Source organism: Alloalcanivorax marinus, assembly GCF_016906305.1.
Taxonomy (GTDB): Bacteria; Pseudomonadota; Gammaproteobacteria; order Pseudomonadales; family Alcanivoracaceae; genus Alloalcanivorax; species Alloalcanivorax marinus.
In genome coordinates this window covers 1-84,974 of the sequence record NZ_JADDOL010000017.1, presented here as the reverse complement: position 1 = coordinate 84,974, position 84,974 = coordinate 1, and the positions used below count along the sequence as shown (strand labels likewise).

78 protein-coding genes are annotated in these 84,974 nt (G+C 67.2%); 35 read left to right on the top strand and 43 right to left on the bottom strand.

Translation table 11 applies throughout. The features are described 5' to 3' along the window. Positions 1 to 80: 80 nt before the first annotated feature. From dnaE to rpsB, 16 genes are all read right to left on the bottom strand, one after another. A complete protein-coding gene (gene dnaE, locus IM760_RS14220) occupies positions 81 to 3,629 on the bottom strand; it encodes a DNA polymerase III subunit alpha (protein WP_204430500.1) in 3,549 nt (1,182 codons plus the stop codon). Next, the gene (gene rnhB / locus IM760_RS14215; RefSeq protein WP_204430499.1) at positions 3,622 to 4,302 is read right to left on the bottom strand and encodes a ribonuclease HII; all 681 of its coding nucleotides are present in this window, start codon (positions 4,300 to 4,302) and stop codon (positions 3,622 to 3,624) included. The genes dnaE and rnhB overlap by 8 nt, the downstream gene beginning before the upstream one ends. After that, a complete protein-coding gene (lpxB, locus tag IM760_RS14210) occupies positions 4,299 to 5,453 on the bottom strand; it encodes a lipid-A-disaccharide synthase (RefSeq protein ID WP_204430498.1) in 1,155 nt (384 codons plus the stop codon). The genes rnhB and lpxB overlap by 4 nt, the downstream gene beginning before the upstream one ends. A 10-nt stretch (positions 5,454 to 5,463) precedes the next feature. Further along, positions 5,464 to 6,234, bottom strand: a complete 771-nt coding sequence (gene lpxA, locus IM760_RS14205; protein WP_204430497.1) for an acyl-ACP--UDP-N-acetylglucosamine O-acyltransferase — start codon at positions 6,232 to 6,234, stop codon at positions 5,464 to 5,466. 104 nt (positions 6,235 to 6,338) lie between these two features. Continuing rightward, a complete protein-coding gene (fabZ, locus tag IM760_RS14200) occupies positions 6,339 to 6,773 on the bottom strand; it encodes a 3-hydroxyacyl-ACP dehydratase FabZ (RefSeq protein ID WP_455550485.1) in 435 nt (144 codons plus the stop codon). 40 nt (positions 6,774 to 6,813) lie between these two features. Further along, on the bottom strand, positions 6,814 to 7,830 hold the full coding sequence (lpxD, locus tag IM760_RS14195; protein ID WP_204430495.1) for a UDP-3-O-(3-hydroxymyristoyl)glucosamine N-acyltransferase: 1,017 nt from the start codon (positions 7,828 to 7,830) through the stop codon (positions 6,814 to 6,816). 4 nt (positions 7,831 to 7,834) lie between these two features. After that, the gene (locus IM760_RS14190; RefSeq protein ID WP_204430494.1) at positions 7,835 to 8,329 is read right to left on the bottom strand and encodes an OmpH/Skp family outer membrane protein; all 495 of its coding nucleotides are present in this window, start codon (positions 8,327 to 8,329) and stop codon (positions 7,835 to 7,837) included. A 9-nt stretch (positions 8,330 to 8,338) separates the two neighbouring features. Next, positions 8,339 to 10,711, bottom strand: coding sequence for an outer membrane protein assembly factor BamA (bamA, locus tag IM760_RS14185; RefSeq protein ID WP_204430492.1), 2,373 nt, complete (start codon positions 10,709 to 10,711; stop codon positions 8,339 to 8,341). After that, entirely contained in the window at positions 10,708 to 12,021 is a 1,314-nt protein-coding gene (rseP, locus tag IM760_RS14180) for an RIP metalloprotease RseP (RefSeq protein ID WP_204430490.1), read from the bottom strand. The genes bamA and rseP overlap by 4 nt, the downstream gene beginning before the upstream one ends. Continuing rightward, positions 12,015 to 13,226 carry a 1-deoxy-D-xylulose-5-phosphate reductoisomerase gene (gene ispC, locus IM760_RS14175; protein WP_239549849.1) on the bottom strand — a complete coding sequence of 404 codons (1,212 nt, stop codon included), beginning with the start codon at positions 13,224 to 13,226 and terminating at the stop codon, positions 12,015 to 12,017. The genes rseP and ispC overlap by 7 nt, the downstream gene beginning before the upstream one ends. Next, complete coding sequence (locus IM760_RS14170) at positions 13,223 to 14,047, bottom strand: phosphatidate cytidylyltransferase (RefSeq protein WP_204430488.1); 825 nt, start codon at positions 14,045 to 14,047, stop codon at positions 13,223 to 13,225. Before IM760_RS14170 ends, ispC begins: the two co-directional genes overlap by 4 nt. Next, positions 14,041 to 14,826 (bottom strand): polyprenyl diphosphate synthase, encoded by a 786-nt coding sequence (uppS, locus tag IM760_RS14165; protein WP_204430486.1) that lies wholly within the window; start codon positions 14,824 to 14,826, stop codon positions 14,041 to 14,043. The genes IM760_RS14170 and uppS overlap by 7 nt, the downstream gene beginning before the upstream one ends. An 89-nt stretch (positions 14,827 to 14,915) precedes the next feature. Beyond that, a complete protein-coding gene (frr, locus tag IM760_RS14160) occupies positions 14,916 to 15,473 on the bottom strand; it encodes a ribosome recycling factor (RefSeq protein WP_204430485.1) in 558 nt (185 codons plus the stop codon). 2 nt (positions 15,474 to 15,475) lie between these two features. Beyond that, positions 15,476 to 16,219 (bottom strand): UMP kinase, encoded by a 744-nt coding sequence (gene pyrH / locus IM760_RS14155; RefSeq protein ID WP_204430484.1) that lies wholly within the window; start codon positions 16,217 to 16,219, stop codon positions 15,476 to 15,478. 189 nt (positions 16,220 to 16,408) lie between these two features. Then, positions 16,409 to 17,287 carry a translation elongation factor Ts gene (gene tsf / locus IM760_RS14150; RefSeq protein ID WP_204430483.1) on the bottom strand — a complete coding sequence of 293 codons (879 nt, stop codon included), beginning with the start codon at positions 17,285 to 17,287 and terminating at the stop codon, positions 16,409 to 16,411. Between the two features lie 70 nt (positions 17,288 to 17,357). After that, positions 17,358 to 18,116, bottom strand: a complete 759-nt coding sequence (rpsB, locus tag IM760_RS14145; RefSeq protein ID WP_204430482.1) for a 30S ribosomal protein S2 — start codon at positions 18,114 to 18,116, stop codon at positions 17,358 to 17,360. A 308-nt stretch (positions 18,117 to 18,424) separates the two neighbouring features. Between rpsB and map the strand changes: the two genes are divergently transcribed. From map to dapE, 6 genes are all read left to right on the top strand, one after another. Continuing rightward, the gene (gene map, locus IM760_RS14140) at positions 18,425 to 19,201 is read left to right on the top strand and encodes a type I methionyl aminopeptidase (RefSeq protein ID WP_204430481.1); all 777 of its coding nucleotides are present in this window, start codon (positions 18,425 to 18,427) and stop codon (positions 19,199 to 19,201) included. A 33-nt stretch (positions 19,202 to 19,234) separates the two neighbouring features. Continuing rightward, a complete protein-coding gene (locus tag IM760_RS14135; RefSeq protein ID WP_204430477.1) occupies positions 19,235 to 21,934 on the top strand; it encodes a [protein-PII] uridylyltransferase in 2,700 nt (899 codons plus the stop codon). An 18-nt stretch (positions 21,935 to 21,952) separates the two neighbouring features. Then, on the top strand, positions 21,953 to 23,134 hold the full coding sequence (gene dapC / locus IM760_RS14130) for a succinyldiaminopimelate transaminase (RefSeq protein ID WP_204430476.1): 1,182 nt from the start codon (positions 21,953 to 21,955) through the stop codon (positions 23,132 to 23,134). A gap of 2 nt (positions 23,135 to 23,136) precedes the next feature. Then, positions 23,137 to 23,484: an ArsC family reductase gene (locus IM760_RS14125; RefSeq protein ID WP_204430475.1), complete on the top strand. Its 348-nt coding sequence runs from the start codon at positions 23,137 to 23,139 to the stop codon at positions 23,482 to 23,484. Between the two features lie 38 nt (positions 23,485 to 23,522). Beyond that, positions 23,523 to 24,557 carry a 2,3,4,5-tetrahydropyridine-2,6-dicarboxylate N-succinyltransferase gene (gene dapD / locus IM760_RS14120; protein ID WP_204430473.1) on the top strand — a complete coding sequence of 345 codons (1,035 nt, stop codon included), beginning with the start codon at positions 23,523 to 23,525 and terminating at the stop codon, positions 24,555 to 24,557. Between the two features lie 89 nt (positions 24,558 to 24,646). Beyond that, positions 24,647 to 25,786: a succinyl-diaminopimelate desuccinylase gene (gene dapE, locus IM760_RS14115; protein ID WP_204430471.1), complete on the top strand. Its 1,140-nt coding sequence runs from the start codon at positions 24,647 to 24,649 to the stop codon at positions 25,784 to 25,786. A 98-nt stretch (positions 25,787 to 25,884) separates the two neighbouring features. Here dapE and IM760_RS14110 read toward each other — a convergent pair whose 3' ends face one another. Next, positions 25,885 to 26,085: a hypothetical protein gene (locus IM760_RS14110; RefSeq protein WP_204430469.1), complete on the bottom strand. Its 201-nt coding sequence runs from the start codon at positions 26,083 to 26,085 to the stop codon at positions 25,885 to 25,887. A 338-nt stretch (positions 26,086 to 26,423) separates the two neighbouring features. On the opposite strand from IM760_RS14110, the gene IM760_RS14105 reads away from it, so the two are divergent. Further along, positions 26,424 to 28,013 carry an aldehyde dehydrogenase family protein gene (locus IM760_RS14105; RefSeq protein ID WP_204430467.1) on the top strand — a complete coding sequence of 530 codons (1,590 nt, stop codon included), beginning with the start codon at positions 26,424 to 26,426 and terminating at the stop codon, positions 28,011 to 28,013. Between the two features lie 123 nt (positions 28,014 to 28,136). Here the strand turns inward: IM760_RS14105 and IM760_RS14100 are convergent, their stop codons facing one another. Beyond that, positions 28,137 to 28,994 carry a DMT family transporter gene (locus IM760_RS14100; protein ID WP_338021403.1) on the bottom strand — a complete coding sequence of 286 codons (858 nt, stop codon included), beginning with the start codon at positions 28,992 to 28,994 and terminating at the stop codon, positions 28,137 to 28,139. Positions 28,995 to 29,277: 283 nt separating this feature from the next. On the opposite strand from IM760_RS14100, the gene plsB reads away from it, so the two are divergent. Beyond that, positions 29,278 to 31,836: a glycerol-3-phosphate 1-O-acyltransferase PlsB gene (gene plsB / locus IM760_RS14095; protein ID WP_204430462.1), complete on the top strand. Its 2,559-nt coding sequence runs from the start codon at positions 29,278 to 29,280 to the stop codon at positions 31,834 to 31,836. 78 nt (positions 31,837 to 31,914) lie between these two features. Here plsB and IM760_RS14090 read toward each other — a convergent pair whose 3' ends face one another. From IM760_RS14090 to IM760_RS14070, 5 genes are read right to left on the bottom strand one after another with little or no spacing between them, the layout of a single operon-like run. Then, positions 31,915 to 32,643: a class I SAM-dependent methyltransferase gene (locus IM760_RS14090; protein WP_239549848.1), complete on the bottom strand. Its 729-nt coding sequence runs from the start codon at positions 32,641 to 32,643 to the stop codon at positions 31,915 to 31,917. 8 nt (positions 32,644 to 32,651) lie between these two features. Next, the gene (locus IM760_RS14085; protein WP_204430458.1) at positions 32,652 to 33,449 is read right to left on the bottom strand and encodes an undecaprenyl-diphosphate phosphatase; all 798 of its coding nucleotides are present in this window, start codon (positions 33,447 to 33,449) and stop codon (positions 32,652 to 32,654) included. 12 nt (positions 33,450 to 33,461) lie between these two features. After that, positions 33,462 to 33,896 (bottom strand): acyl-CoA thioesterase, encoded by a 435-nt coding sequence (locus IM760_RS14080; protein WP_204430456.1) that lies wholly within the window; start codon positions 33,894 to 33,896, stop codon positions 33,462 to 33,464. Positions 33,897 to 33,954: 58 nt separating this feature from the next. After that, on the bottom strand, positions 33,955 to 34,617 hold the full coding sequence (tsaB, locus tag IM760_RS14075; protein WP_204430454.1) for a tRNA (adenosine(37)-N6)-threonylcarbamoyltransferase complex dimerization subunit type 1 TsaB: 663 nt from the start codon (positions 34,615 to 34,617) through the stop codon (positions 33,955 to 33,957). Beyond that, positions 34,595 to 36,607 carry a DNA repair helicase YoaA gene (locus IM760_RS14070; protein ID WP_204430447.1) on the bottom strand — a complete coding sequence of 671 codons (2,013 nt, stop codon included), beginning with the start codon at positions 36,605 to 36,607 and terminating at the stop codon, positions 34,595 to 34,597. Before IM760_RS14070 ends, tsaB begins: the two co-directional genes overlap by 23 nt. Positions 36,608 to 36,709: 102 nt before the next feature. Here IM760_RS14070 and mobA point away from each other — a divergent pair, with 102 nt between their 5' ends. Then, positions 36,710 to 37,264: a molybdenum cofactor guanylyltransferase gene (gene mobA / locus IM760_RS14065; RefSeq protein WP_204430445.1), complete on the top strand. Its 555-nt coding sequence runs from the start codon at positions 36,710 to 36,712 to the stop codon at positions 37,262 to 37,264. A 127-nt stretch (positions 37,265 to 37,391) separates the two neighbouring features. Here mobA and IM760_RS14060 read toward each other — a convergent pair whose 3' ends face one another. The 3 genes from IM760_RS14060 to IM760_RS14050 all read right to left on the bottom strand — a co-directional run bounded on the left by IM760_RS14060 (position 37,392) and on the right by IM760_RS14050 (position 40,413). Next, the gene (locus tag IM760_RS14060; RefSeq protein WP_204430442.1) at positions 37,392 to 37,778 is read right to left on the bottom strand and encodes an SCP2 sterol-binding domain-containing protein; all 387 of its coding nucleotides are present in this window, start codon (positions 37,776 to 37,778) and stop codon (positions 37,392 to 37,394) included. 131 nt (positions 37,779 to 37,909) lie between these two features. Next, positions 37,910 to 39,205, bottom strand: coding sequence for an ammonium transporter (locus IM760_RS14055; protein WP_239549846.1), 1,296 nt, complete (start codon positions 39,203 to 39,205; stop codon positions 37,910 to 37,912). A 338-nt stretch (positions 39,206 to 39,543) separates the two neighbouring features. Continuing rightward, positions 39,544 to 40,413 (bottom strand): tetratricopeptide repeat protein, encoded by an 870-nt coding sequence (locus tag IM760_RS14050; RefSeq protein ID WP_204430436.1) that lies wholly within the window; start codon positions 40,411 to 40,413, stop codon positions 39,544 to 39,546. Between the two features lie 231 nt (positions 40,414 to 40,644). Between IM760_RS14050 and IM760_RS14045 the strand changes: the two genes are divergently transcribed. The 4 genes from IM760_RS14045 to minE all read left to right on the top strand — a co-directional run bounded on the left by IM760_RS14045 (position 40,645) and on the right by minE (position 45,185). Next, positions 40,645 to 43,101, top strand: coding sequence for an acyl-CoA dehydrogenase (locus IM760_RS14045; protein ID WP_204430435.1), 2,457 nt, complete (start codon positions 40,645 to 40,647; stop codon positions 43,099 to 43,101). Positions 43,102 to 43,361: 260 nt separating this feature from the next. Next, positions 43,362 to 44,078 carry a septum site-determining protein MinC gene (minC, locus tag IM760_RS14040; RefSeq protein WP_204430434.1) on the top strand — a complete coding sequence of 239 codons (717 nt, stop codon included), beginning with the start codon at positions 43,362 to 43,364 and terminating at the stop codon, positions 44,076 to 44,078. A 37-nt stretch (positions 44,079 to 44,115) separates the two neighbouring features. Then, complete coding sequence (minD, locus tag IM760_RS14035; protein ID WP_204430433.1) at positions 44,116 to 44,928, top strand: septum site-determining protein MinD; 813 nt, start codon at positions 44,116 to 44,118, stop codon at positions 44,926 to 44,928. 2 nt (positions 44,929 to 44,930) lie between these two features. Continuing rightward, the gene (gene minE / locus IM760_RS14030) at positions 44,931 to 45,185 is read left to right on the top strand and encodes a cell division topological specificity factor MinE (protein WP_204430432.1); all 255 of its coding nucleotides are present in this window, start codon (positions 44,931 to 44,933) and stop codon (positions 45,183 to 45,185) included. A gap of 236 nt (positions 45,186 to 45,421) precedes the next feature. On the opposite strand, the gene IM760_RS14025 is transcribed toward minE, so the two are convergent. The 6 genes from IM760_RS14025 to IM760_RS14000 all read right to left on the bottom strand — a co-directional run bounded on the left by IM760_RS14025 (position 45,422) and on the right by IM760_RS14000 (position 51,316). Next, the gene (locus IM760_RS14025) at positions 45,422 to 46,201 is read right to left on the bottom strand and encodes a 3-hydroxybutyrate dehydrogenase (protein ID WP_204430431.1); all 780 of its coding nucleotides are present in this window, start codon (positions 46,199 to 46,201) and stop codon (positions 45,422 to 45,424) included. Continuing rightward, positions 46,191 to 47,390, bottom strand: coding sequence for a branched-chain amino acid ABC transporter permease (locus IM760_RS14020; protein WP_204430429.1), 1,200 nt, complete (start codon positions 47,388 to 47,390; stop codon positions 46,191 to 46,193). The genes IM760_RS14025 and IM760_RS14020 overlap by 11 nt, the downstream gene beginning before the upstream one ends. Before the next feature lie 13 nt (positions 47,391 to 47,403). Then, positions 47,404 to 48,462, bottom strand: coding sequence for a branched-chain amino acid ABC transporter permease (locus IM760_RS14015; RefSeq protein WP_204430427.1), 1,059 nt, complete (start codon positions 48,460 to 48,462; stop codon positions 47,404 to 47,406). Positions 48,463 to 48,492: 30 nt separating this feature from the next. Beyond that, the gene (locus IM760_RS14010) at positions 48,493 to 49,218 is read right to left on the bottom strand and encodes an ABC transporter ATP-binding protein (RefSeq protein WP_204430425.1); all 726 of its coding nucleotides are present in this window, start codon (positions 49,216 to 49,218) and stop codon (positions 48,493 to 48,495) included. A gap of 1 nt (position 49,219) precedes the next feature. Continuing rightward, positions 49,220 to 50,020 (bottom strand): ABC transporter ATP-binding protein, encoded by an 801-nt coding sequence (locus IM760_RS14005; RefSeq protein ID WP_204430423.1) that lies wholly within the window; start codon positions 50,018 to 50,020, stop codon positions 49,220 to 49,222. Between the two features lie 72 nt (positions 50,021 to 50,092). Beyond that, the gene (locus tag IM760_RS14000) at positions 50,093 to 51,316 is read right to left on the bottom strand and encodes a substrate-binding domain-containing protein (RefSeq protein WP_204430422.1); all 1,224 of its coding nucleotides are present in this window, start codon (positions 51,314 to 51,316) and stop codon (positions 50,093 to 50,095) included. A gap of 341 nt (positions 51,317 to 51,657) precedes the next feature. Here IM760_RS14000 and IM760_RS13995 point away from each other — a divergent pair, with 341 nt between their 5' ends. From IM760_RS13995 to IM760_RS13965, 7 genes are all read left to right on the top strand, one after another. Then, complete coding sequence (locus IM760_RS13995; protein WP_204430419.1) at positions 51,658 to 52,326, top strand: TetR/AcrR family transcriptional regulator; 669 nt, start codon at positions 51,658 to 51,660, stop codon at positions 52,324 to 52,326. Then, positions 52,323 to 53,072: an enoyl-CoA hydratase/isomerase family protein gene (locus tag IM760_RS13990; protein WP_204430417.1), complete on the top strand. Its 750-nt coding sequence runs from the start codon at positions 52,323 to 52,325 to the stop codon at positions 53,070 to 53,072. Before IM760_RS13995 ends, IM760_RS13990 begins: the two co-directional genes overlap by 4 nt. Positions 53,073 to 53,162: 90 nt before the next feature. Beyond that, on the top strand, positions 53,163 to 55,634 hold the full coding sequence (locus IM760_RS13985; RefSeq protein WP_204430415.1) for an NHL repeat-containing protein: 2,472 nt from the start codon (positions 53,163 to 53,165) through the stop codon (positions 55,632 to 55,634). A gap of 94 nt (positions 55,635 to 55,728) precedes the next feature. Next, positions 55,729 to 57,246 carry an acyl-CoA synthetase gene (locus tag IM760_RS13980; protein ID WP_204430413.1) on the top strand — a complete coding sequence of 506 codons (1,518 nt, stop codon included), beginning with the start codon at positions 55,729 to 55,731 and terminating at the stop codon, positions 57,244 to 57,246. Next, positions 57,236 to 57,679 (top strand): MaoC/PaaZ C-terminal domain-containing protein, encoded by a 444-nt coding sequence (locus IM760_RS13975; RefSeq protein WP_204430411.1) that lies wholly within the window; start codon positions 57,236 to 57,238, stop codon positions 57,677 to 57,679. The genes IM760_RS13980 and IM760_RS13975 overlap by 11 nt, the downstream gene beginning before the upstream one ends. Further along, positions 57,676 to 58,050: a hotdog family protein gene (locus IM760_RS13970; RefSeq protein ID WP_204430409.1), complete on the top strand. Its 375-nt coding sequence runs from the start codon at positions 57,676 to 57,678 to the stop codon at positions 58,048 to 58,050. Before IM760_RS13975 ends, IM760_RS13970 begins: the two co-directional genes overlap by 4 nt. Further along, positions 58,044 to 59,021, top strand: coding sequence for an alpha/beta hydrolase (locus IM760_RS13965; protein WP_204430407.1), 978 nt, complete (start codon positions 58,044 to 58,046; stop codon positions 59,019 to 59,021). Before IM760_RS13970 ends, IM760_RS13965 begins: the two co-directional genes overlap by 7 nt. Positions 59,022 to 59,076: 55 nt before the next feature. Here the strand turns inward: IM760_RS13965 and IM760_RS13960 are convergent, their stop codons facing one another. From IM760_RS13960 to IM760_RS13940, 5 genes are all read right to left on the bottom strand, one after another. Further along, positions 59,077 to 59,901, bottom strand: coding sequence for a hypothetical protein (locus IM760_RS13960; protein ID WP_204430405.1), 825 nt, complete (start codon positions 59,899 to 59,901; stop codon positions 59,077 to 59,079). Positions 59,902 to 60,097: 196 nt separating this feature from the next. Further along, positions 60,098 to 61,603, bottom strand: coding sequence for a fumarate hydratase (locus IM760_RS13955; protein WP_204430403.1), 1,506 nt, complete (start codon positions 61,601 to 61,603; stop codon positions 60,098 to 60,100). A gap of 172 nt (positions 61,604 to 61,775) precedes the next feature. Further along, positions 61,776 to 62,654 (bottom strand): alpha/beta fold hydrolase, encoded by an 879-nt coding sequence (locus IM760_RS13950; protein ID WP_204430401.1) that lies wholly within the window; start codon positions 62,652 to 62,654, stop codon positions 61,776 to 61,778. Beyond that, positions 62,651 to 62,935 (bottom strand): acylphosphatase, encoded by a 285-nt coding sequence (locus IM760_RS13945; protein ID WP_204430399.1) that lies wholly within the window; start codon positions 62,933 to 62,935, stop codon positions 62,651 to 62,653. The genes IM760_RS13950 and IM760_RS13945 overlap by 4 nt, the downstream gene beginning before the upstream one ends. Further along, entirely contained in the window at positions 62,928 to 64,232 is a 1,305-nt protein-coding gene (locus IM760_RS13940) for a YihY family inner membrane protein (protein WP_262731196.1), read from the bottom strand. The genes IM760_RS13945 and IM760_RS13940 overlap by 8 nt, the downstream gene beginning before the upstream one ends. Positions 64,233 to 64,321: 89 nt before the next feature. On the opposite strand from IM760_RS13940, the gene arsC reads away from it, so the two are divergent. The 10 genes from arsC (at position 64,322) to betT (ending at position 74,684) form a co-directional block, all read left to right on the top strand. Beyond that, entirely contained in the window at positions 64,322 to 64,672 is a 351-nt protein-coding gene (gene arsC / locus IM760_RS13935; protein WP_204430397.1) for an arsenate reductase (glutaredoxin), read from the top strand. Between the two features lie 19 nt (positions 64,673 to 64,691). Further along, the gene (wrbA, locus tag IM760_RS13930) at positions 64,692 to 65,291 is read left to right on the top strand and encodes an NAD(P)H:quinone oxidoreductase (protein WP_204430395.1); all 600 of its coding nucleotides are present in this window, start codon (positions 64,692 to 64,694) and stop codon (positions 65,289 to 65,291) included. 35 nt (positions 65,292 to 65,326) lie between these two features. Continuing rightward, on the top strand, positions 65,327 to 65,668 hold the full coding sequence (locus tag IM760_RS13925; protein ID WP_204430393.1) for a DUF2069 domain-containing protein: 342 nt from the start codon (positions 65,327 to 65,329) through the stop codon (positions 65,666 to 65,668). Then, positions 65,658 to 66,380, top strand: coding sequence for an RDD family protein (locus tag IM760_RS13920; RefSeq protein ID WP_204430391.1), 723 nt, complete (start codon positions 65,658 to 65,660; stop codon positions 66,378 to 66,380). Before IM760_RS13925 ends, IM760_RS13920 begins: the two co-directional genes overlap by 11 nt. Then, entirely contained in the window at positions 66,377 to 67,363 is a 987-nt protein-coding gene (locus IM760_RS13915) for a stage II sporulation protein M (RefSeq protein ID WP_204430389.1), read from the top strand. The genes IM760_RS13920 and IM760_RS13915 overlap by 4 nt, the downstream gene beginning before the upstream one ends. After that, positions 67,350 to 68,933, top strand: a complete 1,584-nt coding sequence (locus IM760_RS13910) for a DUF4129 domain-containing protein (protein ID WP_204430387.1) — start codon at positions 67,350 to 67,352, stop codon at positions 68,931 to 68,933. The genes IM760_RS13915 and IM760_RS13910 overlap by 14 nt, the downstream gene beginning before the upstream one ends. Continuing rightward, positions 68,930 to 70,174 carry a DUF4350 domain-containing protein gene (locus tag IM760_RS13905; protein WP_204430385.1) on the top strand — a complete coding sequence of 415 codons (1,245 nt, stop codon included), beginning with the start codon at positions 68,930 to 68,932 and terminating at the stop codon, positions 70,172 to 70,174. Before IM760_RS13910 ends, IM760_RS13905 begins: the two co-directional genes overlap by 4 nt. After that, positions 70,171 to 71,154 (top strand): AAA family ATPase, encoded by a 984-nt coding sequence (locus IM760_RS13900; protein WP_239549845.1) that lies wholly within the window; start codon positions 70,171 to 70,173, stop codon positions 71,152 to 71,154. The genes IM760_RS13905 and IM760_RS13900 overlap by 4 nt, the downstream gene beginning before the upstream one ends. Then, positions 71,151 to 72,479 carry a DUF58 domain-containing protein gene (locus tag IM760_RS13895; RefSeq protein ID WP_204430383.1) on the top strand — a complete coding sequence of 443 codons (1,329 nt, stop codon included), beginning with the start codon at positions 71,151 to 71,153 and terminating at the stop codon, positions 72,477 to 72,479. The genes IM760_RS13900 and IM760_RS13895 overlap by 4 nt, the downstream gene beginning before the upstream one ends. A 156-nt stretch (positions 72,480 to 72,635) precedes the next feature. Further along, on the top strand, positions 72,636 to 74,684 hold the full coding sequence (betT, locus tag IM760_RS13890; RefSeq protein WP_204430381.1) for a choline BCCT transporter BetT: 2,049 nt from the start codon (positions 72,636 to 72,638) through the stop codon (positions 74,682 to 74,684). A 70-nt stretch (positions 74,685 to 74,754) separates the two neighbouring features. On the opposite strand, the gene IM760_RS13885 is transcribed toward betT, so the two are convergent. From IM760_RS13885 to IM760_RS13870, 4 genes are all read right to left on the bottom strand, one after another. Further along, on the bottom strand, positions 74,755 to 76,989 hold the full coding sequence (locus tag IM760_RS13885; protein ID WP_204430378.1) for a TonB-dependent receptor: 2,235 nt from the start codon (positions 76,987 to 76,989) through the stop codon (positions 74,755 to 74,757). 104 nt (positions 76,990 to 77,093) lie between these two features. Next, positions 77,094 to 78,053, bottom strand: coding sequence for a DUF4880 domain-containing protein (locus tag IM760_RS13880; protein ID WP_204430373.1), 960 nt, complete (start codon positions 78,051 to 78,053; stop codon positions 77,094 to 77,096). Next, positions 78,050 to 78,571, bottom strand: a complete 522-nt coding sequence (locus IM760_RS13875; protein WP_204430372.1) for a sigma-70 family RNA polymerase sigma factor — start codon at positions 78,569 to 78,571, stop codon at positions 78,050 to 78,052. Before IM760_RS13875 ends, IM760_RS13880 begins: the two co-directional genes overlap by 4 nt. A 233-nt stretch (positions 78,572 to 78,804) precedes the next feature. Then, positions 78,805 to 79,335: an elongation factor P hydroxylase gene (locus IM760_RS13870; protein WP_204430371.1), complete on the bottom strand. Its 531-nt coding sequence runs from the start codon at positions 79,333 to 79,335 to the stop codon at positions 78,805 to 78,807. Between the two features lie 54 nt (positions 79,336 to 79,389). Between IM760_RS13870 and IM760_RS13865 the strand changes: the two genes are divergently transcribed. The 5 genes from IM760_RS13865 (at position 79,390) to IM760_RS13845 (ending at position 83,952) form a co-directional block, all read left to right on the top strand. Then, positions 79,390 to 80,778, top strand: a complete 1,389-nt coding sequence (locus IM760_RS13865) for an MATE family efflux transporter (protein WP_204430503.1) — start codon at positions 79,390 to 79,392, stop codon at positions 80,776 to 80,778. Positions 80,779 to 80,914: 136 nt separating this feature from the next. Further along, positions 80,915 to 81,211: a DUF3649 domain-containing protein gene (locus tag IM760_RS13860; RefSeq protein WP_239549843.1), complete on the top strand. Its 297-nt coding sequence runs from the start codon at positions 80,915 to 80,917 to the stop codon at positions 81,209 to 81,211. Next, a complete protein-coding gene (locus IM760_RS13855) occupies positions 81,208 to 82,815 on the top strand; it encodes a PepSY-associated TM helix domain-containing protein (RefSeq protein WP_204430363.1) in 1,608 nt (535 codons plus the stop codon). Before IM760_RS13860 ends, IM760_RS13855 begins: the two co-directional genes overlap by 4 nt. Beyond that, positions 82,812 to 83,141: a DUF3325 domain-containing protein gene (locus IM760_RS13850; RefSeq protein WP_204430362.1), complete on the top strand. Its 330-nt coding sequence runs from the start codon at positions 82,812 to 82,814 to the stop codon at positions 83,139 to 83,141. The genes IM760_RS13855 and IM760_RS13850 overlap by 4 nt, the downstream gene beginning before the upstream one ends. 142 nt (positions 83,142 to 83,283) lie before the next feature. Then, a complete protein-coding gene (locus tag IM760_RS13845; RefSeq protein WP_204430361.1) occupies positions 83,284 to 83,952 on the top strand; it encodes a hypothetical protein in 669 nt (222 codons plus the stop codon). Between the two features lie 18 nt (positions 83,953 to 83,970). Here IM760_RS13845 and IM760_RS13840 read toward each other — a convergent pair whose 3' ends face one another. Both IM760_RS13840 and IM760_RS13835 read right to left on the bottom strand, forming a co-directional pair. Continuing rightward, the gene (locus IM760_RS13840) at positions 83,971 to 84,354 is read right to left on the bottom strand and encodes a helix-turn-helix domain-containing protein (RefSeq protein WP_204430358.1); all 384 of its coding nucleotides are present in this window, start codon (positions 84,352 to 84,354) and stop codon (positions 83,971 to 83,973) included. Positions 84,355 to 84,444: 90 nt separating this feature from the next. Next, a complete protein-coding gene (locus IM760_RS13835) occupies positions 84,445 to 84,765 on the bottom strand; it encodes a helix-turn-helix domain-containing protein (RefSeq protein ID WP_204430356.1) in 321 nt (106 codons plus the stop codon). Between the last annotated feature and the right edge of the window lie 209 nt (positions 84,766 to 84,974).

Genomic DNA, 84,974 nt, shown 5'->3' with positions numbered 1-84,974 from the left:
CGGGCTGACAGGGGATGGTAGCTAATCATCTCCCTGCGGAGAGACACAAGGAGCGACTTCAGTCGCGATCCCGCGCCGGCCTAGTATTCCAGCGTCACCGCCTCGTCGCCATAGCGGCCGCGCAGGTCGTCCACCAGGGACTCGTGCGGAATCACGCGCCAGTCCTCGCCGAGGAACAGGGCCGCGTCCGCTTCCCGGTGGCTCAGGTCGAGCAGCACCGCCAGCCCGCCGCCCTGCCCGTTGGCGCGGTACGGCGCCAGGGTCCGGTTGAGGGTGGCCGGCAGGCTGTCGTCCACCGGCACCTTGACGCGCAGGCGGCGGCCGAAGGTGGCCCGCGCCTCGCGCATGTCCATCACCTCGTCGGCCACCAGATTGAAGCCACCGGTGTAGTCGTCCATGCGCACACCGCCGCGTACCACCAGCAGGGCGTCCTTCTGCACCCGCTCGCCGTACTGGGCGAAGGTCTTGCCGAACACCGACACTTCCAGGCGTCCGGTTTTGTCGTCCAGGGTGACGAACGCCATGCGTTCGCCGCTGCGCTTGCTGCGGGTGATGCGCAGCGCCACCACCAGCCCGGCCACGGTGGCGGCCTCGCCCTTGCCGGTGGGCTGCAGCGCGTTGAGCCGGTTGCTGACGAACTGGCGCACCTCGGTCTCGAACTGGTCGATGGGGTGGCCGGTGAGGAACAGGCCCAGGGTGTCGCGTTCGCCGTTGAGGCGGATCTCGTCGTTCCAGTCCCGGGCCGGCTTCCAGGCCACCTCGGTGGTGGCGCTGTGGTCGTCGCCGCCGCCCCCGAACAGGTCCATCATGCCGGCGGCCTCGTTGCGGGCGTCCTGCTCGGCGGCGGCGATGGCGTCCGGCAGGGTGGCCATCAACACGGCGCGGTCGTTGAAGTGGCGGTTGGGGCCCAGCTTGTCCAAGGCGCCGGCACGCACCAGGGCTTCCAGGGAACGCTTGTTGATCTTCTTCAGGTCGATGCGGCGGCAGAAATCGAACAGGTCCTCGAAAGCCTTCTCGCCGGATGCGCCGGCGTCACCACCGCTGTCGCCCCGGGCGGTGACGATGGCGTCGATGGGGCCCTCGCCCAGGCCCTTGATGGCGCCCAGACCGTAGACGATGTCGCCTTCCGGGTTCACCGTGAAGCGGTAGCCGCAGGAGTTCACGTCCGGCGGCAGCACCTTGAGGCCCATGGACTTGGCCTCGTCGATGAAGGTCACCACCTTGTCGGTGTTCTGCATATCCGCGGAGATCACCGCGGCCATGAATTCCGCCGGGTAATGGGCCTTGAGCCAGGCGGTTTGGTAGGCCACCAGGGCGTAGGCGGCGGAGTGGGATTTGTTGAAGCCGTAGCCGGCGAACTTCTCCACCAGGTCGAAGATCTTCATCGCCAGGTCCGGGTCGATGCCCTTGTCCTTGGCGCCGGATTCGAAGATCTCGCGCTGCTTGGCCATCTCCTCGGGCTTCTTCTTACCCATGGCGCGGCGCAGCATGTCCGCGCCGCCCAGGGTGTAGCCGGCCAGCACCTGGGCGATCTGCATCACCTGTTCCTGGTACAGGATCACGCCGTAGGTGGGCTTGAGGATCGGCTCCAGCCATTCGTGCTGGTACTGCGGGTCCGGGTAGGCCAGCGGCTCGCGGCCGTGCTTCCGGTTGATGAAGTTGTCGACCATGCCGGATTCCAGCGGCCCCGGCCGGTACAGCGCCACCAGCGCGATGATGTCCTCGAACACGTCGGGCTTGAGCTTCTTGATCAGCTCCTTCATGCCCTGACTTTCCAGCTGGAACACGGCGGTGGTGTCGCCCTTCTTGAGCAGATCGAAGCTGGGTTTGTCGTCCAGCGGAATGCGCTCGATCTCCAGGGGGCCCTCCCCTTCCCGCGCCCGACGCACATTGGCGGCCTTCACCGCCCAGTCGATGATGGTCAGCGTCTTCAGACCCAGGAAGTCGAACTTCACCAGGCCGGCGGCTTCCACATCGTCCTTGTCGTACTGGGTGACCAGGTTGTCGCCTTCCTCGTCGCAGTGCAGCGGCGCGAAGTCGGTGAGCTTGCCCGGGGCGATCACCACGCCACCGGCGTGCTTGCCCACGTTCCGGGTCAGGCCCTCCAGCTTGAAGGCCATCTCCATGATCTCGTTGACCGCTTCCTTGTCCGGGTTGCCGTCGTCCTCCAGGAATTCGCGCAGGTTGTCTTCCTGCTCCAGGGCCTTGGCCAGGGTCATGCCGGGGGTGCCGGGAATCATCTTGGAGAGGCGGTCGGCCATGCCATAGGGCTTGCCCTGTACCCGCGCCACGTCGCGCACCACCGCCTTGGCGGCCATGGTGCCGAAGGTGATGATCTGGCTCACCGCGTCGCGGCCGTACTTGTCGGCCACGTAGTTGATCACCCGGTCGCGCTTCTCCATGCAGAAGTCCACGTCGAAGTCGGGCATGGATACCCGTTCCGGGTTGAGGAACCGTTCGAACAGCAGGTCGTATTCGATGGGGTCCAGATCGGTGATGCCCAGGGCATAGGCCACCAGGGAGCCGGCACCGGAACCCCGGCCCGGGCCCACCGGGACCTCGTGCTGCTTACCCCACTGGATAAAGTCCGCCACGATCAGGAAGTAACCGGGGAAACCCATCTGATTGATGATGTCGAGCTCGAACTGCAGGCGCTGATCGTAGGGCTGGCGTTTGGCGTCGTAGTCCGGGTCGGCGCGGTCCAGCAGCACCGCCAGGCGCTCCTCCAGACCTTCCCGGGACACCTTGCCGAAGTATTCCTCGATGGTCAGCCCCTCGGGGATCGGGAACTCCGGCAGGAAGTTCTCGCCGAGGCGGATGTCCAGGGTGCAGCGGCGGGCGATCTCCACGCTGTTTTCCAGCGCTTCCGGGAGATCGGAAAACAGCGCCGCCATCTCCTCCTCGCTTTTCAGGTACTGCTGCTCGGAGTACTTGCGCGGGCGGCGCGGGTCGTCCAGGGCGTTGCCGTCGTGGATGCAGACCCGTGCCTCGTGGGCCTCGAAGTCCTCCGGCCGGATAAAGCGCACGTCGTTGGTGGCCACCACCGGCAGCCCCAGTTCCGTGGCCAGCGCCACGCTGGCGTGCAGGCAGTCCTCGTCGCCGGGCCGTTCGGTGCGCTGCACCTCCAGGTAGAACCGGTCGCCGAAGGCGCGCTGGTAGTCCGCCGCCCGCTCCCGGGCCTGGTCGGTCTTGCCGGCCAGCAACAGCCGCCCCACGTCGCCGACCCGGGCACCGGACAGCAGAATCAGCCCCTCGTTGAGCTCAAGCAGCCATTCCCGGCGGATCAGCGCCCGCCCGCGGTGCTGGTTGCTCTGCCAGGCGCGGCTGATCAGCAGGGTCAGGTTGCGGTAGCCCTCTTCGTTCTGCACCAGGCAGCAGACATAGTACGGCTCGTCCTCCGGGTCGTCCGCCTGCACCCACAGGTCGGCGCCCATGATCGGCTTGAGGCCCGCGTTCATGGCGCCGGAGTAGAACTTGATCAGGGCGAACAGGTTGTTCTCGTCGGTGACCGCCACCGCCGGCATGCGCAGGGTGCCGCAGGCCTTGATCAGCTCCTTGACGCGCACCACCCCGTCCACCAGGGAGTAATCGGTGTGTACGCGCAGATGGACGAAGCGGGGTTCAGTCAAAGCCGGGCTCCCGGGCAGTGGGGTGAATGACGTCGAAACAGGCGGCCACCGGCGCGAACGAGCGGCGGTGCTCGGCCAGCGGACCGTGTTCGCGCAGCGCCGAAAGATGCTCGGCGGTGGCGTAGCCCTTGTGGCGGTGGAAACCGTACAGCGGGTAGCGCTGGTGCAGCGCCACCATCTCCGCGTCGCGGGCCACCTTGGCCAGGATCGAGGCGGCGGCGATGGCCGGCACCCGGCCGTCGCCCTTGACCACCGCCTCCGCCGGGCAGGCGAACACCGGGCTGCGGTTGCCGTCCACCAGCACCGCGTCCACCTGGGTGGCCAGGGCTTCCACCGCCCGCACCATGGCCAGATGGGTAGCGTGGTAGATATTCAGTTCGTCGATCTCGTGGTGTTCGGCGCGGCCCAGGGCCCAGCCCAGGGCGCGCTCGCGGATGGCGTCGGCGAGCGCCTCGCGGCGGGGCGGCGTCAGGGTCTTGGAATCCGCCAGACCGTCGATGGGCCGCGCCGGGTCCAGCACCACGGCGGCGGTGACCACCGCGCCCACCAGCGGCCCGCGGCCCACCTCATCGACGCCGGCCAGCTGCATGCCGGCGCGCCAGGCAAAGGCGCTGGGCCGGAACGGCTCGGGCAGATCGTACTCGGCGAAAGGGCCGGCAAAGGCTCCGCTCATCGGGGCGTCTCCTCAAGCAGCGCCGCCACCGCCGTGGCGGCTTTCTCGCTGGCGCCGCCGCGCAGTTGTTGGTGGACCCGGGTGAAATCGTCCTTCAGGCGCGCCACCCCATCCGGATCGTCCAGCCAGACGGCCACGGCGTCCGCCAGGGCGGCGCCGCTCAGGTCCTTCTGCACCAGTTCCGGCACCAGGGGCTTGCGGCACAGCAGATTGGGCAAGGCCACATAGTCGCTTTTCACCAGCCGCGAGACAATGGCGAAGGTCACGGCGCCGAGCCGGTAGCCCACCACCATGGGCTTCTTCAGCAGCAGGCCCTCCAGGGTGGCGGTGCCCGAGGCCATCATCACCGCGTCGGCGGCGGCCATCACCGTGCGGCCCCGGCCGTCCACCACCGTCACCGGCAGGTCGGTGCCGGCCAGGGCCGCGTCGATCTGCGCCCGGCGGGCGGCGCTGGCGGCGGGGATCACAAAGCGCAGCGCGGGATAGCGCCGGTGCAGCCGGAGCATGGCGTCGGTGAAATCGGGCATCAGCTGCCCCACTTCCCCGCCCCGGCTGCCCGGCAGCACCGCCAGGATGCGGCCGTCTTCCGCCAGCCCCAGCTCGCGGCGCGCCGCCAGGGTGTCCACCTCCAGCTCGATCATGTCCGCCAGGGGGTGGCCCACGAACGCCACCGGCACGCCGTGCTCTTCGTAGAAGCGGGCCTCGAAGGGGAACAGGGTGAGCATCAGGTCCACGTCCCGGCGGATGCCCTTGACCCGCCCCTGGCGCCAGGCCCACACCGACGGGCTCACATAGTGCACCGTCTTGAGACCGGCGGCGTGGACCCGTTTCGCCACGCCCAGGGTGAAATCCGGGGAATCGATGGTGATCACCACCGCCGGGCGGCGGGCGAGCAGGTCGTCCACCAGTTGCCGGCGCAGCCGGAACAGTTCCGGCAGATGGCCGATCACCTCGGTGATGCCCATCACCGAGAGCTTTTCCATGGGAAACAGGCTGTGCTGGCCGGCGGCGGCCATGTGCTCACCGCCCACGCCGATAAAGCGGGCCGCCGGCCAGCGGCGGCGCAGCGCCTCGATCAGGCCGGCGCCCAGCAGATCGCCGGAGGCTTCACCGGCGATCAGGGCAATCAGGGGGGCGTCGGGGGCATCCATGGTGGATACCTCAGCGGGTGATGCCGCGCTCCGAGGCGCGCAGGGAATCCAGGAACAGGGCCAGCGGCGGGCAGCCGTCCTGCTGGGGGGCCAGCTCGGCGATGGCCTGCTCCAGGGTCAGACCACGGCGGTAGACGGTTTTGTAGGCGCGTCGCAGGGTGGCGATCACGTCCGCGTCCCAGCCGCGCCGGCGCATGCCCTCGAAGTTCATGCTGCGCGCCGAGGCCGGGTTGCCGCCCACCATTACATAGGCGGGCACGTCCTTGAGCACCAGGCTGCAGCCGGCGGTCATGGCGAAGGAGCCGATGCGGCAGAACTGGTGAATGCCGGTCATGCCGCCCAGGATCACGCCGTCGCCGATTTTCACGTGGCCGGCGATGCCGGTGGTGTTGGCGATGATGTTGTCGCTGCCGATGCGGCAATCGTGGGCCACGTGCACCGTGGCCATCAACAGATTGTTGTCGCCCAGGCTGGTGATGCCCTCGTCCTGGACGGTGCCCCGGTGCAGGGTGCAGTGCTCGCGGATCACGTTGTTATCGCCGATTTCCAGGCGCGTGGGTTCACCGCGGTACTTTTTGTCCTGGCATTCCTCGCCCACCGAGGCGAACTGGAAGATGCGATTGTTGCGGCCGATGGTGGTGGGCCCCTGGATCACCACGTGCGGCCCGATCACGGTGCCCGCGCCGATGGTCACATGGGCGCCGATCACGGAATAGGGACCGACTTCCACGTCGCCGGCCAGTTCCGCTTTGGGGTCGATGATGGCTGTGGGATGAATCATGGTCGGGGTTCCGCCCTGGCGTTGCGAATGAGGATGGAAAGGCGACGAGTATACCCCGGGGCCAGCGCCTCTAGCGACGGCCCCGGGGACAATAGGGCCGGGCCCTAGACTCGCTGTTCGGCCACCAGCAGGTCACAGGCCGCCACCAGCTTGCCGTCCACTTCCGCGTGGCAGGAAAACTTGGCGATGTTGCGGCGATGGGTGAGCCACTCGGAGTGCAGCATCAGGCGGTCGCCGGGCACCACCTGACGCTTGAAGCGCGCCTTGTCGGTGCCCACCAGCAGGTAGATGAAGCCGTCCGCCGGGCGCTTGTTCTCGGTGACGAAGCCGAGGATCCCGGAGGCCTGGGCCAGCGCCTCGATGATCAGCACGCCGGGCATGATCGGTTCCTGGGGGAAGTGCCCGTTGAAGAACGGCTCGTTGATGGAGACGTTCTTGTACGCCTCGATACGCTTGCCCGGCTCCACGGAAACCACGCGGTCGACCAGCAAAAAGGGATAGCGGTGAGGCAGGTATTCCCTCACCTCATGAATGTCCATCATGTTCTTTATCCAACCAAAGACAGGAGCCTGCGCGACGCTATTCCCCGGCGTCGCGCTCCAGTTTACGCACCCGGCGGTGCAGTTCGTCCAGATGCCGGAATCGGGCCACGTTACGACGATAGCGGTCCTGCTTGTCCACCGGAAGCGCGGAACCGTAGGTGCCCGGCTCGGTGATCGACCGGGAGACCAGGGACATGCCCAGAATCTGAACCCGGTCGCAGATTTCCAGATGACCGGAGAGGCCGGCGGCGCCGCCGATCAGGCATTGGGCGCCGATGCGCGTGCTGCCGGCGATGCCCACCTTGCCGGCGATGGCGGTGTGATCGCCGATCACCACGTTGTGGGCCACCTGGATCTGATTGTCCAGAATCACGCCATTGCCGATCACGGTGTCGTCGATGGCGCCCCGGTCCACGGTGGTGCCGGCGCCGATTTCCACATCGGCGCCGATGCGAACCCCGCCCACCTGGGCGATCTTGGTCCAGCCATCGGCACCGGGCGCGAAGCCGAAACCGTCGGCGCCCAGCACGCAATGGGCGTGTATGATAGAGCGCGGCCCGATGGTGACACCATGGTAAATTGTAACATTTGGCCAGATATGACAGCCGTCGCCGATCTCACAGCGGGCGCCGATCACCGTGTTGGCGCCGATCACCACGCCCTCGCCGATCACCACCTCCGCCTCGATCACCACATTGGGCCCGACGCTGGCCGACGCCGGCACCCGGGCCGACGGGTCCACCACCGCCGAGGGGTGCACCCCCGGCGCCGGCGCCGGCGCGGTGTCGAAATGCCGGCTGATGCGGGCATAGGCCATGTAGGGATCGGCCACCACCAGCGCCGCCACCGGACAATGCTCGAGCTGGTCGGCGCGCAGCAGCACCGCCGCCGCGCCGGTGGTTTCCAGCTGCGAGCGGTAGCGCGGATTGGCCAGAAAGCTGAGCTGGTCGCCACGGGCGGAGGCCAGGGTGCCGAGCCCGGTGACCGTCAGGTCCCCCGGGCCGTGCAGTTCGGCGTCCAGTTCCTCGGCGAGAAAAGCCAGAGTCACCGACATCGGATTACTTCATTTTATTCAGTTGCTGGGTGACCGCGTCGGTGATGTCCATGTTGGACTGCACGTACACCACCGCCTGGGCGTTCATCACCACATCCAGGTTTTCCCGCTCGGCCACGGTTTCCACCGCCTGCTTGAGCTTGGGTTCCATCACTTCCAGGATTTCCTGCTGGCCCTTGTTCAGCTTGCGCTGGGCGGACTGGCGCAGATTCTGCAGCTCGATCATTTTCTGCTGACCCTGGGTCTGCAGGTCCTGACGCTCATCCTCGCTCATGGTCATGCCCTCTTTCTCCAGGCGACCGCGCAGCTTTTCCACTTCACCGCCGAGGCGGTCGAGGCGGGACTGCTCGTCCTTGAGGGAGGATTCCAGTTTGCCGAAACGGTCCTGGAATTCATCCGCCTGTTGCAGGGCGCCGATGGGATCAACCACGCCGATCCGTTGTTCGGCGGCGGCCAGGGCGGGAACAATCAGCAAAGCGGCAAGCAATATTTTTTTCATCATTCACTCCTAAAAGGTTTGCCCCAGGGAGAACTGGAACACTTCCGTGTCATCGCCGGACTGGTCGTTGAGCGGCGTGGCCAGGTTGAAACTCAGCGGACCGATGGCGGTCAGCCAGCTCAGGCCGATACCGGCGGAAGCACGCAGTTCGTGAGTGTCGAACTCGTCGAGCCCGTTGTCGAACTTGGTTTCGAACACATTGCCCGCGTCCACGAACAGGAAGGTGCGCACGCTGCGCGATTCCGCCGCGAACGGGGTCGGGAAGATCAGCTCCAGGCTGGCTTCGGTGAGCAGGTTACCACCGATCGGGTCCGGATCGGGATCGCTGACGCCTTCGTTGACGTAATACAGCGCCGGCGAGCGCGGCCCCAGGGAGCGGGACTCGTAACCGCGCACCGAGCCGATGCCACCACCGTAGTAGGCCTCGAAGAACGGCAGCCCCTGGTCGTCGCCGTAGCCGTCGCCGTAGCCCACGTTACCGCGGGTGCGCACGGTCCAGTTGTTGGTGATCGGGAAGTACTTCTCCCCTTCCCAGCTGGCCTTGTAGAACAGATAGTCGGAGCCGGGCACCGCGGCTTCCAGCCGGAAGGTGCTGGCCCAGCCCCGGTCGGGCAGGATGCCCCGGTTCAGGGTGCTGGTGCGCAGGGAGGCGCTCAGTTTGAACTCGTTGAACTTCTCCCCTTCCCGCTCCAGGAAGTCGTCGATGGCCACGGCGATGTAGTCACCGCGCTGCACCTTGGTCTGCTCCACGCCGCCGCCGAAGTTCAGCCGGGTGTACTCGGAGATCGGGTAACCGAAGGTCACGTTGCCGCCGGCCCGGTCCGCCGCGTAGGAGGACAGCCGGGTTTCGTCGAAGTCGATCTTCGAATAGAACAGGCTGAAGCCACGGCTCACGCCGTCCAGGGTGTAGTAGGGGTTGTAGTGCGAGAAGCTGTAGGAGTCGCGGATGTCACTGCGGCTCAGGGAGAACGACACCCGGTTGCCGTTGCCCCGGAAGTTGTTCTGGCTGATGTTGGCGCCGAAGATCACGCCGGACGCATCGGAGTAGCCCACGTTGGCGCCGATGGACCCGGACGGCTGCTCCTGCACATCGTAGTTCACGTCGACCAGGTCGTCGGCGCCGGGCACCCGGTCGGTGTCCGCTTCCACGGTGGAGAAATAGCCGAGACGCTGCAGACGCTCGCGGGACAGATCGATCAGCGAGGTGTTGGCCGGCGCGTCCTCGAACTGGCGCAACTCGCGGCGCAGCACTTCGTCCTCGGTCTTGATGTTGCCGCTGAAGCCGATGCGGTTCACGTACACGCGACGGCCCGGGTCCACGTAGAAGGTCACGTCCACGGTGTCGCCGTCGCCGGTTTCCTGCTCCACGCCACGCACTTCGGCGAAGGTGTAACCCTCGTTGCCGAGGCGGCGCTTGATCAGGTCACTGGTGTAGGTGACCAGTTGCTGGCTGAACACCTGGCCTTTCTGGATCACCACCAGCGGCTTGAGCTCCTTCTCGTCGACCACCAGATCGCCGGACAGCTGCACGTCGTTGACGCGGAACTGCTCGCCCTCGGCCACGTTGACGGTGATCAGCACGCGCTCCCGGTCCGGGGTCACCGACACCTGGGTCGATTCAATGGAGAAATTGATATAGCCCCGGTCCAGGTAGTAGGACCGCAGGCGCTCCAGGTCACCGGCCAGGCGCTGGCGGGAATACTTGTCGTCGCCCTTGATGAACGACCAGAAATGGGACGGGCTCAGCTCGAACCCGTCCAGCAGCTCCTCGTCGCTGAACAGCGTGTTGCCGACGATGTTGATGTCGCTGATGCGCGCCGCCTTGCCCTCGTAGATGGTGATCTTCAAAGCCACCCGGTTACGCGGCAGCGGCGTCACCTCGGTTTCGATGTCGGCGCCGTAGCGGCCCTGGGCGATGTACTGGCGCTCCAGCTCCCCGGAGATCGCCTCCAGGGTGGAGCGCTGGAACACCTCGCCTTCGGCCAGGCCGGCCTGGGTCAGGCCCTTGCGCAGGTCTTCCTCCTCGATGGACTTGTTGCCCTCCAGCTCGATGCGGGCAACGCTCGGCCTCTCGGCCACCACCACCACCAGGTCGTTGCCGTCCCGGCCAAGTTGCACGTTTTCGTAGTTGCCGGTGGCGAACAGGCGTTTGACCGCCTCGCGCACCGCCGCCTGGTCGATGGTGTCACCGGCCTGGATCGGCAGGGCCGCGTAGACCCGCTCCACCGGCAGCCGCTGCAGCCCCTCGACACGGATGTCGCGGACCTTGAACGGCAGGCCGGCCTCGGTCTGGGCCTGGGCCGGAAAGAAGATACAGAAACAGACGATAACCAGGGTGGCGCCCAGCAGGCGTCTCAGGGAGGTGTTTGCGGCGAAATTCATGAAAACTGTCGCACCAGGTCGTTATAGATGGCCAACAACATGAAACTGACCACCAGCGTCAGCCCCACGCCCTGCGCGGTGGTCAAAAACCGCTCAGGCAGGCTGCGCCCGCGAATCATTTCAATGATGCCGAAGAGTATCCAGCCACCGTCCAGCATGGGCACGGGCAGCAAATTGATGATCCCGAGCGTGATGCTCAGGTAGGCCAGCAACATCAGGAAGCTGGCAAAACCCACGGCGGCGCTTTCTCCCGCCACCTGGGCAATGGTCACCGGGCCGCCGAGACTGTCCAGCGGCAAGTGACCGGTGAAGAGCTTGACCACACTGGCCCAGATAACGTTCACCTGCTGGCCGAACCGGTCGGCGGCGGCGCCCACCGCCTGGGCCGGCGCGTAGGTGTGTTCCACCAGGCCGCCGGGACCCACGCCCAGCTGGCCCACCGTGGTGCCCTGGTAGTCCACCGGCTGCGGATACAGAGTCAGGTCCAGCACCCGGCCGTCGCGCAGCACGGTGGCCGGCAGCGCCTGGCCGGCGCTGTTCTGCAGCAGCTCACGCCAGGCGCCCCAGCCTTCCACCGGCTGGCCGTTGGTGGTCAGCACCAGATCGCCGACCCGGACCCCGGAGCGCACCGCCCCGCTGTCCTCGGCGATGCGGCCGATCTGCACCGCCGGGCGCAATCCCAGCACGGTGAGCGGCGACTGATCCGGCTCGGCGGACCAGCGGCCCATGTCCAGCGGGCGGGTGGCGATGTCGCCGTCCGCCTCGCGCACCTTCACCGGCACCGGCGCGTCCTCGCCCAGGTGCAGCACCAGGGCGCTGATCACGTCCTGCCAGCCTTCCACCTCGCGGCCGTCCACCGCCAGCCAGCGGTCGCCGGCCTGGAACCCGGCCTCGGCGGCGGGCGACTGGGCCACCGGCTGGCCGATCACCGCCAGGCTGTCGCGCTGGCCCACGGACATCATCAGCAGCCAATAGATCAGGAACGCCAGAATAAAGTTGAACACCGGACCGGCGGCGTAGGTGATCACCCGCTGCCAGGCCGGTTTGCCGGAAAATTCCTCGTCGTCGCGGGCGTCCGGGGGCAACTCGCCATCGCGCCGGTCCAGCGGCTTGACGAAGCCCCCAAGGGGAATCGCGCTGATCACCCAGTCGGTGCCCTTCTTGTCGGTGAAGCGCGCCAGGCGCGGGCCGAAGCCCACGGAGAACGTGAGCACGCGCACGCCAAAGGCGCGCATGGCCAGAAAGTGGCCCCACTCATGGAACGCCACGATGACCACGATGGTGACGACAAAGGCCAACAGCGTCAGCATGCCCACTCTTTGATCAGGCGCCGGGCCAGAACCCGGGCCTCGCTATCCACGTTCATGACCGCGTCCACGTCGGCGCAGTCCGGGGCCGGCAGGCCGGCCAGGGTGTCCTGCACCACCGCCGGGATGCCGTTGAAGCCCAGCCGCCGGTCCAGAAAGGCGGCCACCGCCTCTTCATTGGCGGCGTTGAGCACCGCGGTGGCGGCGCCGCCCGCCTCCATCGCCTGGCGGGCCAGCCCCAGGCAGGGAAAGGCGGCGTCGTCCGGCGCCCGGAAATCGAGCCCGGCCAGGGTCCGGAAATCCAGGCTCGGGGCACCGGATTCCAGCCGCTCGGGCCAGGACAGGGCGCAGGCGATGGGCGTGCGCATGTCCGGGGTGCCCATCTGCGCGAGCACCGAACCGTCCAGGTATTCGACCATGGAATGCACCACGCTCTGCGGGTGAATCACCACGTCGATGCGCGCCGGCGGCACGTCGAACAGCCAGCACGCCTCGATGAACTCCAGCCCCTTGTTCATCAGGGTGGCGGAATCCACGGAAATCTTCGGGCCCATGTCCCAGTTGGGGTGGCGCACCGCCTGTTCCGGCGTCACCGCCTCCAGTCGCGTCCGATCCCAGCCCAGGAAGGGCCCGCCGGACGCGGTCAACAGCAAACGCCGTACCCCCGGGCCGACCCCTTCACGGGGCAGGCACTGGAAGATGGCGTTGTGCTCCGAGTCCACCGGCAGCAGGGTGGCGCCGTGGCGGCGCACCGCGTCCATGAACAGAGCGCCGGTGACCACCAGGGTCTCCTTGTTGGCGAGCAGGATCTTCTTGCCCGCCTCCACCGCCGCCAGGGTCGGCCGCACGCCGGCGGCGCCGACGATGGCGGCCACCACGGTGTGCGCCTCGTCCAGGGCGGCCACCCGGGCCACGCCCTCATGGCCGGCCAGGACCTCGGTGTCTGACCCGGCCTCCCGGAGATGGTTCCGGAGGGCCTCCGCCGCCGCCGGGTCGGCCAGGGCGGCGAAGCGCGGACGCCAGGTCAGGCACTGCTCGGCCAGTTCCCGCCAGCGGTGGCCAGCGGTGAGGCCGATCACCCGGTAGCGTTGCGGGTGCCGGGCCAGCACGTCCAGGGTCTGGCGCCCGATGCTGCCGGTGGCGCCGAGAATGGTAACCGCTTCGGAGGCAGTTGTATCCCCGCTCAGGGCTGCTGTCTCCCCGCTCAAAGCTGGCCTCCGGGGAGGTCGAACCAGCTGAGGCCGGCCAGGGCCACCGGCAAAGCGGCGGTGACGCTGTCGATGCGGTCCAGCATGCCACCGTGGCCCGGCAGCACCGTGCCGCTGTCCTTGATGCCCCGTTCGCGCTTGATCATGCTTTCGAACAGATCACCAAGCACCGACGCCAGCACCGTGAGCAAAGCCGCCACCATCAGGGCCGGCAGCCGCGCCTCCAGCCAGCCGGTGTAGAACACCGCGGCCACCACCAGCAGCGCCAGCAGCACGCCACCGACCAGGCCTTCCACGGTCTTGCCCGGGCTCACCCTGGGCGCCAGCTTGTGGCGGCCGAGCGCGCGGCCGGCGAAATAGGCGCCGGTGTCCGCCGCCCACACCCAGACCAGAATGAACAGCAGCGCCCACGGGCCCGCCAGGCCCAGGGCACCGTGATCCTGCAGCTCCACCACCGCCATCCAGGACGGCACCAGCACCAGCCAGCCCACCGGCACCATGACCGCCGGGCGGAACCAGTAACGGGCGTTGCGCGGGTAACCGAGCACCGCCACCAGCGCCAGCAGCCACCACAGCGGCAGCAGGGTGAACAACCAGGCCGGGCGGAACAGCTCGGCGGCCACCATCAGTGCCGCCAGCGACAGGCACCAGAGCAGGCGTCCGGGGACGCTCAGCCGGCCGATCATGCCCGCCCACTCCCAGCCGCCGACCAGGAAAAAGGCCCCGGCGACCACGGCGAACGGCAGGCGCTCCAGGCCGAACACGGCGCCCAGCACCACCGGCAGCAGCACCAGGGCGGTGATCACCCGCAATTTCAGCATTCCGCTTCTCCGTCGGCGTCCAGCTGTTCGCCGGAACGGCCGAACCGGCGTTGCCGGCCGGCGTAATCGGCCAGGGCGGCGTCCAGTTCGTCGCCGTCGAAATCCGGCCACAGGGCCGGCGTGAAGTAGAGTTCCGCGTAGGCCGCCTGCCACAGCAGGAAGTTGCTCAGGCGCTGCTCACCGCCGGTGCGGATCAGCAGATCCAGCGGCGGCAGATCGGCGGTGGACACCCGCCGGTCCAGGGCGGCGGCGTCGATGCGGTCCGGGTCCAGCCCGCCGTCGCGCACTTCCCGGGCCAGGGCGGCGGCGGCCTGGGCCAGATCCCACTGGCCGCCGTAATTGACCGCCACCACCACGGTCATGCGGTCGTTGCCGGCGGTGCGCGCCTCCGCTTCGGCCATGCCGTCGCGCAGCGCCGGCTCGAAGGCGGAACGGTCGCCGATAAAGCGCAATCGCACCCGGTTGTCGTGCAACTGATCGACGCGCTGTCCCAGGGCGTTGACGAACAGGCCCATCAGGTGATTGACCTCGTCCTCCGGGCGGCGCCAGTTTTCGGAACTGAAAGCGAACAGGGTGACCACCTCCACGCCCTGGCGGGCGGCGCGGCGGATCACCTTCTGCAGGGTGCGTTCGCCGGCACGGTGGCCCTCCGCGCCGGGCAGGCCGCGGCGACGCGCCCAGCGATTATTGCCGTCCATGATGATCGCCACATGGCGGGGCACCGTGCCCTGGTGGCTATCGATATCCGGTGCGGAGGAGTCGGGTTTTTTATCGTCCATAAAAAAGATCGGGCTGCCGACCAGCGGCATCCCGACGTCACCGTTCGATTGTATTCGGACAACGGCCGGAGGGGCGGCGCCCCGTCCGCTTACACCGTCATCAGCTCCTCTTCCTTGACCTTCAGCATCTTGTCCACTTCAGCCACCATCTTGTCGGTAAGCTGCTGGATCTGTTCCTCGCCGTGGCGGGCCTCGTCCTCGGAGATTTCCTTCTCCTTGAGCAGATCCTTCAGGTCGCCGTTGGCGTCACGGCGGATATTGCGAATCGCCACCTTGGCATGCTCGCCCTCGGCGCGCACGTGCTTCACCAGGCCCTTGCGGGTCTCCTCGGTGAGCGGCGGCAGCGGCAGCCGGATCACAGTGCCGGCGGTGGACGGGTTGAGCCCCAGGTCGGAGGTCATGATCGCTCTTTCCACGTCCGGCACCAGGCTCTTGTCGAACGGCGACACGATCAGGGTGCGGCCTTCCTCCACGGAGATATTGGCCACCTGGTTCAGCGGCGTGTCGGAACCGTAGTAGCTGACGTGGAGACCGTCCAGCAGGCTGGGATGGGCCCGGCCGGTACGGGTTTTCTTGAGGGCCACGTCCAGCGCGTCCAGGCTTTTCTTCATGCGCGACTGGGCGTCTTTCTGAATATCGTCGATCACCTTTATTCCTCTCTAGCGGCTTCCACCAGGGTCCCTTCGCTGCCGCCCAGCATCAGGTTGAGCAGCGCACCCTGCTTGTTCATGTTGAACACGCGCAACGGCATGTCGTGGTCGCGGCACAGACAGATCGCGGTGAGGTCCATGACGCCGAGCTTGCGGTCGATGACCTCGTCGTAGGTCAGCCGTTCGTACTTCTCGGCCTGGGGATTGGTCACCGGATCGTCGTTGTACACGCCATCCACCTTGGTGGCCTTGAGCACCACGTCGGCGCTGATCTCGATGCCGCGCAGGCAGGCGGCGGAGTCCGTGGTGAAGAACGGATTGCCGGTGCCGGCGCAGAAAATCACCACCTCGCCGTTCTTGAGATGCCGGTTGGCGTTGCGGTGGTCATAATGCTCCACGATGCCGCTCATGGGAATGGCTGACATCAATCGGGTACGAATGTTGGAGCGCTCCAGGGCGTCGCGCATGGCCAGACCGTTCATCACCGTGGCCAGCATGCCCATGTGATCGCCGGCCACCCGGTCCAGGCCGGCGGTCTGCAGCGCGGCGCCACGGAACAGGTTGCCGCCGCCGATCACCAGGCCCACCTGGACGCCGATACCCACCAGCTGGCCGATCTCCAGGGACAGGGTGTCCAGCACCCGGGGGTCGATGCCGAACCCCTCTTCACCCGCCAGCGCTTCACCGCTCAGCTTGAGCAGAATACGGTTATAGCGCGGCGAGCGCTCCTTGCTCTTGGCCATCTCTTGTTCTCCGCCACTCATGAATACCCGCCGTTTGTCCGACCGCCGGTGATGCTCCGGCGGTTAATGAAACCATTTGGGGTCGCCCGCGCCAAGGGTGCGCCACCGGGTGCCGGGCGACCGGTCGAAAAAAACGCCTTGCTGGTCCTGCCAACAAGGCGTTTTTCGTACTTCAGACACAGAAGGCGATCAGCCTTTCGCCTGTGCCATTACCTCAGCGGCGAAGTCCACTTCTTCTTTCTCGATGCCCTCGCCCACCACCAGGCGCTCAAAGGCCACCACTTCGGCGCCGGCGTCTTTCACCAGCTTGCCCACGGTGGTGTTGGGATCCTTAACGAACGGCTGATCGTTGAGGCTCACTTCCTTGAGGAACTTGTTGATGCGGCCACCGACCATCTTCTCGACGATCTCGGCGGGCTTGCCTTCCATGTCCGGCTGGGCGCGGATGATCTCGCGCTCCTTGTCGAGCACCTCGGCGGGCACTTCGTCGGACTTGACCACCATCGGGTTGACCGCGGCCACGTGCATGGACACGTCCTTGCCCAGCTCGGCGTCGCCGCCGTTCAGGGCCACCAGCACGCCGATCTTGCCACCGTGCACGTAGGAACCGACCACGCCGTCGGCGCTCAGACGCACGGCGCGACGCACCTGGATATTCTCACCGATTTTCTGCACCAGAGCCTGACGGGCCTCTTCCAGGGTGCTGCCGTCCTCGAGCTTGAGCTCGGCGATCTTGGCCACGTCGACTTCGTCGGCGGCCAGCGCGGCGCCGGCCACTTTGTTGCAGAAGCCCAGGAAGTTGTCGTCACGGGCCACGAAGTCGGTTTCGGAGTTGATTTCCACCATCACGGCGCGCTTGTTGTCGTCGCTGGTGGCCACTACCACGGCACCCTCGGCGGCGGTACGACCGGCTTTCTTGGCGGCTTTCGCCTGGCCGGACTTGCGCAGATCCTCAATGGCCTTCTCGATGTCACCGTCGGCTTCGACCAGGGCGTTCTTGCATTCCATCATGCCCAGACCGGTGCGCTCGCGGAGCTCTTTCACCATTGCAGCAGTTACAGCAGCCATGCTTACCTCTTGAAACTTTGAATTCGGGGAATGCGGTCGGGGCGGGCCGCTCGGCCCGCCCCGGGGGTGATCAGCCTTCGGCCTGCTCGTTCTCGGCCTGGGCGTCCTCGACTTCGACGAACTCGCTGTCACCGCCGCCCTGGGTCTGGGCGTACTCGCGGCCTTCCAGGATGGTGTCGGCGGCTGCCTTCACGTACAGGTGGATGGCGCGGATGGCGTCGTCGTTGCCCGGGATCACGTAATCGATGTCGTCCGGGTTGGAGTTGGTGTCGACCACAGCCACCACCGGGATACCCAGCTTGCGGGCTTCCTGGACGGCGATGTCTTCATGGTCCACGTCCACCACGAACAGCGCGTCCGGCAGGCCGCCCATGTCCTTGATGCCGCCGATGGAGCGTTCCAGCTTCTCCATCTCACGGTGACGCATCAGCGCTTCTTTCTTGGTCAGCTTGTTGAGGGTGCCGTCCTGCTCCTGGGCTTCCAGGTCGCGATAGCGCTTGATGGACTGACGGATGGTCTTCCAGTTGGTCAGCATGCCGCCCAGCCAACGGTGATCCACGTACGGCATGCCGCAGCGCTGCGCTTCCTCGCGGACCGCTTTCTGCGCGGCGCGCTTGGTGCCGACGAACAGGATCTTGTTGTTGCTGGCCGCCAGCTTGTTCAGGAACGCCATGGCGTCGTTGAACAGCGGCAGGGTGCTTTCCAGATTGATGATGTGAATCTTGTTGCGTGCGCCGAAGATGTAAGGCTTCATCTTCGGGTTCCAGTAACGGGTCTGGTGGCCGAAGTGCACGCCTGCCTTCAGCATATCGCGCATGGTTACGCTCATTAGGTTATCTCCTGGGTTAGGCCTCCACGCCCCCCATGACTCAACCCCCTTCCCGAAGGAGCGTCCCGAAGGACGCTGGGGCACCCAGAGCCATGTGCCGGAGCGTGTGTGTGATTTCCCTTCGCCGATAACCAGCGGGTACAATGGCGCACCGTTTGGCGGCGCCCTGGCCGCCGGGATCGAGGAAGGCGCGCGCTTTATACCACAGCCCCCCTTCACGGGCAACGGAAAAGCCGCCGGCACGCCCTGACGCCGCCCGCTTTCCAGCCGCCCAAGCCACTGAAAATGCTGGAGTTTCCCTTTTCACCATGAATGTCACGCTGAAAACCCCGGACGACATCGCCAAAATGCGCGAGGCGGGCCGCCTGGCCGCCGAGGTGCTGGATCTGATCGGCGAGCACGTGCGCCCCGGGGTCACCACCGAGGAACTGGACCGTATCTGCCACGACCACATCGTCAACGAGCAGAACGCCATCCCCGCCTGCCTGGGCTACCGGGGCTTCCCCAAGTCCGTGTGTACCTCCGTGAACCACGTGGTCTGCCACGGCATCCCCAGCGACAAGAAGGTGCTCAAGAAAGGCGACATCATCAATATCGACGTCACCGTCATCAAGGACGGCTGGCACGGCGATACCAGCAAGATGTTCTATGTGGGCGAGCCGTCGGTGCTGGCCCGCCGTCTGGTGGAGACCACCCGGGAGTGCATGCTCACCGGCATCCGCATGGTGCGCCCGGGCGTGCGCCTGGGCGACATCGGCCACGCCATCCAGAAGCACGCCGAGGCGGAACGCTTCTCGGTGGTGCGCGAATACTGCGGCCACGGCATCGGTCAGGTGTTCCATGAGGAGCCCCAGGTTCTGCATTACGGCAAACCCGGCACCGGCCTCGAACTGAAAGAAGGCATGGTGTTCACCATCGAGCCGATGATCAACGCCGGCAAGGCCGCCAACAAGGTGCTGCCGGACGGCTGGACCGTGGTCACCAAGGACCGCAAGCTGTCCGCCCAGTGGGAGCACACCCTGGCGGTGACCGCCGACGGCTATGAAGTGCTCACCGCCCGCCAGGAAGAAACCGACCTTTATTAAGGACGTCGTTATTTGGGACCGAATGCCGCCGCCATGGATTTAACGCCCCCGCTCAGCCCCGACCAGCTGCTCGCCGCCCTGCGCGACAGCGAGCAACCCGGCCAGCGCGCCCGCGCCTTCCTCGAGGAGGGCCAGGCGCGCCTGGATCAGGCCTTCGACCAGGTACCGATCGCCGAGCTGGTGCACGGGCGCGCCCGCCTGGTGGACCGGGTGCTGGTGGCCGCCTGGTCCCTGTTCGAACTGGACGGCTTCCAGGACGTGGCGCTGGTGGCGGTGGGCGGCTATGGCCGTGGCGAGCTGCACCCCCACTCGGACGTGGACCTGATGGTGCTGTTCCGCGCCACGCCGGCCCGGGACGCCTGCTCCGCCCTGGAGGGCTTCGTCGCCTTCCTGTGGGACATCGGCCTGGAAACCGGCCACAGCGTGCGCACCCTGGATGAGTGCGAGGCGCTCGCCGGCCAGGACATCACCGTGGCCACCAATATCATGGAGGCGCGCACCCTGGCCGGCGACGACCGGGTCCGCCAGGCGCTTTCCGAACGCACCGGCCCGGACCGCATGTGGCCCACGGACCGCTTCTTCGCCGCCAAATGGGAAGAGCAGACCGCCCGGCACCGCAAGTACAACGACACCGAATACAACCTCGAGCCGGACCTGAAAAACGCCCCCGGCGGGCTGCGCGACGTGCAGATGATCGCCTGGGTGGCGAAACGCCATTTCGGAGGAGACAGCCTGGAAGCCCTGGTGGAAGCCGGCTTTATCACGCGCACCGAGTTCGACGCGGTGAGCCGCTGTCTGGACTATCTGTGGCGGGTGCGCTGGCAGCTGCACAGCCTCACCGGCCGCAACGAGAATCGCCTGCTGTTCGATCATCAGCGTCAGTTGGCGGAGCGCCTGGGCCACCAGGATTCCAACGCCAATCTGGCGGTGGAACTGTTCATGAAGGAGTTCTACCGGGCGGCCCTGGCCCTGTCGGTGCTCAACGACATGCTGCTGCAGCTGTTCGACGAGGTGATCCTGCGCGCCGGCGAGCCGGACAAGGTGCGCCCGCTCAACCGCCGCTTCCAGGTGCGCAACGACTACCTGGAAATGAGCGCGCCGGACATCTTCCGCAAGCACCCCTCGGCGCTGCTGGAAGCCTTCGTGCTGATGGCCCAGAACCCGGACCTGAAGGGCATCCGCGCGGCCACCGTGCGCGAGCTGATCCATTGCCGGCGGTTGATCGACGACGACTTCCGCGACAACAAGGCCAACAGCGCGCTGTTCATGCAGCTGCTGCGCAGCCCCCATGCCCTGTTCACCCAGCTGCGCCGCATGAAGCGCTACGGCATTCTCGGCAAGTACCTGCCGGAGTTCGGGCGCATCGTCGGCATGATGCAGTACGACCTGTTCCATATTTACACGGTGGACGCCCACACCCTGCTGGTGGTCAAGAACATGCGCCGCTTCCGCTACGAGGATCAGCGCGACGCCTTCCCGGTGGCCTGCGAGGTGTTCTACCGCCTGCCCAAGCCGGAGCTGCTCTATGTGGCGGGGCTCTACCACGACATCGCCAAGGGCCGTGGCGGCGACCACTCCGAACTGGGCGCCGACGACGCCATCGCCTTCTGCCAGCGCCACGGTCTGACCGCCTGGGACGCCAAGCTGGTGGCCTGGCTGGTGCGCAACCACCTGACCATGAGCGTCACCGCCCAGCGCAAGGACATCTCCGACCCGGACGTGGTGCACGAATTCGCCCGCACCGTGGGCGACCTGGTGCATCTGGATTACCTGTACGTGCTCACGGTGGCCGACATCAACGCCACCAATCCGGCGCTGTGGAATTCCTGGCGCGCCTCCCTGCTGCGCCAGCTTTATCTGGAAACCAAACGCGCCCTGCGCCGTGGCCTCAACAATCCCCAGGACAAGCAGGACTGGATCGACGAGACCCGCGACGAAGCCCTCAAGCTGCTGGCCGAGCGCGACCACGACATCAAGGCCATCGAGGCCCTGTGGGCCAATATCGGCGACGAGTATTTCCTGCGCGAAACGCCCTGGGACATCGCCTGGCACACCGAGGCGCTGCTGGAGCGCAGCAACGACCGGGACCCGCTGGTGCTGATCCGCGAATCGGAAACCGGCCAGCAGGGCAATCAGGCGGAAGGCGGCTCGCAGATCTTTATCTACACCCCGGACACCCGCAACCTGTTCGCCGCCACCGTGAACGCCCTGGACAGCCTGGGGCTGACCATCATGGACGCGCGCATTATCACCAGCGCCGACGGCTTCAGCCTGGACACCTACATCGTGCTCGACGAACACGGCACGCCGATCGGCGACGACTGGCCGCGCATCGAGCACATCCGCAAGACGCTCACGGAGACGCTCAAGCACCCGGAGCAGTTCGGCACCACGGTGAGCCGGCGCATGCCGCGCCGCAACAAGCACTTCGACGTGCCCACCCAGGTCACCATCAGCAACGACATCGTCAACGACCGCACCGTGGTCGACGTGCAGACCCTGGACCGGCCCGGCCTGTTGGCGCACATCGGCCGTATCTTCGTGCGCTTTGAGCTGCTGGTGCAGAACGCGCGCATCGCCACCCTGGGGGAAAAGGCGGAGGACGTATTCTTCGTCACCGACCTGGACGGCCAGCCGGTGTCCGACCCGCGGCTGTGCGAGCGCCTGCGCGACACCCTGATTCAGGAACTGGACGATCGCAGCAAGGACGACGCCCTCTCCGTCACCATCTAGCCCCTGACAAGGACCACCATGAATCCCGATCTGGAACGGTTGCATCCGTACCCGTTTGAAAAACTCGGCGCCCTGTTCGCCGGCCTGCCGGTGGCGGACAAGCCGCACATCGCCCTGTCGATTGGCGAACCGCAGCACCCGTCGCCGGACTTCGTGCAGCAGGTGCTGCGCGACAACACCGCCCTGCTCGCCAAATACCCGGCCACCGCCGGGCTGCCGGAACTGCGCGAAGCCATCGCCGGCTGGCTGACCCGCCGCTTCAAACTCAGCGGTGTGGACGCGGACCGCCAGGTGCTGCCGGTGAACGGCACCCGGGAGGCCCTGTTCGCCTTCGCCCAGGCGCTGCTCGACCGGGACCAGCAACCTCTGGTGCTGATGCCCAACCCCTTCTATCAGATCTATGAAGGCGCCGCCTTTCTCGGCGGCGGCGAGCCGGTGTACCTGCCCTGCACCGCCGCCAGCGGCCTGCAACCGGACTTCGACGCGGTGGACGAAGCGGTCTGGAAACGCACCCGGCTGCTGTTCATCTGCAGCCCGGGCAACCCCACCGGCGCCGTGCTCAGCACCGCCCAGTTGAAGGCACTGATCCAGCTCGCCGACAAGTTCGACTTCGTGATCGCCTCCGACGAATGCTACTCGGAAATCTACCGCGACAAGGCACCGCCGGGACTGCTGCAGGCCTGCGCGGAAATGGGCCGGCACGACTACCGGCGCTGCGTGGTGTTCCACTCCCTGTCCAAGCGCTCCAACCTGCCCGGCCTGCGCTCCGGCTTCGTGGCCGGCGACGCCGATGTGCTGGCCGGCTTTCTGCGCTACCGCACCTACCACGGCTGCGCCATGCCCGTGCATCACCAACTGGCCAGCATCGCCGCCTGGAACGACGAGGCCCATGTGGCGGCCAACCGCGCGCTCTACAACGAGAAGTTCAAGGCGGTACTGGACATTCTGGGCGAGCCACTTAAGGTATCCGCCCCGGACGCGGGCTTTTACCTGTGGCCGAAGACGCCGGTGGACGACGAAACCTTCGCGCGCCGCCTCAAGGCGGAGGAAAACGTCACCGTGCTGCCCGGCCGTTATCTGTCGCGCACCGTGGACGGCCGCAACCCGGGCAAGAACCGGGTGCGCATGGCGCTGGTGGCGGAGCTGGACCAATGCATCGAAGGCGCGCGGCGCATCCGCGCCCTGATTGAGAGGCTGTGACCATGGCGATCACCATCTACGGCATCAAGAACTGCGATACCATGAAGAAGGCCCGCGCCTGGCTGGACCAACAGGGCGTGGACTACCGTTTTCACGACTATCGTAAGGACGGCGTGCCCGAGCCGGCGCTGCGCCAATGGATCGCGGCACTGGGCTGGGACACGGTGATCAACCGTCGCGGCACCACCTGGCGCAAGCTGGACCCCGAGGTGCGCGAGAACATGGACGCCGATGCCGCCGCCGAACAGGCCCTGGCCAACCCGTCCCTGATCAAGCGACCGATCCTGCAAACCGATGACCACCTGCGCGCCGGCTTCAACGCCGACGAGTGGAAGACACTGATTCAGTAAGCGCCGGCGCCGGGCGCGCCACGCTAAAGGAGAACGACATGAGCACGATTTTCGCAATGGCCCTGGGCTGCGGCACCAAGAACCGCGACGAACACTGGCTGGAAGTGTTCTATCCGGACCCCTACCTGAAACCGGACCCGAAGCTGGTGGACGTGATCCGCGAGGAAGTAGGCTACGAAGGCGGTAACGCCGCCCTGGAACTGACCCACCGTCAGGTTCAGCATCTGGCCCGGGAATGGCGCGACGCCGGCTTCGAGCACGAAGCCAGCTACGCGGTGGCGTTCCAGGAAAGCGAGCAGCCGCTGGTGCTGACCATCCTGGAAACCGACGCGGAGCCGGCCTCCACCCCGGAGGCCTACCTCAAGCTGCACCTGCTTTCCCACCGTCTGGTCAAACCCAACGGCGTGGTGCTCAGCGGCATCTTCCCGCTGCTGCCCAACGTGGCCTGGACCAATGAGGGCGCCATCGACCTGAACGAACTGCCCGAGCGGCAGCTGCTGGCGCGCCTCAACGGCAAGCTGCTGGAAGTGAACAGCGTCGACAAGTTTCCCAAGATGACCGATTACGTGGTGCCCGCCGGCGTGCGCATCGCCGACACCGCGCGGGTTCGTCTGGGCGCCTACGTGGGCGAAGGCACCACCGTCATGCACGAAGGCTTTATCAACTTCAACGCCGGCACCGAAGGCCCGGGCATGATCGAAGGCCGTATTTCCGCCGGCGTGTTCGTGGGCAAGGGCTCCGACCTGGGCGGCAGCTCCTCCACCATGGGCACCCTGTCCGGCGGTGGCAACATCGTGATTTCCCTGGGCGAGAACTGCCTGCTCGGCGCCAACGCCGGCACCGGCATCCCCCTGGGCGACCGCTGCACCATCGAAGCCGGCCTGTACATCACCTCCGGCACCAAGGTGGAAGTGCTGGATGAGAACGGCGACGTGGCCGACACCGTCAAGGCCCGCGACCTGGCCGGTCAATCCGACCTGCTGTTCCGTCGTAATTCCGTGAACGGCGCGGTGCAGTGCCAGACCAACAAAAGCGCCATCGCCCTCAACGAAGAACTGCACAAACACAACTGAGCCGCCACGAGCTGCAAGCTTCAAGCCACAAGCAGGCCCCGGAAGTCTGCGTGCCTGGAGCTTGTAGCCTGTAGCTTGGAGCCGGATTCATGTCTCGAACGCTGGATTACGCCAAGGAACTCATCCGCCGCCCCTCCGTCACGCCGGAGGATGAAGGCTGTCAGGACTGGATGATCGAAAAGCTGGAAGCGCTGGGGTTCCGGTGCGAAACCCTGTGGTTCGAGGAAGTGCGTAACCTGTGGGCCCGGCGTGGCGACGCCGGCCCGCTGTTCGTGTTCGCCGGCCACACCGACGTGGTGCCCACCGGCGCGGTCCGGCAATGGCGTCATGACCCCTTCGCCCCCACCGAGGAAAACGGCCAGCTCTACGGCCGGGGCGCGGCGGACATGAAAGGCTCCATCGCGGCGATGATGGTGGCGGTGGAGGACTTTGTCGCCGCCCACCCGGACCACGCCGGCAGTATCGGCTTTCTGATCACCGCCGACGAGGAAGGCCCGTCGGTGAACGGCACCGTGAAGGTGGTGGAGGCCCTGCAGGCCCGGGGCGAAGCCATCGACTACTGCCTGGTGGGCGAACCCTCCTCCACCGACGCCGTGGGCGACGTGATCAAGAACGGCCGGCGCGGCTCCCTGGGCGCCGTGCTCACCGTGAACGGCGTGCAGGGCCACGTGGCCTACCCGCACCTGGCCCGCAACCCGGTGCACGACGCCGCCCCCGCCCTGGCGGAGCTGGCCGCCACCGAATGGGACCGGGGCAACGACTTCTTCCCGGCCACCAGCTTTCAGATCTCCAACATCAACGCCGGCACCGGTGCCACCAACGTGATCCCCGGCACCTGCGAAGTGGTATTCAATTTCCGCTTCTCCACCGAGCTCACCGAGGAAGAACTGCGCCGGCGCACCGAGGCGGTGCTGGACAAGCACGGCCTGGACTACCAAATCGAATGGAAGCTCTCCGGCCAGCCCTTCCTCACCGACCGGGGCGCTTTAGTGGACGCCACCGTGGCGGCGATCCGCGACGTCACCGGCCGCGACACCGAACTGTCCACCGCCGGCGGCACCAGCGACGGCCGCTTCATCGCCCCCACCGGCGCCCAGGTGGTGGAACTCGGCCCGGTCAACGCCACCATCCACAAAGTGGACGAACACACCGACATCGCCGACCTGGACACCCTCACCCACATCTACCACCGCCTCCTCCAAAACCTCCTCGGGGTCGGACCACGGTAACCCATTGATCTCAAGGTATTTTGCCGTTTTTTTCGAGGGTCAGGAGCGCCTTGAAGGACGATAAGGGCAGGGAAAAACGGCCTTTGGCCGCCGCTTAGCTACTTCGTGGATGTCTCCCGCATCCCCAGCACCAACAAATAAATCAGCCCCACGATAGGGATGAACGCCGCCACGAACCCCGCCGCGGTCGGCACCACCGGCTTCATCCCCTTATGCCGCGCGATCAGAAAGCTCAACAACGTACACACCAACACCCACGTCACCGCCAACGGCAACCACTCGCCATACTGCTCCACCATAACCCCTCGCTCGCCTCGCTCGGGTCGGACCACCCCAACCCTCTGATTGAAAAACCTTTTCTCGAGATCTCATAGCCCACGGCGCCCTCGGCGGGCGTTTTTTGCCGGGATAAATTCGCTTCTGACAGCGCGCCCTCTGAACCCTTGCCGCCGCTTTTCGACCCCGAAAATCTCATTCTAAGCGCCTAAACGTACGCCCGAAAAGGGAAAACAACAGAAAAATCAAACAGTTAAGTTGGTCCAACCCGAAGGCCGGGGCGGGGTGACGGTGTCGCCATTTGCGGCGGGGGGGCTTTGTGCTCTCATCGGGCCGTTGAGAGTCTTTGCCAGGAGCCCCCATGATCGAGTCCACCCCCGGTACCGTTACTGATTACAATCCGGCCACCGGCGCCGCCGTGGCGGAACTCAATCTGACCGATCTGGCGGGCCTGCCCGAACGCATGGCGCAGGCCCGCGCGGCACAGCGGCAGTGGGCGGCCAGGTCCTTCAAGGAACGCGCCCGCCATCTGCGTTTGATGCGCGACTACATCGTCGATCGGGCCGAGGACCTGGCCCGCACGGTGAGCGAATCCAACGGCAAGACCCGGGTGGACGCGCTCGCCACCGAGGTGCTGCCCTGCGCCCTGGCCTGCAATTGGTACGGCAAGCACGCCGGCCGGCTGCTGTCACCGAAAAGCCGCGCCGCCGGCCATTTGTTGTTCGCCAATAAGCGAACCACGGTGGAGCATCTGCCGCTGGGCGTGGTGGGCATCATCAGCCCCTGGAACTACCCCCTTTCGATTCCGTTCGGCGAAGTGGCCATGGCACTGATGGCCGGCAACGCCGTCCTGCTCAAAGTGGCCGCGGCCACCCCGGCGGTGGGCCGCGCCATCGAGCGAATCGTCGCCGCCGGCGAACTGCCGGACGGGCTTTTCCAGCATGTGGTGGGCTCCGGTTCGAAGGTGGCCACGGCGTTTTTCGAGAACGGCATCGATAAATTGTTCTTCACCGGCAGCGTGCCCGCCGGCAAAACCCTCATGGCCCAGGCCGCGCAGACCCTCACACCGGTGTCCCTGGAACTGGGCGGCAACGATCCCATGATCGTGCTCGCCGACGCCGACCTGGAACGGGCCACCAACGGCGCCGCCTGGGCCGGCTATCAGAACGCCGGACAAAGCTGCGGCGGCGTGGAACGCATCTACGTGGAAGAACCCTTGTACGACGATTTTGTCGCGCTGCTGGCCAGGAAGACCCGCGCCCTGCGCCATGGCCCGACCACCGACGAGATCAACGTGGACGTGGGCAGCCTCACCACGGAAGGCCAACTGCGAACCGTGCAGCAACATCTGGAAGACGCCCTCGCCAAGGGCGCCCGCATCGAAGCCCAGTCCCAAGCGGTGGGCGACGTGGAGCAAGGCTTCTTCTTCCCCGCCACCCTGCTCACCGGCGTCAACGACACCATGCTGACCGTCTGCGAGGAAACCTTCGGGCCGATCATTGCCGTGGAAAAGGTCGCCAACGCGGAGCAGGCCATCGAGAAAGCCAACCGCTCCAACCTGGCCCTGACCTCCTCAATCTGGACTACGGACACCAAAAAAGGCCGCGCCCTGGCCGCCCGCCTGGAAACCGGCGTCACCACCGTCAACGACCACCTCTACACCCACGGCCTCTCGGAAGCCCCCTGGGGCGGCTGGAAGGAATCCGGCATCGGCCGCACCCACGGCCCGGAAGGCCTGCTCGAAATGACCAACGCCAAGGTGATCAACTGGGACCTGCTGCCCGCCAAACGCAATCTCTGGTGGTACCCCTTCGACCAGGCCACCTACAAGGGCCTGCTCCACGCCCTGCGCTTCGCCTTCCCCACCGGCGTCGGCCAGTGGCTCGGCGCCAGCCTCAAGCTAACGCCCTTCCTGGTCCGCAAGATGTTCAGCAAATGGAAAGTGGATTAGGGCGTGTCACTTCAAGGGACTGACCCACCGGGGTCGGACCCCGCCAACCCTTTGATTTACCGGCGTTTGCGTTAGAAAAAGCAAGCGCATGGGGCCTTGAACGGCCCTTTTTGCCCCTGAAAATCAGGCTTTACCACTCCCCGACCGGAGAATAAGCAGAAGGCCGCTGGTCACGATGAGAGCAATGCCCAGCCAGGTCCAGGCATCCGGAAAATCGCCGAAAACCAGCCAACCGATGGTCACCGCGGAGACCATTTCCATATAGCTCACCGGAGCCAGCATCGGCGCGGGCGCGTGTTCGAACGCGCGGATGATCAGGAAGTGGGCAAGCGCACCCACCGCACCCATCACCAGCATCAGGCCCCAGCCCCCCGGGTCCGGGGAACGCCACACCCAGGGCACCACCAGCGACAGCACCGCCAGCCCGAACACCGCCGTGTAGAACAGCGTCACCGAGGGCCGGCCACTGCCGGACAGCCGGCGCGTGGTCAGTTGATAGAGCCCGTAGCTGACGCCGGCGCCCAGCCCCAGCAAATAAGCCCAGTGAAAGTGTCCGAACCCGGGCCGGATCACCACCAGCGTGCCGGCGAAACCCAGCGCTACCGCCAGCCAGCCGCGCGCGCCGGCGCGTTCACTGAGCAGAAAGGGCGCCAGGGCGGTACTCACCAGGGGGCCGAGAAACGCCATGGCCAGCGCATTGGCCAGCGGCAGGTAGGCGATGGCGCCGAAATAGCACAGCGTGGTGGCGAGCAGAAAAGCGCTGCGCACCATCTGCAGACCCGGATGCTTCGGAATCAGAGCGCGCACGGGCAGCCGCCAAAGCAGCAAGCCGCCGAGCAACAGAAAATGAAACAGGTAGCGGGCCCAGGTCACCTGCAGCACCGGGTAGACCTGGCTCAGATGCTTGGCCAGACCGTCCATCAACGGCAGGATGGCGACACCGGCGGCCATAAGAAGTATGCCGGTAACGGGCCGGGCCACGGCCCCGACAGATCCCCCCGGCGAATGATCAGACACGCACACCTCCCCGCACCACGAAATGGCAAAAGCCCGCCGCAATGTAGCACGCCCGCGATGATCCGGGTCAGACCCCGGTTACGCATTGATTCTCCGGGGGTTTTTTCTCATTTTTGACCCTGAAAACCAGCCGCCAAGGCGCCGTGCCCGCCCTTCTGGGCACCAGAAGCCCGGCAAAACAACCGGTTAGCGCGGTCCGACCCCGTGGGTGTAGAATCGGCGGTCCATTTGCCGCGATTTTGGCCTTATGACGCCCTGGTTTGGACTGGACCGACTCTTCTTTCTGTTGATTCGCGCGTTCATGCGCCTGTGCACGCGGATCCGTGCCCTGCCCGGCGATCCGGAGGAGCTGCAGCTCGATCCGGATAAGCCGGTGGTGTACGTGCTTCGCGACCGCTCCGTGGCGGACGCGGCGGTGGCCGATCAGGCGGCGCGGCGGCTCGGCCTGAGCGCGCCCAAGGCCTCCCTGACCCTGGGCAAGCAGCATCTTTCGCGCAGCTATTTCCACGTTTATAAACGGGAAATGTCGGTGGCCCGCCAGCGGCGCGCCATCACGCCGGCGCGGTTGCAGCGGCTGGTGGCCGGTCTCAAGCAGAATCCGGAGCTGGACGTGCAGCTTGTGCCGGTGTCCGTGTTCTGGGGCCGCCAGCCGGAGAAGGAAAACTCCCTCTGGCGAATCATCTTCTCCGACACCTGGGCGCCGCCGGGTGTGATCAAGAAATTCCTGATCATCCTCACCCAGGGCCGCGCCCTGTACGTGCAGTTCAGCTCACCGGTGTCCCTGCGCCAGGTGATGGACCAGTGCCGTTCCGACGATCAGGTGGTGCGCAAGACCTCGCGCATCCTGCGCGTGCACTTCCGCCGCCAGCAGGAAGCGGCCATCGGCCCCGACCTGTCCCACCGGCGCACGCTCAGCAACGCCATCATGGAAGCCCCGTCGGTGCGCGAGGCCATCGCCCACACCGCCGCCGAGAACAACGAGAGCGAGGACAAGGTGCTGGCCCGAGCGCGCGGCTACGCCATGGAGATCGCCGCCGATTATTCGCACACCGTGATCCGCGCCCTGGAGCTGTTCCTCAACTGGCTGTGGAACCGGCTCTACGACGGCATCCGCCTCTACAATCTGGATCACCTGACCCAGGTGGCCCGCGACCACGAGGTGATCTATGTGCCCTGCCATCGCAGCCACATCGATTACCTGCTGCTCAGCTTCGTGGTCTATCGCAACGGCCTGGTGCCGCCGCACATCGCCGCCGGCATCAACCTGAACCTGCCGGTGGTGGGCACCATCCTGCGCCGGGGCGGCGCCTTTTTCATGCGCCGCAGTTTCCGCGACAACCCGCTCTACGCGGCGGTGTTCTACGAGTACCTGCACAGCATCACCACCCGCGGCTTCTCCATCGAGTATTTCGTGGAAGGCGGGCGCAGCCGCAGCGGCCGCATGCTGCCGCCGCGTACCGGCATGCTGGCGATGACCGTGCGCAGCTTCCTGCGCGACGCGCGCAAGCCGATCGCCTTCGTGCCGGTCTACATCGGCTATGAAAAAGTCATCGAAGCCGGCACCTACATGGGCGAGCTGGGCGGCGGCAAGAAGAAAAAGGAATCGATCTTCCGGCTGGTCAAATCCCTGAAGGTGCTGCGCAGCCATTTCGGCCAGGTGCACGTGAACTTCGGCGAGCCGATCAAGCTGGTGGACCATCTGGACGACCACCGGGAAGGCTGGCGCAACGAAGAACTGGGCGTGCACGACACCCCGGACTGGTTCAAACGTACCGTGGACGATCTGGGCCGTGACGTGGTCACCGGCATCAACGCCGCCGCCGTGGCCAACCCGGTGAACCTGATCAGCCTGGCGCTGCTGGCCACCCCCAAGCACACCATGGACCTGCAGCAGCTGCGCCAGCAGCTGCAGCTCTATATCAACCTGCTCGACGAAGCGCCCTACAGCGAGCAGGCGCGGCTGGCGGAGACCGATCCGGACACCATCATCGAGTACGGCCTGGAGCACGAATTCCTGATCCGCGTGCCCCACCCGCTGGGCGACGTGGTCACCACCGACCCCAAGACCGCCCTGCAGATGGCCTACGTGCGCAACAACAGCCTGCACCTGTTCATCCTGCCGGGGCTGATCTGCTCCCTGTTCCTGAACGCCCGCAGCATCGGCCTGGACACCCTGCAGAGCATGATCACCCTGCTCTACCCGTTCTTCCGCAACGAGTACTTCCTGCACTGGCGCGAGGAAGAGGACCTGCCGGCGGCGGTGGAACGCATCGCCACGGTGCTGGAAGCCCACGGCCTGGTGACCCGCGAGGACCACTGCCTGCACGGCGCCGCCATCCACACCCACGCCTCGGACATGCTCGCCCATCTGGGGCAGACGGTGATGCCGTCCCTGGAGCGGTTCTACCTGACCATCCGGCTGCTGGTGCAGTACGGCGACGGCAAGCTGACCACCGACCAGCTTGGCGATCTGGCCCACCACACCGCCCAGCGCCTGTCGCTGCTCTACGAGTTCAATTCACCGGAGTTCTTCGACAAGGTGGTGCTGCGCAACTTTATCCGTCAGCTGCTCGACACCGGGCTGGTGTGGCTGGACGACACTCAACAGTTGCACTTCGGCGACAACCTGCGCGCCCTGGACGACGAGGCCCGCCGCATTCTCAGCCCGGACATCAGCCAGGCGATTCAGCGCGTCACCCGGGTGCCGCAGTTGGAAGAAGCCCTGGCGAAAACCGCCGAGCGTGAAAAAGAAGAGGCAAAACATCGGGACGGCAACCCGGCCAAGGGCACCGAAGCGGGGAAATAGGCATACGCCTTGGCCGATCGCGACTGAAGTCGCTCCTACGGGCACTCCCCCTGGCCGTAAGAGCGGCTTCAGCCGCGATCAGGCCGGCCCATAAACGTCGAAGCGTACCGTCTTGCCCTCGTGGCTGTGGTGCGGCGCCAGGCCGGCCAGCGGCGGCGCCTTGCGCGGCCGTTTCACCACCACCCGGCGGGCCTCCAGCCCGCGGGCCCGGGCCAGCAGGGCGGCCTCCTCCGCCTCATCCGGATAGGCGCACAAAAGCTGCAACCATTGCAGGTCCTGCTTCACCGCCGCGCTCTTGCCCCGCGCCGGAAACATGGGATCCAGATACACCGCGTGCCAGGGCCGGGCGGGCAGGTCCATCGCCGCCGCCTCCCCCGCCGGCAGCAGCGTCAGGCGGCTGGCCAGATCGGTGTCGGCGGCCCGGGCCAGACCATCCGCCAGCAGCCCGTGCAAAACCGGTTGACGCTCCACCAGGGTCACGTCGAAACCGGCGGCGGCCATCAGGGCGGCGTCCCGGCCCAGGCCGGCGGTCAGATCCAGCACCCGGTCCTTGCCGTCCAGCGGCCGGCCCAGGGCCTTGATCAAGCGCTCGTGGCGGGTGCGCTCGGCGGCCAGCCGGTAGCCCTGACGGCCGCCGACGAAGTCCACTTTCAACGGCAAAGCGCGGGCCGCCGGGTCCCACAGGGACAGGGCGCCGTCCTCGCCGGCGGGCCCGATCACCAGGGCCAGCCCCCGTTCCCGCGCCGCCTGCGCGCTCGCCACCGGCTCACCGCCGACGCCGGCGGGGGCGCCGGGCAGACGACCCAACCCACCGCTCATACGAACCAGAGGAACAGCACGGCGCCCAGCAGCAGCCGGTAGAGCATGAACGGCAGCATGCCGATGCGATCCAGCAGGCGCAGGAAGAACAGAATGGTCAGATAGGCGGTAACGGCGCTCACCACCACGCCCAGGGCCATGTGCGCCCAATCCACCGGCACCCGGCTTTCCAGCAGGTCCTTGGCCTTGAGCAGGCCGGCGCCGAGAATCACCGGAATCGACAGCAGGAACGAGAAGCGCGCCGCGTCCTCGCGGCGGAAGCCCAGGGCCAGCGCCGCGGTGATGGTGATGCCGCTGCGCGAGGTGCCGGGGATCAGCGCCACCGCCTGGGCCAGGCCGATCAGCAGCGCGCTGCCCACGCCCAGCTGGTCCACGCCGCGCCGGCGGGCACCCAAAATGTCCGCCAGCCACAGGGCGACGCCGAACACCACCGTGGTGGTGGCGATCACCGCCGCCGAGCGCAGTTCGTTCTCGATCAGATCCTTGAGCAGAAAGCCCGCCGCCACCGCCGGTATCGTCGCCAGCACCACCAGCAGGCCCAGCCGCAGGTCCGGATTGACGCGCCGTTCCACCAGGCCCTGGCCGGCGCCCCGGGTCATGGCCCACACATCCCGCCGGTAATAGACCAGCACCGCCAGCAGCGTACCCAGATGCACCGCCACGTCGAACGCCAGCCCCTGGTCCGGCCAGCCCAGCACCTGGGAAGGCAGAATCAGATGGGCGGAGCTGGAGATCGGCAGAAACTCCGTCAGTCCCTGAATCAGCGCCAGCATCAGCGCCTGAAAGTTGTCCATTCGGCGAGGTCCTTATTCGTGGGCGGTGACCTGGTAGCCACTCAGGAATTCCGGCGGCATCCGTCGCGGCTTGCCCGAGTCCAGGGCCACGCACACCCACTTGGTGCGCCCGCGCAGCAGCGTCAGGCCGTCCGCGTCGCGCACGATCTGGTAGCGGCGGGTGATGCTGATGCGCTCGTCGTTTTCCACGATCCAGGTGCCGATGCGCAGCTTCTCGCCCTGGTAGGCCGGCGCCAGATAGTCCACCTCGGTATGGCGCGCCACCATGCAGCGGTTGAGGCGCTGGTATTCGTCCCAGCCCAGACCCAGCACCTGGGTGTGCTGCCAGGCGATCTTTTCCATGTAGCGCAGGTACTCGGTGTTGTTCACATGGCCGAGCACGTCGATGGATTCCGGTGCCACCACCACTTCCAGTTCATGCACATTGGGCAGGTCCCACTCGATCATCGTCCCTCTCTCCTCAAGCATGGCCTGATCGCGGCTTCAGCCGCGATCAGCGCCGATATCAAACCACGCGGTCACGCAGGTACACCGGTTGCGCCTGCTCCGCCGGCACGGTGAGGCCGGCGGCCACCAGCGGCGCCGCCAGGCGGGCCACCGCCGAGGCTCGCGGCGCGGCGGCCTCGTCCACCGCCGCCAGGGTGACCCGGGCCGCCACCCGCTCCCGATAGACCGCGCCGGAGCCGGCCAGCAGCCAGTCCGCGCCGTCCAGGGCCGGCACGTCGTCCGGGTCGAACAGGCCGTCCGCCAGCAGGGTTTCCACGCCATCGGCGTGGCATTGATAGGCGCCCAGATACAGCTCGCCCATGCGCGCGTCGAACGCCGCCAGCACCCGCGGCCGGTCGGGGTGGGCGTCGAAGGCGGCCAGGGCGCAGGCGGCCAGGGTCGACACCCCGGCCACCGGCAGATCGCGGGCGAAGGCCAGGCCCTGGATCACCGAGGTGGCCACCCGCACGCCGGTGAAGGCGCCCGGCCCCTGGCCGAACGCCAGCGCATCCAGGGCCCCCAGACCGACGCCGGCCTCCGCCAGCAGGTCGTCCACCAGCGGCAGCACCCGCTCGGTCTGGCGGCGGGCACCGGGTTCAAACCGCTCCAGCACCTCGCCGTCGCGGTACAGCGCCACGGAACAGGCGTCGGTGGCGGTCTCAATGGCCAGAATGTGCGTCATTGGTTTGCTCTTGCGGGGCGGACGCGCCGGGCGCCTCGCCGGTTTGCGATGATTGCAGTCGTTGCGCCTGCAGTTTGGCGATGTGCGGAAAGAACCGCTGCACCACCTCCGCTTTGCGGGTGCGGGTCATGCCCGGCAGGCTGTCCAGAAACAGTTTGCCGTAGCCCTTGGTGACCAGGCGCGGGTCGCCCACCACCAGCAGGCCGGTGTCCTCCGGGTCGCGAATCAGCCGGCCGGCGCCCTGGCGCAGGGCCAGCACCGCCTGGGGCAGCTGGTAATCGCGGAAGGCGTTGCCGCCGGTGCGGTTGATGTGCTCGATGCGCGCCGCCGCCACCGGGTCCCCGGGCGAGCCGAACGGCAGCTTGTCGATGATCACGCAACTGAGCGCCTCGCCGCGCACGTCGATGCCTTCCCAGAAGCTGCTGGTGCCAAGCAGCACCGCATTCCCCAGACGCCGGAAATCGTCCAGCAGTTCCCGGCGCCCGGCTTCGCCCTGCACCAGCAGCGGGTAATCCAGCTTGGCGTCGCGCAGCAGCGCCGCCGCCTCGCGCAACGCCCGGTGGCTGGTGAACAGAAAGAAGGTGCGGCCCTCGGCGGCCTGGATCACCGGGATCATGGCCCGGGTCAGGCTGGCGGTGTAGTCCGGCGAGGACGGCGCCGGCAGGCCCTCGGGCACGTAGAACACCGCCTGGCGTTTGAAATCAAAGGGGCTTTCCAGCCGCAGGGTATCCGCCTCGTCCAGGCCCAGGCGCTTCTGCAGATGCTCGAAACGGCCGGCCACCGACAGGGTGGCGGAGGTCAGCACCCAGGCACAGGGGTGCTTCTCGCGCTGGGCGCGCAGCTGGGCGGCCACCGACAGCGGCGTGCTGTGCAGCACCACGGTGCGGCGGAAAGTCTCGAACCAGTACACCCGGTTGGGGCCGTTGGCGTCGAGGATCGATTTCAGCGTCAACACGTGCTCGGCGGCGCGCCGGGCACAGGACTCCAGGCCCCGGCTGGAGCGCGCCTGGGGCTCGAGAAAATCGTTCAGGTCGATCAGCGCGTCCAGCAGCGCCTCGCCGGCCTCTTGCACGGCGCTGATCTCGGCCACCTCGGACCAGGGCGCGCGGCGTTCCTGCTCGCCCAGGCTCAGGCGCAGGTCCTGGCCGGCCTTGTCCAGGGCGGACACGCGCTGGTTCAGCTCCGCCAGATCCAGCGCCGAGTGCGCCGCCTCGGAGAGCGCGTCCCGCCCCAGCTCCTGCACCTGGCGGGTGCTCAGGGAATCGCCGAAGAAGTTGGCCGCCACCTCCGGCAGCTGGTGGGCCTCGTCGAAGATCACCGTATTGGCGCTGGGCAGCAGTTCCGACACGCCCTCCCCGCGCAGCGCCGCGTCGGCGAAGAACAGGTGATGGTTGACCACCACCAGGTCCGCCTCCTGGGCCTCCTTGCGGGCGTTCATCAACGGGCATTCGCTGTATTTCGGACATTCGGTGCCCAGGCAGTTGTCCGCGGTGCTGGTGACCCAGGGCCACACCGGCGCGTCCTCCGGCAGTTGCTTCAGCTCGGCGATGTCACCGGTGCGGGTGCGCGGGGCCCAGTGCGCCACGATCTGCAGCTGTTCGGCGGTCTCCCGGGTCAGAAAACGGGCCTCTTCCTGGTGCAGCTCCAGCCGGTAGGGACACAGGTAGTTGGCCCGGCCCTTGAGCAGCGCCGCCTTACGCGGCAGGCCCAGCGCCTTGAGCACCATCGGCAGGTCCTTGAAGAACAGCTGATCCTGCAGGCTCTTGGTGCCGGTGGACACCAGCGTGGGGCCATCGGACAGCAGCGCCGGCAGCAAATAGGCCAGGGTCTTGCCGGTGCCGGTCTCCGCCTCCACCAGCAGGGTGCCGCGCTTGTCGATGGCCTCGGCCACCGCGTCGGCCATGCGCAACTGGGGTTCCCGCGGCCGGTAGCCGTGCAGCAAGCGACCGAAACGGTCGATGTCGTTAAGATAGTCGCGGGCGCTGTTCAATGGGAGTCTCGTGCGGCTGCGGGCTTGGCGATGCCTGGGCGCAGAGGATAGCGGATAACCCGGTTCACGCCCAATAGCACGACCCCTCAACAGGAAGACGGCATGGATCTTTTCTACACGCTGCTGATTCTGGCCGGCGGCGAAGGCCGGCGCATGGGCGGCCGCGACAAGGGGCTGGTGGAGGTGGACGGCCGGCCGCTGGTGGACCACCTGCTGGCGGCGGTGGCGCCGCCGGGGCCGGTGGTGATCAGCGCCAACCGCCATGCGGACGCCTATCGGCGGCGCGCCGACACCGTGGTGGGCGACCGCCGCGAGGGCTACTGCGGCCCCATGGCCGGGCTGGAGGCGGGCCTGGCGGCCTGCGGCGACGGCCCGGTGCTGTGCCTGCCCTGCGACCTGATGGCGCCGCCCGCCGCCCTGCCCGGCCTGCTGCTGGCCGGCCTGGACCCGGGCCGGGTGCGCCGGATCGAGGACGACCGGGGCCCGCAGCCGCTTTGCCTGGGGCTGCACGGCGAGCGCTGGGTGCCGTCGATCCGCGACTATCTGGACCAGGGCGGCCGCAGCGTGCGCGGCTGGCTGGAGCGGGTGCCCCACGACGTGGTGCGCATCGACGGGCGGCTGGAGAATCGCAACCGGCTGACGCCGGATCGCGACTGAAGTCGCTCCTACGACCGGGGTGAGCAGTAGCAGCGACTTCAGTCGCGATCAGGGGTTCGGGAAAACACCCCCAACAAAAAACGCCCGCGCGAGGCGGGCGTCTTCGATTCACCGAGGTGAAGCGGGATCAGGCGGTCACTTCCTGAATCTTCTTCATCAGCTGCTTCTGATCGTCGGTGGGCTGCGCGGACTGCAGCGACATCAGCTTGCTCATGTCGCCGTCGACCTTGATCTGGCCGCTCATGAAGCCCTGCATGCCGGCGGACTGGTCACCTTCGATGAAGATGCGCTTGGCCAGATCGGCGGGCAGGGTCAGGGTGGTGGAGGCGTCATCGTGCTGGCCTTCCTCGATCATGCCGCCGACCAGGGCCAGGTGCTTCTCGCCGTCGTCGGTTTTCACATTGATGTTGATGACCAGATCGGCAAGCGCCGCGGGGGCCTGCACGTCGCCGGCGGATTCACGGATTTCCTTTACCTTCGCGAACCATTCGTCGGACAGAAATTCCACGCTCATTGTTGTCTCCTTGGTTGAATGCCGCTTCGACGCCCGGGGCAATTCAAACGAGCGTTCGAAACTTTTCCGTACCTTATCGAAAGGCCCCGGGGCTGACAATGGTCTCAGAGCGCCAAAAAAGCGCCCGTCGCTCATAGATCGTAGCCACGCTCCTCGTGCAGCGCGATGTCCAGGCCCTGGCTTTCCTCCTCGGCGCTCACCCGCAGCGGCGTGAACAGTCCCACCAGCTTGAGCAGCAGCCAGGTAATCGCCGCCGTGTAAAGGATCGTCACCACCACGCCCAGCAGCTGGACGCCGACCTGTTCGAGCATGCCGTATTCCGGCTTGGCGAAGCCGTAGCCGGAGAATACCCCCAGGCCGGTGGACGCGAACACGCCGGCCAGCACCGTGCCCAGCATGCCGCCGATGCCGTGCACCGGAAACACATCCAGGGAGTCATCGATGCGCCATTTCTGTTTGACCACCAGCACCATATAGAAGCACACCACGCCGGCGGCCAGGCCGATGATCAGCGCCCCGCCCGGCCCCACGAAGCCGGAGGCCGGCGTGATGGTGCCCAGGCCGGCCACCATGCCGGTGGCGATGCCCAGGGCCGACGGCTTGCCGAACTTCACGTACTCCAGGGTGATCCACACCAGCGAACCGGCGGCGGCGGAAATATGGGTGACCAGCATGGCCATGGCGGCGTTGCCGTCGGCGGCCAGCGCCGAGCCGCCGTTGAAGCCGAACCAGCCCACCCACAGCATGCCGGCGCCCATCACCGTCATGGTCATGTTGTGCGGCTTCATGGCCTGGCCGGGCCAGTCCTTGCGGCGGCCCAGCACCATGGCCGCCACCAGCGCCGCCACGCCGGCGGTGATGTGCACTACGGTGCCGCCGGCGAAATCGTACAGCCCCAGCTCCGCCAGCCAGCCGCCGCCCCATACCCAATGGCACACCGGCACGTACACGCCCAGCACCCAGAGCACCGAAAAGGCCAGCATGGCGCCGAAGCGCATGCGCTCGGCGAAGGCGCCCACGATCAGTGCCGGGGTAATGATGGCGAAGGTCATCTGGAACAGGCCGTGCAGGCTCTGCGGCAGGGTGCCGGAGACGGTGTCCCGGTCGATGCCGGCGAAAAACGCATGCTGCAACCCGCCGATCCAGGCGTTGGCGGCGCCGCCGTCGGCGAACGCCAGGGAATAGCCGGCGATCAGCCACACCAGCGATACCGCGCAGGCGATGGCGAAGCATTGCATCAGCACCGACAGCACGTTCTTGGCGCGCACCAGGCCGCCGTAGAACAGGCTCAGCCCCGGCAGGGTCATGAACAGCACCAGGGCGGTGGCGGCGATGATCCAGGCGGTATCGCTCTTGTCCAGGGTGTCGGCGCGGGCCACCGACGGCATCAGGGCGGTCAGCGCCGCCATGCGATAGATTATTTTCATGGTTGGTTTCCCGGTCCTCGAGGCCGAACAACGGCCGGAATTGCACCGCCGGGAAGCACCCCGGCGGCTCTGCACCGGGAAAGGGCATACAAGAATCAGGCCAGAACGAAATACCGGGAAAGACGGGGTGAACAGGCGTTGGTCGCACGAAAACCGGGCAAAAGCGCACCCATCAAGTGCAGAAAGGCGCTAAAGGGCACCAATATTGAGCACGAAAAGAGCGGGAGGCTGCGCCATTAAAAGGCGGGATCGCGGCTGAAGCCGCTCCTACAGGGGGGGGGGGGTAATACCACCGTAGGAGCGGCTTCAGCCGCGATTCGCCCGGGCCCGGGCAAACCTCAATGCAGATAGGTGAACATTTTGCGGCGGTAGCGGCTGGCCATGGGGTCGCCCTTGGGCAGACAGTCGAACACTTCCAGCAGGGCCTGGCGGGCCACCCCGTCCTGGTAATCCGGATGATCACGCAGCAGGGTCAGCAGCGCCTGCAGGCCGGCCTCGAACTGGCCGGCGGCGGCGGCGCGCAGGCCGTAGGCGTGCAGGTCGGCGGGCGTGGGGTCGCTGTCGATGCGCGCGGCCAGGTCACGCAGGCTCTCGCCGCCGCCGTCCAGCTTGTCCAGCAGCGCGAAGCGGGCGCGGAACGGGCGCAGCTCCTCCACGTCCTCGAGCACCTCGGCGAGCACCGATTGCGCCTCGTCGGAGCGGCCCTCGCCGAGCAGATACTCCACCAACAGGGCGCGGAACGCGTGCTTGTCCGGCTGCTCCTGCAGGGTCTGCCGCAGGGCCTGCTCGGCCTGTTCGCCGTGGCCGGCCTCGATGGCCTGACGCACCTGCTCCAGAAACTGCTCTTCCTGCTCCGCCTGGGCCGCGTCCGGGTCCACCACCGGCGCCAGCCAGCGGCGCAGGGCGCCCTCGGTCTGGGCCCCGTCCAGTTCGCTGACCAGTTGACCCTGATAGACCAGTTTCAGCGACGGCAGGCTGCGCACACCGAACTGGGCGGCGATGTTCTGCTGCTCGTCGGCGTTGACCTTGGCGAGCACGAACTTGCCCTGGTATTCGCCGGCCAGCTTTTCCAGCAGCGGCGCCATTTGCTGGCAGGGCTGACACCAGGACGCCCAGAAGTCGAACAGCACCGGCACCTGCCGCGAGCCCTCCAGCAACTGCTGAATGTTCTGTTCGGTGACATCGATGATCGAAGCGTTGTCCTGCACCGTGGACTCCTGTGCCGAGAGGTAGGTTTTCAAGGTTTCCTTGATTGGCGGCAATTGTACGGAATTCCAAGGGGCCATAAACAGATTAAATACTGTTAAAGCGCCTGCAAAGCGGTGGCGGAGGGGTACACTGTTACAGACGTTCACGCGCTCTACATACTGTCACGGTAAGGTAGAGAGCGTTTTTAGGGTATCCACTCTCGAGCACGCATCCTGGCAAAGGAGATGACCATGCTGAGCCTTTTGGCCCTGGTAATTTTGGCCGGCACCTTGTTGGCCATATTTTATGCGCAATTGACGTTGACCACCGGGAGCGTGGTCTTCGCCGTCGTCTGGCTGCTGTGCGGCCTGCTGGCGTCCTGGTTGTACAATCCCATTCTGCTGATTCTGCTGGCCGCGGTGCTGCTGGTGCTCAACCACCCGGGCCTGCGCAGCAAGCTGATCGCCCGCCCGGTGTTCAATATGCTCGGCAAGATGATGCCGCCCATCGGCGACACCGAGCGCGAGGCCATCGAGGCCGGCGCCACCTGGTTCGAGGCGGAGCTGTTCGGCGGCAAGCCGGACTGGGACGATTTCTCCAAGACCAACTTCACCCAGCTCACCGAAGAGGAGCAGTCCTTCATCGACAATGAGGTGGAAGAGCTCTGCGACATGCTCGACGAGTGGAAGATCTACCACGAGCTCAAGGATCTGCCCGAGGAAGTGTGGGAATTCCTCAAGACCAAGGGCTTCTTCAGCCTGATCATTCCCAAGGAATACGGCGGCCGCGACTTCAGCCCCTACGCGCAGAGCCGCACCATGAGCAAGATCGCCACCCGTTCGCTGACCACGGCGGTGACCGCCATGGTGCCGAACTCCCTGGGCCCGGGCGAACTGCTGGCCAAATACGGCACCGAGGAACAGAAGCAGCGCTGGCTGCCCGGCCTGTCCTCCGGCGAGGAAATCCCCTGCTTCGGCCTGACCGGCCCGGAAGCCGGCTCCGACGCCGGCGCCATCCCGGACAAGGGCGTGGTCTGCAAGCGCACCGTGGACGGCGAGGAAGTGGTGGGCATCAGCCTGAACTTCGCCAAGCGCTGGATCACCCTGGCCCCGGTGGCCACCGTGGTGGGGCTGGCCTTCAAGCTGTATGACCCGGACCACCTGATCGGCGACAAGGACGAAATCGGCATCACCTGTGCCCTGCTGCCCGCCGACACCGAAGGCGTGGAAATCGGCCGCCGCCACAACCCGGGCGGCTCCCCCTTCATGAACGGCCCGATCAACGGCAAGGACGTGTTCGTGCCGCTGGACGCCATCATCGGCGGCCAGGAAATGGCCGGCAAGGGCTGGCGCATGCTGATCGAATGTCTGGGCGCCGGCCGGGGCGTGTCCCTGCCCGCGCTGGCCACCGCCAGCGGCGAGATGGGTTACCGCATGACCGGTGCCTTCGCCCGCATCCGCCGCCAGTTCGGTCTGGCGGTGGGCCATTTCGAGGGCGTGCAGGAGGCCTCCGCCCAGGTGGCCGGCCTGTCCTACACCCTGGAAGCCTACCGGCACCTGGTCACCCGGGGCCTGGAGGAAGGCACCATCTCGGTGGTCACGGCCATGGCCAAGTACCACTCCACGGAAATGATGCGGATTCTGGTCAACAACGGCATGGACATCGCCAGTGGCCGCGCCGTGCAGATGGGCCCGCGCAACTTCATGGCGCTGCCCTATCAGTCGATCCCGGTGGCGATCACCGTGGAAGGCGCCAACATTCTGACCCGCTCGCTGATGATCTTCGGCCAGGGCGCGCTGCGCTGCCATCCGTACCTGTACGATGAGCTGCAGGCGATCCAGGACGAGGACCAGGACCGCGGCTTCAAGCAGTTCGAGCACCTGTTCTTCAAGCACGCCGGCCACTCCCTGGGCAACATCAGCCGGGGCATCGTGCTCGGCCTGACCGGTTCCAAGCTGGCCGACATCCCGGCCAACGCGGACAGCTTCAGCGCCCCCTGGTACCGCCTGATCACCCGCTACAGCGCGGTGCTGGCGAGCCTGTCGGACGTGGCCTTCGCCCTGCTGGGCGGCGACCTCAAGCGTCGCGAGATGGTGTCCGCGCGGCTCGGCGATCTGCACAGCCACCTGCTGATCAGCTGCGCGATCCTCAAGTACCACGCCACCCTGCCCCGGGACGAGGCCAACGACGCCCACGCCACCTATGCGCTGCGCCGCTCCCTGAGCCAGGCCCACGACGCCATCGAGGACTTCTGCCGCAACTTCGGCAACTATGGCGTGGCGCGCCTGCTCAAGGGTCTGTTCTTCCCGGTGGGCCGTCCGTGTCTGGCGCACAAGCCGGACGACGCCCTGATCCGCACCCTGGGCGAGCAGATCATGAACCCCACCAGCGTGCGCGACGCCCTGGCCGCCAACGCCTACATTTCCCAGGACCCCAACGACAGCATCGGCCGGGTGGAAACCACCTACAACAAGCTGCTGGAGGTGGAAGCGGACTTCGAGGCGTTCTACAAGGCGGACATCAAGGGCAAGCTCAACGGCGACACCCTGCGCGCCAAGGTCGAGGACGCCGCCGCCCAGGGCATCATTCCGTCCGACAAGGTGGAAGCGATCCTGGAGTACGACGAAATGCGCTACGACTGTCTGCTCACCGATGCCTTCGACAAGGACCTGAAGGAAGTGAAAATGCACACCGAGCGGCCGATCTGACCGGTCCCGCGCTCACGGAGTGACGAAACGGGCCGCCCTCGGGCGGCCTTTTTCGTGGGCGGCCGGCGGCGCGGACCTACGCCTTTATTCTTATTCGGGGCGCTTTTCTGCCCATCCGGTCCCATTGCCGCCAAATTTAACAAAGCGCTTCTGTCACGCGACTTTCACCGGATCGCGCTTTCGACTAGGCTTCTCCCGTTCCGTCGCCGGCCGCCGCGCTTCGCGCCGGCGTCCACCCATTCGGTACAAGACACCCTCCAATGACAGTGGCTTCCGAAGAAAAAGCGGTTCTCGAATTCAAGGGCCGCATGCTGATGATGACGGTCCTGCACCTCAAGGACCTGGACCCCAATACCCTGCACCGCGAAGTGGGCCGCCGGCTCGAGGACGCGGCCCAGTGGCTGCGCGACGCGCCGGTGGTGATCGACGTGGCCGCCCCCGAGGACGTCAATCAGATCGAGCTGCTGTCCGCCGTGGACACCCTGCGCGGGCTGGGCGTGAATCTGGTGGCGCTGGCCCGCAACGCCCATCTGGACGCCGACACCGCCGCCATGCTCGGCCTGGGCAGCATCAGCCTGGCCGGCGGCCGGGACGTGGCCCGGGCGGAACCGGCCCCGGCCAGCGAGGCGGCGCCGGCGGCCGCCGCCGAGACCCTGCTGGTGGAGCAGCCGGTGCGCTCCGGGCAGCAGATCTACAGCCGCGGCGACCTGATCGTGCTGGCGCCGGTGAGTACCGGCGCGGAATTGCTCGCCGAGGGCCATATCCACGTGTACAACACCCTGCGCGGGCGCGCCCTGGCCGGGGTGCGCGGCGACACCTCGGCGCGTATCTTCTGCCAGGACCTGGACGCGGAACTGGTGTCCATCGCCGGCCACTACCGGGTGGCCGAGGATCTGCCCGATAATCAACGCCGCAAGGCGGTGCAAATTACTCTGGACGGCGACGCCATGCGCTTCGTCGAGCTGAGCGGCAAGTAACGCCGCCCCGCGAACACTCATTCAAGGAGACGAGATCGTGACAAAAATCGTGGTCGTAACATCCGGCAAGGGGGGTGTGGGCAAAACCACCACCAGCGCGGCTCTGGCAACCGGCCTGGCGCTGCGCGGCCACAAAACCACGGTGATCGATTTTGACGTGGGCCTGCGCAACCTGGACCTGATCATGGGCTGCGAACGCCGCGTGGTGTACGACCTGGTCAATGTGATCAGCGGCGACGCCAACCTCAAGCAGGGCCTGATCAAGGACAAGCGCGTGGAGGACCTGTTCATCCTTCCCGCCTCCCAGACCCGCGACAAGGACGCCCTGACCCTGGAAGGCGTGGAGCAGGTGCTCAACGGCCTCAAGGACATGGGCATGGAATACATCATCTGCGACAGCCCGGCGGGCATCGAGAAGGGCGCGCTCACCGCCGCCTATTTCGCCGACGAGGCGGTGGTGGTGACCAACCCGGAAGTGTCCAGCGTGCGCGATTCCGACCGTATTCTGGGCATCCTCTCCAGCAAGACCCGCAAGGCGGAACAGGGCGAAGGCGACATCCCCGCCCGGCTGCTGCTGACCCGCTACTCCCCGCAGCGCGTGGAAACCGGGCAGATGCTGTCCGTCGAGGACGTGAAGGAGATTCTCGCCATCGATCTGCTGGGCGTGATCCCGGAATCCCAGGCGGTGCTGAACGCCAGCAACGGCGGCACCCCGGTGATCCTGGACGCGGATTCCGACGCCGGCCAGGCCTACGAGGACGCGGTGGCCCGCTTCCTGGGCGAGGAACGCGAGCACCGGTTCCTGACCAGCGCCAAGAAAGGCCTCTTCGGCCGTCTGTTCGGAGGGTAACGATGAGCATTTTCAGCTATCTGCTGCCCAAGAAGGAAAAGTCGGCCTCGGTGGCCAAGGAACGCCTGCAGATCATCGTGGCCCGGGAACGGGCCACCCGCGGCGGCCCGGACTATCTGCCGCAGCTGCAGGAAGAACTGCTGATGGTGGTGCGCAAGTACGTGCCGGTGGACCAGGACGCGGTCAACATCCAGCTGGACCGGGAGTCCGGCTGCGAGATCCTGGAACTGAACATCACCCTGCCCGAGCAGGAATAACCCCATCGCGGTCGGCCGTGAAGCAAAAAAGACGCCGGGGATCTCCCCCGGCGCGCACGGCTCTCCCGTCTTTCTTCGCCCAATTCGCTCGCTTCGTTGACTGCTGTCCTTTTGTACAGTACATTCAGTGGTCCGGCGGGCCCCTTCAGGTTTTCCTTTTCTGCGACCCCTCCGAAGGCCTGATCGATCTCCAGGTTCCAGGGATGGAACCGGCCCCCGGACTTTTTCCGACCGCCCTACCCCATGTGCCAGCCGTGGCTGACCACGAAGGACTGGCCGGTGAGCGCCGCCGACGGAAACGCCGCCAGATCGGTGGCCAGCCGGGCAATGTCCTCCACGGTGGTGAACTCCCCGTCCACGGTGTTCTTGAGCATCACGTTGCGCACCACCTCGTCCTCGGAAATCCCCAGCTCCCGGGCCTGCTCCGGAATCTGCTTCTCCACCAGCGGGGTGCGCACGAACCCCGGACAGATAATGTGGCTGCGCACGCCGTGGGCGGCGCCCTCCTTGGCCACCGAGCGGCACAGCCCCAGCAGGGCGTGCTTGGCGGCCACGTAGGGCGACTTCAACGGCGACGCCTCCAGGGAATGCACCGAGCCCATGTACAGCACGGTGCCGCCACCGCCCTGGTACATATGGCGCAGCGCCGCCCGCGTCAGCAGGAAGGCGCCGTCCAGATGCACGGCGGTGACCTTGCGCCAGTCGGCCAGGGACAGCTTGTCGAGGGCTTCAATGTGCTGTACCCCGGCGTTGGCAATGGCGATGTCGAGACGGCCCCAGGTGTCGATCACCCGTTGTACGCCGCTGTCCACCGCGTTCTCGTCGGTGACGTCCATGGTCACGGCGATGGCCTCGCCGCCGGCGTCGCGAATCGCGGCCGCCGCGTCCTCGGCGGTGGCGGCTTCCAGATCCGCCACCGCCACCCGCGCCCCTTCCCGGGCGTACTGTTCGGCGATTCCCCGGCCGATACCACGGCCGGCGCCGGTAATGATCGCTACACGGTCCTCAAGACGCATGATGCTGTTCTCCTTGGTCCGCCACCCGGCCGGCGCCGGCGCGGCGCTGGCGACGACGCGCCGCCCACAGCCGCAGCTGGCCGACGATGCCGGTGGGGAAGAAATACACACTGAGCACGAACAGCAGGCCGAACCACAGCAACCAGCGGTCCGGGCCCACCAGATGTTCCAGCAGGCTGCCCGGCTCGGCGCCGCCGGCCAGCAGCTTGAGCAGGTCCTGCAGATAGTTCTGCGCCAGCAGGAACACGGCGGTGCCGACCACGGCGCCGTACAGGGTGCCCATGCCACCGATCACGCACATCAGCAGGATGAACACCATCAGCTCGAAGTTGAGGGTGTTCTCCGGGTTCACGTAACGGTTGATCAGCGCGAACAGCACCCCGGCCAGGGTCGCCAGCAGCGCCGACACGATCACCACCGCGGTGCGGTAGAACACGGTGCGGTAGCCCAGGGCCTGGGCGCGGAACTCGTTCTCGCGGATCGCCTGCAGCACCCGGCCGAACGGCGAGTTGACCATGCGCAGCAGGAACAGGAACACCAGCACCGCGCTGACGAACGCCACGTAGTACATCAGGTGCTTGCCGCTGACGCGCACATCGAACAGCGCATTCTGGAACGCACCGGCCGGGTCGCTGAACAGGCCGGTGAAAAAGCCCACCACATCGAAGCCCACCCAGGGCTCGTCGAACGGCCGGAACGCCGGCCCCAGTTCCCGGGGCACGCGCATGGCCAGGCCGTCCTCGCCGCCGGTCAGGTTGTACAGCTGGGTCACCAGGCTGAGAAAGGCGAACGCCACCGCCAGGGTCACCAGGGCGAAGAAGATCGCCTTGACCCGCAGCGACAGCAGGCCCAGCAACAGCGACAGCAGAATGGACAGCAGCAAGGCGCCGCCAATGCCGATCAGCAGCGCGCCGTAGCCGCTGCCGAAGGCGTCGGTGGCCATGGCCACCCCATAGGCGCCGATGCCGAAGAACATGGTGTGCGCGAACGACACGATGTGGGTATAACCCAGCATCAGATCGTAGGACGCCACCACGATAATGAACACGCAGATCATGCCGAGCATGGAGAAGGCGCGCACGCCGGGGAACAGGAACGGCCCCAGCGCCAGGCTCACGCCGATGATCAGCAGCAGCACGGTGAGCGCGCGGCTGCGCGGGTAATCGCCGGAAAGCAGTCGTTGCATCATAGCCGGGCGCCCCTCAAACCTTGATGACCGGAATCAGGCCCTGGGGACGCCACATCAGCACGCCCACCATCAGGCCCACGGTGGCCACCGCCGCCAGACGCGGTTCCAGGTAGCCCACATAGAGATTGATCAGGCCCACCAGCACGGCGCCGTAGAAGCAGCCCTTGATGGAACCCAGCCCGCCGAGAATGATCACCACGATCACCGAGATCATCAGTTCGTCGCCCATGTGCGCGGTAATGATCTCCCGGTACATGGCCCACATGGCGCCGCCCAGCCCGGCCAGCGCCGAGCCGGCCACGAACACGCCCAGGAACAGCAGGCGGATGCGGTAGCCGTGCACCTCCACCATTTCCTGGTCCTCGACCCCGGCGCGGATCAGAATGCCGGTGCGCGTGTGTTCGATCACCCAGGTCATCATGCCGTACACCGCCAGCCCCAGGATCACCGCGATCAGCCGGTATTTTTCCAGCGCCACGCCGCCGATCACCGGCCAGGACTCGGGTAGCAGAAAGGCGCCGGTGAGCGCGTCCGGGCGCGGCACCGGAATCTCATTGGGCCCCCAGATCACATGGATCATTTCCATCAGAATGATGGAACCGCCCACGGTGACCAGGATCTGCTTGAGGTGATCGCCGTACACCGGCCGGATCACCAGCCGCTCGAACAGCAGGCCGACCAGCCCGGCCACCGCCAGGGCGAAGCCCAGCGCCGGCACCACCGCCGCCAGGTTGGCGAGCAGCGACGACTCGCCGGCGCTGGCGTTGAGCCAGTGCACCAGCACCGTGGCGCCGGCGAAGGCACCCAGGGAAATAAAGGCGCCGTGGGCCAGATTGAGCACGTTCATCAGACCAAAGGTCAGGGTCATGCCCGAGGCCATCAGAAACACCATGGCGCCCATGGCCAGGCCGCTGATGGTCAGCACCACCCAGGTGCGCGGGTCCATCATGAAAAACGCCACCAGCATCATCAGCACCAGCAGAAACAGGTGCGGCCGTTTCTCGCGGAACGCGCGGAACCGGGCGAGGACGCCCTGGGGCCGCGGTTCGAGAATTTCGTCGTGCGCCGACATGACTGTGTTCTCCTTATTCGTTGATCGCGCTTATTGATGCGCGCCCAGACCGAGCCCCAGCAACTCCTGTTGCAGGTCCTCGTCGTCGGCCAGCTCGGCCATCTGGCCGGCGTACACCACGCCGCCGTCGTTCATCACCGCCACGGACTGGCCCAGACGCCGGGAAAAGTTGAAGTTCTGTTCCACCAGCAGAATGCTGACCTGCTGTTGCTTGAGCTGCTCGAAGGCGTCCGCCAGGTCGTTGATGATGGCCGGTGCCAGCCCCTTGGTGGGCTCGTCCACCAGCAGCAGTTCGCGGGGCTCGATCACCGCCCGGGCGATGGCCAGCATCTGCTTCTGGCCGCCGGAAAGATTGCCCGCCGGCCGGTTCCAGAATTTTTTCAGGGGCGGGAACAGTTCAAAAATCCAGTTCAGCCGCTGTTCGTCCATGGGCCCGCTGACCGCCGCCAGCACCATGTTTTCGCGCACCGTCAGCAGGCTGAAGATGCCCATGTTCTCGGGCACGAAGGCGATGCCCTGGCGGGCGATGCGCGGCGTCGGCTGGCCGGTGATGTCCTCGCCGCGAAAACGCACCTGACCGCCGGTCACGGTGGTCAGGCCCATGATGGTGCGCAGCGTGGTGCTCTTGCCGGCGCCGTTGCGGCCCAGCAGCACGGTCAGCTCGCCCTTCGGCACCCGCAGGTCCACGCCGTGCAGAATGTGGTACTGGTCGATGTCCGCGCGCACGCCGGTGAGGGAAAGAATCGGGTCGCTCATATCAGGCTTCCTCGGCGGGGTCGTCGGCGGTGGCGCCCAGGTAGGCTTCCTGGACGATGGGCGAGGCGATCACCTCGGCGGGTTCGCCGTCGGCCACCAGTTCGCCGTTGTGCAGCACCACGATGCGGTCGGACAGCGAGCGCACCACGTCCATCTTGTGCTCCACCAGCAGAATCACCTTGTTCTGCTTGTTCTTGATGTCGGCGATCAGATCCAGGATCACCGGCACTTCGTCCACGCTCATGCCGGCGGTGGGTTCATCGAACATGAACACCTCCGGCTCCAGCGCCAGCATCAGCGCCACTTCCAGTTTGCGCTGGTCGCCGTGGGGCAGATTGGCCACCAGATCGTCGGCGCGACGGCCCAGGTTGACCTGTTCCAGATAGGCGGCGGCGCGGTCGGTGAGATCGCGGCGGCGGCTGGCCATCTGCCAGAACACATGACCGATGCGATGGCGCGACGCCACCGCCAGGCGCACGTTCTCCAGCGCGGTCAGATTGGGAAACAGATTGGTAAGCTGGAAAGCGCGGCCCAGGCCCTTGTCGGCGCGGGCGGCGGCGCCCAGTCGGGTAATGTCCTCGTCGAACAGCCGCACGCTGCCGGCGGACGCGGGCAGCTGCCCGGAAATCAGATTGAACCAGGTGGTCTTGCCGGCGCCGTTGGGCCCGACGATGGAGGTCAGGGTGCCGGCGTGAAACGCGCAGGACACTTGATTGACCGCCACGTGACCGCCGAAATTGATGGTCAGGTCGCGGGTTTCCAGCACCGGACGGGAGGCGGTTTCGGGTTGCAAGGAGGCCATGGGAGGTCCCTCGGTATGATCGGAAAAAGGCGGGTGACGGTGGCGTGGCCCGGCCGGGCCACGCCCCTGGTCTCAGCGCTTGTTGCGGATCGGGATGTTCATCTGATCGATGGCGATGGTGCGCACCAGTTCCGGCACGCCGGCGGTGACGGTGCGGTCGGCGAACCAGTCATCCCGCTCCTCGGCCTTGATGCGGAAGTGGTACATCTCCTGCAGCGCCTGATGGTCCTCGTCGCGGAGGATCATCTTGCCTTTCGGAGTCTCGAACACCAGCCCTTCGAACGCCTTGATCAGGTCCTCGGTGTCGGTGGAACCCTTGCTCTTGCGGATCGCCGCGGTGATCGCCATGGCCTGGGAGAAACCCTGGGCGGTGAAGAAGTCCGGGGCCGCGTCGAAGCGCTTGAAGTGCTCCTTCACGAACCAGTCGTTGATCTTGTTCTTGGGCGACTCGAAGTAGTAGAAACCGGCGCCTTCCATGCCCGGGAATTCGGAGTAGCTCACCAGCGCCGGCAGAATGTTGCCGCCGGTGGCCAGCTTGATGCCGAAACGCTCCGGCTGCAGGTCCTGGATGCGGCTCAGCGGGTTGGCGCTGCCGGCCCAGATGGCGAAGATGTATTTGCCCTGCTCGCAACCGTCCCGGTCCTTGAGCGCGTTGAACAGGCGCTGGGCGGCGGCGGTGAAGTCGGTGGCGTCGGTGGGCAGGTATTCCTCGTGCACCACTTTACCGCCCTGACCTTCCATCGCTTCCTTGTAGGCGGCCACGCCGTCGCGACCGAAGGCATAGTCCTGGGCGATGGTGGCCACGCAGACGCCGGGCTCACCCAGGGCCACCGCGTTGGAGACCGCGTCCTGGGAGGAGTTGCGGCCGACCCGGAACACATAGCGGTTCCAGTCCGCGCCGGTGATGGCGTCGGCCACGCCCTCGGGCATGATGATGCGCTCGTACTGCTCGGCGATCGGCAGGGTGGCCAGGGCCACGCCGGAGGAAACCGGGCCCACCACGATCTGGGCGTCGTCCTCGGCGTAGGCTTCCTCCACCAGGGAGCGGGCCCGGGCCGGGTCCAGCTGGGTGTCCTTGTCGATGATCTCGATCTTGCGGCCTTCGATCTCCATGCTGCCGTCGGTGGCGTACTCGAAGCCCATTTCCAGACCCACGCTGAGCTGCTCCGCGTAGGCGGACAGCGGACCGGTGAAGCCGGTGACGTGGGCGATGCGGATGGAGTCGGCGGCCTGGGCCAGGGGCGCGGCGGCCAGGGCGGTGAGCGTGAAGGCCGTGGCGGTAATCAGACGCTTCATAGGATTTCTCCTTCTTCTCGATTCTTGCTGTTCTTGTTCCGGCCGGTGGCCGCGAGTTGTTGTTTTGCTGTTCTTTGGAAAGCGTGCGCCAACAATATGACAACTGATTCACCTTTCCGCAAGAGTTTGGCGGAAAAAATTCCACAATCGTGGAATATTCCACTCCGCGCCACCCTGGAAAGGCGCCAACCCCTGAAAAAACAGTACAAAACGGGTTTCCCGACGTCTTTCCGGGCGCTCTTCCGGCGTCCCGGTAAGGTCTTCATGGTTGACAGAATGACCCGCCAAACCTAATTTAGTTGAATACCGATTCAACTTTCAAAGAACAAAAGACGGCTCCCATGACCCGTACCGCCTCGCTCAAAACCGCCACTCCGGACCCCGCCGACGACGCCGCCCAGGCCGGCCCCGGGGCACCCAAGACCGCCCGCGGCGCCCGCACCCGGGCGCGCATCCTGAAGGCCGCGGAGGACACCTTCGGCACCCTCGGCTACCACCGCGCCGGCATCAGCGACATCACCCGCGCCGCCGGCGTCGCCCAGGGCACCTTCTACACCTACTTCGCCGGCAAGGAGGAAATTCTCCGCGAGCTGGTGCGCGACATGGGCCATCAGGTGCGCGCCCATCTGGCCGCCGAGATCGTCGATGCCGGCGACCGGCTGCAGGCGGAGGAAAAAGGTCTGCGCGCCTTCCTGCAGTATCTGTTCGAGCACCCCTCCCTGTACCGGGTGCTGCAGGAGGCCCAGTTCGTGGACGAGTCGATCTACCGCGAATACTACGAAGCCTTCGGGCGCGGCTATCTGCGCATGCTGGCCGACGCCACCCGCAAGGGCGAAATCCGCGCCGGCAATAACGAGGTGCGGGTGTGGGCACTGATGGGCATGTCCAACTTTCTCGGTCTGCGCTACGCGCTGTGGGATCGGGACGTGTCGTTCGACGAGATCGTCGCCACCATCTCCGACCTGTTCCGCAATGGCCTGACCCTGGAAGGCCCGGAGAAAAACCCATGAGCGCCGCCACCCTGCGCATCGAGGAACGCATCGCCCGGCTCACCCTGAACCGGCCGCACCGCCACAACGCCCTGGTGCCGGAGCTGCTGGACGCGATCCGTGAACAGTTGGCGCGGGTCCGCGACAGCGACGCGGCGGTGCTGATTCTGGACGCCGAAGGCCGTTCCTTTTCCAGCGGCGGCGACGTGGCCGGCTTCCATGAAACGCCCCGGGACCAGCGCCGCGCCTACGCGGAGAAGGTGGTCGGCACCCTCAACGCCACGCTGCTGGATCTGCTCGATCTGCCGGTGCCCACGGTGGTGGCGGTGCACGGCCTGGTCACCGGCGGCTCCCTGGGCCTGGTGCTGGCCTGCGACATCGCCGTGGCCGGCGACCGGGCCAGCTTCGCGCCCTGGTACACGGTGGTGGGCTTCAGCCCGGACGGCGGCTGGACCGCGCTGATGCCGGAGCGCATCGGCCGGGCCCGGGCGCTGGACATTCAGCTCACCAACCGCCGTCTGGACGCGGACGAGGCCCACCGGCTGGGTCTGGTGCAGTACCGCGCCGAGGACACCGGCGCCACGGCGCGGGCGGTGGCGGAGACAATCCGCGACGCCAAACCCGGCAGCGTGGGCCGCACCCTGGCCCTGACGCGCCCCGACCGGGCCACCGTGGCCGCCGGCCTGGAGGCCGAATACCGGCATTTTCTGGAACAGATCGAAAGCGACGAGGCGGACCGGGGCATGGCCGCCTTTCTGAAAAAATAGCGATTTTCTCGGCACAACCCGACCGCCGGCCGCCGTTTGGGGCGGCCGCCGGCGGCCGGCAAGCAAAACAACAATCAACGGGAGAGCATCATGAAAACAAAAGCCCTGGCCGGCGCGCTGCTACTCGGCGCCCTGCCCTTCACCGCGCTGCCCCTCACCGCGGGCGCGTTCGATACCTTCGCCGACGAGGACCGCTCCACGGAGCTCACCGGCGAGCCGGTGCAGCAGCGCTACCAGTTCAATACCCCCACCACCGTCACCTATGACCGCGACTCCCTGAGCGGCGGCGCCAGCGGCGCCCGGGTCTATGTGGCGGACATGGGCAACCATGAAATCAAGGTGCTGAATCTGAACGGCGCCCTGGTGGGCCGCCTGGACGACGCCGACACCACCCTGGCCGCCGACAGCCCGGCCTCCTCGGTACCGCAAATCCGCGCGCCCCTGGGCATCGCTTTCCTGTCGAAAAGCGAGGCGGACGACGATCGTCTGGCCGGCCTCTATGTCAACGACGTGGGCCGCCAGCAGATTCATTTTTTCCGCACCGTGACCGGCAGCGCCGGCGGCTTCGAATACGTCACCTCCATCGGCCAGCCCGGCCACGGCGGCGGCGAGGACCTGTACCTGCCGCGCAACATGACCATCACGCCGCAGGGCTTTATCTATGTGTCCGATGAATTCAACCATCGGGTCAAGGCGTTCGGCATCGACCCGGACAACGGCTACCAGGTGACGCTGATCCAGACCCTGGGCCACCAGGACGGCAGCGGCCGCTACGTGGGCGCCGGCCCGCGCATCCGTGGCGTGGACAAGGACTACGGCACCGACTCCACCTACTACGACGACTACGCCGGCGAACCGGCCAAGCGCGACGGCTTCCGCATCCCCCAGGGGATGACCTACTACACCTCGCCGGACAACGGCGCCACCTACCTGTACGTGGCCGACAACGGCAATAACCGCATCAAGATTTTCCGCGTCAACACCGCCACCGGCCAGCTCACCCTGGACGACATGATCGGTCGCTTCCGCGACGGCGGCAGCGCCGACCACCTGAAGCGCCCGCGCGGGCTGCGCACCGACCTGGACGGCAACCTCTACGTGGCGGACACCTACAGCGGCCGCATCCTGCGCTTCAGCAACCTGGCCAGCACCAGCGACGCCAACCCGGTGCGCTACCGCACCAGCAAAAGCAGCGACGCCTCCGCCGCCTGGATCTATGGCCGCCTGGGCATCCATCAGGTGGAAATGCGCGCGCCCACCAGCGCCGGCACCGAGGACGAAGCCTTCCAGCTGCCCAACGATCTGGTGCCGGTGATCCGCGCCGACGGTACTTTCTATCGGGAAAACATCTATTCCTGGGGCTACTACTACAGCAACGCCCGGGTGCATCTGGTCAGCGACTCCGGCAACAACCGCATCAAGAAATGCTGGACCAACTCCAGCGGCACCACCCTGCTGCGCTGCTCCGTGTCCGCCGGCGTCGGCACCGTGTCCAACAATGAATTCTGGGGCCACCCGCGCACCCTGGCCGGCCAGCTGCACTCCGCCAGCGGCATGGCCTGGCTGGGCAACAAGAACCGCCTGCTGGTGAGCGACACGCCCAACACCCGCATCAACATGTACGACAGCAGCGGCAACTATCAGGGCCGCTTCCCGGGCACCAACATCAGCTACGGGGTCACCGGCATCGCCACCTTCACCGACAGCAACATCGGCGAAGGCGTGGCGGTGCTGGTGGGCGCCGACGCCACCCTGCCCTGGCCCTACACCGGCGACGCCAGCCTGCGCATCTACGACGCCGACGGCAACCTGGAAGAGCTGTTCAACCTGAGCTACCGCACCGGCGGCCTGCCGGTGCCGGAAATCGGCCTGTCCACCAGCAACACCAACTACCCGGTGTCGGTGAACGTCACCCAGGGCGGCGACGAGCACGCGGTCTACATCACCAGCTTCGACAATTACGTGTGGCGTTTCGACTACGACAGCGGCAGCGGCACCCTGGACGGCAACTGGTACGCCGGCGGCGTGGACAGTTCCAAGGGCAACGACCTGGGCGAGAACTGGAGCCTGGGCCCGGACTTCTTCGAACAGGGCGCGCCGGGCACCTTCGACCAGATCGGCAGCGTGCTCGCCCTGGACGACCGGGTCTATGTCACCGACCGCCGCAACCAGCGCATCCAGGCGCTGAACCCGGCCAACGGCGCCCTGATCGGCCAGGTCGGCCTGGGTGGCGGCACCTACGACCACCCGGACGACCTGGACCCGCAGCGCCTGTTCCTGCCCGCTGGTCTCGCCTACGACGCCGCCCAGGACGCCCTGGTGGTGGCCGACGGCTTCAACATGGTGGCGCGGGCCTGGGCCAACCCGGACGACTACAGCCCCGACGGCGCCGGCGTGATCAGCCCGGCCTACCAGGGCCACTGGCTGGACCGTGATCTGGGCACCCGCCCCGGCGGTCTGTTCGACACCGAGCAGGTGGCCGTGGGCGGCGGTGACGTCTACGTGTTCTCGTTGATCAGCAACCGCATCACCCGGTTCGACTGGTCGGAAATCAACGATTGATGGCGCGCTCGAAACGACCGCTCCCCACCGTAGGAGCGGTCGCTTCGACCGCGATCAAGCACCCACGAATAACGACAACGCGCGGGAGAAAAAAATGGAGATGTTCGACCTGCTTGCCCACCGGGCGCGGGTGACGCCGGACCGCCCGGCGCTGGAAGATCTGCAAAGCGGCGAACGCTACGATTATGCGCGCTTCAACGAGCGGGCCGCGCGGCTGGCCGCCGCCGCCCGGGAACAATGGGGCCTCCAGGAAGGCGACCGGCTCGCCTTCCTGGGCCACAGCCGCGCGGAATTCTTCGCCATGCTGTTCGGCTGCGCCAAGGCCGGCCTGATCCTGGTGCCGCTGAACTGGCGGCTGGCGGTGCCGGAACTGACCGTGCTGGTGGAGGACTGCGCGCCCGGGGCGCTGATCTTCGGCGGCGAGTTCGCCGAGGCCGCCGCCACCCTGGCGGACCAGCACCCGGCACTGACCCTGGTGGCCCTGGACGGGGCCGCCGACGGCCAGCACGACTACCATCGGGATCTGGCGGCGGTACAGCCGGATCTGAACGCCCACCCGGACAAGGACCCGGACACGCCCTGGTACCTGCTCTATACCTCGGGCACCACCGGCCGGCCCAAGGGCGTGATCCAGACCTTCCGCATGATGATGGCCAACTACCTGAACATCGGCCTGGCGGTGGACCTCACCGGCCGCGACGTGCTGCTCAACGTGCTGCCCCTGTTCCATACCGCCGGCATCAACCTGTATTCCTCGGCGGTGTTTCTGGCCGGCGGCTGCGTGCTGGTGGCCCGCGCCTTCGACCCGGACCAGGCCCTGCGGGTATTGGAACAGAGAGCCACGATCTTCTTCGGCGTGCCGGCGGTCTACCAGGCCCTGCTGGAGCATCCGGATTTCAGCGGCGAGCGCCTTAAGGGCGTGCGTTCCTGGGGCTGTGGCGGCGCGCCGCTGTCGCTGCCGGTGGCGCAGCGCTACGTGGACCAGGGCATTTGTGTGCGCACCGGCATGGGCATGACCGAAACCGGGCCCACCGTGTTTCTGCTGGACGAAGAACGGGTGATCGACAAGATCGGCTCCGTGGGCCGCCCGCAACTGCTCACCGAGGTACGCATCGTCGACCGCGACGGCCACGACGTGCCCCGGGGCGAGGCCGGCGAGCTGCTGATTCGCGGCCCCAATATCACCCCCGGCTACTGGAACCGGCCGGACGCCACCGCCGAGGCGATCCGCGCCGACGGCTGGCTGCACAGTGGCGACGTGGCCCGTTGCGATGAGGACGGCTGCTACTACATCGTCGACCGCTGGAAGGACATGTACATTTCCGGTGGCGAGAACGTCTACCCCGCCGAGGTGGAAAAGGTGCTCGAACAGCACCCGGCCCTGGCGGAAGTGGCGGTGATCGGCATACCGGATGAAAAATGGGGCGAGGTGGGCAAGGCCTGCTACGGGCTGCGCGACGGCGCCGAGGACCCCGGCGAGGACACGCTGCGCGCGTTTTGCCGCGAGCGCCTGGCGGGCTATAAAGTGCCCAAGGTCTTTCAGCGGATGGACGCCCTGCCCCGCAATGCCCTGGGCAAAGTCACCAAACAGGAGTTGCGTGATGCGCGATGACAACGGCCACCACGGCCAAGCGCACGAACAGGAGATTGGCGGCATCGAATACGAGCAGGTGCTGGAACAGGCGCACTTCGACCGCTTCGCCGCGCTCAGCGGCGACCACAACCCGATCCACGTGGACCCGGATTTCGCCGCCGGCACCCGCTTCGGCGCCACCGTGTCCCACGGCATGCTGCTGTTCACCGCGGTGCGCGGCCTGATCGCGCACAACTACCCGGGCGCCGAGCTGGAGAGCCAGGACCTGATGTTCCCGAACCCGGCGTTCGCCGATGAACCGCTCACCGTGCACCTGGACATCGTCGCGCCGCCGGCGGACGACCGGCTGGAACTGATCACCCGGGTGGAAAACGCATCCGGTCAGGCCTGCCTGGAGGGCCGCTGCCGCCTCAAACTGAACCGGGACGCGAACCAGGAGGCCCGCCGATGACACTGCCCCGCTTCAACGCCCTCAAGCCCGGCGACCGCGCCGAGGTGACCCGCCGCTACCTGGACGACGATATCGCCGAATGGTGCCGGCTGGCGGAATTCGACGGCGACTGGGAAACGGTGCCGGAACCGCTGATCGCCGCGCTGTTCTCCTACCTGCTGGGGGAGGAACTGCCCGGCCACGGCACCAATTATCTGAAGCAGAGCATGCGCTTCCACGGCCACGGCCGCCCCGGCGAAGCGCTGACCGCCAGCGTGGCGGTGACCCGCCTGCGCCAGGACAAGGCGCTGGTGAATCTGGAAACCCGCTGTCTCGGCGAGGACGGCCGCCTGCTTTGCGACGGCGAGGCCCTGGTGCTGTTTCAATGTTGACGCCCCCCGGCGCGCTGAAAGCCGACCAGCCGCACCCGGCCCTGGCCGACTGGCTGGAACGGCTCAACCGGCTGCTCGCCGACCAGGCCGCCCGCGGCGTGGAGGCCACCCCGGTGACGGTGCGCGAGAGCATGGCGTCGATGACCGCCACCCTGGTGGCGCGGGGGCCCGACCTGCCCTGGGTACGGGACACGATGATCCCCACCGGCGCCTACCCGGTGCCGGTGCGGCTTTACGATCCGGCGCCGGACCGGGAAAAACCGGTGACCCTGTTTCTGCACGGCGGCGGTCACATGGCCGGCGGCGTCAGCGTCTACGACCCCATCGTCCGGCGGCTGGCGAAGACCAGTGGCCATCTGGTGGTGTCGGTGGAATACCGGCTGGCGCCGGAGTGCCCCTATCCGCTGGGCCTGGAGGATTGCCTGGCGGTGGCCCGCCACCTGTGGCCGGTGCTGGACCGCCACGGGCGCCGGGTCACGCGGACCCTGAACCTGGTGGGCGACTCCGGCGGCGGCGCCCTGGCCGCCACCGTCAGTGCCCTGGCCCAGGACGATCCGGACCTGCGTGTCCACAAACAGGCGCTGATCTATCCCAGCCTGGACTACACCCTGGATCACCCTTCGGTGGCTGAAAACGGACGCGGCTATCTGCTGGAGACCTCGCGCATCCACTGGTATTTCGACCACTATTTCCAGGACGGTGCCGCGCCGGACCCGGTACGGCGCCGGAACGCCTCGCCCCTGCACGGGCCGATCAGCGAGCGGCTGCCGGCGACCCTGGTGCTCACCGCCGGCTTCTGCCCGCTGCGCGACGAGGGCGTGGCCTACGTGGAGCGGCTCCGCGCCGCCGGGGTACCGGCCCGGCATCAGCCGTTCCCGGACATGATCCATGCCTGGTTGAATCTGGAGGACCTGGTGCCGGAGGCCTGCGCGGAGAGCTATCGGGTGGTCGGGGACTTCCTGAACGGGTGACGCGGATCGCCACTGAAGTCGCTCCTACAGGTGCATCAATGTAGCAGGAGCGGCTTCAGCCGCGATGGTCCCCGTCGTCGTTACCACGCCAGAGCAGTTCATCAATGCCGTAGCAGGGCCCGGCCATCAGGTTCTGCGCCAGCATGAAACGGTCCCGGGGCGTGTCGGCGGTCATCTCCGCCACGCGCAGGGACTCCAGCATCCAGGTGTCCCAGACATTGACGAAATGGGCGCGGATGTCCACGTCGCCGCGCAGCATGTCCGCCTGCAGGGCGGTCACCGTCAGGTCGTCGCCCTGGCGGTCCACCTGGTAACCCTGATTGGGGTAACCGACCTCCAGGCAGGCGAGAAAATTCTTCAGGGTGCGCTCGGAAGGCTGGCCCAGGGAAAACGCCAAAGGCTGGTCGGGCACGTTCTCGAGAATGGAGAGGATGTGGGCGTCGGCGAGCCGCTCGCGCAGCCGCGACCGGTTGTCCTCCTTGCGGTTGGCCTCCTGGCGCGCCTCGGCGTCGCGGCGGGCCGCCTCCATGGCCTCGCGCACCCGCCGCTGCTCGGCCCGTTGGCGGGCCCGCTCACGCTCGGCGGCCTGCTCGGCCTGCCAGGCCTGTTCCACCAGCCGGTCCAGTTCCTGGTCGTAGCGACGCGCCTCGCGGGCCGCCTCGATACGGCGGGCACAGGCCGGCAGCGCGTCCTCGCGCAGCCACCGGCCGCTCACCCGCCGGTCCTGGCGGCGGGCCTCCGCCAGCTCCGCGCAGACGCCGTCGTCGATGCCCAGCGTGGCCAGGTCACCGAGCGGCAGGCCGGCCACCCGGGCCGGCACCGGTTCACGGCCCAGCAGCGAGGCGCCGGATTCCATCAGGGAAGCGCAACCGGACAACACCAGACTTCCCACACCCACAATCAAAAGCCAAAACGGCGAGCGTCGTTTCATGAACAGCCACTTGACGACGGAAAGCGAAAACGATGGCACCGGACCCTGACCCGGGCGGCGGGTCCGGTGATCCCCGCTGCTCTAGGAACACAAGCGGCGGGTTTGGTTCCCCGGCCGTCAGGACGACGGCCCGGGGAAGGCGGGGTCAGGCGGACTCGGCGATTTTCTTTTTCCAGATCACCGGGCCGGTTTTGTGCACCGATTCGCCGGTGGAATCCACCGCCACGGTGACCGGCATGTCTTCCACCTCGAACTCGTAGATGGCTTCCATGCCCAGGTCCTCGAAGGCGGCCACGCGGGACTTGCGGATCGCCTTGGACACCAGATAGGCGGCGCCGCCCACGGCCATCAGATAGACCGCCTTGTTGTCGCGGATCGCCTCGATGGCGGTGTCGCCGCGCTCGGCCTTGCCGACCATGCCGATCAGGCCGGTCTTCTCCAGCATGGTGCGGGTGAACTTGTCCATGCGGGTGGCGGTGGTCGGGCCGGCCGGGCCCACCACTTCGTCGCCCACCGGATCCACCGGACCCACGTAGTAGATAAAGCGGTTGGTGAAGTCCACCGGCAGCTCCTCGCCCTTGGCGATCATGTCCACCATGCGCTTGTGGGCGGCGTCACGGCCGGTGAGCAGCTTGCCGGACAGCAACAGGGTGTCGCCGGGCTGCCAGGTTTGCACTTCTTCCGGGGTCACCGTGTCGAGATTGACGCGCTTGGCGCCCTCGTCGTTGCCCCAGGCGATGTCCGGCCATTCTTCCAGGTCCGGGGCCTTCAGGTCCGCCGGGCCGCTGCCGTCCAGCACGAAGTGGGCGTGTCGGGTGGCCGCGCAGTTGGGGATGATCGCCACCGGTTTGTTGGCCGCGTGGGTGGGATAATCCGCCACCTTCACGTCCAGCACCGTGGTCAGGCCACCCAGGCCCTGGGCGCCGATGCCCAGCGCGTTGACCTTCTCGTACAGCTCCAGGCGCAGTTCCTCGGCGCGGGTTTGCGCCCCCCGGGCCTGCAGCTCGTGGATGTCGATGGGGTCCATCAGGGATTCCTTGGCCAGCAGCATGGCCTTTTCGGCGGTGCCGCCGATGCCAATGCCGAGCATGCCCGGCGGGCACCAGCCGGCGCCCATTTTCGGCACCTGCTCAAGCACCCAGTCCACCACCGAGTCGGACGGGTTGAGCATGGCGAACTTGGATTTCGCCTCGGAGCCGCCGCCCTTGGCCGCCACGTCGATTTCCAGGGTGTCACCGGGGACGATGGAGTAGTTGATCACCGCCGGGGTGTTGTCCTTGGTGTTGGCGCGCTTGCCGTCCGGGTCCGCCAGCACCGAGGCGCGCAGCACGTTGTCCGGATGGTTGTAGGCGCGGCGCACCCCCTCGTTGATCATGTCGTCCAACGACATGTCGCCTTCAAAGGTCACATTCATGCCCACCTTGGCGAACACGGTGACAATGCCGGTGTCCTGACAGATCGGCCGGTGCCCCATGGCGGACATGCGTGAGTTCACCAGAATCTGCGCCATGGCGTCCTTGGCCGCCTTGCTCTCTTCCTTTTCGTAGGCTTCCTTGACGCCACGAATGAAATCCACCGGATGGTAGTAGGAAATGTACTGCAGGGCGTCGGCGACGCTCTGAATCAGATCGTCCTGGCGAATCACCGTCATGCGGGGTACTCCTGACTGCTGGGATCGGGGGCGCGCATTATAGCCGACCCTTGCCCGCCTGGCATCAGGAGGCCTCCGGCAAACCTCTGGCACGGGCTTTCGCCAGGGCCTGAAACGAATTGAGTGCCTTGCCCCGCGATCCGTCGAGAATGAAACCCGGGCAGCGGGGGGATCAGACCAGGCACTCACCGCGCTTGAGGTGGGCGATCAGCAGCTCGGCCACGGTTTCCGGCCGCTCCAGGTGCAGGAAATGGCCGGCGGCTTCCAGCCGCTCCACGTAGAGGCCGGCGGGAAAGTCGTCGTTGTTGAGGCAGTGGTCCAGCAGCTTGGGGCTCATGCAGCCGTCGTTCTCGCCCATCAGCACCTGGGTGGGCACGCGCACGTCCAGGGCCAGCCATTCCTGCACTTCCCGCTGCTCCTTGCGCCACAGGCGGATCAGGTGCCGGTACCAGCCCAGGGCGCCGGCCAGCACGCCGGGTTCGCCCAGGGTGTGGCGGGCGTTGTCCAGGTACAGGCCCGGGTCCCAGTCCGGGGACCAGCGGTGCCAGAGGGTGTCCACGCCGCTCAGGCCGTCGCGCTTGAGCCAGGCTTCCGGCGCCACCGGCAGCTGGAAGAACTGCATGTAGCCGCTCAGTTTGATCTGCTCGGGCACCTTGAGCAGGGCCTTGGGCAGCCGCTTGAGCGGCGGGATCGCCAGGGCACTGAACGTACAGAAGGATTCCGGGTAGCGCGCGCAGGCCAGGTAGCCCACCGCCGCGCCCCAGTCGTGGCCGATCAGATGCACCCGGCCACCGAGCTGGTTGGCGAACACCAGCAGGTCGTCCACCGCCGCGTGCAGGGAATAGTCGCCGCTGCCGGGCTGGCAGGACGGCGCGTAGCCGCGCAGGGCCGGCGCCACGCAGGTGTAGCCGGCGTCCGCCAGCAGCTTCATCTGCACCGCCCAGTTTTCATGGGTGTCGGGAAACCCGTGCAGCAGAATCACCGGCTCGCCGTCGCCGGTCAGCAGCGCCGGAAAGCGGAGATGCCCATTGACCAGTTCCACCTGCTTCATGCATCGACCTCGAAATCGTTCAGGGATCGCGGTGCCACCTCGCACACGCACAGGCCGGTGACCTCGGCCTGCTCCGGCCCTTCGCGCATCCACGTCATCAGGGCTTCCACCGCGTCATCCGCCCCTTCCAACCAGGCTTCCACCCGGCCATCGGGTAGGTTGCGGACCCAGCCGGCCACGCCCAGGCGGCGCGCCTGCTGTTGGGTGGAAGCGCGAAAATACACGCCCTGCACCCGCCCCCGGACAGTCACCTGCCGGGCTATCACGGCTTTGTTATTCATTTTGTTTTTCGCCTTCGTTGGTGGGGAACTCGTCGACCCGGTTCTCGAACAGGGCTTCCAGATTGAACTCCAGGGGCCGGTGCAGGCCGCGCCGCGCTTCGTCGCAGCGCTGTTTCAGGGTCGCTTCCCAGGGCTCCTTGCCGTGGGCGTTGACGCGCAACTGCTGCTCCGCCGGCCAGGGCACCATGGCCAGCAGCTGGGACAGGGTCAGCCGGCGCAGGTCCCGGGTCAGCACATAGCCGCCCTCCTCGGTGCGCTTGATCAGCTTGCAGTCCTGCAGCAGATTGCGGAACTCGTCCCAGTGCGTGACGCCGGACTCGTGCATCACCTGACGGACCTCGTTGCTGCGCAGCACCCGGCCGTGCCGCTGGCGTTCCCAGAACACCCGCAGCAGCCGCAGCAGCGCCTGAGTGCGCGGCACCTTGCGGCGGTGTTCCTGGAACACCACCAGGGTGCGCACCAGCTCGGCGCCCAGCAGCACCAGAATCCAGGAAATATAAATCCACAGCAGGAACAGCGGAACCGCCGCGAAGGCGCCGTACACTACCTGGTAGTTGGGCGCATGCTTGATGAACTGGGCGAACGCCGCCTTGGCCAGCTCGAACAGCAAGGCCGCCACCGCCGCCCCCAGCAGTCCCTGCCGGAACGGCACCGAGGTGTTCGGCACCACGATATAGAGCAACGCCAGCATGGCGAAGGTAAAGAAGAACGGCAGCACCGACAGCCAGACCCGCACGCCGCCCAGGTAGGCCACCGTATCGCTGATCAGCGACACCGAGGTCAGGTAGGAGGAGATGCCCAGGCCCGCGCCCAGCAGCAGCGGCCCCAGGGACAGCACCGCCCAGTAAGTCATCAGGCTGACCATGCCCTTGCGCGCCTTGGGCAGCCGCCAGATGCGGTTGAGCGCCTGCTCCACGGTGCGCAGCATCAGCACCGAGGTAATGATCAGCATCACCACGCCGGGCCCGGTCAGGTTGGTGGCCTGCTGGGTAAAGGTGGCCAGGTAACCGAGAATCTGATTGCCGGCGGACGGCACGAAATACTCGAACGCCCATTTCTGGATCACCAGCCCCCGTTCGTTGAGCGCCGGAATCGAGGCAATCACCGCGAACATCACCGTCATGATCGGCACGATGGCGAACAGCGTGGTATAGGTCAGCGCCGCCGCGGCGGCGGGGCAACCGTCGTCCACGAACTGGCGGCGCAGTAATTTCAGGAACGCCCATACCGATTCCGCGCGGGCGCGGAACGGAATCACGGGCGCATCGTTCTGGTCGGTTTTCACCCTGTCGTCCACTTCCTCTTCCTATCGGCATCGCCCCGGCTTGCCGGTGGCGGTCGGTGCCGTACAATGCCCTGCATCCTGGCAAACAACGGCGTCGAACCATGGCACAGTACACCATCTACCATAACCCGCGTTGCTCCAAATCCCGCCAGACCCTGGCGCTGCTGGAAGACGCCGGCATCGAGCCACGCGTGATCAAATATCTGGACACGCCCCCGGACGCCGACACCCTGCGCGACCTGGTCCGTAAACTGGGTCTCTCCAGCGCCCATGAACTGGTGCGCGTCAAGGAAGCCGACTACCAGGAAGCGGGCCTGAGCCCGGACGCCGATGACGAAACAGTGATCCAGGCCCTGGCGCGTTATCCGAAATTGCTGGAACGTCCGGTGGTGGTCAAGGGCCAGCGGGCCGTGCTGGGGCGCCCGCCGGAAAACGTCCAGGCCCTGTTGTAACGGCCCGCGCGGGGAAATCATGTCCGATTATATTTTGATTCTTTATTACAGCCGTACCGGCGCGGTGGCCAATCTCGCCCGCCAGGTGGCCCGTGGCGTGGAAGCCGGCGGCCTGGAGGCGCGGCTGCGCACGGTGGCGCCGGTGTCCGCCAGCCATGAGGCCACCGCCCCGCCGGTGCCCGACAGCGGCGCGCCCTTCGCCACCCAGGACGACCTGGCCGGCTGCGCCGGGCTGGCACTGGGCTCGCCCACCCGCTTCGGCAACATGGCGGCGCCGCTCAAGTATTTTCTCGACCAGAGCGGTGACCTGTGGATGGCCGGCGGCCTGATCGGCCGGCCGGCGGGGGTGTTCACCTCCAGCGGCAGCCTGCACGGGGGGCAGGAGAGCACCCTGCTGTCGATGATGTTGCCGTTGCTGCACCATGGCATGGTGCTGGCCGGGGTGCCCTACTCGGAAACCGCGCTGATGCGCACCACCGGCGGTGGCACGCCCTACGGCGCCAGCCACGTGGCCGGCGAGCGCGGCGACCCGGCCACCACGGACGACGAAAACGCCATTGCCCGGGCCCTGGGGAAACGCCTGGCGGAGCTGGCACGCAAGATCGGCCGCCCTTTATAGGCACACATGTAGGCGCGATAACGTTAAGGACGAATATGCTGGGTTTTGTGTTACGGGGCTGCTACCTGCTGCTATTGCTGCTCGGCATCGCCGCGCAATTCTGGTTCACGCCGCCGAACGCGCCGCTGGCCGCGTCGGTGATCATGGCGCTGGTGCTGTACCTGCCGCTGCTGCTGATGATGGTGGCGCCGATCACCCTGCATCCGCGCTCGCTCACCTGGCTGTGTTTTCTGCTGCTGTTCTATTTCTGCGGCTATGTGCTGCAATGCCTGAACCCGCCGCCCCAGCGCACCCTGGCCATCGTTCAGGTGTCACTGACGGTGGTGATGTTCCTGGCCGCCATGCAGTTGATCCGCCGGGGCGGCCGTGCGGATTGACGACCAGCTGCACATCGATACGCCGGAGGGGGCCCGTCTTTCTCTCTCGCTGGCCGGCCCGCTGCCACGGGCGCTGGCCTACGGCATCGACCTGGCCCTGCGCGGGCTGGTGCTGCTGGTGCTGTCGATTCCGCTGATGCTGTTCGGCGGCCACGGCTACGGTCTCTACCTGCTGCTCATGTTTTTGCTGGAATGGTTCTACCCGGTGTTCTTCGAAATGTTCTGGCAGGGCCGCACCCCCGGCAAGCGGGCGGTGAAGCTGGCGGTGGTGCATGGCAACGGCGCGCCGCTCACCTTCAACGGCAGCCTGGTGCGCAATCTGCTGCGCACCGCCGATCTGTTTCCGATCTTCTATCTCACCGGCTTCGTGGTGATGCTGATCTCGCCGCGCCAGCAACGGCTCGGTGATCTGGCCGCCGACACCCTGGTGATCCATCTGCCGGCGCCGCCGGCCATCCGGACCCGGGAGGCCGGCGCCGGCGAAGCGCCGGACTGGCCCCTGGACCGGGAGGACCAGCTGGTGCTGCTGGCCTTCAGCGAACGGGCGCCGGCGCTCTCCGAGCAACGCCAGCAGGAACTGGCAAGGCTCGCCTACCCGGAGCAGCCGGCGCCGGCGGCGCTGGAAAAACTGCGCCGGGTGGCCCGCCATGTGCTCGGCGGCCCCGCCGGCGCCGACCCGGCCCGGGAATCCGATCAGGGAGCGGCGCGATGAGGCAGAGCCAGTTCGAGCAGCGTTACCGGCCGCTTTGGGAGCGCCTGGAGGCGACCCTCAAGACCCTGGAAAAAACCCGCCGGCCAGGCAGCGCCGCCGCCGATTTCGCCGGCGATTATCAGAGCCTTTGCCATCAACTGGCGCTGGCCCGGGAACGCGGCTACAGCCTGGCCCTGCAGGATTACCTCAACGATCTGATGCTGCGCGCCCACCGCCAGCTCTACCGCCATCGCACACCGCTGTTGCCGCGCCTGGCGGCGTTCTTCGCCGCCGGCTTTCCCCAGGCGGTGCGCCGGCAGTGGCGCTGGCACCTGATCAGCAGCGCCGCCTTCGTGCTGTCGGCGCTGCTGGTCTGGGGCCTGATCCAGTACGATCCGGAACTGGTGCACACGGTGGTGGGGCCGGACCAGGTGGCCGACCTGGAAGAAATGTACCACCCGGATCTGCGCGACACCGGCACCCGTGACCGGGCCGACGACGTGATGATGTTCGGCTACTACATCTACAACAACATCGGCATCGCCTTCCGCACCTTCGCCGGCGGCTTGCTGCTGGGCGTCGGCGCCCTGCTCGCCATGCTGTTCAACGGCAGCTTCTTCGGCGCCGCCGCCGCCCACCTGAGCCTGGCCGGCGCCTCGCAACCGTTCTTTACCTTCGTGATCGCCCATGGCGCGCCGGAGCTGACCGCCATCTGCCTGGCCGGGGGCGCCGGCCTGCGGCTGGGCTGGGCGGTGCTGGCGCCGGGCTCCTGGGGCCGGGTGGACGCCATCCGCCGCGCCGCCCGGGAATGCCTGCCGGTGATGTACGGGGTGTTTTTCCTGCTGGTGGCCGCCGCCTTTATCGAGGCGTTCTGGTCGTCCCGGGAGCTGGATCCGCAGATCAAGTACACCGTGGGCGCGGTGTGCTGGGCCCTGGTGCTGCTGTATCTGTTGCTGGGGGGCCGCTCGGTGGCGCCGCAAGGAAGCCGTGATGGATCTGAATAGGCTCAATGCCCGGCTCGCCCCCCGCTCCAGCTGGCAGGCGGTGGACCTGGGCACCCGCTTCTACCGGCGCTGGTGGCGCCAGGCCTCCCTGGTGTGGCTGGTGTTCACCGCCGTGCCGTTCGCGCTGCTGGCCGGCTACGCCGCCGCCACCCGCAGCGTCTGGCCGCTGTTGCTGTTCTGGTGGCTCAAGCCGCTCTGGGAACGCCCCCTGCTGGCGTTCTACAGCCGCGCCCTGTTCGACGACTATCCGGGTCCGCTGGCCCTGCTGCGCGCCTTTCCCCAATACGGGCTCAACGGTCTGGCCGCGCAACTCACCTGGCGCCGCTTCAGCCCGTCCCGGGGATTCCTGACCGGTGTCTGGCAATTGGAGGGCACCCGGGGCGCCCAGGTGTCCGGGCGCATCGCCGTGATGCTGCGCCCGCCGGGCCAGCGCGCCGGCACCCTCACCTTCACCGTGCTGGGCCTGGAACATGCCATGACCGTGGCCCTGGTGGTGCTGGCCATGACCCTGGTGCCCTGGCAGTTCAATCTGGAGTGGAGCGTCTGGTTCCAGGAACAAAGCCATTTGCAGTGGGGCTTCGTGAACCTGGCCTGGTACCTGGTGCTGATGGTCACCGAGCCGCTCTACGTGGCCACTTCCTTTGCCCTTTATCTCAACCAGCGCACCTGGCTGGAAGGCTGGGACCTGCAGCTGGGGCTGACCCGCATCGGCGAGCGCCGCCGCCGTGCCGGTGGCGCGGCACTGCTGGTGTTGCTGGCGCTGTGCGGCGCCGCCCCGCACCCGGTGGAAGCGCAGGCCCCACCACCCGGCCAGGCCGAATCGCGACTGAAGTCGCTCCTACATCAACCTTGTAGGAGCGACTTCAGTCGCGATAACGGCACCGCCCATCAAGCCGACCCCAAACAGCAAGCCATCGACCTGCTCGCCTCGGACACCTTCATGCCCTTCGAGGAGCGTCAGGACCGGCGCCTGCGCGAATCCCTGCGCGACGACGACGGCGACAGCTGGTGGCAGGACCTGCTGCGCCGTCTGCTGGACCAGGAACCGGACGGCGGCGGCCGGGACCCGCTCCATGTGCCCGACGGGCTGATCACCGGCCTGGGCTACCTGCTGCTGGCCCTGCTGCTGGTGGTGATCCTGATGATGGTGCGCCGCTATCTGCCCGGCGTCGGCGGCCGCGGACCGGACGGCAAACCGGTGATGCCGGTGCGCGTGGCCGGGCTGGACACCCGCGCGGAGAGCCTGCCCGCGGACCTGGAACAGGCCCTGGACCAGGAACTGGCCCGCGGCGACGTGCGCGCCGCCCTGGCGCTGTTGCTGCGTGACGGCCTGGTGACCCTGTTCCACTACCGCCCGCTGCCGCTCACCGCCGGTGCCACCGAACAGGACTGCCTGCGCGCTTACCAGCGTGAACTGGACGGGGCACCGGTGATTGCCTGGCTGAGCGCCCTGATCAACGCCTGGACCCGCACCGCCTGGGCCCACCGCCCCAGCGACGAGCAGGCCGTGCGTGAGCTGATGGCACGCTGGCGGGCGCTGCGTCCGCCGCTCGCCGGAGGCCCGCGATGAAACGCTGGACGGTACTCTTCGTGGTGCTGGTGGCGGCGCTGGTGGTGGGCTATTACCAGGCCACCGAACCGGTGCGCTACATGGCCCCGGCCTACCCGGAGGCCGCCGCCCGGGACCCCTACCTGGCGGCGCGCACCCTGCTGGAAGAATGGCACCATGACACTCGCCGGGTGTTCAGCACCCGTGCCCTGTTTCCGCTGCCGGCCACCGACACCACCCTGATCATGGACCCGTACCGGGGCGATCTCGGCCGCGACCGCATCGAGGAATTGCTTGCCTGGGTGGCCGCCGGCGGCCATCTGGTGGTGGCCGCGCGGCCGGTGTACGGCGACCGGGACGAGGACCGGGAGCGGGCCGATCCGCTGCTGGAGCAGGTGGGCATCAACGTCCGCCGGCTGCCCGAAAAGGATCTGGACGACGACAATCCGATGGCCGAGCTGCTGGGCCGCTTCGAGCCCATGGAAAGCCTGTTCCTGGAGTACTGCCTGGGCAACGACGACGAGGAAACCCTCCGCCAGTGCGAACGGCTGACCTGCGAGGCACCGCCCCGGGCGGCGCCGGCGCTGACCCGGGACTTCGACGGCCTGCCCCGCCGGCTGCGCATCGACAATCCCCTGGTGCTCGGCTATCAGGGCGGCGAGGGCCTGCGCTACACGGTACTGGCGGACAACGACCAGGGGCTCAAGCTGGTGCAGGTGGCGATGGGCGAAGGCCGGGTCACCGCCACCACCGGCCTGGAGCTATGGGACAACGATCACCTGCATTATTTCGACCACGCCTGGCTGCTGCGCCACCTGACCGCCGGCGGCGGCCCGGTGTGGTTCGTGCAGGGCATCGACATGCCGCCCCTGCCCCTGTGGCTGTGGGAGCACGCCTGGCCGCCGATCCTGGCGCTGGTACTGGCCCTGGCCCTGTGGCTGTGGCGGCGCCTGCCGCGCCCCGGCCCGCTGTGGCGCCCGCCGGCCCCGGACACCACCGACTACCTGGGGCACCTGCGCGCCCTGGGCCACTTTTATTGGCGCACCGGCCAGGGCGAAACCCTGCTGGCGCCGCTGCGCGAGGCCGCCCGACGCCGGCTGGCCCTGCTGCACCCGGACCCGGAACGGGCCCTGGCGCTGGCCGCCGAGCGGCTGGCGCTGCCCGACCACGACCTGCGCGAGGCGCTCGACGCCTCGCCGGTGGACCGCCCCGGCTGGATCCGCCGGGTGGCCGTATTGCAACAGATCAGGAGCCGACTATGACCACCGACGTCCCCGGTGAAATGACCCCGGAACAGGCCACCGCCCTGGCCGGCCGTATCGAAGCGCAACTCAACCAGGTGCTGATCGGCCAGCCGGCCATCACCCGGCAGGTGATGATCGCCCTGATCACCGGCGGCCACGTGCTGATCGAAGGCGTGCCCGGGCTCGGCAAGACGCTGCTGGCGCGCAGCCTGGCGCGGGTGCTGGAGCTGGACTTCCAGCGCATCCAGTTCACCCCGGACCTGATGCCCTCGGACGTCACCGGTCATGTGCTGTTCGACAGCCAGACCGGCGACTTCCGGGTGCGCAAGGGACCGGCGTTCACCAACCTGCTGCTCGCCGACGAGATCAACCGGGCGCCGGCCAAGACCCAGGCCGCCCTGCTGGAGGTGATGCAGGAACGCCGCATCACCATCGAGGGCGAAAGCTTCGACCTGGCGCCGCCGTTCGTGGTGCTGGCCACCCAGAACCCGCTGGACCAGGAAGGCACCTACCCGCTGCCGGAGGCGGAGCTGGACCGCTTCCTGTTCAAGATCCTGATCGACTACCCGAGCCACGAGGACGAGGCGCGGATGATGGAAATGGTGCTGGACGGCCGCCTGCCGGACAGTCTGGACGCCGCCCAGCTCACGCCGGAGGCCAACGCCGAGGGCATTCTGGCCCTGGGCCGCCAGGCGAACGCGGTGATCCTGGACCGCGCCCTGGTGGACTACATTCTGCGGCTGGTGCGCGCCACCCGCGACCACCCCAGCCTGGTGCAGGGCGGCGGCCCGCGGGCCAGCATCGCCCTGGCGCGCACCGCCAAGACCCAGGCGCTGCTGGCCGGCCGCGACTTCGTCATTCCCGACGACGTCAAGCAGGTGGCGGCGCCGGTACTGCGCCACCGGCTGCGCCTGGGCGTGGACGCGGACATCGAAGGCCAGACCGTGGAGTCCCTGCTCGAGCAGCTTCTCGAACAGGTGGAGGCGCCGCGGCAATGAGACCCGGCGCGCGGCTGATCCAGGCCCTGCTCGGCTGGGCCGCCCTGGGCGCCCTGCCGCTGCTGGCGCGGTTCTGGGCGGCGCCCCTGGCCTTGCCGTTGCTGCTGGTCTGGGCGCTGCTCGGCGGGCTGCTGGCGGTGTGGGCCCTGGACGACCTGCTGCGGCTGCGGCGGCGGCCCACGCCGGCGGCCAGCCGGCGTCTGCCGGCGGCGCTGTCCGTGGGCGTGCCGCAAACCGTGACCCTGACCCTGGACACCGGCGGGGTCGCCGAGCGCTGGCTGGTGGCGGACCATCACCCGGACGACGATATCCACACCGGCCTGCCCCGGGCCCTGGATCTGGTGCCCGGCCACCGCCAGGTGGAGATCCACTATCCCTATCGCCCCAGCCGGCGCGGCACCGTGCGGTTCGGCCCCATCGAGCTGTGGCTGCCGTCGCCGCGCCGGTTGTGGGAAGCGCGCCGGCGCATCGCCGCCGACCGGGCGGTGCCGGTGTACCCGGACTTCTCGCCGATCTCCCGCGCCGCCCTGGCGGTGGATCGCAGCCGCAGCCGCTTCGGCAACCGGGTGCAGCCGCGCCAGGGCGAGGGGCTGGAATTCCACGAACTGCGTGACTACCAGCCCGGTGACAGCCCGCGCCGCATCGACTGGAAGGCCACCGCCCGGCGCCGCCGGCTGATCACCCGCCATTACCAGGACGAGCAGAACCAGACCGTGTGGGTGCTGCTCGACGGCGGCCGCCGCATGGCGCTGCCCATCGGCGGCCTGACCGCCTTCGACCACGGCCTCAACGCCGCCCTCTTGCTGGCCTGGTCGGCGCTGCGTCAGGGCGACCGCACCGGCGCCCTGCTGTTCTCCGGGGAGCAACCGCGCTGGCTGGATCCGGTGCACGGCCAGCACGGCATCCAGAGCCTGCTGCGCGGCTTCCACGATGTGCAGCCGGCGGACCGGGCCAGCGATTTCAGCCAGGCGGCGCGGCAGTTCCAGGGGCGCTGGACCCGTCGCGCGCTGGTGGTGATCATCAGCCGGGTGCAACCGGAGGACGCGGACGACCTGCTCACCGCCGTGCGCCTGCTCGGCCATCGGCATCTGGTGATGGTGGCGGACATGGAACTGCCCGAGCAGGCCGCCCTGCGCCAGACGACGGTGACGGACCTGGACGACGCGCTGCGGGTGGCCGCCGACGCCCGCGAGCACGAACAGCGCCGCGACCTGCATCTGCGTTTGCGCCATGCCGGCGCCCATCTGGTGGCCGCCACCCCGGCCAATCTGGCCGAACGGCTCGGCCAGGCCTATCAGCAGCTCAAGCGCGCCGGGCGGCTCTGAGATCGCGGCTGAAGCCGCTCCTACGACTTCGAAAACGCCCTGTAGGAGCGGCTTCAGCCGCGATCCACCGCCCCCGGTTCACGCTTTTCTCACGAACAAGCTATGTTAGCCTCTCGGGATTGCCTCACTTCGGCCCATGGATAAGGAGAGCCCCACATGGCGCAAGCCCCGGACCCCGCTTCCCCGGACGCCGCCGTCCAGGAAAGCCGGCCCAAGGTTCTGATCAACCCGCCCGTTTTCTTCTCCTCGGTGGCGATCATCGCCGCCCTGGTGCTGTTCTCGGTGATCCTCCCGAAAACCGCGGAGACGTTCTTCACCGACATCAAGGACTGGATCATTTCCGAAGCGGGCTGGTTCTACATCCTGACCGTGGCGATTCTGATTTCGCTGGTGTTTTTCCTGGCGATCAGCCGCTACGGCGACATCAAGCTCGGCAAGGATCACTCGGAACCGGATTACAGCTACACCTCCTGGTTCGCCATGCTGTTCTCGGCGGGCATGGGCATCGGCCTGATGTTCTTCGGCGTGGCCGAACCGGTGCTGCATTTCAGTGATCCGCCGCTGGCGGACCCCGGCACCATCGCCGCCGCCAAGGAGGCGATGCGCGCCACCTTCTTCCATTGGGGGCTGCACGCCTGGTCGATCTACGCCATCGTCGGTCTGATCCTGGCGTATTTCAGCTTCCGCCATAATCTGCCGCTGACCCTGCGCTCGGCGCTGTACCCGCTGATCGGCAAGAAAATCTACGGCCCCATGGGCCACGCGGTGGATGTGTTCGCCGTGGTCGGCACCGTGTTCGGCGTGGCCACCTCCCTGGGCTTCGGGGTGGAACAGGTCAACGCCGGCCTCACCTATCTGTTCGGCATTCCCAAAAACGAATGGGTTCAGACCGGGCTGATCATCGGCATCACCGGCCTGGCCACGATCTCCGTGGTCACCGGCCTGGACGGCGGCATCCGCCGTCTCTCGGAGCTCAACCTGGGCCTCGCCTTCCTGCTGCTGCTGTTCGTGCTGGCGCTGGGCCCCACGGTGTTCCTGCTCAAGGCCTATGTGCAGAACCTGGGCGCCTACCTGTCCGAGCTGGTCAACATGACCTTCAATCTCTACACCTATCAGCCCAAGGCGGAGAACGGGCCCCAGGAGTGGATGGGCGGCTGGACCCTGTTTTACTGGGGCTGGTGGATTTCCTGGTCGCCGTTCGTGGGCATGTTCATCGCCCGGGTGTCCCGGGGCCGCACCATCCGCGAATTCGCCCTGGGCGTGATGCTGGTGCCGGCGGGCTTCACCCTGTTCTGGATGACCGTGTTCGGTGACACCGCCATCCAGATGATTCTGGACGGCACCTATCCGGAGCTGGCCGCCCAGGTGGACAACGACAAGGCGGTGGCGCTGTTCCACTTCCTGGAGCAGTTCCCCTGGTCCGGCTTTATTTCCGGGGTGGCCACCCTGATGGTGGTGGTGTTCTTCGTCACCTCCTCGGACTCCGGCTCCATGGTGGTGGACATGCTGGCCTCCGGCGGCCACGACGACACGCCGCTGTGGCAGCGTATTTTCTGGGCCAGCTCCGAGGGCATCGTGGCCATCGCGCTGATGCTGGCCGGCGGGCTCGGCGCGCTGCAGGCCGCCACCATCGCTTCCGCCCTGCCGTTCGCGCTGGTGCTGCTGCTGGCCTGTTTCGGCCTGCTGCGTTCGCTGCGCATCGAGGGCATCCGCCGCCTGAGCTTCCAGACCAACCTGGGCACCGCGCCGGCCACCATCCATGTGGGCCACACGCCGGTGACCGGCGGCTGGAAAACCCGCCTGCGCGGCATGGTGAGCTTCCCCAACCGGGCCCGGGTGCTGCAGTTCGTGCGCGAGGTGGCGACCCCGGCGCTGAACGCGGTGGCCGATGAACTGCGCGGCCACGGCCTGGAGGTGGAAGTCCGCGAGAGCGATGACCGCGCCACCCTGGTGGTCAGCCATGCCCAGGAAACCGACTTTATCTATGGCGTGCGTGTGCGCGGTTACGCGCGGCCGTCGATCACCATGCGTCAGCTGGATCACTCCAAGCGGCACGCGGATACGGATCAGTATTTCCGCGCCGATGTGTTTCTGCGCGAAGGCGGTCAGGACTACGACCTGATGGGCTTCACCCGGGAGCAGGTGATCAGTGACGTGTTGGATCAGTACGAGAAGCACATGCATTTTCTGCACATGCTTCGATAGAACCTTCGCGACTGAAGTCGCTCCTACACCGCTTCCTTGTAGGAGAGACTTCAGTCGCGATGCCCTACCCTCAGAAGTTCACCGAAATCCCCGCGCTGTAGCGACGACCGTCCAGGATGCGACCGAAGTTGTCGTTGCCCACGGTCTTGTCGAACACGTTCTGCACGCTGGCATAGACGTCCACGATGTCGGTCAGGCCGTAGACCACGCCGGTGTCCACCAGGGTGTAGCTGGGGTATTCCTCGGTGAGGCCGCCGCGCCCGGCCACCTGCTCCGCGCGGCCCTTGTAGCGGGCCTTGGCCCACAGCCGGGTGATGTCGTTGGCGCGCCAGTCCACGCCGATGTTGGCGCGGTGACGGGGCTGGTCATTGAGCGGGTTGCCTTCGTTGTCGCCGGACAGCTGCTCGCTGTCGGTGAAGGTGTAGTTGGTGTTCACCGACACCCGGTAGCCGATCGGAAAGGCGAAGGTCACTTCGGCGCCGCGGATGCGGGCTTCGTCCACGTTGGTGTACCGGTAGAGCTTCTCGTAGTCGTAGCCCTGATAGAGACAGGTGACGTCGGTGCCGTCGATGCGGTCACAGATGATCGGCTTCTCGATTTTGTCGTCGTAGTCGGTGTGGAACACGGTGACGGAGGCTTCCACGCCGTTATAGGCCTGCCAGTGAGCACCCAGTTCGTAGGTCAGGCTCTTCTCCGGCTTGAGATCGTCGTTGCCGATGTCGCCGCCGTCCACGGACCGGCCGCCGCCGCCTTCCACCCAGTTGGAATCGCCCTGCTTGAGATCCGGCGTGCGATAGCCGGCGCTGACGCCGCCTTTCACGGTGAACGCCGGGTTGACGTTATAGACCGCGTAGGCCCGGGGCACCGCTTCGCTGCCGTAGTTTTCGTCGTCCACCCAGCGCAGGCCGGCGGTCAGCGCCAGCGGATCGGTGACGAACCACTGGTCCTCGGCGAACAGCGCCATGTCCCAGCGTTCCAGATTCGGTTCGCCGATGGCGCGGGTGGGGTTCTCGGTTTTCTGTTCGCGGTACTGGCCGCCCACGGTCAGCACATGGTCGCCGATCGGCACGGCGGTGGCGGTGTTGGCGGTGACCCGTTCGTACAGGGCGTTCTGGGTCTGGTTTTCCAGCTCCTCGCGCTGCACCCAGCTCTGGGTGTCGATGTTGCCGTTCCAGAGAATGTCGTGGTTGATGGCCTGATGGCGGCGCACCGTGTAGAGCTCGGAGTCGGAGCCGGTGTTGACGGCGGTGCCTTCGGTTTCCTGGGTGGAGTAACCGGCCTCCAGGGACAGGGACTGGTTTTCCACCGGCGTCCAGGTGAGGCGCGCGGTGGTGTTGTCCCGGTCGAACTGACGGTAGCCGCTTTCGATCTCATCCTCGTCGCGCAGGTAGCGTGAGCCGCTGACCGTGAAGCCCAGGGTGTCGGCCACCAGCGGGCCGCTCAGGTAATAGCGCTGCTGCTGGTAGTCGCCGGAGTCGTGGCTTTCCTGGTGGGTGCGCTCCAGGGTCAGGTTGCCGCCCCACTGGTCCGGGGTCTTCTTGGTGATCACGTTGATCACCCCGCCCAGGGCGTCGGAGCCATACAGGGACGACATCGGGCCGCGGATCACCTCGATGCGTTCGATGGCGGAGATCGGCGGCAGCCAGCCGTACTCGGCGCCGCTGCCGAAGCCGTTGTAATAGGACTGGCCGGAGCCCTGCGGGCGGCCGTCCACCAGGATCAGGGTGTATTTGCTGTCCATGCCACGGATCGAGATTTCCTCGGTGCCGCCCTTGCCGGACGGGCCGTCGTCCACGTACACGCCGGGCACGTCCTGCAGCGCCTCGGTGATGTCCCGGTAGGATTTGCCTTTCAGTTCCTCCTGGCCGATCACCGAAATGCTGGCCGGCGCGTTGACCACGTCCACTTCCCGGCCGGAGGCCGAGGCGGAGGTCACGTTGATCTGGGTCAGGCGGTGCTCCGCGCTGGTGCTGTCCGGACGCGGCCGCAGCCGATAGCTGCCGTTGGGCTGGCGCACCGCTTCCAGGCCACTGCCGGCGAGCAGCGCGTCCAGGCCGGCGCGGGTCCGGTAGCGGCCGTCCAGGCCGGCGGTGGTCTTGCCGTCGGTGAGACGGCCGTCGATCACCAGGGTCACGCCGGCTTCGCTGGCGTAGCGGCTCAGGGCGCTGTCCAGGCGCCCCGCTTCAATCCGGTAATCGCGGGCTTCGGCGGCCAGCGCCGGCAGCGGCGCCAGGCTGGTGGCGAACAGGGCAAGGCTGAGTCCGGCGGCGGGCAGACGGCGCCGTGACGGGGAAGAACGCTTCATTCTCCGATCCTTTGCAGGGGTGAATTTTTACGGGTGAGAAGTCCGGTGCTTTACAGGTACCCCGAACGAGATCGGAAAAGTGCTACGGCCAGATGGGATTTTTTTCAGGCGGCGGACACGCGCACCAGCCAGGGGGTGCGGTAATGCACGGCGATGGGCAGCGCCTGGGCCAGGGATTCCAGGGCGTAGTCGGTGTCGGGTACCGAAAAGGCCCCGGACACCACCAGGCCGGCCACCGCGTCGTCGCAATACAGCAGGCCGTGGCGGTAGCGGCCCAGCTCGGCGAGAAAATCCCCCAGCGGTTGCCGGTCGGCGCGCAGCACGCCCCGGGTCCAGTCCAGCGCCGCGTCCCGGTCCAACGGAAAGCGTTGCAGTCCATCCGCGGAGAGCCAGGCTGCTTCGCCGGCCCCCAGGGTGGCCGCCGCGGACCCCACGCTGACTCGCCCGGCGAGCACCGACACCGCCAAGCGCTCGCCATAATCCCGCAGCACCACCTGGCCGTGGCTGACGTCCAGGCGCCTTTCCGCCATTTCCACCCGCAGCGGGCCGGCGACGGCGCGGCGGCTGTCCAGGGCGACCTCACTGCCCGGCAATACCCGCAACCGGCGCTCACCGTTGAACGCCAGGTTCACCGCGCTGGCGGTATTGAGCATCAACCCGGAACCGTCCGGCAGGGTCAACCGCCGCTGCTCGCCGGGGCCCACCCGGCAGTCCGCCAGGGAGCGCTGCACCCAGCCGCCCCGGGCGGTGAGCGCGCCCACGCCCAGCAGCGCCAGAGCGCCGAGCACCTGCCGGCGTCCCAGGTGGGGACCGCGCCGGGCCAGGGAATGGCGGCCCACGTCCTGGGGCACCTCGCCGAGCCGGCCGGCGAGCCGTTCCACCTGGGCCCAGGCCCGCTGGTTGCCGGGATGGGCGGCCAGCCAGGCGGCCCAGTCCCGCCGCAGGCCCTCGTCCGGGTCGCCGGACCACAGGCTCACCTGCCAGTCCAGGGCCGCCTCCAGCCGGGCCGTTTCCAGGCCGTGGCGATGGGCGTAACGCCCCAGCGAATGGGACGCCTCACTCATGGCGCGTCCAGCGCCAGCAGGCAGGCCTGGGTGGCCTTGAGCATGTACTTGCGCACCGCCGCCTGGGACACGCCGAGCCGCTCCGCCACCGCCGCATAGGTCAGGCCCTCGAAGCGCGACAACAGGAACGCCTGGCTGACCCGGCCCGGCAACCGGTCCAGCACCTGATCGATGCGCACCAGCAGATCCAGCACCAGGGCGCGCTCTTCCTCGGAGGGCGCCGCCGGCGCCGGGCGGGCGGCCAGCGCCTCCAGGTAGGCGCTTTCCAGGCGACGGCGCCGGTGCAGGTCGATCACCAGACCGCCGGCGATGCGGGCCAGAAAGGCCCGGCCCTCTCCCGGCGGCGGGTAACGGCCGGAGTCGATCAGGCGGACATAGGTGTCCTGCACCAGATCGGCGGCGTCCGCGTTGTTGCCGCCCAGGCGGCCACGCAGCCAGCCGAACAGCCAGTGGGCATGGTCGTTGTAAAGCGCACCGACATCGGCGCTGCGGACGGCATTGAGGGTGGTGGCAGCCATGAAATTGCGAATACAAATAGGAATAATTATCAATATCGACAATATAAAGCAGCGCCTGATGGGTGGCAAGCGTTCGGGACCGTGGGTGGTGATGGGGGGTGTGGCGGTTGGGGGGGATATCGCGACTGAAGTCGCTCCTACCGTGGAGGTGTGTGCGGGGTGGTGTTCGGTTTTGTAGGAGCGGCTTCAGCCGCGATGAAGGCGGCACGGCGTTCAGGCGCACGCGTGCGGGTTCAGGGGGTCGGTGGAAAGACGGCGTCCAGGCGGTCGGCGAGGGGGCGGCGGGCGCTGGGGTAATGGCGTTCCAGGGCGGCGACCCATTGGCGGGGGCGTTGGGGGAGCCCCTGGTCGATAAGGGTGTGGGCGAGCGCGCGCACTTGCGCGGCGAAGCGGTCCGCGTCACCGGGGTCGCCGTCCAGGTTGTCCAGGGACACGCGAAAAGGATGTCCGCAGGCGGCGCAGAACAGGGCCTCGAACGCCTGGGGCCGCACTTCCACGGTGAGGAAACGGGCCTGCTGGGCGGCATCGCGGCCGTCCGGCGCGTACCAGTAGCCGTAATCCTCCAGCGTCCGCCGGCGGGGCCCGGCCACGCACCAGTGCGCCACCTCGTGCAACGCGCTGCGAAAATAGTCGCGGGTATAGCGAATGCGATGGGGCCTGCCGGGCAGATACACCGGTTCCTCGAAGCCGCCCTCCAGCACCGTGGCGAAGTCGCTGTGAAAGGTGTCCAGGAACAGCGCTTCCAGGTCCCCGGCGCGGTGCACCGGCGCGCCGCTTTGCGGTATGGTAGCCGCCCCGTGCCCCGACCCTGGTTCACCATGTCCTTGCATCGTCGTGAATACCTCGCGCAGCTTCGTCTCGCCCTGCCGATCCTCGGCGGCCAGTTGGCGCAGACCGCCAACGGCTTCGTGGACACCGTGATGGCGGGCCGGGTCAGCGCCGCCGATCTGGCGGCGGTGGCGGTGGGCGCCAGCATCTGGGTACCGCTGTTTCTGTTCATGACCGGCGTGCTGACCAGCGCCACCCCGGTGCTGGCCCGCCATCTCGGCGGCGCAGCTTACCACCGGGTCAACCCGCTGGCCCAGCAGGGGCTGTGGCTGGCGTTGGGGCTGGGGCTGCTGTGCGCCCTGATTCTGCGCGCCATGGCGCCGGTGCTGCACCTGATGGACGTGGACCCGGCCATCCGCCCGCTGGCCCAGGGCTACCTGGACGCGCTCAGCTGGGGCATGCCCGGCGCCGCCGTGCTGCTGGCCCTGCGCAGCTACACCGAGGCCATGAACCACACCCGGCCGGTGCTGCTGATCAGCGTGGCCGGGCTGCTGATCAATATCCCCGCCAACTACCTGCTGATTTACGGCAAGCTGGGCCTGCCCGCCCTGGGCGGTGTCGGCTGCGGCTGGGCCACCAGCCTGGTGATGTGGTCCATGGCGCTGATGATGGGCGGCTACATCAAGCGCCACCCGATCTACCGTCCGGCGCGGCTGACCCTGCGCCAGCGCCATTGGGAGCCGGCCAGCCTGGGTTATCTGCTGCGGCTGGGCCTGCCGGTGGGGCTGTCGATTTTCTTCGAGGTCAGCATCTTCTCGGTGATCGCCCTGCTGATCAGCCGGCTGGGCCCGGAGGTGGTGGCCGGCCATCAGGTGGCGCTCAACTTCACGTCGCTGGTGTTCATGCTGCCGCTGAGCTTCGCCATCGCCGCCACCGTGCGGGTGGGCCGCGCCCGGGGCGGCGGTGATCGGGAGGCCCTGATGGCGGCGGTGCGCTGCGCCCTGCTGGTGACCGCCGCCATCGGCCTCGGCGCCGGCCTGCTGCTGGTGCTGACCCGGGCCTGGATTCCGTACATCTACACCGACAACGCGCGGGTTATCCAGCTGGCCGGCCACCTGCTGCTGTTCGCCGGCCTCTACCAGATCTCCGACGCCGTGCAAGTGAGCGCCAACGGCTGCCTGCGCGGCTTCGAGGACACCGCCTGGCCGATGGTGATGACCCTGGTCGCCTACTGGGGCGTGGGGCTGCCGCTGGGCTATGTGCTGGGCCTCACCGACCTGTGGGTGCCGGCCATGGGGCCGGCGGGCTTCTGGATCGGACTGGTGGCCGGCCTGACCACCGCCGCCGTGCTGCTGTCGCTGCGTCTGCGTTGGCGGTTGCGGCAGCCGTTGCCCGCGACGGCGCGGCGGGATGAGGCAACCTTGGAGCAGGCCGCCTGACGGCGGATGGCGGCTGAAGCCGCTCCTACATCGGTACCCAGGCAAGAGACGACGGTAAAGATCGTATCCTTTATTGCATCCCCTTCTTATATGCGGATAATAACGATTCTTATTTAATCCTGGCGTCGGGGATGCCATGTCCAAACTTTCTTCCCAACGGCTCGCCGGCTCGCCGCGCCTGGGCATGGCCCTGCGTGCCGTGGTCGCAGTGTTCGGCGGTTATGCCCTGGCGGCGGCGGCCACCGCCGCCCTGGCCCTGTGGTTGCCGATGGCGCGGGCGGATGCGGTGCTCACCGGCACCCTGCTCTCCTTTCTGATCTACACCGGAGCGGTGCTGTGGGCGTTCGGCACCCGCAGCGTGGCCCGGGCCTGGGGCGGCATTCTGATTCCGGCGGCGCTGTGCGCCGCGCTGGCCTGGCTGGGGGGCGCATGAAGGGCGGTCTGCGACAATCCATGGCCTGGCTGCACACCTGGAGCGGCCTGCTGCTGGGCTGGCTGCTGGTGGCCATTTTCATCACCGGCACCAGCGCCTATTTCCGCGACGAGATTTCCTTCTGGATGGCCCCGGAGCTGCACCAGTCGGTGGCCTCGGAGGCCACGCCGGAGCTGGCCTGGGCGACCCTGGGCGCGACCGCGCCGGACGCCCGCGCCTGGGACATTATTCTGCCCCATGACCGCTCTCCGGTGGCCGAGCTGCGCTGGCAGCCGGACACCCCGGAGGCCGCCGAGGGCGGCGGGCGCCGGCGCGGCGAGCGGGTGGAAATGGACGCCGGCAGCGGCGAGATCCTGGAACCCCGCGCCAGCCGGGGCGGTGATTTCCTGTACCGCTTCCATTTCGAGCTCTACGGGGTGCCACGCATCTGGGCCCGCTGGCTGGTGTGCGTGGCCACCATGATGATGCTGGTGGCGATCGTCAGCGGCGTGATCACCCACAAGAAGATCTTCAAGGACTTCTTCACCTTCCGGCCGGGCAAGGGCCAGCGCTCCTGGCTGGACGCGCACAACGCCACCGCCGTGCTGGCGCTGCCTTTTCATTTCATGATCACCTATTCGGGCCTGCTGATCTTCATGGTGATGCTGATGCCCTGGGGCATGAACGCGGCCTACGAGGAGGGCTGGCGCGGCTTTTTCAACGACGTCTTTCCCCGCCAGGAGGCGGCCGCCACCGGCGGTACGCCGGCGGCCATGGTGGACGCCATCCAGCCCCTGGTGAATCAGGCCGAAGCCACCTTCGGGCAGCCCGCCCAGCGCATCAGCGTGAGCTGGCCGAACCGGGACAACGCGCGCATCGAGATCAGCACCGGCAAGGAACCGGCGATCACCGACCGGCGCCGGGGCGGCAACCCCGCCCTGGTGTTCGACGGTGGCGGCAACCTGCTGGACACCAAGCCGGGCCTGTACGACGACGGCGCCTCGGCGCGCATTTACAACCTGCTGGTGAACCTGCATCTGGCGCGCTTCGCCGACCCGGCCACCCGCTGGCTGTTCTTCCTGTTCGGCGTGGTCGGCTCGGCCATGGCGGTGACCGGCATGCTGCTGTGGGTGTCCAAGCGCACCCAGCAACTGCGCGGCCGCGAACCGGGCTTCAACCTGCGCCTGGTGAACGGCCTGAACATGGCCGCGATCACCGGCCTGATGACCGCCATGGCCGGCTACTTCATCGCCAACCGGCTGCTGCCCGCCGATCTGGCCGGCCGCGAGAGCTGGGAAATCCGCGTGTTCTTCCTGACCTGGCTGGCCACCCTGCTGCACGCCCTGGTGCGCCCGCACCGGCGGGGCTGGATGGAACAACTGGCGGCGCTGGCCCTGCTGTGGCTGGCGGTGCCCCTGGTCAACCTGGCCACCACCCACAGCCACCTGTTCAGCGCCATCGCCTGGCGCCACGGCGCCCTGGCCAGTTTCGATCTGGTCTGCCTGGTGATCGCCGCCGGCGCCGGCTACGCCCTGTGGCGGCTGGCCGGCCACCGGCCGGTGCGCAAACCGGCCCGGGCGGCGCGAGCCGCCCGCGCCCTGCCCGAGGGGGAGACCGCCTCATGACCGTGCTGCCGTTGATCGGATCCCTGGGCTACGCCGGCCTCACCGCCCTGGCGCTGGCCATGAAACGCCACCACGAGGCCATGCTGGGCGCCAAACCCGACGAGCGCCGCCTGCGGGTGTTCCGGGTGCTGGGCTGGGCGCTGCTGGTGCTGATGATGGCCGGCTGCCTGTACCGCTGGCCCACCGCCTTGGGCCTCTCCATGACCTTGGGCATGGTGACCCTGGCCGGGCTGCCGCTGGTGTTCTTGTTGCCGTACCGGCCGCGCCTGGCGGTGCCCCTGGCGGTGGGGCTGCCGGTGCTGGCATGCGTCGGGTTGTTTGTTTGAAGGTTGGAGCGCGGTTGAACGGCTGATCGCGGCTAAAGCCGCTCCTGCACGCTCCTGTGGGAGCGGCTTTAGCCGCGATCAGGGCTTGCGCGCTTTTCGCTGTGCGTCTACTGTGAAATCAGCGGCGTACGCGGAGGCGCTTATGGCAAACCGGCGTGACCCTCGCGGCAACAACGTGTTGCCGTTCATCCCCCGACGGCGGGATCCCTCTCCGCCGATTCTTCGACTCTCTCCCGAGTACGACGGCATGGAATTGCTCTATGCCAACGACCAGCACCCCGACACCCTGTTCTCGATCAAGATCCTGGCCTGGGCCCGCCTGGACAACGGCGACACCGTGGCCGTGGTGCCCTGGCTCAAGCAACTGGTGACCGCCCCGGACCTGGCCGACCCGCTCAACGGCCGCTGGGAAGGCTACCGGTTGCCGGGCAGCGATTACCTGTTCCGCGAGGCGCCGCCCCACAAGGTGCGCGAGCTGGACGAGGCGGTGGCGTTCTTCGGCAAGACCGGCGTGCAGGAAATCCCGGACACCATCGGCACCCACGCGGTGTTCTCCGAGGACCAGTTCGAGACCCTGAGTCTGATGGAAGTGGTGAGCTGGCGGCTGTTTCCCGATGGCCACGCCAGCGCCATGGTGGCGGACGAGGACCGGGTCACCCAGACCCCGGTGTTGCCCGGCGACGACTGCCTGCTGGCGGCCCAGGACGAACCGGACTTCCGGTACTTCTTCCAGCACGGCATCGCCAACCGGCTCAAGGAACGGGACCCGGAGGCGCTGGCGGCCATCGCCATGCTCGCCACCCGGCACTGAGCCGGGCGGGCCCGCCGCTCAGGCCAGCGGCGGCCCGCGACGGCGCCCGCGGGGCTTGTGGTCGACCCCGCCGCGGGCCATGCCCCGCGCCAGGGCCAGCAGCAGCATCTGGTCGCGCCGGGACACCGCGCCGAACAGCCGCATCATCGCGCGCAGGCGTTTGGTGAGTGCGCTCGGCGGCAGGGTGGTGGCGTTTTCCCAATGCTCCACCTGGCTCAGGAAGTCCACCACCCGCAGCTCCATGGCGGCGCAAATACGCGATAGCCGCTGAAAGCTCACGTCCTGGATATTGCGCTCCACCCGGGACAAATTGCCGGCGTCGGTACCGCACAGATCGGCGATCTGCTTCAAGGTGGCCCCCCGGGCCAGCCGCTGCCGCTTCAAACCCGCCCCAATGTCCATACCACTCTCCTCTTCTTGGTGATTTCTTTGCTTGATTCGCAAAGGTTCGCTCTGCACGGCTGGCGAATCAATAGAAAAGAGCGCAAAAATTTAATTGTGGGTCAGGAAGAAGGCCCTCAGCACCTCCGGGAAGCTCAGGCCCACCAGCAACACCGTGCGGGCGGCGGCGTGGGGGACGCCGACGCCGCGCTCCCAGCGTTCCAGGGTGGCCAGGTCGACGCCGAGCAGCCGCGCCAGCTGGAAACGGTCCAGGCCGGTGAGGCGCAGCACCGCGGTGAGGTGGGTGCCGTCCAGGTCGGTGTCCAGCGGCAGGCGGGCCAGCTCCGCGCGGCTGTGCTCCAACAGGCGGTCCACCCAGGTCTCCGTGGGGCCGGGCGTACGGGGGCGGTAGGGGGTGCGATCCTCCGACATGGCGGGTTCCCTGGCTGGTCAGGCTTGTGGCCAGGATGGGCGGCACAGGGGCGGGAAGGAAGAGGAGATCCGGGCGTTGCGATGTAAGTAATGGCGTACGGCGTTGTAGGAAAGTTCTGATCGCGACTGAAGTCGCTCCTACAAAAAAACAGTTCGCCGTAGATACCGTCTCTCCTATCCGGACTCAACCCCCAATGGGTTGGGTCTGG

What these genes read in the sequence shown, in the direction of transcription:
- rnhB (WP_204430499.1), bottom strand. Translation starts at nt 4,302, where the DNA reads ATGAGCGGAGCCTTTGCCGGCCCTTTCGCCGAGTACGATCTGCCCGAG.
- lpxB (WP_204430498.1), bottom strand. Translation starts at nt 5,453, where the DNA reads ATGGATGCCCCCGACGCCCCCCTGATTGCCCTGATCGCCGGTGAAGCC.
- lpxA (WP_204430497.1), bottom strand. Translation starts at nt 6,234, where the DNA reads ATGATTCATCCCACAGCCATCATCGACCCCAAAGCGGAACTGGCCGGC.
- fabZ (WP_455550485.1), bottom strand. Translation starts at nt 6,773, where the DNA reads ATGGACATTCATGAGGTGAGGGAATACCTGCCTCACCGCTATCCCTTT.
- lpxD (WP_204430495.1), bottom strand. Translation starts at nt 7,830, where the DNA reads ATGTCGGTGACTCTGGCTTTTCTCGCCGAGGAACTGGACGCCGAACTG.
- IM760_RS14190 (WP_204430494.1), bottom strand. Translation starts at nt 8,329, where the DNA reads ATGAAAAAAATATTGCTTGCCGCTTTGCTGATTGTTCCCGCCCTGGCC.
- bamA (WP_204430492.1), bottom strand. Translation starts at nt 10,711, where the DNA reads ATGAATTTCGCCGCAAACACCTCCCTGAGACGCCTGCTGGGCGCCACC.
- rseP (WP_204430490.1), bottom strand. Translation starts at nt 12,021, where the DNA reads ATGCTGACGCTGTTGGCCTTTGTCGTCACCATCGTGGTCATCGTGGCG.
- IM760_RS14170 (WP_204430488.1), bottom strand. Translation starts at nt 14,047, where the DNA reads ATGCTGAAATTGCGGGTGATCACCGCCCTGGTGCTGCTGCCGGTGGTG.
- uppS (WP_204430486.1), bottom strand. Translation starts at nt 14,826, where the DNA reads ATGGACGATAAAAAACCCGACTCCTCCGCACCGGATATCGATAGCCAC.
- pyrH (WP_204430484.1), bottom strand. Translation starts at nt 16,219, where the DNA reads ATGGCCAAGAGCAAGGAGCGCTCGCCGCGCTATAACCGTATTCTGCTC.
- tsf (WP_204430483.1), bottom strand. Translation starts at nt 17,287, where the DNA reads ATGGCTGCTGTAACTGCTGCAATGGTGAAAGAGCTCCGCGAGCGCACC.
- rpsB (WP_204430482.1), bottom strand. Translation starts at nt 18,116, where the DNA reads ATGAGCGTAACCATGCGCGATATGCTGAAGGCAGGCGTGCACTTCGGC.
- map (WP_204430481.1), top strand. Translation starts at nt 18,425, where the DNA reads ATGAATGTCACGCTGAAAACCCCGGACGACATCGCCAAAATGCGCGAG.
- IM760_RS14135 (WP_204430477.1), top strand. Translation starts at nt 19,235, where the DNA reads ATGGATTTAACGCCCCCGCTCAGCCCCGACCAGCTGCTCGCCGCCCTG.
- dapC (WP_204430476.1), top strand. Translation starts at nt 21,953, where the DNA reads ATGAATCCCGATCTGGAACGGTTGCATCCGTACCCGTTTGAAAAACTC.
- IM760_RS14125 (WP_204430475.1), top strand. Translation starts at nt 23,137, where the DNA reads ATGGCGATCACCATCTACGGCATCAAGAACTGCGATACCATGAAGAAG.
- dapD (WP_204430473.1), top strand. Translation starts at nt 23,523, where the DNA reads ATGAGCACGATTTTCGCAATGGCCCTGGGCTGCGGCACCAAGAACCGC.
- dapE (WP_204430471.1), top strand. Translation starts at nt 24,647, where the DNA reads ATGTCTCGAACGCTGGATTACGCCAAGGAACTCATCCGCCGCCCCTCC.
- IM760_RS14110 (WP_204430469.1), bottom strand. Translation starts at nt 26,085, where the DNA reads ATGGTGGAGCAGTATGGCGAGTGGTTGCCGTTGGCGGTGACGTGGGTG.
- IM760_RS14105 (WP_204430467.1), top strand. Translation starts at nt 26,424, where the DNA reads ATGATCGAGTCCACCCCCGGTACCGTTACTGATTACAATCCGGCCACC.
- plsB (WP_204430462.1), top strand. Translation starts at nt 29,278, where the DNA reads ATGACGCCCTGGTTTGGACTGGACCGACTCTTCTTTCTGTTGATTCGC.
- IM760_RS14085 (WP_204430458.1), bottom strand. Translation starts at nt 33,449, where the DNA reads ATGGACAACTTTCAGGCGCTGATGCTGGCGCTGATTCAGGGACTGACG.
- IM760_RS14080 (WP_204430456.1), bottom strand. Translation starts at nt 33,896, where the DNA reads ATGATCGAGTGGGACCTGCCCAATGTGCATGAACTGGAAGTGGTGGTG.
- tsaB (WP_204430454.1), bottom strand. Translation starts at nt 34,617, where the DNA reads ATGACGCACATTCTGGCCATTGAGACCGCCACCGACGCCTGTTCCGTG.
- mobA (WP_204430445.1), top strand. Translation starts at nt 36,710, where the DNA reads ATGGATCTTTTCTACACGCTGCTGATTCTGGCCGGCGGCGAAGGCCGG.
- IM760_RS14060 (WP_204430442.1), bottom strand. Translation starts at nt 37,778, where the DNA reads ATGAGCGTGGAATTTCTGTCCGACGAATGGTTCGCGAAGGTAAAGGAA.
- IM760_RS14055 (WP_239549846.1), bottom strand. Translation starts at nt 39,205, where the DNA reads ATGAAAATAATCTATCGCATGGCGGCGCTGACCGCCCTGATGCCGTCG.
- IM760_RS14045 (WP_204430435.1), top strand. Translation starts at nt 40,645, where the DNA reads ATGCTGAGCCTTTTGGCCCTGGTAATTTTGGCCGGCACCTTGTTGGCC.
- minC (WP_204430434.1), top strand. Translation starts at nt 43,362, where the DNA reads ATGACAGTGGCTTCCGAAGAAAAAGCGGTTCTCGAATTCAAGGGCCGC.
- minE (WP_204430432.1), top strand. Translation starts at nt 44,931, where the DNA reads ATGAGCATTTTCAGCTATCTGCTGCCCAAGAAGGAAAAGTCGGCCTCG.
- IM760_RS14025 (WP_204430431.1), bottom strand. Translation starts at nt 46,201, where the DNA reads ATGCGTCTTGAGGACCGTGTAGCGATCATTACCGGCGCCGGCCGTGGT.
- IM760_RS14020 (WP_204430429.1), bottom strand. Translation starts at nt 47,390, where the DNA reads ATGATGCAACGACTGCTTTCCGGCGATTACCCGCGCAGCCGCGCGCTC.
- IM760_RS14015 (WP_204430427.1), bottom strand. Translation starts at nt 48,462, where the DNA reads ATGTCGGCGCACGACGAAATTCTCGAACCGCGGCCCCAGGGCGTCCTC.
- IM760_RS14010 (WP_204430425.1), bottom strand. Translation starts at nt 49,218, where the DNA reads ATGAGCGACCCGATTCTTTCCCTCACCGGCGTGCGCGCGGACATCGAC.
- IM760_RS14005 (WP_204430423.1), bottom strand. Translation starts at nt 50,020, where the DNA reads ATGGCCTCCTTGCAACCCGAAACCGCCTCCCGTCCGGTGCTGGAAACC.
- IM760_RS14000 (WP_204430422.1), bottom strand. Translation starts at nt 51,316, where the DNA reads ATGAAGCGTCTGATTACCGCCACGGCCTTCACGCTCACCGCCCTGGCC.
- IM760_RS13995 (WP_204430419.1), top strand. Translation starts at nt 51,658, where the DNA reads ATGACCCGTACCGCCTCGCTCAAAACCGCCACTCCGGACCCCGCCGAC.
- IM760_RS13990 (WP_204430417.1), top strand. Translation starts at nt 52,323, where the DNA reads ATGAGCGCCGCCACCCTGCGCATCGAGGAACGCATCGCCCGGCTCACC.
- IM760_RS13985 (WP_204430415.1), top strand. Translation starts at nt 53,163, where the DNA reads ATGAAAACAAAAGCCCTGGCCGGCGCGCTGCTACTCGGCGCCCTGCCC.
- IM760_RS13980 (WP_204430413.1), top strand. Translation starts at nt 55,729, where the DNA reads ATGGAGATGTTCGACCTGCTTGCCCACCGGGCGCGGGTGACGCCGGAC.
- IM760_RS13975 (WP_204430411.1), top strand. Translation starts at nt 57,236, where the DNA reads ATGCGCGATGACAACGGCCACCACGGCCAAGCGCACGAACAGGAGATT.
- IM760_RS13970 (WP_204430409.1), top strand. Translation starts at nt 57,676, where the DNA reads ATGACACTGCCCCGCTTCAACGCCCTCAAGCCCGGCGACCGCGCCGAG.
- IM760_RS13965 (WP_204430407.1), top strand. Translation starts at nt 58,044, where the DNA reads ATGTTGACGCCCCCCGGCGCGCTGAAAGCCGACCAGCCGCACCCGGCC.
- IM760_RS13955 (WP_204430403.1), bottom strand. Translation starts at nt 61,603, where the DNA reads ATGACGGTGATTCGCCAGGACGATCTGATTCAGAGCGTCGCCGACGCC.
- IM760_RS13950 (WP_204430401.1), bottom strand. Translation starts at nt 62,654, where the DNA reads ATGAAGCAGGTGGAACTGGTCAATGGGCATCTCCGCTTTCCGGCGCTG.
- IM760_RS13945 (WP_204430399.1), bottom strand. Translation starts at nt 62,935, where the DNA reads ATGAATAACAAAGCCGTGATAGCCCGGCAGGTGACTGTCCGGGGGCGG.
- arsC (WP_204430397.1), top strand. Translation starts at nt 64,322, where the DNA reads ATGGCACAGTACACCATCTACCATAACCCGCGTTGCTCCAAATCCCGC.
- wrbA (WP_204430395.1), top strand. Translation starts at nt 64,692, where the DNA reads ATGTCCGATTATATTTTGATTCTTTATTACAGCCGTACCGGCGCGGTG.
- IM760_RS13925 (WP_204430393.1), top strand. Translation starts at nt 65,327, where the DNA reads ATGCTGGGTTTTGTGTTACGGGGCTGCTACCTGCTGCTATTGCTGCTC.
- IM760_RS13915 (WP_204430389.1), top strand. Translation starts at nt 66,377, where the DNA reads ATGAGGCAGAGCCAGTTCGAGCAGCGTTACCGGCCGCTTTGGGAGCGC.
- IM760_RS13910 (WP_204430387.1), top strand. Translation starts at nt 67,350, where the DNA reads ATGGATCTGAATAGGCTCAATGCCCGGCTCGCCCCCCGCTCCAGCTGG.
- IM760_RS13905 (WP_204430385.1), top strand. Translation starts at nt 68,930, where the DNA reads ATGAAACGCTGGACGGTACTCTTCGTGGTGCTGGTGGCGGCGCTGGTG.
- IM760_RS13900 (WP_239549845.1), top strand. Translation starts at nt 70,171, where the DNA reads ATGACCACCGACGTCCCCGGTGAAATGACCCCGGAACAGGCCACCGCC.
- IM760_RS13895 (WP_204430383.1), top strand. Translation starts at nt 71,151, where the DNA reads ATGAGACCCGGCGCGCGGCTGATCCAGGCCCTGCTCGGCTGGGCCGCC.
- betT (WP_204430381.1), top strand. Translation starts at nt 72,636, where the DNA reads ATGGCGCAAGCCCCGGACCCCGCTTCCCCGGACGCCGCCGTCCAGGAA.
- IM760_RS13885 (WP_204430378.1), bottom strand. Translation starts at nt 76,989, where the DNA reads ATGAAGCGTTCTTCCCCGTCACGGCGCCGTCTGCCCGCCGCCGGACTC.
- IM760_RS13880 (WP_204430373.1), bottom strand. Translation starts at nt 78,053, where the DNA reads ATGAGTGAGGCGTCCCATTCGCTGGGGCGTTACGCCCATCGCCACGGC.
- IM760_RS13875 (WP_204430372.1), bottom strand. Translation starts at nt 78,571, where the DNA reads ATGGCTGCCACCACCCTCAATGCCGTCCGCAGCGCCGATGTCGGTGCG.
- IM760_RS13865 (WP_204430503.1), top strand. Translation starts at nt 79,390, where the DNA reads ATGTCCTTGCATCGTCGTGAATACCTCGCGCAGCTTCGTCTCGCCCTG.
- IM760_RS13860 (WP_239549843.1), top strand. Translation starts at nt 80,915, where the DNA reads ATGTCCAAACTTTCTTCCCAACGGCTCGCCGGCTCGCCGCGCCTGGGC.
- IM760_RS13855 (WP_204430363.1), top strand. Translation starts at nt 81,208, where the DNA reads ATGAAGGGCGGTCTGCGACAATCCATGGCCTGGCTGCACACCTGGAGC.
- IM760_RS13850 (WP_204430362.1), top strand. Translation starts at nt 82,812, where the DNA reads ATGACCGTGCTGCCGTTGATCGGATCCCTGGGCTACGCCGGCCTCACC.
- IM760_RS13845 (WP_204430361.1), top strand. Translation starts at nt 83,284, where the DNA reads ATGGCAAACCGGCGTGACCCTCGCGGCAACAACGTGTTGCCGTTCATC.
- IM760_RS13840 (WP_204430358.1), bottom strand. Translation starts at nt 84,354, where the DNA reads ATGGACATTGGGGCGGGTTTGAAGCGGCAGCGGCTGGCCCGGGGGGCC.
- IM760_RS13835 (WP_204430356.1), bottom strand. Translation starts at nt 84,765, where the DNA reads ATGTCGGAGGATCGCACCCCCTACCGCCCCCGTACGCCCGGCCCCACG.